80 protein-coding genes, 3 tRNA genes and 9 pseudogenes are annotated in these 81,219 nt (G+C 67.1%); 42 read left to right on the forward strand and 50 right to left on the reverse strand.

All coding sequences use genetic code 11. The features are described from left to right. The 3 genes from F3J18_RS07210 to F3J18_RS07220 form a co-directional block, all read left to right on the forward strand. A partial coding sequence (locus F3J18_RS07210; RefSeq protein ID WP_166912243.1) for a DNA-processing protein DprA occupies positions 1–947 on the forward strand: 947 nt, incomplete at its 5' end. Beyond that, positions 947–1,327, forward strand: coding sequence for a thioredoxin family protein (locus tag F3J18_RS07215; RefSeq protein ID WP_013699753.1), 381 nt, complete (start codon positions 947–949; stop codon positions 1,325–1,327). The genes F3J18_RS07210 and F3J18_RS07215, both read left to right, overlap by 1 nt. Positions 1,328–1,537: 210 nt before the next feature. Beyond that, positions 1,538–4,186, forward strand: coding sequence for a DNA topoisomerase III (locus tag F3J18_RS07220; RefSeq protein WP_025097237.1), 2,649 nt, complete (start codon positions 1,538–1,540; stop codon positions 4,184–4,186). Positions 4,187–4,445: 259 nt separating this feature from the next. Here the strand turns inward: F3J18_RS07220 and F3J18_RS07225 are convergent. Beyond that, a pseudogene (locus F3J18_RS07225) lies at positions 4,446–5,363 on the reverse strand (LysR family transcriptional regulator); the annotation flags it as partial. Positions 5,364–5,761: 398 nt separating this feature from the next. Between F3J18_RS07225 and F3J18_RS07230 the strand changes: the two are divergent. Next, positions 5,762–6,781 carry a D-2-hydroxyacid dehydrogenase family protein gene (locus F3J18_RS07230; protein WP_025097239.1) on the forward strand — a complete coding sequence of 340 codons (1,020 nt, stop codon included), beginning with the start codon at positions 5,762–5,764 and terminating at the stop codon, positions 6,779–6,781. Positions 6,782–6,853: 72 nt separating this feature from the next. Here the strand turns inward: F3J18_RS07230 and F3J18_RS07235 are convergent, their stop codons facing one another. Continuing rightward, positions 6,854–7,732 carry a patatin-like phospholipase family protein gene (locus F3J18_RS07235; protein WP_025097240.1) on the reverse strand — a complete coding sequence of 293 codons (879 nt, stop codon included), beginning with the start codon at positions 7,730–7,732 and terminating at the stop codon, positions 6,854–6,856. Positions 7,733–7,786: 54 nt separating this feature from the next. Beyond that, complete coding sequence (locus F3J18_RS07240; protein WP_013699758.1) at positions 7,787–8,191, reverse strand: PaaI family thioesterase; 405 nt, start codon at positions 8,189–8,191, stop codon at positions 7,787–7,789. A gap of 190 nt (positions 8,192–8,381) precedes the next feature. Here F3J18_RS07240 and F3J18_RS07245 point away from each other — a divergent pair. Next, a tRNA-Lys gene (locus F3J18_RS07245) sits at positions 8,382–8,457 on the forward strand. A gap of 162 nt (positions 8,458–8,619) precedes the next feature. Further along, on the forward strand, positions 8,620–9,696 hold the full coding sequence (locus tag F3J18_RS07250; RefSeq protein WP_166912245.1) for a site-specific integrase: 1,077 nt from the start codon (positions 8,620–8,622) through the stop codon (positions 9,694–9,696). Positions 9,697–9,806: 110 nt separating this feature from the next. Here F3J18_RS07250 and F3J18_RS07255 read toward each other — a convergent pair whose 3' ends face one another. From F3J18_RS07255 to F3J18_RS07265, 3 genes are read right to left on the reverse strand one after another with little or no spacing between them, the layout of a single operon-like run. Next, a complete protein-coding gene (locus F3J18_RS07255) occupies positions 9,807–10,919 on the reverse strand; it encodes a beta family protein (RefSeq protein ID WP_166912247.1) in 1,113 nt (370 codons plus the stop codon). Between the two features lie 2 nt (positions 10,920–10,921). Next, entirely contained in the window at positions 10,922–12,139 is a 1,218-nt protein-coding gene (locus tag F3J18_RS07260; protein ID WP_166912249.1) for an ImmA/IrrE family metallo-endopeptidase, read from the reverse strand. Beyond that, positions 12,136–12,396: a type II toxin-antitoxin system HigB family toxin gene (locus F3J18_RS07265; protein WP_166912251.1), complete on the reverse strand. Its 261-nt coding sequence runs from the start codon at positions 12,394–12,396 to the stop codon at positions 12,136–12,138. The genes F3J18_RS07260 and F3J18_RS07265 overlap by 4 nt, the downstream gene beginning before the upstream one ends. Before the next feature lie 449 nt (positions 12,397–12,845). On the opposite strand from F3J18_RS07265, the gene F3J18_RS07270 reads away from it, so the two are divergent. Genes F3J18_RS07270 through F3J18_RS07280 form a run of 3 tightly spaced genes read left to right on the forward strand, consistent with a single transcriptional unit; the run spans position 12,846 to position 15,240 of the window. Further along, a complete protein-coding gene (locus F3J18_RS07270) occupies positions 12,846–13,892 on the forward strand; it encodes an adenosine deaminase (protein WP_240154588.1) in 1,047 nt (348 codons plus the stop codon). Beyond that, complete coding sequence (locus tag F3J18_RS07275; protein ID WP_166912253.1) at positions 13,889–14,449, forward strand: non-canonical purine NTP pyrophosphatase; 561 nt, start codon at positions 13,889–13,891, stop codon at positions 14,447–14,449. Before F3J18_RS07270 ends, F3J18_RS07275 begins: the two co-directional genes overlap by 4 nt. Next, a complete protein-coding gene (locus tag F3J18_RS07280) occupies positions 14,446–15,240 on the forward strand; it encodes an SIR2 family protein (RefSeq protein ID WP_166912255.1) in 795 nt (264 codons plus the stop codon). The genes F3J18_RS07275 and F3J18_RS07280 overlap by 4 nt, the downstream gene beginning before the upstream one ends. Before the next feature lie 308 nt (positions 15,241–15,548). Here the strand turns inward: F3J18_RS07280 and F3J18_RS37795 are convergent. From F3J18_RS37795 to F3J18_RS07300, 4 genes and pseudogenes are all read right to left on the reverse strand, one after another. Beyond that, a pseudogene (locus tag F3J18_RS37795) lies at positions 15,549–16,358 on the reverse strand (type IV secretion system protein); the annotation flags it as partial. Positions 16,359–16,497: 139 nt separating this feature from the next. Beyond that, positions 16,498–17,037 (reverse strand): plasmid mobilization relaxosome protein MobC, encoded by a 540-nt coding sequence (locus F3J18_RS07290; protein ID WP_166912257.1) that lies wholly within the window; start codon positions 17,035–17,037, stop codon positions 16,498–16,500. 207 nt (positions 17,038–17,244) lie between these two features. After that, positions 17,245–17,883, reverse strand: a complete 639-nt coding sequence (locus F3J18_RS07295; protein WP_205195344.1) for a helix-turn-helix domain-containing protein — start codon at positions 17,881–17,883, stop codon at positions 17,245–17,247. A gap of 14 nt (positions 17,884–17,897) precedes the next feature. Next, a complete protein-coding gene (locus tag F3J18_RS07300; protein WP_166912259.1) occupies positions 17,898–18,206 on the reverse strand; it encodes a hypothetical protein in 309 nt (102 codons plus the stop codon). A 218-nt stretch (positions 18,207–18,424) separates the two neighbouring features. On the opposite strand from F3J18_RS07300, the gene F3J18_RS07305 reads away from it, so the two are divergent. Together F3J18_RS07305 and F3J18_RS07310 are read left to right on the forward strand one after the other, a co-directional pair. Then, positions 18,425–19,177, forward strand: coding sequence for a VRR-NUC domain-containing protein (locus F3J18_RS07305; RefSeq protein WP_166912261.1), 753 nt, complete (start codon positions 18,425–18,427; stop codon positions 19,175–19,177). Positions 19,178–19,199: 22 nt separating this feature from the next. After that, positions 19,200–20,414, forward strand: a complete 1,215-nt coding sequence (locus F3J18_RS07310; RefSeq protein WP_166912263.1) for a DUF3396 domain-containing protein — start codon at positions 19,200–19,202, stop codon at positions 20,412–20,414. Between the two features lie 130 nt (positions 20,415–20,544). Here the strand turns inward: F3J18_RS07310 and F3J18_RS07315 are convergent, their stop codons facing one another. The 4 genes from F3J18_RS07315 to ada all read right to left on the reverse strand — a co-directional run bounded on the left by F3J18_RS07315 (position 20,545) and on the right by ada (position 25,172). Then, complete coding sequence (locus F3J18_RS07315) at positions 20,545–21,021, reverse strand: hypothetical protein (protein WP_166912265.1); 477 nt, start codon at positions 21,019–21,021, stop codon at positions 20,545–20,547. A gap of 302 nt (positions 21,022–21,323) precedes the next feature. After that, positions 21,324–22,937 carry a glutamate--cysteine ligase gene (gene gshA, locus F3J18_RS07320; RefSeq protein ID WP_166912267.1) on the reverse strand — a complete coding sequence of 538 codons (1,614 nt, stop codon included), beginning with the start codon at positions 22,935–22,937 and terminating at the stop codon, positions 21,324–21,326. A gap of 184 nt (positions 22,938–23,121) precedes the next feature. Further along, positions 23,122–24,087: an AlkA N-terminal domain-containing protein gene (locus tag F3J18_RS07325; RefSeq protein WP_240156371.1), complete on the reverse strand. Its 966-nt coding sequence runs from the start codon at positions 24,085–24,087 to the stop codon at positions 23,122–23,124. Continuing rightward, positions 24,084–25,172 (reverse strand): bifunctional DNA-binding transcriptional regulator/O6-methylguanine-DNA methyltransferase Ada, encoded by a 1,089-nt coding sequence (gene ada, locus F3J18_RS07330; protein WP_162184494.1) that lies wholly within the window; start codon positions 25,170–25,172, stop codon positions 24,084–24,086. The genes F3J18_RS07325 and ada overlap by 4 nt, the downstream gene beginning before the upstream one ends. 495 nt (positions 25,173–25,667) lie before the next feature. Here ada and F3J18_RS07335 point away from each other — a divergent pair, with 495 nt between their 5' ends. Beyond that, entirely contained in the window at positions 25,668–26,084 is a 417-nt protein-coding gene (locus F3J18_RS07335) for a VOC family protein (RefSeq protein ID WP_013699772.1), read from the forward strand. Positions 26,085–26,156: 72 nt separating this feature from the next. Here the strand turns inward: F3J18_RS07335 and F3J18_RS07340 are convergent, their stop codons facing one another. After that, positions 26,157–26,711 carry a YaeQ family protein gene (locus F3J18_RS07340; RefSeq protein ID WP_013699773.1) on the reverse strand — a complete coding sequence of 185 codons (555 nt, stop codon included), beginning with the start codon at positions 26,709–26,711 and terminating at the stop codon, positions 26,157–26,159. Between the two features lie 225 nt (positions 26,712–26,936). Between F3J18_RS07340 and F3J18_RS07345 the strand changes: the two genes are divergently transcribed. Then, on the forward strand, positions 26,937–27,116 hold the full coding sequence (locus tag F3J18_RS07345) for a hypothetical protein (RefSeq protein ID WP_013699774.1): 180 nt from the start codon (positions 26,937–26,939) through the stop codon (positions 27,114–27,116). 111 nt (positions 27,117–27,227) lie between these two features. Here the strand turns inward: F3J18_RS07345 and F3J18_RS07350 are convergent, their stop codons facing one another. Then, positions 27,228–28,175 carry a cupin gene (locus F3J18_RS07350; RefSeq protein WP_123036161.1) on the reverse strand — a complete coding sequence of 316 codons (948 nt, stop codon included), beginning with the start codon at positions 28,173–28,175 and terminating at the stop codon, positions 27,228–27,230. A 211-nt stretch (positions 28,176–28,386) separates the two neighbouring features. Here F3J18_RS07350 and F3J18_RS07355 point away from each other — a divergent pair, with 211 nt between their 5' ends. Continuing rightward, positions 28,387–29,322 (forward strand): LysR family transcriptional regulator, encoded by a 936-nt coding sequence (locus F3J18_RS07355; RefSeq protein ID WP_166912269.1) that lies wholly within the window; start codon positions 28,387–28,389, stop codon positions 29,320–29,322. A gap of 12 nt (positions 29,323–29,334) precedes the next feature. On the opposite strand, the gene F3J18_RS07360 is transcribed toward F3J18_RS07355, so the two are convergent. The 4 genes from F3J18_RS07360 to F3J18_RS07375 form a co-directional block, all read right to left on the reverse strand. Next, positions 29,335–29,622: a hypothetical protein gene (locus F3J18_RS07360; RefSeq protein WP_043277983.1), complete on the reverse strand. Its 288-nt coding sequence runs from the start codon at positions 29,620–29,622 to the stop codon at positions 29,335–29,337. Positions 29,623–29,730: 108 nt separating this feature from the next. Next, the gene (locus tag F3J18_RS07365; protein ID WP_166912271.1) at positions 29,731–30,135 is read right to left on the reverse strand and encodes a DUF5615 family PIN-like protein; all 405 of its coding nucleotides are present in this window, start codon (positions 30,133–30,135) and stop codon (positions 29,731–29,733) included. Next, complete coding sequence (locus F3J18_RS07370; RefSeq protein WP_166912273.1) at positions 30,132–30,818, reverse strand: DUF433 domain-containing protein; 687 nt, start codon at positions 30,816–30,818, stop codon at positions 30,132–30,134. The genes F3J18_RS07365 and F3J18_RS07370 overlap by 4 nt, the downstream gene beginning before the upstream one ends. A 160-nt stretch (positions 30,819–30,978) precedes the next feature. Next, positions 30,979–31,725, reverse strand: a complete 747-nt coding sequence (locus F3J18_RS07375; RefSeq protein ID WP_166912329.1) for a MipA/OmpV family protein — start codon at positions 31,723–31,725, stop codon at positions 30,979–30,981. 282 nt (positions 31,726–32,007) lie between these two features. On the opposite strand from F3J18_RS07375, the gene F3J18_RS07380 reads away from it, so the two are divergent. The 3 genes from F3J18_RS07380 to F3J18_RS07390 all read left to right on the forward strand — a co-directional run bounded on the left by F3J18_RS07380 (position 32,008) and on the right by F3J18_RS07390 (position 34,969). Next, a complete protein-coding gene (locus tag F3J18_RS07380) occupies positions 32,008–32,730 on the forward strand; it encodes a response regulator (RefSeq protein WP_025097251.1) in 723 nt (240 codons plus the stop codon). Further along, complete coding sequence (locus F3J18_RS07385) at positions 32,731–34,038, forward strand: ATP-binding protein (RefSeq protein WP_166912275.1); 1,308 nt, start codon at positions 32,731–32,733, stop codon at positions 34,036–34,038. Between the two features lie 112 nt (positions 34,039–34,150). After that, positions 34,151–34,969 (forward strand): FkbM family methyltransferase, encoded by an 819-nt coding sequence (locus F3J18_RS07390; protein ID WP_084152403.1) that lies wholly within the window; start codon positions 34,151–34,153, stop codon positions 34,967–34,969. Between the two features lie 52 nt (positions 34,970–35,021). Here the strand turns inward: F3J18_RS07390 and F3J18_RS07395 are convergent, their stop codons facing one another. The 11 genes from F3J18_RS07395 to mnmE all read right to left on the reverse strand — a co-directional run bounded on the left by F3J18_RS07395 (position 35,022) and on the right by mnmE (position 45,020). Continuing rightward, complete coding sequence (locus F3J18_RS07395) at positions 35,022–35,561, reverse strand: chalcone isomerase family protein (RefSeq protein WP_205195346.1); 540 nt, start codon at positions 35,559–35,561, stop codon at positions 35,022–35,024. Beyond that, positions 35,554–36,768: a cyclopropane-fatty-acyl-phospholipid synthase family protein gene (locus F3J18_RS07400; protein WP_025097254.1), complete on the reverse strand. Its 1,215-nt coding sequence runs from the start codon at positions 36,766–36,768 to the stop codon at positions 35,554–35,556. The genes F3J18_RS07395 and F3J18_RS07400 overlap by 8 nt, the downstream gene beginning before the upstream one ends. Next, a complete protein-coding gene (locus F3J18_RS07405) occupies positions 36,765–37,613 on the reverse strand; it encodes a DUF1365 domain-containing protein (protein ID WP_025097255.1) in 849 nt (282 codons plus the stop codon). Before F3J18_RS07405 ends, F3J18_RS07400 begins: the two co-directional genes overlap by 4 nt. Beyond that, complete coding sequence (locus tag F3J18_RS07410) at positions 37,610–38,908, reverse strand: FAD-dependent oxidoreductase (protein WP_166912277.1); 1,299 nt, start codon at positions 38,906–38,908, stop codon at positions 37,610–37,612. Before F3J18_RS07410 ends, F3J18_RS07405 begins: the two co-directional genes overlap by 4 nt. A 97-nt stretch (positions 38,909–39,005) precedes the next feature. Further along, positions 39,006–39,620 (reverse strand): lipocalin family protein, encoded by a 615-nt coding sequence (locus F3J18_RS07415; protein ID WP_166912279.1) that lies wholly within the window; start codon positions 39,618–39,620, stop codon positions 39,006–39,008. Then, positions 39,617–40,717, reverse strand: a complete 1,101-nt coding sequence (locus F3J18_RS07420) for a class I SAM-dependent methyltransferase (protein WP_166912281.1) — start codon at positions 40,715–40,717, stop codon at positions 39,617–39,619. The genes F3J18_RS07415 and F3J18_RS07420 overlap by 4 nt, the downstream gene beginning before the upstream one ends. Continuing rightward, on the reverse strand, positions 40,714–41,532 hold the full coding sequence (locus F3J18_RS07425) for a DUF1295 domain-containing protein (protein WP_166912283.1): 819 nt from the start codon (positions 41,530–41,532) through the stop codon (positions 40,714–40,716). The genes F3J18_RS07420 and F3J18_RS07425 overlap by 4 nt, the downstream gene beginning before the upstream one ends. A gap of 183 nt (positions 41,533–41,715) precedes the next feature. Further along, positions 41,716–42,450, reverse strand: a complete 735-nt coding sequence (locus F3J18_RS07430; protein ID WP_166912285.1) for an anti-sigma factor — start codon at positions 42,448–42,450, stop codon at positions 41,716–41,718. Then, positions 42,447–43,061 (reverse strand): sigma-70 family RNA polymerase sigma factor, encoded by a 615-nt coding sequence (locus tag F3J18_RS07435; RefSeq protein ID WP_166912287.1) that lies wholly within the window; start codon positions 43,059–43,061, stop codon positions 42,447–42,449. Before F3J18_RS07435 ends, F3J18_RS07430 begins: the two co-directional genes overlap by 4 nt. Before the next feature lie 216 nt (positions 43,062–43,277). After that, a complete protein-coding gene (locus tag F3J18_RS07440; RefSeq protein WP_166912289.1) occupies positions 43,278–43,547 on the reverse strand; it encodes a DUF3761 domain-containing protein in 270 nt (89 codons plus the stop codon). A gap of 66 nt (positions 43,548–43,613) precedes the next feature. Beyond that, positions 43,614–45,020, reverse strand: coding sequence for a tRNA uridine-5-carboxymethylaminomethyl(34) synthesis GTPase MnmE (gene mnmE, locus F3J18_RS07445; protein WP_166912291.1), 1,407 nt, complete (start codon positions 45,018–45,020; stop codon positions 43,614–43,616). A gap of 340 nt (positions 45,021–45,360) precedes the next feature. Here mnmE and F3J18_RS07450 point away from each other — a divergent pair, with 340 nt between their 5' ends. Beyond that, positions 45,361–45,780, forward strand: coding sequence for a transcriptional regulator (locus tag F3J18_RS07450; RefSeq protein WP_036039204.1), 420 nt, complete (start codon positions 45,361–45,363; stop codon positions 45,778–45,780). Between the two features lie 332 nt (positions 45,781–46,112). Next, positions 46,113–46,535 carry a transcriptional regulator gene (locus tag F3J18_RS07455; RefSeq protein ID WP_013699792.1) on the forward strand — a complete coding sequence of 141 codons (423 nt, stop codon included), beginning with the start codon at positions 46,113–46,115 and terminating at the stop codon, positions 46,533–46,535. A 99-nt stretch (positions 46,536–46,634) separates the two neighbouring features. On the opposite strand, the gene yidC is transcribed toward F3J18_RS07455, so the two are convergent. From yidC to rpmH, 4 genes are all read right to left on the reverse strand, one after another. Further along, the gene (gene yidC / locus F3J18_RS07460; protein ID WP_166912293.1) at positions 46,635–48,296 is read right to left on the reverse strand and encodes a membrane protein insertase YidC; all 1,662 of its coding nucleotides are present in this window, start codon (positions 48,294–48,296) and stop codon (positions 46,635–46,637) included. An 8-nt stretch (positions 48,297–48,304) separates the two neighbouring features. Then, positions 48,305–48,571 (reverse strand): membrane protein insertion efficiency factor YidD, encoded by a 267-nt coding sequence (gene yidD / locus F3J18_RS07465; protein WP_081060853.1) that lies wholly within the window; start codon positions 48,569–48,571, stop codon positions 48,305–48,307. Between the two features lie 78 nt (positions 48,572–48,649). Continuing rightward, entirely contained in the window at positions 48,650–49,060 is a 411-nt protein-coding gene (rnpA, locus tag F3J18_RS07470) for a ribonuclease P protein component (RefSeq protein WP_152554301.1), read from the reverse strand. Positions 49,061–49,133: 73 nt separating this feature from the next. Continuing rightward, complete coding sequence (gene rpmH / locus F3J18_RS07475) at positions 49,134–49,268, reverse strand: 50S ribosomal protein L34 (RefSeq protein WP_004198824.1); 135 nt, start codon at positions 49,266–49,268, stop codon at positions 49,134–49,136. Between the two features lie 430 nt (positions 49,269–49,698). On the opposite strand from rpmH, the pseudogene F3J18_RS38645 reads away from it, so the two are divergent. Next, positions 49,699–50,032: pseudogene (locus F3J18_RS38645) on the forward strand (DnaA N-terminal domain-containing protein); the annotation flags it as partial. Here the strand turns inward: F3J18_RS38645 and F3J18_RS07485 are convergent. From F3J18_RS07485 to F3J18_RS07495, 3 genes and pseudogenes are all read right to left on the reverse strand, one after another. After that, positions 50,007–50,708: pseudogene (locus F3J18_RS07485) on the reverse strand (DUF2242 domain-containing protein); the annotation flags it as partial. The pseudogenes F3J18_RS38645 and F3J18_RS07485 overlap by 26 nt on opposite strands. A 256-nt stretch (positions 50,709–50,964) precedes the next feature. Continuing rightward, positions 50,965–51,393, reverse strand: a complete 429-nt coding sequence (locus F3J18_RS07490; RefSeq protein ID WP_166912295.1) for an Hsp20/alpha crystallin family protein — start codon at positions 51,391–51,393, stop codon at positions 50,965–50,967. A gap of 21 nt (positions 51,394–51,414) precedes the next feature. Continuing rightward, complete coding sequence (locus F3J18_RS07495) at positions 51,415–51,891, reverse strand: Hsp20/alpha crystallin family protein (RefSeq protein WP_025098599.1); 477 nt, start codon at positions 51,889–51,891, stop codon at positions 51,415–51,417. Between the two features lie 661 nt (positions 51,892–52,552). Between F3J18_RS07495 and F3J18_RS07500 the strand changes: the two genes are divergently transcribed. Then, positions 52,553–54,418 (forward strand): phosphoenolpyruvate carboxykinase (GTP), encoded by a 1,866-nt coding sequence (locus F3J18_RS07500; RefSeq protein WP_166912297.1) that lies wholly within the window; start codon positions 52,553–52,555, stop codon positions 54,416–54,418. A 192-nt stretch (positions 54,419–54,610) separates the two neighbouring features. Beyond that, complete coding sequence (locus tag F3J18_RS07505) at positions 54,611–55,531, forward strand: 3-hydroxyacyl-CoA dehydrogenase NAD-binding domain-containing protein (RefSeq protein WP_166912299.1); 921 nt, start codon at positions 54,611–54,613, stop codon at positions 55,529–55,531. Positions 55,532–55,556: 25 nt separating this feature from the next. On the opposite strand, the gene F3J18_RS07510 is transcribed toward F3J18_RS07505, so the two are convergent. The 3 genes from F3J18_RS07510 to F3J18_RS07520 form a co-directional block, all read right to left on the reverse strand. Further along, the gene (locus F3J18_RS07510) at positions 55,557–56,351 is read right to left on the reverse strand and encodes a helix-turn-helix transcriptional regulator (protein WP_025098596.1); all 795 of its coding nucleotides are present in this window, start codon (positions 56,349–56,351) and stop codon (positions 55,557–55,559) included. 131 nt (positions 56,352–56,482) lie between these two features. Continuing rightward, entirely contained in the window at positions 56,483–56,752 is a 270-nt protein-coding gene (locus F3J18_RS07515) for a DUF4148 domain-containing protein (protein ID WP_166912301.1), read from the reverse strand. A gap of 247 nt (positions 56,753–56,999) precedes the next feature. Next, entirely contained in the window at positions 57,000–57,848 is an 849-nt protein-coding gene (locus F3J18_RS07520) for a LysR family transcriptional regulator (protein ID WP_013697338.1), read from the reverse strand. 261 nt (positions 57,849–58,109) lie between these two features. Here F3J18_RS07520 and mdcA point away from each other — a divergent pair, with 261 nt between their 5' ends. The 4 genes and pseudogenes from mdcA to F3J18_RS07540 form a co-directional block, all read left to right on the forward strand. Then, a complete protein-coding gene (mdcA, locus tag F3J18_RS07525) occupies positions 58,110–59,756 on the forward strand; it encodes a malonate decarboxylase subunit alpha (protein WP_025098594.1) in 1,647 nt (548 codons plus the stop codon). A 103-nt stretch (positions 59,757–59,859) separates the two neighbouring features. Beyond that, complete coding sequence (gene mdcC / locus F3J18_RS07530) at positions 59,860–60,177, forward strand: malonate decarboxylase acyl carrier protein (protein WP_013697340.1); 318 nt, start codon at positions 59,860–59,862, stop codon at positions 60,175–60,177. Further along, complete coding sequence (locus tag F3J18_RS07535; RefSeq protein WP_166912303.1) at positions 60,174–61,097, forward strand: biotin-independent malonate decarboxylase subunit beta; 924 nt, start codon at positions 60,174–60,176, stop codon at positions 61,095–61,097. The genes mdcC and F3J18_RS07535 overlap by 4 nt, the downstream gene beginning before the upstream one ends. Next, positions 61,094–61,753, forward strand: a pseudogene (locus F3J18_RS07540) (biotin-independent malonate decarboxylase subunit gamma); the annotation flags it as partial. The gene F3J18_RS07535 and the pseudogene F3J18_RS07540, both read left to right, overlap by 4 nt. A gap of 39 nt (positions 61,754–61,792) precedes the next feature. Here F3J18_RS07540 and F3J18_RS38105 read toward each other — a convergent pair. After that, positions 61,793–62,080: pseudogene (locus tag F3J18_RS38105) on the reverse strand (PhzF family phenazine biosynthesis protein); the annotation flags it as partial. On the opposite strand from F3J18_RS38105, the pseudogene F3J18_RS07550 reads away from it, so the two are divergent. The 3 genes and pseudogenes from F3J18_RS07550 to F3J18_RS07560 all read left to right on the forward strand — a co-directional run. After that, positions 62,001–62,561: pseudogene (locus F3J18_RS07550) on the forward strand (chromosome segregation protein SMC); the annotation flags it as partial. The pseudogenes F3J18_RS38105 and F3J18_RS07550 overlap by 80 nt on opposite strands. A 172-nt stretch (positions 62,562–62,733) precedes the next feature. Then, entirely contained in the window at positions 62,734–63,951 is a 1,218-nt protein-coding gene (locus tag F3J18_RS07555) for an acyl-CoA dehydrogenase family protein (RefSeq protein ID WP_205195347.1), read from the forward strand. Between the two features lie 63 nt (positions 63,952–64,014). Continuing rightward, a complete protein-coding gene (locus tag F3J18_RS07560; protein ID WP_166912308.1) occupies positions 64,015–65,394 on the forward strand; it encodes an LLM class flavin-dependent oxidoreductase in 1,380 nt (459 codons plus the stop codon). A gap of 27 nt (positions 65,395–65,421) precedes the next feature. Here F3J18_RS07560 and F3J18_RS07565 read toward each other — a convergent pair whose 3' ends face one another. Beyond that, positions 65,422–65,826, reverse strand: a complete 405-nt coding sequence (locus F3J18_RS07565) for a RidA family protein (RefSeq protein ID WP_166912310.1) — start codon at positions 65,824–65,826, stop codon at positions 65,422–65,424. A 149-nt stretch (positions 65,827–65,975) separates the two neighbouring features. On the opposite strand from F3J18_RS07565, the gene F3J18_RS07570 reads away from it, so the two are divergent. Continuing rightward, complete coding sequence (locus F3J18_RS07570; protein ID WP_166912312.1) at positions 65,976–66,950, forward strand: LysR family transcriptional regulator; 975 nt, start codon at positions 65,976–65,978, stop codon at positions 66,948–66,950. 13 nt (positions 66,951–66,963) lie between these two features. Here F3J18_RS07570 and F3J18_RS07575 read toward each other — a convergent pair whose 3' ends face one another. Further along, positions 66,964–67,902: a TauD/TfdA family dioxygenase gene (locus F3J18_RS07575; RefSeq protein WP_166912314.1), complete on the reverse strand. Its 939-nt coding sequence runs from the start codon at positions 67,900–67,902 to the stop codon at positions 66,964–66,966. A gap of 101 nt (positions 67,903–68,003) precedes the next feature. On the opposite strand from F3J18_RS07575, the pseudogene F3J18_RS07580 reads away from it, so the two are divergent. From F3J18_RS07580 to F3J18_RS07590, 3 genes and pseudogenes are all read left to right on the forward strand, one after another. Further along, positions 68,004–68,360 (forward strand): annotated as a pseudogene (locus tag F3J18_RS07580) (molybdopterin molybdenumtransferase MoeA); the annotation flags it as partial. A gap of 37 nt (positions 68,361–68,397) precedes the next feature. Then, a complete protein-coding gene (locus F3J18_RS07585; RefSeq protein ID WP_013697061.1) occupies positions 68,398–68,673 on the forward strand; it encodes a hypothetical protein in 276 nt (91 codons plus the stop codon). Next, positions 68,670–69,164, forward strand: a complete 495-nt coding sequence (locus F3J18_RS07590; protein WP_025098976.1) for a GNAT family N-acetyltransferase — start codon at positions 68,670–68,672, stop codon at positions 69,162–69,164. Before F3J18_RS07585 ends, F3J18_RS07590 begins: the two co-directional genes overlap by 4 nt. Before the next feature lie 53 nt (positions 69,165–69,217). On the opposite strand, the gene rmuC is transcribed toward F3J18_RS07590, so the two are convergent. The 5 genes from rmuC to pncB all read right to left on the reverse strand — a co-directional run bounded on the left by rmuC (position 69,218) and on the right by pncB (position 75,281). After that, positions 69,218–70,687, reverse strand: coding sequence for a DNA recombination protein RmuC (gene rmuC / locus F3J18_RS07595; protein WP_166912316.1), 1,470 nt, complete (start codon positions 70,685–70,687; stop codon positions 69,218–69,220). Further along, positions 70,684–71,673 (reverse strand): D-glycerate dehydrogenase, encoded by a 990-nt coding sequence (locus F3J18_RS07600; protein WP_025098978.1) that lies wholly within the window; start codon positions 71,671–71,673, stop codon positions 70,684–70,686. Before F3J18_RS07600 ends, rmuC begins: the two co-directional genes overlap by 4 nt. 66 nt (positions 71,674–71,739) lie before the next feature. After that, the gene (locus F3J18_RS07605) at positions 71,740–73,143 is read right to left on the reverse strand and encodes a sodium:proton antiporter (protein ID WP_166912333.1); all 1,404 of its coding nucleotides are present in this window, start codon (positions 73,141–73,143) and stop codon (positions 71,740–71,742) included. Between the two features lie 158 nt (positions 73,144–73,301). Beyond that, on the reverse strand, positions 73,302–73,973 hold the full coding sequence (locus tag F3J18_RS07610) for a lactate utilization protein C (RefSeq protein WP_166912318.1): 672 nt from the start codon (positions 73,971–73,973) through the stop codon (positions 73,302–73,304). 108 nt (positions 73,974–74,081) lie between these two features. Beyond that, the gene (gene pncB, locus F3J18_RS07615; RefSeq protein WP_166912320.1) at positions 74,082–75,281 is read right to left on the reverse strand and encodes a nicotinate phosphoribosyltransferase; all 1,200 of its coding nucleotides are present in this window, start codon (positions 75,279–75,281) and stop codon (positions 74,082–74,084) included. A 305-nt stretch (positions 75,282–75,586) separates the two neighbouring features. On the opposite strand from pncB, the gene fdxA reads away from it, so the two are divergent. The 8 genes and pseudogenes from fdxA to F3J18_RS07655 form a co-directional block, all read left to right on the forward strand. After that, entirely contained in the window at positions 75,587–75,910 is a 324-nt protein-coding gene (fdxA, locus tag F3J18_RS07620) for a ferredoxin FdxA (RefSeq protein ID WP_025098982.1), read from the forward strand. 110 nt (positions 75,911–76,020) lie between these two features. Continuing rightward, positions 76,021–76,096, forward strand: a tRNA-Asn gene (locus F3J18_RS07625). 59 nt (positions 76,097–76,155) lie between these two features. Beyond that, positions 76,156–76,231 (forward strand) — tRNA-Asn (locus F3J18_RS07630). A gap of 182 nt (positions 76,232–76,413) precedes the next feature. Then, positions 76,414–76,890: a CreA family protein gene (locus tag F3J18_RS07635; protein WP_025098983.1), complete on the forward strand. Its 477-nt coding sequence runs from the start codon at positions 76,414–76,416 to the stop codon at positions 76,888–76,890. A gap of 34 nt (positions 76,891–76,924) precedes the next feature. Then, positions 76,925–77,839: an AraC family transcriptional regulator gene (locus F3J18_RS07640; RefSeq protein WP_166912322.1), complete on the forward strand. Its 915-nt coding sequence runs from the start codon at positions 76,925–76,927 to the stop codon at positions 77,837–77,839. 87 nt (positions 77,840–77,926) lie between these two features. Then, positions 77,927–78,691 carry an AzlC family ABC transporter permease gene (locus F3J18_RS07645; protein ID WP_036031813.1) on the forward strand — a complete coding sequence of 255 codons (765 nt, stop codon included), beginning with the start codon at positions 77,927–77,929 and terminating at the stop codon, positions 78,689–78,691. Then, on the forward strand, positions 78,688–79,026 hold the full coding sequence (locus tag F3J18_RS07650; protein WP_025098986.1) for an AzlD domain-containing protein: 339 nt from the start codon (positions 78,688–78,690) through the stop codon (positions 79,024–79,026). The genes F3J18_RS07645 and F3J18_RS07650 overlap by 4 nt, the downstream gene beginning before the upstream one ends. A 199-nt stretch (positions 79,027–79,225) precedes the next feature. Next, positions 79,226–80,023: pseudogene (locus tag F3J18_RS07655) on the forward strand (DUF4088 family protein); the annotation flags it as partial. A 122-nt stretch (positions 80,024–80,145) separates the two neighbouring features. Here F3J18_RS07655 and F3J18_RS37800 read toward each other — a convergent pair. Further along, complete coding sequence (locus F3J18_RS37800) at positions 80,146–80,586, reverse strand: hypothetical protein (RefSeq protein WP_205194461.1); 441 nt, start codon at positions 80,584–80,586, stop codon at positions 80,146–80,148. A gap of 360 nt (positions 80,587–80,946) precedes the next feature. Between F3J18_RS37800 and F3J18_RS07670 the strand changes: the two genes are divergently transcribed. After that, positions 80,947–81,165 carry an RNA-binding S4 domain-containing protein gene (locus tag F3J18_RS07670; protein ID WP_013697047.1) on the forward strand — a complete coding sequence of 73 codons (219 nt, stop codon included), beginning with the start codon at positions 80,947–80,949 and terminating at the stop codon, positions 81,163–81,165. The last annotated feature ends 54 nt before the right edge of the window (positions 81,166–81,219 follow it).

The following is an 81,219-nucleotide window of genomic DNA, read 5'->3' on the forward strand; positions in this document are numbered from 1 at the left end:
GGCTGGTGGTGGTGTCGGGGCTCGCGCGCGGCATCGACGCGGCCGCGCATCGCGGCGCGCTGGAGGGCGCGGCCGGCACCGTCGCGGTGGTCGGCACGGGGCTCGATCGCGTCTACCCTGCCGCGCATCGGCAACTCGCCCGGCAGATCGCCGAGCACGGCGCGCTGCTGTCCGAATGGCCGCTCGGCACGCCGGCGCGCGCCGCCAACTTCCCGCAGCGCAATCGCCTGATCGCGGCGCTCTGTGAGGGCGTGCTGGTGGTCGAGGCGGCGCCGCGCTCGGGCTCGCTGATCACCGCGCGCCTGGCCAACGAGCTGGGCCGCGACGTGTTCACGATCCCCGGCTCGATCCATGCCCCGCTCTCACGCGGCTGCCATGCCCTGATCCGCGACGGCGCGACGTTGGTAGAGACGCCGGCCGACGTGCTGGTGGAGCTCGGCATCGCGGCGGTCGACGTCGATACGATGGCCCGTGAAGCCGAAGCGGCAGGCACTCGCTCCGCCGCGAAGCGCAGCCGCCATGCCGAAGCTCACGATTGCGCCACCCGCGATCCAGCCCATTCGCGAGACTGCCCGGATCTGGAATGCAGCGACGACGACGCATCGCCCCGCCACTTCGACGGCGGCGCCGATCACCTCACGCCGGCCGGCGGTGCCGCTCGGCAAGGCGCCCCCTTATCGCCCGAGGCGCTGGCGCTGCTCGACGCGCTCGGCCACGGCCCCGTGCCGGTCGACCTGCTGGCCGCGCGCGCCGGCATCGCCGCCGACGCCCTGCCGCACCTGCTGCTACGGCTGGAACTGGCCGGCCGCGTGGCGAGCCTGCCCGGCGACCGCTACCAGCGGCTCGACACGCCCGCCGCCGCACCCGCCACGCCCCCGGCGCATGCCGTGCTACATTCCGGCGATGCGGGGCAACCCGCGCCACCGCCATCCAGCAAGGAACCGTGATGCCCGCGCTGAATCTCGATACCGACGCCGATCGGATCGCCGAGCGCCTCCGTGATCCCAACGCGCTGCTCGTCGCCTGCCTGTGCGCCGAATGGTGCGGCACCTGCCGCGACTACGACGACACCTTCGAGCGGCTCGCCGCCGCCCATCCCGAGGCCTGCTTCGTGTGGATCGACATCGAAACCCATGCCGACCGCCTCGACGATTTCGACGTCGAGAACTTCCCGACCATCCTGATCGAGGACGCCCACGCGGTGCGCTTCTTCGGCACGGTGCTGCCGCACGCGGGCATCGTCGAGCGGATGCTGAGCGATCTGAGCGCGATTCCCGGCGTGACCCACGCGCCGAAACTGCGCAACCTGCTCGACGTCGCCGTCTGACCCCGAAGTCGACATGCCGGCCTGCCGCGATCGCTCATACCGCCGAGGCCCGCGCCACACGGCGCTTCGGCAGGCTTGCCGGCGCTTCGGCCCCCACTTATGATGGGCCGCTTTTTACACGAGCCGGGTGACGACCCGGCGCCGTGTGCTATAAAGCCGACGTAAAAGGGCCGTCAGACGGCCATCCGGTCTATCCAACCCACTCGAGTCATGTCCAAAGCACTGATCATTGCGGAAAAGCCCTCTGTCGCGAACGATATCGCGCGCGCCCTGGGCGGCTTTACCAAGCATGACGAATACTTCGAAAGCGACGACTTCGTCCTGTCGTCCGCGGTCGGCCACCTGCTCGAAATCGCCGCGCCCGAGGAATACGAGGTCAAGCGCGGCAAATGGAGTTTCGCGCATCTGCCCGTCATCCCCCCGCATTTCGACCTCAACCCGATCGCAAAAAGCGAATCGCGGCTCAAGGTGCTGACCAAGCTGATCAAGCGCAAGGACATCGACCGCCTCATCAACGCATGTGACGCGGGGCGCGAGGGCGAGCTGATCTTCCGCCTGATCGCGCAGCATGCGAAGGCCAAGCAGCCGGTCCAGCGCCTCTGGCTCCAGTCGATGACGCCGGCCGCGATCCGCGACGGTTTCGCCAAGCTGCGCAGCGACGCCGACATGCAGCCGCTGGCCGACGCCGCCCGCTGCCGCTCGGAAGCCGACTGGCTGGTCGGCATCAACGGCACGCGCGCGATGACCGCCTTCAACAGCAAGGGCGGCGGCTTCTTCCTGACCACCGTCGGGCGCGTGCAGACGCCGACGCTGTCGATCGTGGTGGAGCGCGAGGAGAAGATCCGGCGCTTCGTGCCGCGCGACTACTGGGAAGTGCGCGCCGAATTCGTCTGCGCCGGCGGCTTCTACGAAGGCCGCTGGTACGACCCGAAATTCAAGCGCGACGAGCACGATCCCGAGAAGCGTGATTCGCGCCTGTGGGCGCTGCCGGCGGCCGAAACCATCGTGGCGGCCTGCCGCGGCCAGATCGGCGTGGTCAGCGAGGAATCCAAGCCCTCGACCCAGCTCTCGCCGCTGCTCTACGACCTGACCAGCCTGCAGCGCGAGGCGAACAGCCGTTTCGGCTTCTCCGCCAAGAACACGCTGGGCCTGGCCCAGGCGCTGTATGAAAAGCACAAGGTGCTGACCTACCCGCGTACCGACGCGCGCGCGCTGCCCGAGGACTACCTCGGCACCGTCATGCAGACCATGGAGATGCTCAAGGAGAGCAACAACTACCTGCCGCACGCCAAGCAGGTGCTCGACAAGGGCTGGGTCAAGCCGAACAAGCGGATCTTCGACAACGCCAAGATCAGCGACCACTTCGCCATCATCCCGACCCTGCAGGCGCCCAAGGCCCTGTCCGAGCCGGAGCAGAAGCTCTACGACCTGGTGGTCAAGCGCTTCCTGGCGGTGTTCTTCCCGGCGGCCGAGTACAAGGTCACCACCCGCATCACCGAGGTGGCCGGCCATCACTTCAAGACCGAGGGCAAGGTGTTGGTCGAGCCGGGCTGGCTGCAGGTCTATGGCCGCGACGCCGAAGGCGCCGACGCCAACTTGGTGCCGGTGCAGAAGGACGAGAAGGTCAAGACCGACAAGGTCGCCGCCCACCAGTTGGTGACCAAGCCGCCCGCGCGCTACTCGGAAGCCACCCTGCTGTCGGCGATGGAAGGCGCCGGCAAGCTGGTCGAGGACGACGAGCTGCGCGAGGCGATGGCCGCCAAGGGGCTCGGCACGCCGGCCACGCGCGCGGCCATCATCGAAGGCCTGCTCGGCGAGAAATACCTGATCCGCGAGGGCCGCGAGCTGATCCCGACCGCCAAGGCGTTCCAGCTCACCACCCTGCTGCGCGGCCTCGGCGTGAAGGAATTGACCGCGCCCGAGCTGACCGGCGAATGGGAATACAAGCTCTCGCAGATGGAACGCGGCAACCTGCCTCGCGATACCTTCATGCAGGAAATCGCGCGGATGACGCAGACCATCGTCAAGCGCGCCAAGGAATACGATTCGGACACGATCCCGGGCGACTACGCGACGCTCCAGACGCCGTGCCCGAATTGCGGCGGCCAGGTGAAGGAGAACTACCGGCGCTTCGCCTGCACCAAGTGCGAGTTCTCGATCTCCAAGATCCCGGGCAGCCGCCAGTTCGAGATCCCCGAGGTCGAGGAGCTGCTGCAGAAGAAGGAAATCGGCCCGCTGTCGGGCTTCCGCAGCAAGATGGGCCGACCGTTCTCGGCGATCCTCAAGCTGTCCTTCGACGACGAGACCAAGAACTACAAGCTCGAGTTCGATTTCGGCCAGGACCAGGGCGGCGAGGATGGCGAGGCGCCCGACTTCTCGGCGCAGGAGCCGGTGGGCGCCTGCCCGAAGTGCGGTGGGCGCGTGTTCGAGCACGGCATGAGCTATGTCTGCGAGAACTCGGTGGCCAACCCGAAGACCTGCGACTTCCGCTCCGGCAAGGTGATCCTGCAGCAGGAGATCGCCCGCGAGCAGATGGCCAAGCTGCTGTCGGACGGCCGCACCGACCTGCTGCCGAACTTCAAGTCCTCGCGCACCGGCCGCAACTTCAAGGCCTTCCTGGTCAAGCAGCCCGACGGCAAGATCGGCTTCGAGTTCGAGAAGAAGGAGCCGAAGCCGGGCGCCGCCGCCAAGAAGACCGCGGCGAAGAAGACCGCCGCGGCCGCCAACGAGGACGGTGCCGGTTCGGATGCGGCCGAAGCCGCCGTGCCGGCCAAGAAGACCGCCGCCGCGAAGAAGGCGCCGGCCGCCAAGAAAACGGCTGCGGCCAAGAAGGCGCCGGCTCGCAAGACCGGTTCGTGACGAGGTAGCGCGGGGCGGCCCTTCGTGGGCTGCGCCGCGCCGTCTCGGGCGAAGCGATCCGCAAGACGCAAAAAGCGCGCTGTCCTCACGGACAGCGCGCTTTTTTGTGTTCGGCGCCTACGGCTTAGAGCGGCGTCGGCGCGGTCACGCGCTGGCGATTCTTCGGCAGCGGCGCCGGCATCGACGGGCCGGCCGGGCGCGAGCTGCCTTGCGGCGCTGCAGCCAGGTCAGACTGCGACGGCGGCTGCAGGCCGCTGCCGGCCCACTGCTCGCCGAGCGCCGTTTCCGGCGAATGGCTGAAGTGTTCGACCAGGTGATCGATGAAGGTGCGGACCTTGGCCGGCAGGTGGCGACGGCTCGGGTACGCAACGTTGATCTCGACCTGGGGCAGGCGATAGTCGGGCAGCAGGCGCACCAGCTTGCCGCGTGCCGTGTCGCCGCCGATCAGGTAGCTCGGCAGCATCGCGATGCCCATGCCGAGCAGCGCGAACTGGCGCAGCATCTCGGTATTGTTGGCGACGATCACATTGGTCGGCCGCACCCGCACTTCGCCGTCCGGCCCCGTGAACACACGCTCGTCGCCCCAGTATTCGGAGGGCAGGCTCAGCGAGGGGTGCTCCATCAGGTGCTCGGGATGGGTCGGCACGCCATGCTGCTCCAGGTAGGCGGGCGTCGCGCAGACCGTCATGCAGCCGGTGGTCAGGCGCCGCGTGACGATGCTGGCGCTGCGCATCTGCCGCGCGATCACCACGCCGACGTCGAAGCCTTCCTCGACCAGGTCGACCTGGCGGTCAACGAGGGTCAGGTCGGGAATCACCTTGGGATAGCGCTGGGTGTAGGTCTGCAGCACCGGCGCGAGGTTGTGCAGGCCGAACACGACCGGCGCGACGATGCGCAGCGTGCCGACCGGCTCATGATTGCGCGCCACCACCATCTGCTCGACGTCCTCGAGCTCGTCGAGGATCTGGCGGGCACGTTCCAGATAGACCTGACCGGATTCGGTCAGGGAAAGGCTGCGCGTGGTCCGGTTCAGCAGGCGCGTGCCGAGCCGACCTTCGAGGTCCGCGACATGGCGCGTGGCCACGGCGTTCGAGATATCCATCGCACTGGCCGCTCGCGCGAAGCTGCCCAGATCCGCCACCTTGACGAACACTCGCATCGACTGCAAATGATCCATAACCACTCCCGCCGCTGTGCATTACAGCTTCAAAATTGTGTAGCAAATGCGTAATTCTCCTACGACAGCGGATTTGGTGCAGAGTTGCCGTCAGAGTGTGGGAAATCCACAAAAAATGTTCGCCCCAACCTGGGCTTACGCCAGGATTCATCTAATTATTCTGATCATAGAAACAATAGGCTCCAAATACGCCCATTCTCTACGCCAGCTCAACGGTGGCCGGCATTGCGTCCGATCAGCGATCGACGCGATGGCGCCGGGTGCCCCGTAACAAGCTGTTAAAAAGCGATACACCTGCGCCGCCGCCGTCATAAGATCATGGCGGCCCCGCCGTGCGGGCCGCCGGCGCGCCTTGTCGCCCGGTGCTTTCCGTCTTTCGTGCCGCTTCCGAACCCTTCATGAAAATAGCCATCCTCGACGACTATCAGGACGCCGTCCGCAAACTCAACTGTTTCGAGTTGCTCGCCGACCACGAGGTTAAGGTCTTCAACAATAGCGTGCGCGGGCTCGGCCAGCTCGCGAGCCGCCTCGCCGAAATCGAGGCCCTGGTCCTGATTCGCGAACGTACGCATATCACCTCGCAACTGCTGGCAAAGCTGCCGCATCTGCGCATGATCAGCCAGACCGGCAAGGCTTCCAGCCATATCGACATGGCCGCCTGCACCGAGCGCGGCATCGCCGTGCTGGAGGGCACCGGCTCGCCGGTGGCGCCGGCCGAGCTGACCTGGGCGCTGATCATGGCCGCCCAGCGCCGCATCCCGCAGTATGTCGCCAACCTCAAGCAGGGTGCCTGGCAACAATCGGGCCTGAAGACCTCGGCGATGCCGCCCAACTTCGGCCTCGGCCAGGTGCTGCGCGGCCAGACGCTCGGGATCTGGGGCTACGGCAAGATCGGCCAGATGGTGGCCGGCTACGGCAAGGCCTTCGGCATGAAGGTGCTGGTCTGGGGGCGTGAGCATTCGATCGAGCGCGCGCGCGCCGACGGCCACGACACGGCGGCCAGCCGCGAGGCCTTCTTCGAGGAAGCCGACATCCTCACCCTGCATCTGCGCCTGAACGACGAGACGCGCGGCATCGTCAAGCAGGACGACCTGATGCGCATGAAGCCGACCTCGCTGCTGGTGAACACCAGCCGCGCCGAGCTGCTCGAGGACAGCGCGCTGGTCAATGCGCTCGCCTACAACCGGCCGGGCATGGTCGCCATCGACGTGTTCGAGAGCGAGCCGATCCTGCAGGGCTACAGCCTGCTGCGCATGGAAAACGTGATCTGCACGCCGCATATCGGCTATGTCGAGCGCGAGAGCTACGAGCTGTATTTCGGCGCCGCGTTCCGCAATATCCTCGCCTTCGATTCGGGCGACATGTCGAGCGTGGCGAACCCCGACGCGCTGGTCGGCGGGCGCAGCCGGCGCGCCTGAGCGCCGCCGGGCAAAATCATGGCGGCGCCTTGCGCGCCGCCGCCCGTCTCTATCTTTCTGCCGACCGAAGCCTCAGGACGCGACGCTTTCGCGCCGCGCCTGCGCAGCTTCCGTTCCCATCGCGGCGACGAATTCCTCGCCGTCGCGGCGGCCGAGATCGTAGGCGTGCTGCATCTGGCCGGGGCTCGTGTAGTCCCAGCTCGAGATCGGCACCTTGGCCGAGGGCTGCACGTAGAGGCGCGTCTGCTCGCCGTGCGCGACCGTGAAGCGCTGCGGACGCGGATAGCGCCGCGTCACCATCACCAGCACCCTGCCCGGCGTGGGATCGAGCGCGCCGACCGGCACGTTGTCGACCATCCCGCCATCCAGCACCGGCCGCCCCGCGCGACGCAACACCGGCGTGAACGGCGGCGTGCACGAGGACTGCAGGATCAGGTCGGCCAGCTCGTCGACATGGGCGCAATCCTGGGCCCGCACGAACTCGGGGCGGAAGCCGAGTGACTGGCCGAGCGTGGGATGCAGCGTCTTGCGGATGTATTTCTCGATGTTGTAGGCGATCAGGCCCGCCGCCACCGCGCTGCGCGCGCCGAGCCAGCGCGGCACGTGCGACACGCCGATGCGGATTTCCGGCGCGTCGGCCAGCTGGGTGAAGCGCTCGCCGTAGATATCGACCAGCGCCTGCCGGTAGATCCGGTAATGCGGGAACACCGGCTTGCCGCGCAGCAGGTTGCCCCAGTAGGCGTTCTTCGTGTTGCCGCGCAGGGCGTCCAGGTAATAGCGCATCACCCATTGCGAGTCGCTCGTATAGAGCATGCAGGCCGTGGCCGCGCCGGCCGAGATGCCGGTGATCACGCGCGGACGGATGCCCAGCGCCGGTTGCGCGACGTCCCAGAAACCCGCCTGCCACCAGCAGCGGTTGCCGCCGCCGGCGAATACGACCTGGTCGAACATGGACTGACTCTCTTTCTCTCTTCGTTTGTGTGGCTGGATTGCCGTTGCCGCGGCTCAGTTGACGAGCGCGTAGGTGGAGGTGGCATGCACCGCCATCCGCCCTTCATCGTCGAGCACCTCGATCTCGCCGAACACGAGGTTGCGGCCCATGCGCAGCACGCGCGCCGTGACCAGCAGGTCGCCGCAACGGACCGCGCGCATGAAGCTGGTGTTCAGCGCGACGGTGGTCATCGGCCGGAATTCGCCGAGCTTCACCGAGATCGCGGCGAGCATCGCCGTGTCGGCCGCGGCCATGAACACCTGGCCGCAGATCACACCGCCCGAATGCCGCAACTCGCCCGAGAACGGCAGGCGCAGCGTCACCGCCTCGTCCGATACGGCCACCGGCACCAGCCCGAGCGAGCGCACCCAAGGCGCGAGCAGTCGATCGAGCAGCTCGCGAACCGCGTTCTCGTCCATCGTGGAATCCTCGGCAGGGCCGCGCGAATGCCGCACGGCGGATGTGGGCGTCATCATACCGGGAGCGTCGAGGGCTCGACGTTTCGTGCGCCGAGGAAGGCCTCGGGATGGGGTGGAGAACTTTTTGGAGAAAAAAGCGAGAAAGGGCTAGACACGGGGCGGAAGCTCGTGCATAATCTTTTTTCTGTTGGGGGCGTTAGCTCAGTTGGTAGAGCAGCGGACTCTTAATCCGTAGGTCGAGTGTTCGAGTCACTCACGCCCCACCACTGAATTTAGCTGTAGGAAATCAAGCACTTACGAGAAATCGTGGTGCTTTTTTTTCGTCTATAGCCCGCGTGCGCAGGCGTCAAAAACTGGCCTTTGCCGGAAAACTGCCGGAACGGAAGAATCCAGACCAAGCGATCACAATCTTTCGCATGGAGTCTGGAATGGCATACATCAGTCAGCGCGGTGAATATTGGCGCGCCGAGGTTCGTCGGCGCGGGTACAAGCCGGTCTATCGCACGTTCGATACAAAGCAGCAGGCCCAGAAGTGGGCTCGCCACATCGAAGGCGAGATGGATACGGGATCGTTCGTAGACCGCTCGGAAGCCGAGCGCACGACCTTGGCCGAGGCTCTGGAACGCTACCGCAGAGAGATCGTCCCCGAGAAGCGCCATCCCTACCAAGAAGAACGTCGCATTGACCGCTGGCTGACGAACGACCTGGCGTTTCGAACCCTCGCCAACTTGAAAGGGGCCGACTTTGCCAAGTACAGGGACAAACGTCGCGCGGCCGGCCGCGCCGAAAACACCATCCGCCTCGAACTCCAAGTGGTACGCCATCTTTTCGAGATAGCGCGCAAAGAATGGGGCATGGAGGGGCTTTTGAACCCGCTCGACAACATCCGGAAGCCATCCGGCAGCAAAGCCCGAGACCGCCGCCTACACCCTGGCGAATTCGACAAGCTGAAGTCCCTTCTGTCTGCCAGCCGCAATCAATGGGCTGCCCCCGCCTTCGAACTCGCCATTGAAACCAGCCTACGTCAAGGCACCCTGTTCGGTCTCCGATGGGAATGGATAGATCTGAAGGCACGAGTTATCCGTTTCCCTGTAGACGCCCGAGGGGCTGACAACAAGGGCGTACCGCCAATTCTGCCTCTATCAACGCGTGCAACCAACGTACTCCGTTACCTTGCGGCGCATACGGAAGACGACGACACGCGGCTCGCACGCGCCGCATTCGGTCCAGCTGACGTTCGTCACGACCTATCAGGGCCCGTCTTCGCTACCAGCGTAAATGCCGTGATCTGCGTCTGGAAGCGCACGCTCCAGGTGGCCGGAACGAAGGATCCTGAACTGCTGACACTTCGTTGGCACGATCTCCGGCATGAGGCGACTTCGCGGCTCTTTGAGAAAGGCCTGCATCCACTAGAGGTTGCGTCCATAACCGGCCACCGCAGCATGCAGATGCTGAAACGATACACTCACCTTAAGCCGGAAAGCCTCTTGAAAAAACTGGGATAGCGCGCGCGATCAGGTCGTGCGCGCCACACACGGGAAAATCAGCAACGCGCGACCTGATCGCGAGCGCCTGAAGCTAGCAGACCGGACGCAACATCCGCTTCACGTCCCCGTTAAACCGGCTGGTTCAATGCACTAATGCCGCGAGTCGTTCGAGCATATTCGTATGTCTCGGCAACAATCGCTGCCAGATGGTGACTGGTGTCGAACGCGATCCACTGAGTGGAGTTGCCTTTGATCTTGTGCTCGCTACACTTCTTGATCATCTCGTCGCCCCAGCTAAACCCCTCTTTCGCATATTGCGGCGATTTAACAACGTAGTCTGCCAATCCCCACATCTGCCCGCCCTTGGGGCCGATCCGCATCGAGTGGCCCCGAACGATCAGGAACTCATTACCAACGGTATATCGAATTTTGCCGTTGGTGTCAGGCGACATGGCATCACTCGATCTCGGGCTACGTACTCCGTAGTCGCCGAACACAACCCGCACGCCCGGCGTGGAAGGAAGTAACGTCTTCCACAGGATCATCTCACCCCGCTGCAAGAAGGCAGCGGAATTATGCTTTTTGACCGCTTCGTTGATACTCGTCGGCATCGACGAACCGGCGATCACGACCTGGACGAAACCTCGTGAGCGAAGAAACTCGAGCGCCGCCGACACGTCCGGCAGCAGGTCAGCGATGGGACGGTTCCGAATATCGCCCAGATCAATCAACACCGGAAGACTTTGGGCGATCAATCCGCACTCGCCAAGCACGTCGCCGAGCATGTCGTCAAACATCGCAGGATCGGACATGTCCTCAAGGTCTTCTGTTTCGAGCCGCAGCAGAGCCTTACCGCCGTTCATAGCCAACACGTGGCCGATCGCAGCGCGGTACTCGCTGCTCGACCAGCGGTCCGCCCCCACGACGGCGTGGAAGTCCATGCCATGAGCATGCAGTTCCCCGCAGAAGTATGCGTAAACATGCTCCCCACTTTCGACTTTGTCGGTCGGGCCAAAATTGAACATGTCGACGAACAGCGGGCGGTCATTCTGCGCATCGGCGAGCTTGCCCGCCACGTCGCTCAAGTAATCCTGAAGCGATTTCGGGACCTTAGACGTCTGTGGCGGCTGCTTCTGAACATCGAGCAGCGGCATTACCGATCGGGCAACGCGGTCGGGCATATGGCGTAGGGCATCGAACTCGCCATCTTTAGCACGGAGGATAGGCACGTAGGTAAGCAATTTTATACTCCTTGACCCAATCGATTCGCGAATAGCCGTTTAACTTGATCGTATCCGACCACGTCATTGAAGAGCTGGAAGTTATTCAGCTCACGCCGCAGCCGGCCCGCGATCACTGCCGGACTGATCTTCAATTCCCGAGCGAGCGAGTCAATGTTTTCCTTGCTCGGTGCCATGAAGGCATCACTTCTTTTCCACGTTACGCGCGGAATGAATGCTTCACGGGCCAATCTATTAGCCTCAACCTCTCGCCGATCCTCACTTGAAGCGTCCAAGTCGTCGAGGAACGTCTCGTCCTGGCCAACGTGCTTCCACAGGTGAACAACCTCGTGCAGTAGCGTGAACCAGAAATTGTCCAAGCGATCCTGACGAAGAGTCAATGCGACAATCGGCGTTCCGTCACTATCCTTCAGCGCGGCACCATCGAGAGCCGTACCTTTCAGTTGCGGCTCCATCACCACAACGATTCCGTGTTTCTCCAGAAACTCCACGGCCAGTAACGGCCCCTGCTCGAACCAGCTCAGTTGCGCAATCTCTCGAAGAAACTCTGTCGAAAATATCTCGGGCTGAAAGGACCGCGCTGGATTTTTCGCAGCTCGCGCTTTCTGGATTACGCGTGCCAGCCATGCGTGCAACGCATATTTGGTCGTCGGCGAATACGCATGTCCGCCGATTGTTCTGCGGAAAGCCGTCGCTCCGAACTGAAGCCCGACGTCTGCAATGAAGTTCTTGACCAGTTCATCCGCGCTCTTCGTTGCCTTCGACGATAGCTTCGTCAGCCAGCCACGAGCGACCATTTCCTTTACAGGAAATTTCGACCAATCGACCGAATCCTCGGACTTCTCTTCGTTGACCGACGCTAGGCCGACTAATGTGTCGGCGGAAATACCGAGCCCGATCGACAGCGCACGAATCATCGGCACTGTGAGCGGCCGCTTCCTCCCAAGAACCTCGGAAACGCGGCTTCGCGTTCCAAAATACGGCACTAGGTCGGACTGCTTCAGCCCACGTTCTTGCATCCGAAACAAAATCGCGTCAATCGGATCCGGTGCTTCCACCGGGTAACGGTGCGTCTCATAGTCGTCAACCAACACCGACAACAGCTCCAGCCGCTCGGCATCTAAACTTCCACGCTCCGGATGCTGCCGCATCAGCAAATGCACCTGCTCCAGATAGTCTCGATACTGTTCGTCAGATTTAATAACCTTCACTTCGTTCATGATGCTGCCTGTTCCATGCTTACCACCAGTGCGATCTCTTGCGGGAAATGCACTGTAAGTTCGATGTTCCACACGGCTGCCCCCACGCGAAAAATGAATGTGTCCGGCCCTGTCGCCATCGCACGCGGAAACTGCGCGAGCAGATCCGCCGCATCCTTCCAATGCGCAGCCACCAACTCCGAGATCCAGCTCCGTAGCCAGAGTTGGGCGTCTTTATCTAAAGCAACCTGAAGCTTGTCTTTACCGAGTAGCCGCATGTTTGTTCCCAATTTGGGATCAACTATAGCGTCGAACACGGCATCTGTAAAGTTCCCAAATTGGGATTTTTCAGTGCGAGTTCCGCTCCTCCCCAGAGTGGGTGCCTCTCGTTCGCAAGCGAACTCCTGATCATTGGGCGGCTGCGCGGATTGGTACCCAAGAACACCAAACCTCCCGGGAAAATATGACCCTATTTTTTGATGATGGTCGAGTGGGGTTCATACGGGAATACCGGCGCAACTGCGGTGGAAGCCGACCGCTAGTTTCGATCAGCAAGACATGTGACGTATCAGGCGGAGATACACGCCTAGATCTGTATCGTGAGTTGATACGGAACGAGAACCAACCGACCCATGCCGATAGGTCGGCACGGAGACGTTACAATTTGAAACATGCTATGACACTCGGAACCGAGCAGGGCGCTCGATAAGTAGATACGAGACGACGATTGGATCAACGACAACTAGATCTACCAGGGATGCTGGTCGATACCGGCGTCACCGAGAACGCAGACGAGAACAGGAAAGGCGCGGATGTGCCTGACCGGGGCGAACTTCATGTGCATATGAACGGCGCGATACCAGCGTCGACGATTCGAGAGATTCTGGCCGACGAAGCGACCGTATTGCCGGATGGATTCGATTTCAATCAAGACCTAGTTCGAGCAACACCCTGCCAGTCGCTGGCCGAGTACCTGACGCCTTGGAAAGTTCTGCGACTCTTTCCAAGGAAACGCGAGAACCTCGATCGACTCACCCGTGAGGTCGTTGCGAGCTTGGCCGAAAACAACGTGCGCTTCGTCGAACTCCGAAGCAGCGTTCTGTACCTCACATCGCTTCAGAAGTGTTCGCCAGCGCAGGCGCTTGAGCGCCTGATCGAATCAACTGGGGAAGCTGCGAGGTGCCACGGTATCCGCCGCAGCCTGATTCTCACGGTAACGCGTGGCGACTATAGCGCGGTCAATCTAGCCATGCTTTTGCAAGCTTACGAAGACCTCGGTAGGCCAGCGGATGTAGTTGGACTCGACTTGGCCGGAGATGAAGAAATGGCGTATCCGACGGAATTGCCGTCGCTCTTTCGGGAAGCCAAAGACAAATTCGGGCTCGGAATTACGATCCATGCGGGTGAAACGGGCCGCGCAGAAAATGTCCGATCGGCCGTGGAGTTATTTGGCGCGGATCGCATTGGTCACGGGACAGCGGCCGGGAATGATCCGGAATTGCTGGAGCTTCTTTCGTCTCTCGATGTCTGCGTTGAGGTATGCCCAATTAGCAACCGGCTTACCGGCGCAGTTCCTGCGAACGAGGCTCACCCACTTCAACAGTTCCGGCGATATGGGGTGCCGTTTGTCATTTGCTCGGATAACCCCGCAATCCACCAACGCGGCCTCGCGGACGACCATGCTGCCGCGATGGCTGAGGGCCTGTCAATTAGTGACATGCGACATCAATACGAGGTAGCCAAGCGCTACTCATTCATGAAGGATCTAACTTGAAAATCCGATTCATGTCAGGGAACGCGCACAAGATCACCGAGGTGCAGCGCATCCTTACCCCCGTAGGCGTGGACATCGTGCCAGTGTCGAGGAAAATCGAGGAGCTCCAAACAGAAGATGTCGAGAGCTTGGTGCGGGACAAGTTGGCCAAGGCGTTCCAGGCCATTGGTCGCCCACTGTTCGTTGAGCATACCGGATTGTATTTGAGCGGCCTCAATGGACTTCCCGCAGGTCTAACGCAGATATTCTGGGACAGGCTACAGGCGGATCGCTTCGCTGACCTCGTTGCAGGACTTGACGACGCCAAGGTCACTGCCAAGACGATCCTTGGGTACTGCGACGGGCGCGAAATCCATATTTTTGAGGGTGCGATCGACGGAACCGTACCTCGCAAACCTGCCGGCCCCACTGATTTCCAATGGGACTGTGTCTTCGTCCCGAATGGCAGCACTCAGACGTTCGCGGAGATGGGCGCGGCCAAGGACGACATCTCCATGCGCCGTAAAGCACTGGACTTGTTTGCGGCTCACCTCAAATCTACGAAGGGTACGAAATGAAAGATGAACTGCTTGATGCGCATCGTACCGGCAAGCTAATGCTGTTTGTGGGCGCTGGGGTGTCTGCCAACCTTGGCCTGCCAAATTGGGACGCATTGATCGCGCGTATCGCAAAGGAACTTGGCTATGACCCAAAGATCTTCTCTACCTACGGTAATCACCTAGCCCTCGCAGAGTTCTACAAGAAGAAGATGGGTGGTCTCGGACCGCTGCGCAGTTGGATGGACCGTGAATGGCATAAGCCAACAACGGACATCTCTAAATCCGACATTCATCGGCTGATCACAGAAGGAAATTTCTCCCGGATCTACACCACCAACTACGACCGATGGCTGGAATTCGCCCACGATGCGTTCGATGTGGAGTACGACAAGATTGCCAAGGTTTCCGATCTGGTTTCCATCACGGACGGACGCCGACAGATCATTAAGTTCCATGGTGATTTCGACACAGACGAGTCGATCGTCCTCGACGAGACCAGCTACTTCCATCGACTAGACTTCGATACCCCGCTCGACATCAAGCTTCGTAATGACGTACTGGGTAGCTCGGTACTCTTCATCGGCTACAGCCTGAATGATCTCAACATTCGACTACTGTTCTATCGTCTGACCGAGATGTGGAAGCGCTCGACCCTTGCATCGGCAAGGCCGAAGTCCTACATCTTCACAAACCGCCCGAACCCAGTCGCTCAGGAGGTCCTGAGACATTGGGGGATCGAAATGATCGTTTCGGAAGAGGACGACCCCAAGAAGGCGCTCACGGATTTCCTTCAGGAGTTGGTGACCTGACCTTGAATAACACTGGGTGAGCGGAAGCAGCCACTATGACAGTAGATGGCACCAGACGTCGGATATGACAAAAACCGGCGGAGGCCTATCCTGCCTTAGAACCAAACCGATCGTTTTTCTTGCGCCGTCGCAATTTTTCGCCTTGTAGGTACACGTGATGGCTTGCCCTGCAAGCCATCATCTTGATGTTCTCAGAGAGAACGAAAAACGCGCCCTGCGCGCAGGCCTCGCCCCGGAATCAAGGAGACCGGCCAAGAGCGACTATTCGTGCGATGCGGATGCCGGGATGCGGTAGCACGGAAACTGCGTTAGCCTCGATGCGCTGAAGAACTACCGCCGAACAACACCCTGACTTCGTGCCAGCTCAAATGTCCGCCCCCAAGCCCGTCCTCCGAGTAGCATGCATTCGTCACGGTGAAAGCGCCGCTAACGCTGGCAGCGCCACTGACGACCCCGCGTCCATCCCGCTTACCGAAGCAGGGCAGCAGCAAGCTTTCGCCATCAGTCGGCGCCTTACCAGCCCCCCTAATCTCATAATTTGCTCCCCCTTCGACCGCGCTCAGCAAACGGCTGCGCCCACGCTGCGTCGATTCCCTCATACACCACGCGAGACTTGGCCGATTCAAGAATTCACGTATCTCACACCCGCCAAGTGCGCAGGCACGTCGGCCGCGCAGCGTCGTCCATGGGTTGAGGCGTATTGGGATAGCCATTGCAGCCGCACCGGATATCGCTGCACCGCCAGTTATACCGGCCGCGACGCCTGGGAGCTGAATGATCAGCACATTGATTGCCCCTGCCAGAGCCAGCAAGCTGAACGCATCTCCCAGCGGATTGTTGATTGCTGAGTCCGCCAGAAACCTGTTGACGAAGGTTTCGTAGATCGACAAACAAATTCCCGCCGCAGCCGCCAAGAAAAAGATCAACACGCTGTAGTTCGCAATTTTCGAGACCCACCCTTCCGCGAATCGCTTCGTCGGCCCGAAAGCGAAGCAAGCAAGAAACAAGGGGCCTACGGCCAACATGAAGGACAGCGCAACCTTCGCAAGAAGCAGCAAACCGGCCATGACCAGTTCGGCGAGCGCCGCTGATACTCCGACAATCAACGCCGAAATGAGATCCGCGACAGCGTAGGAACGGGACCAGTTTTGCGGTGGAGCGTGACCTTATGCGTAGCAGGCGCTGTCTTTCTAGGAACGAGCACTTTCAAGTCAAACCAGTTGTAATGCAGCTTCGATTTCATGCGAACCTCCCAGATTAGCGGGACCAGCGTTGAACGTTCGATTGGATGAGCATCGCCACGGCGGCTGTGTGAGAGTTGATCTCTTTCTCAAGAGACTCGATGGCCTCAGGTCGAACACGTGCAAGCTCGATCGGGGCGGCGTTCAGTACGCGCGCAATCTGGTTGAGATTGCGGCCTATCGCGAGCAGTCGGCTGTTCGACGATGCCAATTGCTCTAGCTCTCCCTGTCCAAGCTGTGGCGAGCCGGACAGTCGAGCTCGAATGAGAGCGACAATCCATGAATTCAGGGAGAAGCCTTCTGCAGTGGCTATCGCCGCAACTGCCCGATGCTCTGCCAGAGTGACACGGATCTCTATACGAGCCTTCGCACGGGACGCACTCTGCAAGTCGATGTGCGGCGTGGCCGCGGCACGAGGTTCGCGCTCAATCAGTTTTCGAATGACTTGCCTTGTTGCGTCGCTCGGTGAGATCCCACGCGAACGACAATAGCTAACCCAATCTTGCTTAAGCGAACCGAGTTGCACGCTAAGCACACTGTTGCTGTGATTTGTCATGATCTAGCGACCTCTTTGTCCGTTCTGCGTGACCGATCGTGAATAGGGCGAACCGCAACGTCCTCACGAACAGGTGCTCGCCCAACGGACTGCTGGCGTGCAAAAACAATCTCTAAGTAAACGTCTCTTCTCTTTAGGAGCTCGCTCACGAGCCCTATTGCCGGGTCATTGGTATCAGCGACGAGCCGTATTTCCCTACCAGACAGCTCATCGGTGATCCGTGTCATCCGTGCGCTGTGTATAACTTTGTGTCTCCACGACACCAGCTCGCTGAAGCAAGTCCGACAGCTTCTCCCGCAGGCCCGTGGGTATCTGCGCGAGGGCATCCTGCACATTGACGACCATGCTTCCGGCGCCCATCTGATTGATATTGACTTGCAAGCGCTCGATTTGGACGATTCGAGCACTCCGAATGTCCTGCGAATTGAGGACGCCATTGAGGTCCGAAACGGTATCTCGCACGGCGGCCGGTACGTAGTCCCACGACGCAACTCCAGTCGGCTTCCCCACTTGACCACGGATTTGGATGGTCTCGCGAACACGGTATTCGTTTGCGCGACCGCGCCGGGACTTGGCGATGTACCCCAAGGATTGGAGCTCAGCCACAGCGCGCTTGACCTGAGCGATCGACAGATCCGCCTTTGCAGAAATCGTCTCGATGCCGGGGCCGCCAACACCGGTATGCAAATTCACGTGCGCTTTGATGATGAGGTAGACCTTGAGTGACGAACCCTTCATCCGGGCGAGATCCCCGCTATCGACCATCGAGCGGAATACGTGAAACCACATCGTGTCCGCCTTCACCAGCTCACCATGAACGGAACGTTCGGCTATATCTCGGGTCATGAACCGATCTCCTTTCAGATGGCACCGTTGGCCGGAAGTCGTGGCCGACCGACTCGCGGCTTCTGCGCGCTCTCGTGTACCACCACGTCATCTTTCCGTCGCCGTGCCGCCGCGTCGTCAAGCCACTCACGGATGTCGCCAACAAACCAGCACGCACGCCGCTTCGCGGGGAACGCGGTCGGCGGAAGTTCGCCGCGATATGCCATCTGCGTCACAGCTCCGACGGTCGTCGCCAACAACGCCGCGAGCTCATCTCGGTTGATGATGGCCTGCGGTGCCATCCCGGTGAAAATCTGCCGAAACTCGTTATTAACCTTGGCCATTGGAGACCTCCAGTAACTTGTCGTTAGTACGTTGCGCAGAATATGATTCCGACAAGCAGCGGACTAGGGCCAGTTTTTGGTTTTGGAGAGATCGATGGCGAATGACGGACCGAACAAGGGACGGCGACTCAGACTTGCTGTCTCGCGCTTCGCAGCAATGCTCATTCAGGAGGCCAAGCGTCGCCATTCGCATTCAGCCATCCCGGAAACGAAAGCTCATGAGCGATTACAGTCCAGGCTCGACGATAGGAGGGATGTCTTCCGAAGGCCGGACGACGCGCGTCTATGTCAGGCATCGTCTGTCGAAGAAAGACCATGTGGTTCTTTGCCAAGTGCTTTGCAAGTGCAAAAAAATCGGCATTTCGGCACGAAACGGTCGAATCCTTCGGCAGCGTTGCGTTCAGCAACGGCTGGACTTTGCGAACGAGATATCGAGGATGGAAACCGGCACGCCAACGGAGTACAAGCCAGAGCAGACATACAACATGAAGGCGGTACCGCCAGAACCGGTGACTGATCCAGATGATCCGTTGCGACCTCATTCCGACCTTCGCCGCTGGATCGAAAAGTACTGGCCCGGTGGACGCAAGAAATACAAAGCGGGCCAAGGCAATCTCCGCCGGCCGGACGTCGTGATCGTCAACGACCCTGCGCAACCGCCTGTCCAGCCCAATATCAAGATGGTGGTTGAATATAAATTCCCGCCCGACGATTTCACTCGTGATCAGCGACAGGACTACATCGAAATAGCGGGTTCAGAGTCAAAGTTCATGAGGCTTGGTCCCGTCGAGTGTGGATGTGGCGACGACGACCAGAACAGCCACGAGTCAGCCCAGCGTCAGTCCAGGTCTTCGACGTCCGATCTGGATGACCTTGCCGGACAAAGCGGCGGCATCAGCGCAAGCCCGCTCCCGGGCAATAGCTTTCCGCCACCTTCCCCGGGAAGCCTACCGCCTGTCATATTGCCCTGAGCGCGCGATGGAACGATGAGACATGAATGAAGAGCAGATGAAAGCCTGGGTTGCAAACCCGAACCGTGCCGATACCCTGCCATCTGGCTTCTACGAGCCAGCCTACCGCAAGGGCATCACCGGGGCGGCGCTGGTGGTGCGCGGTGTCGTCTATTTTCGCGACGGTTACATAAGCGCTGTACGCGCAGCGCTTGTGAAGTGCTTTGAACAGTACAACGCGACGATCGTCGAATACGCGCAGGCCCTGGCTCGTGTGCGCCAGGAAGAACCACCGAAGAACGGCCCACTACGCTGGTTTTATTCGGAAGGCGAGCAACCAGCGCCAATCGACAAGGCCCCGAAGCTGGCCACGTTGGCAAAGCGAGTGCCTTCGGACGAAGCCTTGGTCGTGCAAATGACGAGCGCCGACCACAAGCTGGCAACGGGTTTCTACAATTTCGGCGTATTCACGGTCGCCGACTGGAAAGCCCCCCTCTCCGGGAATCTCGACGTACTCGACTTCACCGTCCCGCGGATGTTCCTGGATCATCGGCCTGGGATATTCCAAGCGTTGTTTACCGCATTCTGCGAAGCCCTTCCGACGGTCCACGGCCACGCTGGCCTCGGGGTGAACCTTCCCCCCATGGAGCAAGAGGCAAACGAGGCAACCGAATATGCTTATGCTCGCCGATACGGCCCAGGAATCGACGTCGGCGATCCGATGGGCTACAGCACGGTGAGATTGGCCAGCAAGATCAAAACCGTGGACTGGATCGTCGCCTTGGACAAGAACCTCGTGCGCGCCGCAGGAGGACCGGCTTCATGGACTTTGCCTCCCGATTGGTTCGTTCGTCAGCCGCTGGGGGCCGATGGGTTGATCATCCAAGCCGGCGCCGCGCCGCAAGCCGGCATTTCGGATGGCCCTGGCAAACCACCGCTGCCGCCGCCTGCCTACGTCCTGCTCAACGCGGCGTTACGGCCGATCATTGCCGAGGACATGGACATACTCCAACGCGGCACGCTCGACAGCACCGCGCCGTTGCTGAACACGACGATGGCCACCGAAGCGTGGTTGAAACGCTTCGACCTGCCAGACGATCAGGTAATAGCACAATGGCCTGCCCTTCATGCAAGCCAAACAGTCACGGAAGGAAAAGCGACGGTTGCCGCAAATCTGCACCGCCTGCGCACGGCGATGGGCCTTCCCGAAGTTGATACGACGTCGAATCGTTTCGGATACGACGTCACGCCATCGTGATCGCGATGCTGATGATGGAGAAGGTCTCGAGATGAGTCGTGCAACCAAAGCGCGAATTCATAACGCTAAGCCGGCTGATTCAAACATCCGACGATTAGAGCGTGACACCGAATCGCGCTTGAGGGCCTCGTCACATGCTCACGTCAAATACGCGAAAGACAGGTCGCGGTGCTGACGCGATTAGCGGACGACGCCCTGGAGCCGGCGCTGAATTACTCACACAGGTCTCCGCCGATTCCATGTCGGGACCCACACTGAAGTCACGCCCGGGTTCAGATTCAAAGCCATCATCTTGTCCGGCCATGCTGGAATATCCACCTTGCTCAACCAACCCAACCGAATCAAACCGACCTAGAAAATCCGAAGCATGGCGGCGATATCCGTTCACATCGATCTCGCCGTCAACCCCATGCTGCTCTCCTCGCTGCAACGAACATTCCGCTTCCAACTCATATATCCGCTGCATAAGCGCCTCAATCTGCTCGGCCTGACGATAGCATTCAGCGCCCATCGCAACCAGTTGTGCGATCAGATCTTCGCGGGTGTAGTCGTTCGGAAAATTGCGCTGTCGCGGATGAACAGGCTTGGCATGCTTGTGTTTGCTCATTGCGTGCTTCCCTCGATCAGAGCGCCCGCAACAGGAGTAAAAGCGGGCGCCGTGGCGGGTCGGCAGATCGGACACGGCACCATTTCCTCCGAGACCCGCATATTGAAACGATAGGCGTGCCATGTCAGGCGCACGCCCACGTGAGGTATTGCACTACCAGAGCCGCCAAGCTCGGGCCGCCGTTGTTTCGGTAGCACCGCGGACTATAAAGCACGATGGACTTCCGAGCCGTCATGGATTCGCGAAAGTCTGTCCTTCGACAAACAACAGCCAGCAAATCCAATCGCAGCCCTGCCCGGGTCTCACACGCTGAACCGATTCAACGTATAAGCCCGATACGCCGCCACGAACGCATCGAATGACCCGCCATCCTTGCCTTCGAGCTCGGCCTGCTCGTCCAGCGACTTCTCCGCGAGCCGCTTCGCCTCATCCGCCGCCCCCGCCTCAAGCGGCCGCGCCCGGAAGTAATCCGCATGCGCCTCGCTCTGCCGCCGCGCGAAGTCCAGAAACGACTCCCCCCGCTCCCGCATCTCGCGCAGCACCCGCGCCGAAGGCGTCGACTCCGGATCATCGAGCTTGACGCGCTGCGCCGCCACCGCGCGCGTATGCACGTCATCCCCGCGAATCTCATCAAGCACGCGCGCCGCCGCCTCGATCTTCACGAACACTTCCTCGGCCCAGTCGCGCATCGAGATCGCCGCGCCGTCGCGCACCAGTTCCAGCCCCGGCTTGCGCCCTTCCATCGTCACGCGGCCGAAGTTCGCATTGGCTTCGCGATACGCATCGCATTCGAGCTTCGCGCTGTCATCCAGCGCACACACCAGCAGGTACGCATCCATGAAGCGCGCCGTGTCCAGCGCGATCCCCGTCGGCTCGAACGGATCGATATCGAGGCAGCGCACCTCGATGTACTGCACGCCGCGCGAGGCCAGCGCATGCAACGGCCGCTCGCCGGAATAGGTCACGCGCTTCGGGCGGATCGTCGAGTAGAACTCGTTCTCGATCTGCAGCACGTTGGTATTGAGCTGGATCCACTCGCCGTCGCGATGCGTGCCGATCGCCTCGTAGGCCGGATAAGGCTCGCTGACCGCCTTCGACAGCGCATCGAGGTAAGCATCCAGCGAGTTGTAGTCCGCCACCAACGCAGCCTGCGCCGTGGTGTTCGAATAGCCGAGATCGCTCATGCGCAGGCTGGTCGCGTAAGGCCGATACAGCGTGGTCGCGTCGAAGCTCTCCAGCGCGCTGTCGCGCCCGCGCAGGAAGGCCTTGTCGAGCGCCGGCGAAGCACCGAACAGATACATCAGCAGCCAGCTGGTGCGACGGAAATTGCGGATCTGCGCGAGATAACGTTCGGACTGGTAATCGACCTCGCTGGCCGCCGATTGCGCGTGCTCGCGCAGGCGCAGCCAGATGTCCTCGTGCAGCGAGTAGTTGTAGTGGATCCCGGCGATGCACTGCATGGTGCGGCCGTAGCGATAGGCCAGGCCGCGCCGATAGATGGTCTTCAGGCGGCCGATGTTCGAGCTGCCGTAATCGGCGATCGGGATCTGGTCGTCGGCCGGCAGCTTGCCGGGCATCGACTCGTTCCAGAGCATCTCCTCGCCGAGCGAGCCATACACCTCCCGATGCAGCGCGTCGAGCCGCTCGAGCGTGAGCGCGACATCGCGCTCGGCCGGCGTGATCAGCTCGATCAGCGCCTCGGAATAATCGGTCGTCAGTGAAGGATGGGTGAGCGCGGAACCCAGCGCGCGCGGATGCGGCGTCATCGCGATCATGCCGTCGCGCGTCACGCGCAGGCTTTCCTTTTCGATGCCGCGCAGGCCGTCAACCAGACGCTCGCGCGAGGGCCCGGAGGCCAGCACGTCGAGGCGTTGCTGCAGCAAGTCGGTGTGGCTGGAAATCATCTTGTTCGACATGGATGCTAGGAAGCAGGCATGGCGGTTTGCTGCCACGCACACCGCCCGCCGGGATTGACGGTAGCGGGCACTTTAACATCTCGCCGAAAGGCCCGCTTGAGCCGCCCCGGAATCGCGCCAAAGCCAGGCTGGGCGGGGCTTTGCGCGCTGCACCACCGCCCCGCTCCACGCCCGTCGACAACCCTCAGCCGCCGCGCGCGCCGCCGGCCCGGTCGGCGATTTCATTCCACAGATGCATCGCCGCATAGGCGCGCCACGGGCGCCATGCGTCGCTGCGCGCGCGCTGGCTCGACAGACGCTCGAGCGCGGGGTCGCGCGCGGCGATCGACTGCATCAGCACCAGGTCGGAAGCCGGCCAGGCGTCGGCGTCGCGCCAGGCGCGCATCGCGATGTATTCGACGGTCCACGGGCCGATCCCCGGCAGCGCCAGCCAAGCCTGCCGCAGCGCGGCCAGGTCGAGCGGCACGCCGGCCGCGTCCACCGCGTCGACCGGCACCTCGCCCGCGGCCACCGCCGCCGCCACACCTTGCAGCGCGGCAATCCGCTTGCCCGGCATGCCAATCCCGGTCAGGTCGCAGGCCGCCAGCGCGGCCGGTTCGGGAAACCACCAGCCGACAGCGGGATGCGGGGGCGCCGCGAGCGGCTCGCCGGCGCGCTGGACCAATCGTCCGATGATGGTGGTGGCTGCCTTGACGCTGACCTGCTGGCCGACGATCGCGCGCAAGGCCAGCTCGAAGGCCGACCAGGCGCCCGGCACGCGCAGGCCCGGCGCCGCGGCCAGCAGCGGCGCGAGCCAGGGATCGCGCGACAGGTCCCGGGCGATCGCCGAGGGCTCGGCGCCGCAGTCGAACATGGTAGAGAGCCGCGCGGCCAGCGCCGCGTCGGCCCGTTGCGCGACCGCGCCCTCGACGGTCGCGACCAGGCAGCGGCGACGCGCATGACGCCGCACCGTCAGCACGCCATGCGCACCGCGATATTCGATGGCGCGCAGGTAGGCGCCGTCGCTGACGGTTTCGACGCCGGGAATCGCGCGCCCGGCCAGGAAGCGCAGCAGGCGCGGCCAGTCGTAGGGCGGGCGGAACGGCAGGTCGATCTCGACGCGCGCCGCTTCGTCCATCGCGCCGGCCTCGCTCGCCGACGCGCCCCTCATGCAGCGTCGTCGAGCGACAGCGCGGCCGGCTCGCCCGCCGCATGCCGCGCCTCGGCCGCGAGCAGCGCGAGCTTGCGCGCCGTGCCCCAGCGATAACCCGTCGCCGTGCCGTCCTTGTGGATCACGCGATGGCAGGGGATCGCCAGCGCCACGGGATTCGAGGCACAGGCGCTGGCGACGGCACGCACCGCGCGCGGCGAACCGACCGCCTCGGCGATCTGCGCGTAGCTGCGCGTCTCGCCGTAGGGGATCTTCTGCAGGGCTTCCCAGACACGCTGCTGGAACGCCGTCGCGCTGATGTCGAGCGGCAAGGCGATGCGTTCGCTCGAACCGCGCAGATAGGCATCGATCTCGGCGAGGAAGGGCGCGAGCCTCTCGGGCGCGGCCACGCATTCGGCATTCGCGAAGGTATCGCCCAGGTCGGCGACGAGCGACGCTACAGCATCGCCAAACGCAATCTTGCAGATGCCGCGCTCGGTCGCGGCGACCAGCACCTGGCCCAGCGGCGTCGACGCGGTCGCGTACTCGATGCGCAGCCCCGCGCCCTTGCGCCGGAACGCCGAGGGCGCCATCCCGAGCTCGCGCGGCACGGCCTCGTAGACGCGCGACGAGGACTGATAACCGGCATCGACGGCCGCTCGCGTGACGGGCGCGCCGCCTTCCAGCGCATCGCGCAAGGCAGCACCGCGGCGCGCGGCCTGGTACTGGCGCGGCGACACGCCGACCACGCGCTTGAACAGACGCTGCAGGTGGAAAGGGCTGACATGCACGGCCGCGCTCAGCTCGGCCAGCGTGGCGCGATCGCTCGCGTCGAGCACCGCGCAGGCGCGCCGCACGATCTCGACCTCGCGCGGCTCGCGCTCGGGCTGGCAGCGCTTGCAGGCACGAAAGCCGGCGGCACGCGCGGCGGCCGGATCGTCGAAGAAACTGACGTTCTCGCGGCGCGGCATGCGCGAGGCACAGGTCGGGCGGCAGAACACGCCGGTGGTCTTCACGGCATAGAAAAAAGCGCCGTCGGCATCGGCGTCGCGTGCGACGAGGGCTTCCCAGCGGGCTTCGTCGGTCGAGTACGGGGTGGGCATGATCGCCTCGCAATAACAGTGAGAACGGGTTCAACTCTACGCGGCGAGCCACCCGCTGCCTGCCGGAATCTTGCTCTGATATTCGGGTGAACTAAAGGGGGCGCCATCGCCCTGGGGATGCCGCATCCCCGCATCTGCAATTAAGCGAAAACTACACCCAAATCCGCCAGCCTTTGCCGCAGCGCGCGATCGAGCCAAAAGGGTGCGACAGAACGACTCTCTGACGATTTTTTGCAGTTGGATTATTGCGCCGCACCATCCCGCTGTGTATAGTTGGAACTGTCTCCTCCATGTCTCCTCCTGATATGGATTAAGCCCGCTCCCCTTGAGCGGGCTTTTTTTCGTCCTGAATTTCTTAGCGACGCCATCCAGGCGAGCCATCGCTTCGACGATTCTGCCCGCATCGGGCCACGCCCGCCGCCCCGCTTCCCCTGCCTGTCACGCCCTTCCCGGCGATCGTCTAGACTCGACGAGTCATTCGACAGGAGATTCCCCACGATGAAACCCCCGATACTCGGCATCGACCACGTGGTGCTGCGCGTCGCCGACATGAAGGCGATGGCGCGCTTCTACTGCGAGGTGATCGGCTGCCATATCGAGAAGGAACAGCCCGATCTCGGGCTGGTGCAGTTGCGCGCCGGCCATTCTCTGATCGACCTGCTGATCGAGAACGCGCCGATCGACCGCGCGGACAGCGGCGTGCCCGGCGCCGGCCGCAACATGGATCATCTGTGCCTGCGCGTCGAGCCCTTCGACGCCGAGGCGCTGCGCGCGCATCTCGCGGCGCATGGCGCCCGGCCGGGCGAGCCCGCCGAGCGCTATGGCGCGGACGGCTACGGGCAGTCGATCTATCTGTTCGACCCGGAAGGCAACATGGTGGAGCTGAAAGGACCGCCGCGCGCCGCGGCCGGCTGAACGAGGCGCTTAAAGCACCGACGCGGGCCGGAAGCAAAACGAGGCGCGAAGAACCGAGCCCCGAATCGTGCGTCAGCCCTCGCCGCGCGGCTTGAGCACGGTCCATTCGACCGCGATCGGATCGTGCGTCGCGCTCGAGATCCACACCGTGCCGTCCTGGATCGTGCATTGCAGGCGCATGGTGCGTTCGGCCAGCGCGCCGAGCGCCTCGGCCGTGCCCTCCAGCAGCGACAGCACGCGCACGTTGCGCAGCCGCTCGACCTTGCCGCGCACGCCCTGCCACCAGATGTCCGAGGTGCGGCCGCCGTAGGCGATCACGTCCACCTCGCCCGAGCGGCCGCTGGCCTTGGCGATGCGGCGCTCGTCGGGCTGGCCGATGTCGATCCAGGCCTCGATCGCGCCGGTCAGGTCCTTGAGCCAAAGGTCGGGCTCGTCGGTATCGGACAAGCCCTTGCAGAACTCGAGCCGTTCGTGCGCGAACAGCGCGAAGGCGACGATGCGCACCATCATCCGCTCGTCCGTTTCGGACGGGTGGCGGGCCACCGTCAGCGAGTGATCGCCGTAGTAATGCCGATCCATGTCGGCAATTTGCAGTTCGGCCTTGTAGATCGTCGATTTGAGCGCCATCGGGGGTCTTGCCGCGTGCGGCGAAAAGTTCGGTCGGGGCGTGGATGATACCGAATGCGCGAGGCCCTCGCCGTGGCCCCGTTTCAAAAACGGTGCGGCATCAGCCTGGACGGGACGCTATGAAGATCGTCTGGTCATACAAGAAAATCCAAAACGCCCGCCGCGCGCAATGCCTAGAATGAAAGCGAGGGTGCCGTCCCGCCCGCCAGCCGCACGGAGGCCATCGTGGTCGAGCAAGTGATCCTGGGCATTTTTCTGGTGCTGCCGCTCGTGATCGTCGCGGCCCTGTTCTCCGACGAGCTGTGGCAGGAACATCGCCGGCGCCATCCGCGCGAGATGCGGCCCGTGCATGCCAGCCATATCGACTGGCGCCATCCCTGGAAACATTGGCGACGCGGGCATTGATCCCGCGCCGACGGCCCGTTCGCTGAACCGCGACGGGCGCCGCTTCCTCCCCTCCTCTCTTGCCGCCGCCGGGCGCCAGGGCACGATGCCCTGGCGCCCGGCGCGTTTCGTTCAGCGCGCGAAGCGGATATCGAGCGCGCGCAGGTAGGTCTGCAAGCCCGCGTCCTGCAGCGGAATCACATAGGCCACGTCGTTCGACTCGTTGAAGTGCGCATGCCAGTAGCCCGGCGGCGTCACGAAGGCCATGCCCGGCGTCCAGTCGACGCGCACCGGATCGACGATGTTGCCGGCCTCGTCCAGTTCGGTGCCCACCAGCGTGTACACGCCCGGGCGGCAGGCGGGGATGAAGTCGAGCGCGATCGACTGGTGTCGATGCGGCTTCTGCACGCTGTTGGCCGCGATCACGCCGAACATCGCCCACATCGAATGCGTGACCGTGCGCGTCTGCGGGAAGTGGCGGTTGCCGAGCAGCACGCTCACGCGGTTGCGCAGCGCGGCGCCCGGTGCCGACGCCACCTTGTCCAGTTCCTCCCTGGCGCGCGCGGCCGGGTACAGCGTCGGCTCGAAACGCGGGCTCGCCACGCGCGTGCCGAGATAGTCGAGCAGCGGCGCGTCGTTCACGTAGTACAGGCGCGCGGTGGAATCGGCGCTCAGCGTTGCCGGCGCGCCGCCCGGCAGCGAGAAGAAATCGCCCTGCGCGAAGCGGAACGCGCTGTCGCGCTGCGCCACCGAGCCGGCGCCCTCGAGCACGTAGAACACCAGCGAGGTCGCGTTCGGATCGACGCTGAGCTGCTCGCCCGCGACGATGCGCACGAAGTTCGCCATCAGGTCCGGGCCCGTTGCGGGGTAGTCGCAGCCGAGTTCGGCCGACAGGTCCAGCGGCACGATGCGCGTCGGGCCGCTGTCGTAGAGCGAGGCGGGGAAGCTGCGATACGGCACGCGCGAAATCAGCTTCGCGCCGATCGGGTTCGCCGACGAGGTGTATTCGAAATACTCGGCGTCGCGCATCGCGCGTTCGTCGTCGAGTTGCAGCGTGGGGGCGGGGGTCTTGTCGAGCATGATGCGGCTCCTTGATGGCGGGGAAGCGTCCGGCGCGCAGGGTCACGGCCGTCGACGTTGGAGCGACTATAGAGGCGCGCCCGGCGCCGACGGAACCGCGCCGCCGGGAAATGAGCTTTGCGCAAAAGGGACAACCCGGCCCCTGGCTTTGCCCTACACTGCATGCGACCCCAACCAGGCGCGCGCCAGCCGACGCGGCCCGTCATCCGCCATGGACTATTTCTCCGCGATCCGCGCCTTCCTGCACGCCGCCGAATCGGGCAGCTTCAGCAAGGCCGCCGACCGCATCGCCGTGAAGACCTCGACCGTCTCGCGCTACGTGAGCGAGCTCGAGCGCGACCTCGGCATCGCGCTGTTCAACCGCTCGACGCGCGGGCTGGTGCTGACCGAAGGCGGCCGCGTGTTTCGCGAGCATGCGCAGGCCGTGCTGGCGGCGCTCGACGAGGCGCGCGAGGCGACGTCCTCGCTGAATGCCTCGCCGCGCGGGCTGCTGCGCGTGACCATGCCGCGCGCCTTCGGCCTGCGCCACGTGATCCCGCACCTGCCCGAATTCACCGCGCGCTATCCCGGCATCGATATCGACGCGGTGCTCAGCGACGAGACCGTCAACCTGATCGACAACGGCATCGATCTCGCGATCCGGATCGGCGTGCTGCCCGATTCGCAGCTGATCGCGCGGCGGCTGGCCATGCATCGGCGCATCGTCTGCGCGAGCCCGGGCTACCTGGAACGGCACGGCGCGCCGGATACGCCGGCGGCGCTCGCCGGGCACGAGGTGCTGCGCTTCCCGCTGATGCCGGACGATCGCTGGTGGTTCGCGGCACGCGCGCCGCGCGACGAGGAGCCGGTCGACGAGCCGATCCCGGTGCAATTGCGCGGCCGCCTGCGCGCCGACGATACCGACGCGCTGCGGCAGCTCGCGATCGCCGGCTGCGGCATCGCCCTGCTGCCGGTCTGGGCGCTCGGCCATGCCTTGCGCGACGGCCGGCTGGTGCATCTGCTGGCCGATTGGGACGTGCAGACGGCGCGAACCGCATCGGCGATCTGGGCGGTTTATCCGCCGAAGAAGACGGTGTCGTCGAAGGTGCGCGCGTTCATCGATTTTTATGCCGATCGATATGCGCGGCAGGTGGATTGGGAAAGCTGACGACGCGCGGATTCAATAAGCGCCTGGCTGGCGCTGCTCGTAGGCGCGCTCCTGGCGCACGCGTTCGTCGCGGATCCGCTGTTCGCGCTGATGCTCGTAGAGCAGGCGCTGGTTGCGCAGCTCGTCCTGGTAATGGCGCTGGGCGCGCAGGTAGTCGTCGTGATCGTTGACGCGCAGGTAGCTCGACGCGTCAGGGCGAGCGCCGTCGAGACGCGATTGGGCCGCGGCCGGCATCGCGGCGATCAACCCGGTGAAGGCGAAGGCGCAGCAGGCGAGCGAAAACCGTGAACGTGGCGACATGCTCGTTTCCCGGTGAAAAGGTGAAGGGTCACCGTAGCATTCCCAGTGCGGGCATATCGGGAGATGGCGAAGCGGATTTCGGGGATGCGAAGCGAGAAACTGTACGGGCTAGAGGATCACCTGCCCGAACCGTCCCTTGCCAGCGAACGCGTAGGGCACCTTGAAAGCGGCGCCACCGGCCATGCCTTCGGCTTGCTCGACGATGCGCGGCCACCAGCGCACAAGGGAGTACGCCTTGTCCCAGAATGTGTGGCTCGACCATCCTCGGTCGAGGAAGAACACGATCAAGCCGGCACGACGCAGGGCTTCGCGCTCCAGCCCGTTGTTAAGCTTGTCGTGGGTGACCACCGACCACCCGTCTTCCCTTGCCAGCGCGGCGATCCAGTCCGAATCGGGCGTATTCGGCGGAAACAGGTCCTTCAAATGCACGACGCGATGCCCTGAGTTTTCCGACAAGGCATGCAGCGCTCTGGCCAGAGCAGGCGGCAAGTTGTTGTCGACAAAGAAGTTCATGCGGCGATCAGGCTTTCTTCGAACGCGATGGCGGCATCCACCGATGCCACCGGAACCTCGTAGAGCCTCGCCACCATGTGCCGATCGCCCTCGGCGATGAAGGCATCGTGCAGGATCGATGTCCTCACGGCCCCATCGGTCACGACGGGTTTCCCGAACGCAATCGCCGGGTCGAGCACGACTGCCTTGCTGCGAGGCGTGGGATACCAGCGAGTCGCCACCTGGTCCGCGCCGAACTCGATGCCGCTGTACAGCGAGGGCTCGATGATTCGCCGAAAAGCGTATTGCTTGCGCACCAGGTCGAGCAACTCGGTTTCGCCGGTTTCCTCCATCGCCGAGGCGAATATCGTGCGGCCGTCGGTGCGAAACTGCCGGGAGGTGAAGGGATAGTCAGTGGCGAACAGTTCGCGGGCACGTTGGCTGGCGACGCGGATCGTCTGCAGACTGACGCCGTGTTGTCGAAACGCCCGCACGAACCGAACTTCCAGCAAGTCGTGAAAGCCGATCCCGTCCATCTGCTGATCGAATTCCGTGGCCCACAGCGGTGGAACCTCGACAGGCAGCTCCTTGCGCGGATCGCGATAGGAATAACCATCCAGCCAGCGGCGCAACTCACGGAGCGGAATTCGCGTGAGCAAGGCGGCTTCAGGGTAGGTGTAGAGACCGACGCCCGTCAGCTTCATGCGCACCTCCCTGGAAAGTTGACCGGTCGAACACTTCGCGTGCTCGAAAACCACTCGATTCTACAGAATCCCGCCGACAACTTTCGACAAGTCCGCTCGATAAGGCCACCATTTACCCGCCCAGCGCCACCGTGTCGCGGACGCGATATCCCGTGCCAGCTCAAAACCGATAACTCACCCCCGCCATGCCGAAATAATTGCTCCTGGCCTGCACGATCGGGCTGTCGCCGAAGCGCCTGAGCAGGCGAGTCACCCCGCCCGTCGCCAGCACCGACCAGTGCTGCGACACGCTCCAGTTCCAGGCGACCGTCGCCGATGCGCTGTCGATCCCGCCGCCGACCGAATAGGGCCGGAAGCGGCTCGCCGCGGCCTGGGCATCGGTGACGCCATAAAAGGTCTGCCCATAACGCCCCGTGCCCGCATGCACGCTGCTGGTCACCATGATCGTGTGGTGCGCCGTCTTCAGCAGCGGCACCGCGAGGTCCAGATGCCCCGACACGCCGTGCGAGGTATGCGTCACCGGCGTATCGAGCGCGATGCTCAGCTCCGCGTCGCCGAACAGCGTCACCCCCGCGCGCACGCCCACCAGCACCGAGCCGGGGATCCGGCCCATTCCCTTCAGGTAATCCGCGCCCGGCAGGTCGACGCGGTTCTCGTCGTCGCGGCCCGGATCGTAGTTGACGGCCGCCGAGACGAACACGCCATGCGGCAGGTCGAGCCGATAACCGGCGCCATTGCTGCTGTCGATGAAAAAACCATTGCCGAACTTCGCCGCGAACGACGGCGCCGGCACGGCCCGGTACTGCTTGCTGCCCGGATAACGCGGCGCGACGGCGGCGCCGAGCGAGACCGTGTAGTCGTTGTCCGCATGGGCGGCGGTGGCGAGGGCCAGGCCGGCGAGCGGCACATAGCGACGAAGGCGGCTGAGCTGGCCGAGGCGGCGAAGTGGGAGGCGCACGATGGTTCGATCGAGGTGAGGGAGAGCGCAGTCTAGGAGCCGCCGTGCGCCGAGACTGTCCCGAATCTGCGGGGAATCTGTGATCAATTGTGTTCAAGTGTCCGCGATTGTGCTTTCGCGGCTTTTGCCGCGACTGACGCGGATAGAATCGGCCTGCCGCGCTCCTGCCGCCTTCTTGCCGCCTTCTTGCCGCCGCCATGCCGGGCAGGCCGCGGGCATTCCGGGATGACCATGACAGACGAACCACTCAAACATCGCGTGCTGCTGATCGAGGACGACGACCGCCTCGCCCAGTTGGTGAGCGAATATCTCGACGGCTATGAATTCGTGGTGACGGTGGTTCGCCGCGGCGACCTGGCCGTCGCCGCGGTGCGCGAGCACCAGCCGGCGCTGGTGATACTCGACCTGATGCTGCCCAACCTGGACGGCATGGAAGTCTGCCGCCGCATTCGCGCCTTCGCCGACATGCCGGTGCTGATCCTGACCGCGCGCACCGACGTCTACGACCAGGTCGCCGGCCTCGAGATGGGCGCCGACGACTACGTGACCAAGCCGATCGAGCCGCGCGTGCTGGTGGCGCGCGCCCGCGCGCTGCTGCGCCGGGCCCAGCCCGCCGGCGCGGCGCCGGCCGCGCCCGAGCTGCTGGTGTTCGGAGAACTGAGGATCTCGCCGCCCAATCGCAGCGTCACCTGGCGCGGCGAGCCGGTCGAGCTGAAGACTGCCGAGTTCAACCTGCTGCTGGTGCTGGCCCGCGCGGCCGGCACCGTGCTGAGTCGCGACGACATCCTCAGGCAGTTGCGCGGCATCGAGTTCGACGGCCTCGACCGCTCGGTCGATTCCGGCATCTCGAAGCTGCGCCGCCGCTTCGAGGATGCCGCTTCCGCCGAGCCGCACCGGATCAAGACGATCTGGGGCCGCGGTTACCTGTTCAGCCCTTCCGCCTGGGACGAGTGAATGCTGCGCCCGCTGATCAAGCTCTACCTCATCGTGATCGTCTGCGTCGCGCTGTCGATCATGTTCATCCAGCTCTCGTTCGACCGCATCTTCTTCTACCAGCGCGTGGCCGATGCCGAGCGCGAATCGCTGAGCACCTACGCCTTCGTGCTCAACGACTACCTGGAACGCCATCCCGGCGCCCAGCGCCAGCTCGCGCTGCGCGAGCTGGCGCGGCACGGCAAGGACGGCTTCGGCTTCCTGACGATGCAGGAGGCGCGCTCGCGGCTGCGCGGCACGCCGCTGCGCGATCTCGAGGCCGGCCGGATCGCGATCGGCTACGACAGCAAGGATTACTACATGCCGCTGGCCGACGGCAGCGTGCTCCATTCGCATCCCGCCGAAACCTTCGATCTCGACATCCGCATCTACGCCTACCTGCTGCTCGCCTTCGCCACGCTGCTGGCGGTGATGTCCTGGATCCACTTCCACTGGCGCGACCTGCGCCGGCTTCAGGCCGCCGCGCGCGCGTTCGGCGCGGGGCGGCTGTCCACGCGCGTGCTGCTGCCGCGCAAGTCGAACATCTACGAGCTGTCGCGGCAGTTCAACGACATGGCCGAGCGCATCGAGGCCTCGATCAAGCAGCAGCGCGAGATGATGCAGGCCATCTCGCACGAGCTGAAGACGCCGCTGGCGCGGCTCGAATTCGGGCTCGAGCTGCTGGCCGCGCCGGATGAGACGCAGCGCATGCGCGAGCGCCGCGAGGCGCTGCGGCACGACGTGCGCGAGCTCGACGAGCTCGTCACCGAGCTGCTGACGATCGGCCGGCTCGAGCAGGGCGCGAGCCAGCTCGCCGCGATGGAGGTGGCGGTCGACGCGCTGATCGGCAGCGTCGCCGGCAGCGTGGCCTTCGACGTGGCCGATCGCGGGATCGAGCTCGACGTGTCGACGCGCGGCGCGCCGGCCAGCCACATCTGCGATCCGAAGTTGATCGCGCGGGCGCTGCTGAACCTGATCCGCAACGGCGCGCGTTATGCCGACAGGATGGTCCTGCTGGCGGCGACCGGCGACGCCGCCGGCGCGCTGGTGCTGAGCGTCGACGACGACGGGCCCGGCATTCCGGTGGTCGACCGTGCACGCGTGTTCGAGCCGTTCCAGCGCCTCGACGCGAGCCGCGACCGGCGCACCGGCGGCTTCGGGCTGGGGCTGGCGATCGTGCAGCGCATCGCGCTGGCGCATGGCGGGGAGGTGCGGCTCGAGGATTCGCCGCTGGGCGGGGCGCGCTTCGTGATCACGCTGCCGGGGCAACTCCCGTCGGGAGGGCGATAAGGCGTGCCGTCGAGCTTCGCCGGCACGCTGCCGGATGCCGCCACATTCCACTCGACCCGCAATTGCCGTCGGGCATAATTCGCTTTCCCTCCAACATGCCCGGAAAAGCGCCATGCCGACGCGAGAGCTGCTGTACACGGAAATCGAATCTCATATCCGCGAGCACGGCAAGGCGAGCTTCGAGATCGGATCGATTCCGATCACGCTCGACCTCTCCCATCGGCACGAACGCTACTACGCCGCATCGCTGCTGCTGGATATCCGCTATCCGCAAGGCGACGTCGACCGGGCCCTGTTCCGCCGCTTCGTCCGGGCAGGCGACCAGGTGCTCGATGCCGGCGCGAACATCGGCGTCACGGCACTCGAGATGCTCGAGGCGGGCGCGCGCCGCGTGATCGCGGCCGAGCCGATCCCGGAACTGTATGCGCGGCTCGCGAGCCTGGCGACGGATCGCGTGGTGCCGATCCAGCAGGCGATCTCGGCCGCGCCCGGCCAGGCGACGATCACCATGTCGTTGACCCATAACCAGGGCTCGAGCCTGAAGGACGAGGTGCTTGCCCTGTTCCCCTCGATCTTCGGCGACACGCACCAGACGCTTTCCGTGGCGACCACCACGATCGACGCGCTGCGTGCCGAGCACGGCAGCTTCGATGTCTGGAAGCTCGACATCGAGGGCGCGGAAGTGGATGCGCTGATCGGCGCCCGGGAAACGCTGGCCCATCGCCCGCCTCATACCATCATCGCCGAGCTGTATGGCGACCTGCGCCATGGCTTCCGCGAGCACCTGCAACAGACGCATCCTCACGGCCATCGCGTGTTCCTGCGCAAGACCGACTACCAGCTCGACTTCGCCGATGTCGATGCCGAACCCGGCGAGCTGCACCACCACACGAGCCCGATGTTCGTGTTCTCGCAGAAGCCGGTCGTTTGAGCCGGCGCTGGAAGGAGCCGGCTCAGGACGCGCGCGGAGTCGGCGCGCGAAATCACGGGGCGACGTCACCGAGCAGCTTCCGGCGCAACGCCGGTGCTCGGGTTCGCGGGTCCAGCCAGATCGAGAAGAAGGCTTTCGCGAACACCGGGTCGTCCACCGCCACACCAGGCTGGCCGTTGCGATAGAAACGCGCGCCCTGGCCGGGCAGATAGACACCACAGAGACTATCGCCGGGCACGACATCATCGAATGCACGCACCATGTCCGCCTGCCAGGCCGCTCGGACTTCGTCCGTCAGCGCGCCGCCGGCCAGCCGGTCGATCTCGTGCATGCCGGCGCCGACCAACTGCTTGCGCGAGAAATGGCGGCGGTAGCTCAGCTCCAGCGCGAACGGCGCATCGAAATCGACCGGCGCCCGATTCGCATACAGGCGCGCGTCATAGAGGCAGATGCCGAGCACGCAGAAATCCCCCGCACCGACCAGCCGCGCCTGCGCCAGTTCATCGACGCAGCCGGCCTGCGCGCCTCGCGCCAGCAACAGCACGAGCGAGGCGAGGCACCAGCCGCGCGATGCCCACGCGACGCTAGGCATCGCGTGCAACCAGGAAGTGGACCACGTCCGTGCGCCCTTCGAGGAAGGCGGCTTCGCAATAGCCCAGGTAGAGGCGCCAGGTGCGGATGAACAGCTCGTCGAAACCCTGCTCGCGTATGGCGTCCAGACGCGCCTCGAAGGCATCCCGCCAGGCCCGCAGCGTGCGCGCGTAATCCTGGCCGAAGGCGAACACCGGCGTCGCGACCAGCGCGGCATCGCGGGCGGCCGCCACGAAACGCCCGGGGCTGGGCAGCATGCCGCCCGGAAAGATCGTCTCGCGGATGAAGTCGCTGGAGGCGCGATAGGCCTCGAAACGCGCGTCGTCGATCGTGATCGACTGCACCAGCGCACGCGCGCCCGGCTTCAGGCAGCGCTGCAGCGTGGCGAAATAGCCGGGCCAGAAGGCCTGCCCGACCGCCTCGAACATCTCGATCGAGACGATCGCATCGTACTGGCCGGCCGCGTCGCGGTAGTCGCACAAATGCACGTGCGCATGATCGGCGAGCCCCTTGCGGGCCATCCGCTGCACCGCGAACGTGTACTGCTCCTGCGAGATCGTCAGCGCGTCGACGCGGATGCCGAGCCGCGCCGCATGTTCCGCGAAACCGCCCCAGCCGCAGCCGATCTCCAGCACGCGCATCCCGGCGCGCAGGCCGAGCGTATCGACGATGCGCTGGTACTTGGCGGCCTGGGCCGCCTCCAGCGAGCGGGCCGGATCGCCGTCGAAGCAGGCGCTGGAATAGGTCCAGCTCGGATCGAGCCACTGCGCATAGAAGGCGTTGCCGATGTCGTAGTGCGCGTGGATATTGCGGCGGCTGCCGGCGCGCGAGTTCGCGCGCAGCCGATGACGCAGCGCGTACCAGAGGCGCGCCAGCCGCCCGCCGTCGATGGTCGGCGCGACGGCATCCTGGTTGCGCAGCGCGAGCCTGACCAGGGCCACCAGGTCGGGCACCTCGACCCATCCCGCGCGATAGGCGTCGGCCAGGCCGATGTCGCCGCTGCGCAGGATCCGGCGGCAGGCGCGCCAGTCGTGGATCTGCAGGGTCGCGGCGGGCGCCTGGTGCGGATCGCCGAACACCAGTTGCGCGCCTTCCGGCGTGACCAGGGTGAGATGGCCATGCCGCATCCGGCGCAGCAGCGCGAGGAACCATTTCGCGCTGAGCGGCTGCGCGGTTTCGGAATGGGAACGGACATGCAGCAGGTTCATGGACGAGCCTCGTGACGGGAATTCGCCGGCGCCGCGCGGCGGCGGCAGCCGGAAACGGAAGAATCGAATACGGCAGGATCGGATGTGGCCGGCTCGGGCGGCTGCGGCGGCCGGCTGCCGTGGAAGGGCACGCGCTTGCGCGCCAGTTGCAGCGCCTGCCAATGGATGCGCCAGAGCGTGCCGATCACGTCGAATGGCCGGCGCGCGAAGCGCCACCACGCGCTCGGCTCGCGCCGTTCGCGCATCGCGATCGCGGTGCGCAACAGCAAACCCGCCTCGTCGTGATGATCGATCGCGACGTTCCAGCGGTCCCGGTCGCGCAGCACGCGAAAGCGGTAGCCGCCGCTCACCGTGCAGAACGGCGAGACATGAAAGGTCTTGCGGCAGTCGAGCACCGTCTCGCCGTCGATCGGCGCGTGTGCCGGCGCGCTGAGCAGGTAGCCATGCCGCGCGCCGAAGGTGTTGCGCACGTCCGCGTACAGCGCGCGCAGGCGTCCCTCGCGATCGTGGCAGTACCAGAAGCTCACCGGGTTGAAGGCATGACCGAACAGGCGCGGCATCGTCTGGAGCCAGATCTCGCCGTCGGCCGGGATGCCGGCTTCGGCCAGGCGAGCGCGCATCCACGGTTCGAGCGGACTGCCGTCGCAGGGACCGTAGTCGCGCGTGGCGAGGCCGAGCGGGCGCCAGCGATCGATGCCGAACCAGAACGACGAAGGGCGCGCGAAACGGTCGAGCCGGCAGGCCACCTGCAGCAAGCGATAGCGAAACGCGTGATGCGCGGGCCGCAGGCGCTCGTGCATCACCTGCCCGACCAGCAGCCGCAGGCTGTCGTCGGCCGGCTTCATGGCCGCGCCCAGCTCGGCGCGACGCCGAAATCGCGCGCCACGCGCAGCGCCGACCTGAGCCCGTCCTCGTGGAAGCCGTAGCCGGTCCAGGCGCCCGCGAACCAGGTGCCGCGCTGCCCCTGCAGCTCGGGCAGGCGCTGCTGGGCATCGACGGCGGCCAGGTCGAGCAGCGGATGTTCGTAGTGATAGCGGCCGAGCAGCGTATGCGGCGCCGGCTCCGCCAGCGGATTGAGCGTCACCACCACCGGCGTGTGGAACGGCAGCGGCTGCAACTGGTTGAGCAGGTAGCTGACGCAGACCGGCTGCGCGTCCTCGCCCTGGCGGCGGCTCAGGTAGTTCCAGGCCGACCAGACGCGGCGCCGGCGCGGCAGCAGCGCGGGATCGGTGTGCAGCAGCGCGAGGTTGCGCTGGTAGCGGATCGCGCCCAGCACCGCGCGCTCCTCGTCGCTGGCGTCGGCCAGCAGGCGCAGGCTGGTCGGCGCGTGGCAGGCCAGCACGATGGCGTCGAAATGCTCGGCGCCCGCGTCGTCGGTCCAGACGATGGCGCCGCCGCGATGACGCCGCACCACGCGCACGCGCGCGTTCAGGCGCACGTCGGGCAGCGTCGCCGCAATGCGCTCGACGTACTGGCGGGAGCCGCCCGACACGGTTTTCCACGGCGGCCGGTGGTTGACCTGGAGCAGGGCGTGGTTCAGGCAGAAGCGCAGGAAGGTGGCCGCGGGAAAACGCAGGACGTCGCTGGCCGCGCTCGACCAGATCGCGGCCGCCATCGGCAGCAGGTAGTGCTGCCGGAACGGTGCGCCGTAGCCGCCGTCGGCCAGCAACTCCCCGACCGAGAAGCGCTGCCGCTGGGCGGACTCGAGATGACGCTCGGCCGATGCGTTGAAGCGCAGGATGTCGCGCAGCATGCCGAGGAAGCTCGGCGAGAACAGGTTGCGCCGCTGCGCGAACACGGTGTTGAGGTTGGTGCCCGCCCATTCGAGCCGGCCTTCGTCCACCGACACCGAAAAGGACATGTCGCTGCCGTGGGTGCGCACGCCGAGCTCGTCGAACAGGGCGACGAGATTCGGATAGGTGCGATCGTTGAACACCAGGAAGCCGGTGTCGACCGGATGACGCTCGCCGTCGAGTTCGACGTCCACGGTATGGGCGTGGCCGCCCAGGTAGTCGGCGGCCTCGAACAGCGTCACCCGATGCTGGCGCGCCAGCAGGTAGGCACTGGCCAGGCCGGCGATCCCGGCGCCGATCACGGCGATACGGCGGCCTGGCGGCATGGCGGGAACGGGATGGGACATGGACGTCGGGCTCCGTTTGGGATGAGCTGCGTTCGGCGGTTTCCTGTTGATACGGATCAGGCGCCGCGGCGGATGCAGATCGGCGCCATCTCGCGTCCTATTCGTTTGCCGGCGGCGAGGCGAAGCCGGGCCGGCCGAGCTGGGCGGGCAGTTGCGGCACGCGGCGGAAGCGGCTGGTGTCGTAGCCCATCGCGTCGAAGCGCGCGAGCAGCGAGCGGTAGGTGGCCTCGTCCATCTCCGGCTCGCGCGAGAAGATCCAGCCGAGCGACTTGCCGGGATAGCCGATCAGCGTGTAGCGGTAGTCGGGGTCGACGTAGAGCGTCAGTTGGGAGACGTGGATCGGCCAGAACAGTCGCACGCGCCACGCACCGCCGCCGCTGCCGGGCACCACCGTGTCGAGGAACTGGTAGCGGCTTTCCGGCTGGTCGAAACCGCCGCGCCGGCCGACGAAGGCGTCGTCGATCCGGCCGTCCTGACGCAGCGTCCACTCGGCGCGGCTGGCGACGACATCGCGCTCGGCGAAGTAGGGAATGTTGGCGATCACGTACCAGCGTCCCATGTAGCGCGGCAGGTCGACCGGCACGGTGACCAGCGGCAGCGCCGCGCGCGGGTTCGGGTTCGGCGGGCCACCCGAGCATCCGCTCAGGCCGAGCGCCGCCGCCAGCGCAAGGCAACGCAGAATGGCGCGATACATCGAGCGGGCCGGCTTCATCGGCGCGCCGCCCGCTTGTCGAACAGGTAATGCGCGACGCCCCATTCCTGCCCGGCGCGATAGCCGAACAGCTCGGCCACCGCCATGTAGAACATCCGCCAGCGCTGGAACCAGACGGGCGCCTGCGCGCCGTAAGCCTCCACCAGCACCGGCATGACGCGCTCGTGCGCGGCATCGAGCGAGCCCAGCCAATGCTCGGCGGTGCGCGCGTAATGCGTGCCGTCCAGCCACCATTGGCGCGTCACGCGCAGATCGTCCTGGAAGCGCAGCAGCAGGTTGGCCGAGGGCATGGTGCCGCCCGTGAAGAAATAACGGGACATCCAGTCGCTGCCGTCGCGAACGGTGAAGTGATACGCGAGCGAGCGATGCGCGAACAGATGCACGAACAGCCGGCCGTCGTCGTGCAGCCAGCCTGCGATCTTCGCGAGCAGCAGGCCGTAGTGCTTCATGTGCTCGAACATCTCGATCGACAGCACGCGGTCGAAGCGCTCGGTGCCGGCGTCGAATTCGTGGTCGACCACGTTGCCGGTCACGATCCGCAGATTCGTCAGTCCCAACTCGGCCGCGCGCTGCTCGATGAAGGCGCGCTGCCCATGCGAGTTGGACAGGCCGACGATCTCGGCGCGCGGATAGCGGCGGGCCAGCCACAGCGAGAGCGAACCCCAGCCGCAGCCGAGATCGAGGATGCGCTGGCCGTCGGCCAGGCCGGCGCGCTCGGCATAGAGCCCGAGCATCGCCTGCTCGGCTTCGGCGAGCGTCTCGCTGCCCGTCGGGTAATGGCAGCACGAATACTTCAGGCAGGGCCCCAGATGCGCCGCGAAGAAAGCGCCCGGCAGCTCGTAGTGCTGCGCGTTGGCCGCCTGCGTCTCGATCGCGATCGGGCTGGCGCGCAGCTCGGCCAGCAGGGCCTCGAAGGCTTCCGCCTGGCGGGCGCTGTCGCCGGCGTGCTCGTCGCGCAGGCGCTGGCGCAGCAGCGCGCGCATGCCGAGCCGGATCGCCGCGTCGGGCAGCCAGCCGCGCTCGGCGCAGCGTAGGGCGAAACCGTCCGGCGCTTCGGCGCGCGGAACGGCGGACGAGTCGGTGGTGACGGCGCTCATGGTCGAGGCTCTCCTGGATCGGTGGAAGATGCGGTGGATGGCCGGCGCGGCGGCCAGGGGATCAGCGCGCTGGTGCGGCGCCGGTATTCGCGATAACCGGCGCGGCTGTGCACCAGGTGCTCCTCCAGCAGCGGGATGCCGGATACCTTGAGCAGCAGCCAGGCCATCAGCAGCGGCGGCGCCAGCGTGGCCCAGCCCCAGGGCCGTCCCAGCGCCCAGGCGGCATAGGCGCACCAGTGCAGGCATTCGAAGAAATAGTTGGGATGGCGCGAGTAGCGCCACCAGCCCACGCCGCAGACCTGGCCGCGTCGTTCGGGCCGGGCCACGAAGCGTCGCAGCTGGCGGTCGGCGGCGGCTTCGCCCGCCACCGAGGCGATCCAGATCGCCAGCGCGAGCGCCATCGCGAACCGCGAAGGCGGATCGGCTTGATAAGCCGGCACGAAGAAGGCGATCGCCAGCAGGATCGACACCACCGCCTGGAGCAGGAAGAAGGCCAGCATCCGCCATGCCGCCGATGCGCCCCAGCGCTCGCGCAGCGCGCGATAGCGGTAGTCCTCGGGCTGGCCGTGGTTGCGGCGCCAGAGATGCCAGCCGAGCCGCCAGCCCCACGCGCCGCCGCAAACGGCGACGAACAGGCGGTTGAACGCATCGCCCGGCGCCACGACGGCGACGAGCACGGCGACGCCGCCCAGCGACAGTGCCCAGACCGGGTCGATCATCCCCGCATTGCGGGTGCGTAGCTGGACCGCCCAGGCCGCCGTGAAGACGGCGATCAGGGCAAGCAGGACAAGGACGAAAGCGGCGATAAACGACATGCAGGCTCCGGGGCAGGCTTCATGGCGGCTTGAAGCGGATACGGAGCAGCGGGCGCAACGGATGCAGGGAATGCGACGAATCGGCGGATAGCCGCGTCAGGCCGTGATGCGGCGGAGGGCGGGAACGCTGGAAGGAGCAAGGCGGGCCGGCGGCTCGGGCTGCCGGCGCCGCCCCGCGCGGCGTCAGGCGGTGTGAACCTGGCCGGTGGCGATCACCGGGCCGGTCGGCTGGCCGGTGGGCGAGCCGCCCGTCGGCTCCACCGAGACGGCGAGCACCGCCTGGGTCTTGAGCTGCGCCACGATCTGCGGCGGCAGCGACATGGTGGCCGGCGCATCGGACGGGAACACACCGAGCGCGACCGGCTTCGCGCCTGGAGCGATCAACCAGAGCTCGGTCGAGCGATCGGCGGCGATGCTCGGCTTGACCGCCGGCGTGACGATCATCTGCGCGCGCTGCAGGTCGACGGTGGCGGTCCAATGCGCCGTGCCGTCCTCGCGGGCGATGGTCGCGACCAGGTAGGACGGCGCCGAGGCGACCGGCGTGGCCGGCTTTTCCAGCGTGCCCAGGTCCACCGCGAGCAGCGCGACCACGGCAACGCTGGCGCCGATCCCGACCCAGCGCCACAGCACCAGGTTGTTCCACCAGCCCACGCGAGCCGGCGCGGCACGCGGCGCCGACGGCGCATCCAGCCAGCCGAGGTCGCGCTGGATGCGCTGCCAGACGCGCGCGGGCGGTGCCACGGCCGGCACCGCCTCGGCCAGCGGCGCGAGCCGCCGCTCCCAGCGCAGCAGCGTGTCGCGCAGGCGCGGATCGCGCTCGACGCTGGCTTCCAGCGCCCGGCGCTCGTCGGCGTCGAGCACGCCGAGCACGTATTCCGCGCAGCGCAGGTCGGGGTCGAGTTCGGGAGGCGTGGTCATCGCTCGAGGCAGCTCTTGAGCTGGATCAGGCTGCGCCGGATCCAGCTTTTCATGGTTCCGAGCGGCACCTGCCGCCGCTCGGCCAGCTCGTTGTAGGACGCGCCGGTGTAGAAGGCCTCGCGCACCACGCCGCGCTGCATGGCTTCGAGCTGTTGCAGGCAGCGTTCCAGGCGCAGGCGCTCCTGGCTCGCCTCGGCATCGGCGGCCGGCGTGGGCGCCTCGTCGGCCAGTTCGGCCCAGGATTCGTCGTCGCCGAGCGGCACCTCGCGATGTTGCCGGATCCGGTCGATGGCGCGGTTGCGGGCGAGCGTCACGAGCCAGGTCAGCGCGCCGCCGCGCGTGGCGTCGAAGCTGTCGGCCCGTCGCCAGGCGGTCATGAACGCATCCTGGAGGATGTCCTCGGCCTCGCCCTTGTCGCGGACCATGCGGAGAATCACGCCGAACACGCGCGGCGCCGCCGCGCGGTACAGCGCGGAGAAGGAGGCCTGGTCGCCTTGCGCGACCTGTTCGAGCAGGCTGTCGAGTTCGGGAGAGGACGAGGTACGCCCGGTCGCCGCTTGGGCGCGGTCGACCGGATCGGGGCGCGCTGCATCACCGGACGGTTCGTTCATTCGCGAAGAAGGGCGAGCGCCACCCCGGCGGGATGGTCTGTCGCAATATACCATCGCGAATCGCCATGTCAGCGATTGGCTCAGCGTCAGGTGATGCGAGGGTTCCATCGTCGGGGGCGGGCGTTGTCCTGGATCTTCCTCGATACGGATCAGGCGCCGCGGTGGATGCAGGCGATTGGAAATCGGGCCGGGCGGATGATGCTGCTGCCTCGGCCGTCATTGCCACTGCGCCACGCCGCCATGGCGCGAGCAGGTGCCGGAACGATGCCGGCTGAAGCTGTAGCTGCCGTCGCGACAACGCGCGGTGGCGCCGGCCGGGACTTCGCCGTTGCGTGAGTGCGCAGGGGAATGAACCTGCTCGCCGTCGCGGTTCGTGTAGTGGCCGTGCTCCTGAAGCTGGGATTCGTCAGGGGTTAGCTGGGGCTGGTAGGCGAAGGCGGGCGCGACAAGCACGCCCAGCAGCGCGGCAAGCAGGAATCGTTTCATTGGGGTCCCCCGCGGCGGCTTTGGCCGGTGGTTTATGGGTGCATCTTGGGCAGGCTGGGCGCCGGCTTACTTCCCGATGCAGAACCGACTAAAAATAACCCCCAGAAGATCATCCGAAGTGAATTCTCCAGTGATCGAATTCAACTGCTCCTGCGCCAGCCTCAACTCCTCGGCAAACAGATCGAGCGCCTGCGCATTCTGATCCGCATGATCCGCCGCCTGCGCCAGATGCTCCCGCGCCGCGCGCAGCGCCACCAGGTGGCGCTCGCGCGCGAGATACACGCTTTCGGCGCCCGCCTGCCAGCCGGCGATGCGCAGCAGCTCGGCGCGCAGCAGGTCGATCCCGTCGCCCTGCTTGGCCGACAGGCGCAGCTCGGTGAGATCGACCTCGCCCGCCGCGCCGCTGCCCGGGTGCGTCACCGAAGCCGTCTCGCCGCTCAGGTCCGTCTTGTTGAACACACGCACCACTGGCACACCGACCGGGAAACGCTCGGCGATCGCGCGGTCCTCGGCGCCGAGGCCCGTCTGTGCGTCGAGCAGGTGCAGCACCACGTCGGCGCGCTCGATCTCGCCCCAGGTACGCGCGATGCCGATCTTCTCGACCTCGTCCTCGGTCTCGCGCAGGCCGGCGGTATCGATGATGTGCAGCGGAATGCCCTCGACCTGGATGGTCTGCGCGACCTTGTCGCGCGTGGTGCCGGCGATCGGCGTGACGATCGCCAGCTCGGCGCCGGCCAGCGCATTGAGCAGCGAGGACTTGCCAACGTTAGGCTGCCCGGCCAGCACCACCGACATGCCCTCGCGCAGCAAGGCGCCCTGCCGCGCGTCGCCGAGCACCTGCGCGAGCCGCTCGCGGATCCGGGCGAGCTTGCCGCGCGCGTCGGCCGCCTCCAGGAAGTCGATCTCCTCCTCGGGAAAGTCGAGCGTCGCCTCCACCAGCATACGCAGGCCGATCACGTCCTCGACCAGTGCATGGATGTCGCGCGAGAACACCCCGTCGAGCGAGCGGCCGGCCGAACGCACCGCCGCCTCGGTGCTGGCCTCGATCAGGTCGGCCACGGCCTCGGCCTGCGCCAGGTCGAGCTTGTCGTTGAGGAAGGCGCGGCGCGTGAACTCGCCGGGCTCGGCGAGCCGCAAGGCGTGCTCGTGCCCGGCGTCGAGGCAGCGTTGCAGCACCAGCTGCAGCACGATCGGGCCGCCGTGGCCCTGCAGTTCGAGCACGTGCTCGCCCGTGTAGGAATTCGGCGCGGTGAAGTACAGCGCGATGCCGCGATCGAGCGCCGCGCCGGCTGCGTCGAGAAAGGGCACGTAGCTCGCGTGGCGCGGCGCCAGCACCTGGCCGCACACGGCGCGCATCAGCGCTTCGGCCGCCGCGGCGCCGGCGCGACCGAACGACACGCGCACCACGCCGATCCCGCCGCGGCCGGAAGCAGTGGCAATGGCGACGATCGGATCGGAATCGGTAGCTGGCATCGGGATATCGGGATCAGGAAAGGAGGTTCGAACCAGCGTCATGAGGTCGCCGCCGGAACGCCGCATTGTAGCGTGGCCGCCCAGGCGCCACGGGCTCGCGGCCGGGACATGAAGCCATTGGATGTGAGTGGCAGGCAGGCATCATCTTTTAGCTCGATTGCGCTAATACCGAGATTCGCCGTCTCATGCATCGAAGCCACGAAATCCGCTCTTACCGCCTATTTACGAGATAATACCGGGCATCGACTGGCCTTTCGGCCAGTACCTCTCAGCGCTCAATGAGATAAATCTTTCGTAGCCGGTTGTTATCGGACGCGAACCCCGATTGCACAATCGGCGCATGCCTAGCCTCGACGAAAAACTGGCGTTTTCGGAACGCCTCAAATTCGCGCTACAGCGCAGTCCGGAGAAGCCCTCGGGAGCCACGGAACTGGCGCTGCATTTCAATCTGCGCTATCGCGGCGCGCAGCCGGTATCGGCACAAACCACCCACAAATGGCTGACGGGCCGCACCATTCCCACCGTCGACAAACTCGTCACGCTCACCGAATGGCTGCGGGTCGACCTGCACTGGCTCCACTACGGCCCGCCGCCGAGCAACTCGGCGGGCACGCCCAATCCCCTGCCGCGCGACGAACGTTACCCGCCTACCGCCGAGACGATCGAACTGGCCAGCAAGATCGAAGCGCTCTCATCCCATCACCGTTACCTGGTCCAGGAACTGATCGAGCAGTTCTACGGCGGCGCGACGGGGCGCTGAGCTTCGCATCGACGCGGCGCAATGTCGCGATCAACAGGATTCACCCACTTCGCCCGGGCCGCGCAGGCTTGGCCGTTAGTTGCATTTGAGACAAAGCCCATCAGACGGCTATCCATGATCCGGCACATTCTCCTAAACACGCTAAATCGTCGCGGGCCAGCCTCATAGCGTCGCAGCACTTCACATGCCGATCATCCCCAACCAGCAAGGCATTTTAGAGATAACGCTGCGCACATTACGCATCCGAAAACAGTTAAATCGACGCTCATTCGAGATAAATATGGCGCGACCGGTTGTCGCTATAGCCAAGGCTCGCTTGCACAATCTGGCGCATGCCGACCCGAGATGAGAAAACGGCGTTTTCGGAACGCCTGAAATTCGCCTTGATGCGCAGCCCGGAAAAAGTCTCGGGCGCGACCGAACTCGCCCTGCACTTCAACCTGCGGCACCACGGCGAGCACCCGGTCTCGCCGCAGACGGCGCACAAATGGCTGACCGGCCGCACCATCCCGACCACCGACAAGCTCGAGACGCTGGCCGGCTGGCTGCGCGTCGACGCGCACTGGCTGCATTACGGGCCGCCGCCCTCGGTGGCCGCGCGCAACACGCCGAAACCGCTGCCGCGCGACGAGACATACCCGCCCACGCCGGAGACGATCGAGCTGGCCACCAAGATCGAGGCGCTTTCGCCGCATCACCGCTACCTGGTGCAGGAGCTGATCGAACAGTTCTACGGCGACGCCTCCGAGCACTGATCCGCGCAACTTTCCGTTTCCGTCACACATAAAAAAAACCGCCCGGCTAGACCGGGCGGTTTTTCTTCATGCATCCAGCTCAGGCCGTTTCCAGCTCGATCAGCTGGCCGCCTTCTTCTTGCCGATGGTGCGCGTGATGTAGTACTGCTGCGCGATCGACAGCACGTTGTTGACCACGTAGTACAACACCAGGCCGGCCGGGAAGAAGAAGAACATCACCGAGAACGCGATCGGCATGAACATCATCATCTTGGCCTGGACCGGGTCCGGCGGCGTCGGGTTCAGGCGCGTCTGCAGGAACATCGAACCGGCCATCAGCACGGGCAGGATGAAGAACGGATCGCGCTGCGACAGATCGTGGATCCAGAGAATCCAGGGCGCGCCGCGCATTTCCACCGAGGCCAGCAGCACCCAGTACAGCGAGATGAACACCGGGATCTGGATCACCACCGGCAGGCAGCCGCCGAACGGGTTGACCTTCTCCGTCTTGTAGAGCTCCATCAGCGCCGCGTTCATCTTCTGCGGATCGCTCTTGAAGCGTTCGCGCAGCGCCTGCATGCGCGGCGTGATTTCCTTCATGCGCGCCATCGACTTGTAGCTCGCCGCCGACAGCGGGAAGAACACGGCCTTGATCAGCAGCGTGAGCAGCACGATCGACCAGCCCCAGTTGCCCACGTAGCCGTGGATCTTCTGCAGCAGCCAGAACAGCGGCTTGGCGATGATCGTCACCCAGCCGTAATCCTTCACCAGGTCGAGGCCCGGGGCGATGCCTTCCAGCACGCGCTCCTCTTCCGGGCCGGCGAACAGGCGCGCCGACACGTCGGCCGACTGGCCCGGCTCGATGGTCTTGACCGGCTCCTTCACGCCCACGCGATACAGCGACGGGTCGATCTTCTCGACATAGATGTCGCGCTTGACGCCCTGCTGCGGAATCCAGGCCGACGCGAAGTAATGCTGGACCATCGCCACCCAGCCGTTGTCGGCCGAGTTGATGTATTCCGCCTTGTTCTTGTCGATGTCGCTGAAGGTGATCTTCTGGAAGTGCTTCTGGTCGGTGTAGACGGCCGGCCCGAGGAAGGTGTGCGAGAACAGCGGCGTTTCCACCGGCGTGCTGTCGCGCACGATTTCCATGTAGACGGTCGGCGTGACCGGGGCCGTGCCGACGTTGTCGATCTTGGTGTCGACGCCGATCACGTAGCTGCCGCGCGTGAAGGTATAGGTCTTCACCACCTTCACGCCGCCCTTCTCCTGCGACTCGAAGGACAGCTTCATGCTGTCCTGGCCGGCCGCCAGCGCGCTGGGGTTGCCCGCCGCCGGCGTGTACAGGTCGTTGTGGTTCGGGAAGTTGCCGCCCGTCACGCCGGTGCGCGCCAGGTAGGTGTGATCCTTGGTGTGGTCGAACAGCGTGACGAACAGGTCGGGCTGCTTGCCGTCGCCTTCCTTCTTCAGCGTCAGCTTCGCCAGCGTGCCGCCGCGCGTGTCGATCTCGCCGTCATAGACGTCGGTCGAGAACTTCACCAGCTGCGCCTGGGCGATCGGCGCGGTGGAATCGGGTGCCGTGGTCGAGGCGGCCGGCAGGGCCGCCGGCGCGCCGCCGGCCGCCGAGGCGCCGCTGCTCGCATCGGTCGAGGAGGCGCCGGTGGTCTGCGTGACGTTCGGGAAGAACATCGACTGGCGTCCATGGGCACGCTGCCAGTTGTCGTACAGCATGACCGCTGACATGAAGAAGATCACCCATAGGACGGTGCGTTTGATATCCATGCGTTGTCTCAGAGTCGATGGGACGGCGCTTCAGCGTCGTGGCTGGCGCAAGGACCGGAACGGGCCGGTGGTACCAGATCGATGCCGCCGGCGGAAAAAGGATGGCAGCGGCACAGGCGCCTGGCGGCCAGGTAGGTGCCGCGCGCGGCGCCATGATACTGGATTGCCTCGCGCGCGTAATCCGAACAGGAAGGGTAAAAACGGCAACGGCTGCCGAGGAAAGGACTCACGGCAGCCTTGTAGAAACGCAGCAACGCGATCAAAACCGTTTGCATAGCAGTCGGCGCCTGCGCGCCGCCATGTGGCCGGACATATCCTCGGGATGCATCCGGCCCGTACCTCGTGGGGAAAGCTCAGTCCGCCGCGGGCTTCGCGGGCCCGCGCCGCACGACCTCGCGCGCCGCCTTGTCCAGCAGCTCGCGGATCTCGCCCTCGCACAACGCGGCGAGCGGCGCGGAAGCCGCGCTCGGCATCGCCTTCGCGTCGAAGCGCGTATGCAGCCGCAGCAGCAGGTCCCAGCCGGCGAACTCGGCGCGGCGCCGGCGAAACGCGTCGCGGGCGAGGCGCTTCACCAGGTTGCGCGTGACCGCGCGCGGCGCGAACTTCTTGCCGATCACCAGGCCCAGACGCGCGTCACCGCCCGTCGGCTTGCCGTAGATCACGAAGTGCGCGCTGCGCCGCCAGGGCCGCAAACGAAAAACGGATGAGAACTCATCCGTTTTCAGAAGCCGCGCGGCTTTCGGGAAGGTCGCGCCCACCAGCAACGGATCGATGCCGGGGCCTGCGACTGCGTTGCCCGCATCGCCGCGCACGGCACACACGGCGTATCGCCCGCCCTTAGATGGCCAGGCGCTTGCGACCCTTCGCACGACGTGCGTTGATGACCTTGCGGCCACCCGCCGTCTTCATGCGGACGCGGAAACCATGGGTACGCTTGCGACGCGTGACGGAAGGTTGGTAGGTACGTTTCATGTTGCTCTCACTTTGACGAGAATATCGGTAATCAGGGACCGCGTGCCCGATCCTTCAGGCCACCGGGCGAACGCAATCGCCGAAAATCTAGGATTGGTTTTCGCGGAACCCGCTATTTAAACCGTTTTTCTGTGGACGGTCAATACTTTAGGCCCTGCCTCGGCCCCATTTCCGCCTCCGCCCCCGCGATCCTGCGCCCACCCGCCCGATCGCCCCACCCCTGTGGATAACTCCCGCGACGCGCGTTTTTGGCGGTAGAATCTCGCCTTATCTCCAGGAATCCCGCACGCCGCTCCGGCCCGTCCTGTGCCCCAAACCCTTGTGGCACCAGCCTCCGGAGCATGCTCGCTCGGCCGCACCGGGCCTTGTTGCCAATCCGCGACAAGGGCGGCCTCGTGCCGCTGTGCAACCCAAGAACGACAGCAACTCAATGAACGAATTCTGGCAACACTGTTCCGCCCTGCTGGAGCGTGAATTGACGCCCCAGCAGTACGTGACGTGGATAAAACCGCTGGCGCCGGTGGCCTTCGACGCCGCCGCGCACACCTTGTCCATTGCCGCCCCCAACCGCTTCAAGCTCGACTGGGTGAAGAGCCAGTTCTCGGGCCGGATCTCCGATCTGGCCCGAGATTTCTGGAACGCGCCGATCGACGTGCAGTTCGTGCTCGACCCGAAGGCCGGCGCGCGCAGCGCCGCGCCGGCGGTCGCGCCGCGTCCGTCGGTGGCCGCCACCGGCACCGGCGCGAGGCCCGAGATCGGTGCCGAGGGCGGGGTCGGCACGGCCGGCGTCTTCAGCTTCACCGAGCCGTCGTCGCCGGGCGTGCCGGTGCTCGGGGCCGGCTCCGGCAGCGGCGCCACCGGCTCCTTCTCGGCGGCCTTGGCGGCGGCCTTGCCGTGCCGCGCCGGGTCGACCTTCAGGAAGTGATCGACCAGCTTGAAGAAGCGGTCGTAGAACACGCCGGCGGGAATCGTCTCGCTGGCGATCTTCACCATCGAATCGTCGCTCGAGCCGATCGGCAGCGACACCGAGCCCAGCACCGAAAGACCGACGCTGGCCGAGGTATTGGTCTTCTTCAGCGTGTAGCGGTCCTGCACCGCGTTCACGTAGGCGATGCTCGAGCTCGAGTCCGCATCGGCGTCGACGCAGACCACGTGGAACTCGATCACCACGTGGGTATCGTTGTTCGGCTGGAAGTTCTTGCTGCCGTCCACCGTATCGGGCCGCGCCAGGTTGGTGATGTAGCCCTGGCTCAGCAGCGCGCGGCGCGCCGCCTCGCAGGTGGCCGTCGAACTCTCGTGGAAGGTATGCGTGTACGGGCTGCTCGATGCGTCGAACTGCTCCTGCGTGTACAGCGGCTTGGGCGCGGACGAGCAAGCCGCCAGCAGGGTGCCGGCGGCAAGCGCGCAAGTCAGGGAAATCAGGCTGGGTCGATTGTGCATGGCGTCGAGTAAGGGGCGGGCCCGCCGCCGCGCGGCCGTCGCGCTGCGAGGCCCCTGCCGGTTGCGTGACCGGCCGCTATTATAGTTTCCCCTGATGTCGGCCTGCAGTTGGGGCCGCCGGGCGCCATGAAAAAAAATCCCGCCGGTGGCGGCGGGAGGCGGGAGGCGGATCGAGAGCGGCCGGCCCGGCGCGGGCGCGGCCCCGGCATCGGGCGCCGCGCCTTGATGGCGACGGCGCGCCGATGGCGGACCAGGCTCAGGCCGTGCCCGTGGCCACCTCGATCTTGCGCGGCAGCGCTTCGGCGCGGCGCGGGATCCGCAGCGTCAGCAGGCCGTCGCGCAGGTTCGCCTCGATGCGCGCGGTATCGAAGTGCGGGCTGACCACGAAGCTGCGCAGATAGCGCGGCGCGCGCCATTCGGCGTGCTGCACGCGCAGGCCTTCGGTCTGCGGCAGCGACACCTGGGCGTCGATGGTCAGGCGGTTGTCGTGCACGCGCAGGTCGAGCCCGGCCTTCGAGACGCCGGGCAGGTCGGCCCACAGCGTGATGCCCTCGCTGTCCTCGACGATGTCGACGGCCGGCGTGACGGCCGGGCCGCGGCGCGGCGTCTCGCTGGCTGGCGTGGTTTCCGGCGCGGCAGTGTCGGCGACGGCGGGGCGATCGATCAGTTCGGACGTGGTGTTCATGGCGATATTCCTCGAGGCTGTTTACTGGACTTGGATCGAACGCGGCTGCGATGCCGCGCGCTTCGCGATACGGATGCGCAGGCAACCATCCTCGTAGCGCGCCTGGATGTCGTTGGCATCGGCATTCGAGGGCAGTTCGACGGCGCGACGGAAGCGTCCGCCGAAGCGCTCGCGGGCCAGCACGCGAGCGGCCGCACGCGGCGCCTCGCCTTCGGCCTGCGGTGCAGCGGGGCCGGCCTGCGCCTCGCGGCGCTCGCCCGTGATCGTCAGGAGTCCTTTGTCGATGCTGAGGTCGAAGTCGCCGGCCTGCATGCCTGGTGCCGCCACCACGATCTCGATCGCCTCGTCGGAGGCGCCGATGTTGATCGGCGGGAAGCTGTCGAAGCGCCCGCTGCGCGCGGCCGCCGCGAACGAGGGCGCGGCCAGCAGGCCCGACATCTGCCGCTGCAGCCGGTCGAATTCGCCGAACAGGCCGGCACCGAAACGATAAGTGGTCATGGTTCGAGTCCTCTCGAGGATCGGCACGCGCGGCCCTGTTTGAAACACGCGGCGTGCGATGCGTTGTCAACCGGCGGCGCGGGTCGCGCTCGCCTCATGGCTCCACAGGTAGGAACGCCGCGCGCGAATTCAAGAGGCCATCGTCAATCGAGCCTGCACGCGCATCGATGGCCGGGGCGCGAGCCCCTCGCCTCGTTTCGCGCGCGCCGTCGTGTCCGAGAGGAAAAGGTCCCGGGTGGAGGGCGGCGCCGAGAGAACCGCCGGGGTCGCGCCCCGCTTCAGGGCGATCCCTATCGGGATCATCCCGAATCGCGACCTCCAGCCGTCCCAAACTGCGGGAGCGCGATGGTATGCTGGCCTTCTTTCTTATAACGAGGTCGGCATCGGCAAGCTAGCGATGCCGATGACCAAGATCGATTCGCCTCTCGATACGCCAGAAGGTTCTGGTGCCGGCCGCGGCCATCTCCGCCGCCGCGCCGCCGCATTGCGCCGGAACCCGCCCGCAACGCCGGTGCCGCGCGCTCGCGCAACGGCTGCGGTTCGTCGCGAACCGCATCTTGCCTGGTCCGCCCGCATCCATGCGCCGCCGCGTCCACGCTGAAGCTTCATGCCGGGACGCGCGCCACCCACCGAATTCCTGTTCAACTACCTGGAGATTTCCATGACCCGAAGCCATGCGCTCGAGGCTACGCATTCCGTATCGCTCGACGTACCCGAGTACGTCCGGCACCGCGGCCTCGTCGACTGGGTGGCGCGCATCGCCGCGCTGACCGAACCCGAACGCGTCGTCTGGTGCGACGGCTCGCAAGAGGAATACGACCGCCTGTGCGAACAGATGGTCGCGCAGGGCACCATGATCCGGCTCGATCCGCTCAAGCGTCCGAACTCGTTCCTCGCGCTGTCCGATCCGTCCGACGTCGCGCGCGTCGAGGATCGCACCTTCATCTGCAGCGAAGCGCGCGAGGACGCGGGCCCGACCAATCACTGGATCGCGCCGGCCGAGATGCGCGTCACGCTCGACGGGCTGTTCCGCGGTGCGATGCGCGGCCGCACGCTCTACGTGGTGCCGTTCTCGATGGGCCCGCTCGGCTCGCCGATCGCGCATATCGGCGTGGAGCTGTCCGACAGCCCCTACGTGGCGGTCAACATGCGGATCATGACGCGCATGGGCCGCGACGTGTACGAGGTGCTCGGCGAGGACGGCCACTTCGTGCCCTGCGTGCACAGCGTCGGGCAGCCGCTGGCGGCCGGCGAGGCCGACGTGCGCTGGCCCTGCAACGACACCAAGTACATCGTCCACTTCCCCGAGACGCGCGAGATCTGGAGCTTCGGTTCGGGCTACGGCGGCAACGCGCTGCTCGGCAAGAAATGCTTCGCACTGCGGATCGCCTCGACCATGGGCCGCGACGAGGGCTGGCTCGCCGAGCACATGCTGATCCTCGGCGTGAGCGCGCCCGACGGCACCAAGCGCCATATCGCGGCGGCCTTCCCCTCGGCCTGCGGCAAGACCAACTTCGCGATGCTGATCCCGCCGGCCGGCTTCGAGGGCTGGAAGGTCACCACCATCGGCGACGACATCGCCTGGCTCAAGCCCGGCGCCGACGGCCGGCTCTACGCGATCAATCCCGAGGCGGGCTACTTCGGCGTGGCGCCCGGCACCGGCGAGAAGACCAATCCCAACGCGCTGGCCACGCTGCGCGAGAACGTGATCTTCACCAATGTCGCGCTGACCGATGACGGCGACGTCTGGTGGGAAGGCCTGACCGACACGCCGCCCGCCCACCTGCTCGACTGGCAGGGCCAGGACTGGACGCCGGAGATCGGCAAGGAGACCGGCCGCAAGGCCGCGCATCCGAACGCGCGCTTCACGGCGCCGGCCTCGCAATGCCCGTCGATCGACGCCGATTGGGACAATCCGGCCGGCGTGGCGATCGACGCCTTCGTGTTCGGCGGTCGCCGCTCGACCACGGTGCCGCTGGTGACCGAGGCTCGCGACTGGACCGAGGGCGTCTACATGGCCGCCACCATGGGCTCGGAAACCACCGCCGCGGCAGCCGGCAAGCAGGGCATCGTGCGCCGCGACCCGTTCGCGATGCTGCCGTTCTGCGGCTACAACATGAGCGACTACTTCTCGCACTGGCTCACGCTCGGCAAGCAGCTCGAGGCCTCGGGCGCGAGCCTGCCGAAGATCTACTGCGTGAACTGGTTCCGCAAGGATGCCGACGGCCGCTTCGCCTGGCCCGGCTTCGGCGAGAACATGCGCGTGCTGAAGTGGATGCTCGATCGCCTCGACGGGCGCGGCGAAGGCGTCGAGCATGCGCTGGGCATCACGCCGCGTTATCACGACCTGCACTGGCAGGGCCTGGCCTTCACGCCGGCGCAGTACGAGCAGGTCGCCTCGGTGGATCGCGAGGCCTGGCGCGAGGAGCTCGCGCTGCATGACGAGCTGTTCGACAAGCTGAAGGCGCGCCTGCCGCAGGCGCTCAGCGAGACCAAGGCGAAGTTCGAGTCGCGCCTGGCCGACTGAGGTCGGGCTTCATGAGAAAAACGCCACGCTGGCCGCAAGCCGCGTGGCGTTTTTCATTATCGGTTGCGCGCGCAAGGATTCCGCGACGAACGATGTGCCTCGCCTGCGCTTCGCGACGCGCAGGCGCCGATCGATGCGACAATCGTCGCCGGGCTTCCCGGACGACTCAACTACATCGGAGACACGCATCCCATGGACATCCAACGCATTGCCGTGATCGGCGCGGGCGTGATCGGCGCGAGCTGGACCGCCTTCTATCTCGACCAGGGTTTCGAACTGGTGGTGAGCGACCCGGCACCCGAGGCGGCAGCGCAACTGAACGCCGCGCTGCGGCGCTTCATGGGCGAGACGCGCCTCGGCGAATGCGCGGCGCGGCTGCGCTTCGAGGCCGATCTCGAGGCCGCGCTCGACGGCGTCGATTTCGTGCAGGAGAACGGCCCGGAACGGCTCGACGTGAAGCGCGAGCTGTATCGCCGCATGGATGCGCGGCTGCCGGCCGAGGCGCTGATCGCCTCCAGCTCGTCGGGGCTCACCATGTCGGCGATCCAGACCGCCTGCGAGCGCTATCCCGAACGCTGCCTGATCGCGCATCCCTTCAATCCGCCGCACCTGATCCCGCTGGTCGAGCTGGTCGGCGGCGAGGCCACCTCGGCCGAGACCATCGCGCGCGCGAAACGCTTCTACGACGCGCTCGGCAAGGTCACCATCGTGCTCAACAAGGAAATGGCCGGCCATGTCGCGAACCGGCTGGCGGCCGCGCTGTTCCGCGAGGTCTATCACCTGGTGGGCGAGGGCGTGGTCAGCGTGGCCGACGCCGACAAGGCCGTGTCGTGGGGGCCGGGCTTGCGCTGGGGACTGATGGGGCAGGGGCTGACCTACCACCTCGGCGGCGGCGAGGGCGGCATGGCGCATTTCCTCGACCATCTGTCGGGGCCCATCACGAGCTGGTGGGACGATCTCGGCACGCCTTCCTTCAACGAGACGGTCGATCGCAAGCTGGTCGAGGAACTGCGCGAGATCCAGGGCGAGCGCTCGATCGCCGAGTTCGGCGCCGAGCGCGATCGCCTGCTGGTCGAGCTGATCGAGGCGCGGCGCCGCAGCTTCCTGCCCTGAGCGTTCGGCTCGCCGCGTCGGCTTCTCAGTTGTAGAAGGCCGAGGGCGCCACGCCGAAATGCCGCTTGAACATCGCGGTGAAGGCGCTCTGGCTGCGATAGCCGTGGTCGAGCGCGACGCTGAGGATCTTCTCGCCGTGCGCGAGGCGTTTCAAGGCCAGCAGCAGGCGCGCCTGCTGGCGCCAGCGCCCGAAGGTCATGCCGGTCTCGCGGCTGAAGCCGCGGTAGAGCGTTTTTTCCGACATGCCGAACTGCCGGGCCCATTCGGTGATGGTGCGATCGTCGTGCGGCGAGGCCAGCAGCGCGTCGCAGACCGCGCGCAGCCGAGCATCGCGTGGCCAGGGCAGGTGCAGCGGCAATTGCGGCACCGAGTTCAGCTCGGCCAGCAGCAACTGCATCAGGTGCTCGTCGCGCGAGCCGGGCGCGTAATCGAGCGGCACGTCGATCGCCGCCACGATCAGCTCGCGCAGCAGCGGCGGCACGTCCACCACGCCGGTGCGCGCGCGCAGCGCCAGCGCCGCCGAGGGCTCGACGAACACGGTGCGCATCTGCACGTCGCCGCTCATCTGCACCGCGTGGTCGAGTCCGGCCTCGAGCCAGACGCCGCGCGTGGGCGGCACCACCCAGGCACCCGTTTCGGAGGTCACCTGCATCACGCCCTCGATGGCGTAGAGCAACTGCGCGCGGCGGTGCCGGTGCGTGGCGATGTGCAGGCCGTTCGGATAGCGCGCGGCCATCGCGGCGACCGGGCGCGGCGTGTTCTCGTAGGGCAGGTGGTCGACGGGCTCGGCTGCCGATCGGGGCGTGGCGAAAGGGGACATGGCGGCGGTCGGCTAGGCGCGCACGGCACGGTGCCGCGCGCGAAACACGCCCATCCTAGGGCGTTTCGCCGGTTTCGCCAATCGTCGCGGCCGGGCGGCGGCGGGCCGCCCGGATCGCGCGGATGCCGCGCTTATTGCTGCGCTTGCGTTTGCGGCTGCGGCTGCTGGGCCCAGCTCGGCGTCTTCGACTCGAAGCGCGCGCGGTTGCGCTCGATGGTGCTGTCGCTGGGCGGGTAGTCTCCGTCGGTGGTCGGGATGCTGCCCTCGCGGTAGGCCTGCACGAGTTCGGCGACCACTTGCGCGTGGGTCTTCTCGGGCGGCGTGGCGGCGGTGGACGACTGGGCCTGCGCCAGGGGCGCGACGGCGGCCAGCAGCAGCGGCAGGCAGAACAGGGATCGCATGATGGGGCTCCTTCATCGGCATCGCGGCGCGTTGTGCGCACCGGCGCGCGGAGTGCGCGACGGCCGTTGCGGCGCATTCTGGCCGCGTGAGGCTGCCCGGACCGTGACCGGACGATGACGTGCTTGTCAGTTGGCTTGCGGCGGCCCGGGCAGGGCTCGGCCGCTTGTCAAGCATCGCTAACGAATCGCCGATGGCGGCCTGACGAATGCCTGACGCGCGATGGTGAAGGCTGCCGCCGTGCCGGCTTCAGAATTCGGCGGCGGCGGCCGCGAGCGTCGCCTCCAGCGCCAGCGTCGAGCGCGAGGCGGAAGCCGGCCGGTCGATCACGTATTCGAGATCGCCGAGCGCGGGCAGGTCGGCGTCGAGCTTGGCCAGGCCCTGCGGGATCACGTAGCCGGCGAAGGCCGACACGCCCAGCCCGGCCGCCGCGGCCGCGCGCAGCGCCGCGATGCTGCTGCTCGACACGGCGATCCGGTAGGGCCGGCCGATCGCGTCGAGCGTCTCCAGCACGCGCCGGCGCGACACGCTGGGCTCGGGATGCAGGGCCAGCGGCAGCACCGCCTCGCGCCCGGTGATCGGCGAGCCGGGGCCGGTGCACCAGTAGAGCGGCTCGGTGCGGATCACGCGGCCGCGCCGGCTGCCGGCGACGCGCTTGGCGAACACCAGGTCGTGGCGCCCCTCGTCGAGCGCGTCGAACAGGTCGCCCGACAGGCCGGTGGCGATCTCCAGCTCGACCTCGGGATTGCGCTGGATGAAGTTCGCCAGCGCCGCGGCCAGGTGGGTGGAGGCGAAATCCTCCGACATGCCGAGCCGCACCTTGCCCGACAGCGGCGGCCCGCAGACCGACATCACGGCCTCGTCCATCAGCTCCAGGATGCGGCTCGCGTAGCGGTGCAGCGCCTCGCCGTTGGCGGACAGCCGCACGTTGCGCGTGTCGCGCTCGAACAGCGGCCGGTCGAGCAGTTCCTCCAGCCGCCGGATGTGCTGGCTGACGGTCGATTGCGAGAGGTTGACGCGCTCCGAGGCGGCGGTGAAGCTGCCAGTCTGGGCGACGGCGACGAAGCTGCGCAGCAGCTCGGGCGGTAAGGGACGCATGGCGGAATCCAGTGGGGCAGGGCAAGGACGGCGGGCCGGCACCAGCACGGTGAGGGTGAGGGCGCGCCGGCAGCGGTGCTCGCGGGCCTGGCAAAGCCGGCGCGGGCCGGGCCGTCACGGCAGTCTACGGCAAGACGGGCGCGGCCGGCGCGAGATCGATCGGCGCGGCCTCTGAGTGGCATTCGGCAACTTCATCAATCGCGCGCGGGGCGCGGCTTACAATCGTCGCCACGACCGGATACGCATCGCAGGAGAGACGCAATGACGGCATGGAATCAGGCGCAACAGGCACGCGACGCGCGCCTCGCGGCAGGCGCGCATCTCGCGCGCGGCAAGCGGGTGGCGGCCGAGGATGCCACCGCGCTGCTCGAGGCGGTACTGCGCCCGGGCGACCGGGTCTGCCTGGAAGGGGACAACCAGAAGCAGGCCGACCTGCTGGCCGCCGCGCTCGCGGAAGTCGACAGCGGCAGGATCCACGACCTGCACATGGTGCAATCGGGCGTGGTGCTGCCCGAGCATCTCGACGTGTTCGAGCGCGGCATCGCGCGGCGCCTCGACTACGCCTACTCGGGTCCGCAGTCGCAGCGCATCGCCAGGCTGCTGTTCGGCGGGCGCATCGAGCTGGGCGCGGTGCATACCTATCTCGAGCTGTTCGCGCGCTACTTCATCGACCTCACGCCGCAGGTCGCGCTGATCGCGGCGGTCAGCGCCGACGCCGACGGCAATCTCTACACCGGCCCGAACACCGAGGACACGCCCACCGTGGTGGAGGCCACCGCCTTCAAGGACGGCATCGTGATCGCCCAGGTCGACCGCATCGTCGATCGCGTGCCGCGCGTCGACATCCCCGGCGATCGCGTGCATTTCGTGGTCGAGGCGGGCCGGCCGTTCTTCGTCGAGCCGCTGTTCACGCGCGACCCGGCCGCAATCACCGAGACCCAGATCCTCACCGCGATGCTGGCCATCAAGGGCATCTACCAGCCCTATGGCGTGAAGCGCCTGAACCACGGCATCGGCTTCAACACCGCGGCCATCGAGCTCTTGCTGCCCACCTACGGCGAGCGCCTGGGCCTGAAGGGGCAGGTCTGCACGCACTGGGCGCTCAACCCGCATCCCACGCTGATCCCCGCGATCGAATCGGGCTGGGTCGAGCAGATCCACTGCTTCGGCTCCGAGGTCGGCATGGACGACTACATCCGCGCGCGCTCGGACATCTACTTCACCGGCGCCGACGGCTCGCTGCGCTCGAACCGCGCGTTCTGCCAGACCGCCGGCCTCTATGCCTGCGACATGTTCATCGGCTCGACGCTGCAGATCGACCTGGCCGGCCATTCCTCGACCGTCACCGAGAGCCGCATCGCCGGCTTCGGCGGCGCGCCCAACATGGGCAGCGACGCGCGCGGCCGGCGCCATCCGAGCGAGCCCTGGCTGAAGGCCGGCGAGCAGGCCGATCCGGCCACGCCGGCGGCGCTGCGGCGCGGCCGCAAGCTGGTGGTGCAGATCGGCGAGACCTTCGGCGAGAAGAACGCGCCGATGTTCGTCGAGCAGCTCGACGCGCTGCGCCTGGCCGACCGGCTCAAGCTCGATCTCGCGCCGATCATGGTCTATGGCGACGACGTCACCCACGTGGTGACCGAGGAGGGTATCGCGAACCTGCTGCTGTGCCGCGACGCGGACGAGCGCGAGCACGCGATCCGCGGCGTGGCCGGTTATACCGAGATCGGCCGCGGGCGCGATCGCAAGCTGGTGGAGCGGCTGCGCGAGCGCGGCGTGATCCGGCGCCCCGAGGATCTCGGCATCGATCCGCTCGATGCCGACCGGCGCCTGCTGGCGGCGCGCTCGGTGAAGGACCTGGTGCATTGGTCGGGCGGGCTGTACGCGCCGCCCTCGCGGTTTCGGAACTGGTGAGGCAAGCGCGCGGCGAAGGCGCCTTCGGGTGCCGCCGCCGCGAGCCGCGCGGCACGCCGCGCGTTTCGGCCGGCCTTCGGGAAGCGCCGGCGGGAGAAATCGAATGGAACGGCTCAATTATCGTCATACCGCGCGGCAACGCGCGGCGGGGGAGGCGGCCTCGGCGCTGGTCGGCGTGGTCGCCTCCGGCAACCTGGAGGTGCTGGTCGAGCGCGTGCTCGGCGGCACCGACTGCGAGGTCGAGATCCAGACCGCGGCGGTCGGCTTCGGCGAGGTCTGGCAGGCGGTGATCGCCGACTTCGTCGAGCGCCGCTCGCCGGGCGGCCTGCGCCTGTCGATCAACGACGGCGGCGCGCGGCCCGACACGGTCGCGCTGCGCCTGGCCCAGGCGGTGCGCGCCATCGAGGGAGGCCAGCGATGAACGGTTTCGATCCCGTGGCGGCCGGCGCGAGCTGGTACGAGGCCTCGGCGCGGCAGCGCATCGACGGACTGGTGGATGCCGGCTCCTTCGTCGAATTCGTCGGTCCCGCCGAGCGCGAGATGAGCCCGCACCTGCCGCTGTTCGAGCTGCCGCGCCAGTTCGACGACGGCATGATCGTCGGCCGCGCGCGGCTGGAGGGGCGCGAGGTGCTGGTCGCCGCGCAGGAGGGCCGCTTCATGGGCGGCGCCTTCGGCGAGATCCACGGCGCCAAGCTGACCGGCCTGCTGCGCGCCGCGCGCGAGGCGGGCACGCCGGTGCTGATCGCCTTCGATACCGGCGGCGTGCGACTGCAGGAGGCCAACGCCGGCGAGCTGGCGATCGCCGAGATCATGCGCGCGCTGGTCGATGCGCGCGCGGCCGGCACGCCGGTGATCGGGCTGATCGGCGGGCGCGCCGGCTGTTACGGCGGCGGCGGCCTGCTGGCCGCCTGCTGCTCGGCGCTGGCGGTGTCCGAGCCGGGACGCATCAGCGTGTCCGGCCCCGAGGTGATCGAGACCAATCGCGGTGTCGAGGAATTCGATTCGAAGGACCGCGCGCTGGTCTGGCGCACCATGGGCGGCAAGCATCGCCGGCTGATCGGCGGCGCCGAGCGCTTCGTCGAGGACACGCTGCCGGCCTTCCGCGCGGCCGCGCTCGACCTGCTCGCGGCCCGTCATGGCTTCGACCTCGAGGTGCTCGACGCCGAGCAGACGCGGCTCGAGGCGCGCCTTGCCGCCTACGGCGACTGCGCCGACGCGCGCGAGGTCTGGCAGCGGCTGGGCGCGAGCGAGGCCGAAGCCGAGGCGATCCCCGCCATGCCGGGCGAATCCTTCGCCGCGCTGGCCGAGCGCCTGCAAGCCGTCAAGGGAGAAGCACGATGAAGCTCGATGAGATCCTGGCCGCCTTCGAACACGAGATCGCGATCCGCGAGGACGGCCTGCTGGCCGGCCGCGCCAGCCTGGCGGGGCGGGTGGTCGAGGTGATCGGCGTATCGGGCGGGGCCTTCGTGGGCGTCGACGAGGCGCTGTGGCTGTCCTCGCGCGTGCTCGACATCGTGCGGCGCGGCGGCGACACGCCGATCCTGGTGCTGGTCGACAGCGCCAGCCAGCGCATGAGCAAGCGCGACGAACTGCTCGGGCTCAACGAATGCCTCTCGCACCTGGCCAAGAGCCTGATGCTGGCGAGCCTGCGCGGCCATCCGACCATCGGCCTGCTGTACGGCGGCACGGCGGCGGGCGCCTTCATCGCCACCGCGCTGGCCACTCGCGTGCTGCTCGCGCTGCCCGGCGCCGAGCCGGCCGTGATGGACCTGCCCTCGATCTCGCGCGTCACCAAGCTGCCGCTCGACGTGCTGCAGGAGATGGCGAAATCGACGGCGGTGTTCGCGCCCGGTCTCGACAATCTCGCGCAGACGGGCGCCGTCGACGCCGTGCTCGATCCGGCGCAGCCGCTCGGGGCCCAGTTGGCGCCCTGGCTCGATGCGCCGGCCGACCGGGCCGATGGTCGCGACCGGCTCGGCGCCGAACGCGGCGGCCGCGGCGCCGGTCGCCGGGTCCTCGACGACGCCGCCGACGGGGAACGGGTCACGGACGTGGAAGACGGTGCCCGACTCCCGCCACACCAACTGCACCGTGGTGAGGTCCAGTCGGTGCATCAGCGCTTCGAGGCGGGCGAAGTCGTACGCCAGCTCCGCGAGGCGGGCGCGGGTCGCCGCCGCGAGTACGAGGTGACGTGCGCCGGCGAACGCGATCCGGGGCGGAAAGGCCGGGTCGAGATCGGCGGCCGGCCAGTCGAGCGCGGCGCTGGCCGAGGCGCGGCGCCAGGAGGCGCTGGCCGCGATGGGCGACACCGCCGAGCAGTACATCGAGGCGGCCACCGCGAGCCGCCTGCTGCGCTGGGCGATCGACCGCTATCGCGACCAGAAGCAGGGGCCGATGCTGAGCCGCGCCGGCGAGATCTTCGCGGGCCTCACGCTGGGCGAATTCCTGCGCCTGACCGTCGATACCGAGCGGCAGCCGCCCGAGCTGTCTGCGCGGCGCGCCAGCGGCCGCTCGGTCGAGGTGGGCGGGCTGAGCGAAGGCACGCGCGACCAGTTGTTCCTGGCGCTGCGCATCGCTGCGCTCGAACTGCAGCTCGCGCACAAGGCGGCGCTGCCCTTCGTGGCCGACGATCTCTTCATCAACTTCGACGACGCGCGCTCGAAGGCCGGGCTCGAAGCCTTGCGCGAGCTGTCCTCGCGCACCCAGGTGCTGTTCCTCACGCACCATGATCACCTGCTGCCGCTGGTGCGCGAGGTGTTCGGCGCGGCGGTGAACGTGGTCGAGCTGCAACGCGAGCGGGTCTGAGCCGAGCACGCGAACCGGCGCCGCCAACGCGGGGCGAGCTTATCCTCGCCCCGCATATCCTTAGCTGAAATCGGTCGAACTGCCCCGCGAGGCGATTCCTATACTGTCAGGCGCGCCGCCGGAAGCCCCGGCGGCGCGCCTGACTGACGAAACCCGCACAAGGATGCCCCGCATGAACGCCCCGCACACGATCGCCTCCCGTTCCCGTCTCGATGCCGCGCTGGCCGCGCTGCCGGAACTGGCCAGGCAGATCGGCGAGGGCGCGGCACGGCGCGAGGCCGATCGCGAACTGCCCTTCGAGGGGTTCGCGAAGTTTCGCGGCACCGAACTCGGCGCGCTGCGGATCCCGGCCGCGCGCGGCGGGCTGGGCGCCAGCCTGGTCGAGCTGTTCGAGGTGATCGCCACGCTGGCTGCCGCCGATTCGAGCCTCTCGCACGCGCTGCGACTGCACTACGACGTGACCGAGGCGCTGCGCCTGTCGCCGCGCTCGGCCTCCAACGACCTGCAGGTCGAGCGCGTGCTGTCGGGCGCGATCTTCGGCGGGGCGCTGACCGAGCGCCATACCTCGCGCCCCGGCGAAGTCACCTCCAGCCTGGTGCGCGAGGGCGACCACTTCCTCGCCACGGGGCGCAAATACTATTCGACCGGCACGCTGTTCTCCGACTACGCGCGCATCAACGTGCAGGGCGAGGACGACGCGCGCGTGGCGATCGTGATCCCGGTGGCGCGCGAGGGCCTGCGCATCGACGACGACTGGGACGGCATGGGCCAGCGCATGACCGCCAGCGGCACCCTGGTGCTCGACCAGGTGCGCGTGGAGCCCGACGAGGTGGTCGAGCGCGACAGCGGCTCGCTGGTGGGCCGCCACGGCGGCGCCTTGCGGCAACTGCACCTGGTGGCGGTGGCGGCCGGCATCGTGCGCAACGTGGCGGCCGACGCGCGCCGCTACGTGATCGAATTCGGGCGCCCGGTGCTGCACAGCCCGGCCGCCTCGGCGCGCGAGGACCATTTCATCCAGCAGACGGTGGGCGAGCTGACGGCGCACAGCCACGCGATCGACGCGCTGGTGCGCGAGAACGCGCGGGTGCTCGATCGTTCCGCCGACGCGATCGAGGCCGGCGCACCCGAAGCCGATGCCCTGATACTCGAAGGCGCGCTGGCCACCGCGCGCACCCAGCTGGTGGTCAGCAAGCTGGCCCTGCACGCGGCCGAGCGGCTGTTCGAGGTGGGCGGCGCCTCGGCCACCTCGCGCCGCCACAATCTCGATCGCCACTGGCGCAACCTGCGCACGATCTTCAGCCACAACCCGCTGCTGCACAAGGCGCGCGTGGTGGGCGACTACGAGCTGAACGGCACCACCACCCACCTGACCGAAGGCCGCGTGTTCTGAAGCAGGCCGCGCCGCGTCGAACCGAACCCGCGCCGCCTTCGCCATCTCGTCGAGACCGACTCCATGACCCGATCCCGCAGCGGACATCTGGCGCTGGGCGCCTTTCTCTATCCGACCGGCCATCACATCGCGGCCTGGCGGCATCCCGATACGCAGGCCGACGCGGGCGTGGACTTCCGCCATTACGCGCGGCTCGCGCAGGCGGCCGAGGCAGCCAGGTTCGACCTGGTATTCCTGGCCGACGGCGTGGGCACGCGCGGCGACGATGTCGACTACCTGAGCCGCACCGCGCACAGCTACAACGCGCAGTTCGAGCCGATCACGCTGCTCTCGGCGCTGTCCGCCGTGACCGAGCGCATCGGCCTGGTCGGCACGGCCTCGACCAGCTTCAACGAGCCGTATCACATCGCCCGCAAGTTCGCCTCGCTCGATCATCTGAGCGGCGGCCGGGCCGGCTGGAACCTGGTCACCTCGTCGAACCGCCACGAGGCCGAGAACTTCAATCGCGATGAACATTACGCGCATGCCGAGCGCTACGATCGCGCCGGGGAATTCGCCGACGTGGTGCGCGCGCTGTGGGACAGCTGGGACGACGACGCCTTCGTGCGCGACAAGGCGGCCGGCCGTTTCTTCGATCCGGCCGGGCGCCAGGTGCTCGAGCATCGCGGCCGCTTCTTCCAGGTGCGCGGGCCGTTGAACATCCCGCGCGCGCCGCAGGGGCAGCCGGTGGTGGTGCAGGCCGGCTCGTCCGAGGCCGGCAAGCGGCTGGCCGCGCGTACCGCCGAGGTGATCTTCACCGCGCAGCAGACACTCGACGAGGCGGTGAGCTTCTACGCCGACGTGAAGGGCCGCATGGCCGAATGGGGCCGCGAACCCGACGAGCTGAAGATCATGCCCGGCGTGTTCCCGGTGGTCGGCCGCGACGAGAGCGAGGCGCGCGAGAAGTTCGAGGCCCTGCAACAGTTGATCGACCCGGTGGTGGGGCTGGCCTTCGTCTCGGGCCTGACCGGCGGCTTCGACCTGTCGGCCTATCCCTTCGACGGGCCGATTCCCGAGCTGCCCGAAACCAATGCCAGCAAGAGCCGCCAGGCGCTCACGCTGGAGCTGGCGCGCCGCGAGAACCTGACGATCCGCCAGCTCGCCTTGCGCATCGCCGGCGCGCGCGGCCACTGGCAGGTGATCGGCACGCCGAAGCAGATCGCCGACGCGCTGGAGGAGCGTTTCGTCCACTACGGCGCGGACGGCTTCAACGTGATGGCGCCGACCCTGCCGGGCGGCCTCGACGACTTCATCGCGCTGGTGCTGCCGGAACTGCGCCGGCGCGGCCTGTTCCGCGACGACTACACGGGCACCACGCTGCGCGAGCATCTGGGCCTGAAGCGCCCGGTGCGCCGGCTGGCGGGCGCCGTGGCTCGCGCCGGCGAAGTGGCCGGCACGGCCTGAAGCGGCTTCAGGACGACCTCGCGCGCCTCAGTCGCGCAGGCGCGCGATCGCCTTGATCTCGAACTGGAAGCCATAGAGCCAGGTCACGCCGACCGCGGTCAGGCTCGGATGGGGTGCCTCGCCCCAGTACTTCGGCACCACCTGCCAGACCCGCTCGAAATTCGCCTCGGGATCGACCATGAAGACGGTCACGTCGATTACGTCGTCGAAGCTGCAACCGGCCGCCGCGAGGATCGCGTTCAGGTTCTCGAAGGCGCGCGCCACCTGCGCCTCCAGCTCGGGCTCGGGCGAGCCGTCCTCGCGGCTGCCTACCTGCCCGGAAACGAACAGCAGCCCGTTGGCGCGCACCGCCGGCGAATAGCGGTTGCGCTCGTACAAGGCCTGCCGTCCCGGCGGGAACACCACATCGCGCTGTCTTGCTGCCTGCGTCATCGATCGACTCCTGGATGATTGGGCCGCTCGCGGCCCGGATGGAAGATGCAGCGATTCTGGCCACGCGCCGCGCCTCGATAAACAGGCAAGCCCATCCATCACTTTTTGTAGAATCCAAACAATCCCGATTCCCTGGAGCACCGATCCATATGGACCGTTTCGACGCGATGCAGGCCTTCGTGCGCGTGGTGGAGGCGGGCAGCTTCACCAAGGCGGCCGAGACGCTGCACATGAGCAAGACCACCGTTACGCAACTGGTGCAGCAGCTCGAGGCGCGGCTGCGCGTGAAGCTGCTCAATCGCACCACGCGCCGGCTCAACGTGACGGCCGACGGCGCGGCCTTCTACGAGCGCGCGCTGCGCCTGCTGGCCGACATGGACGATGCCGAGACCAGCCTGTCGGACGCCTCGGCGCTGCCGCGCGGGCGGCTGCGGGTGGACGTGCCGAGCCCGCTGGCGCGCCTGATCCTGGTGCCGGCGCTGCCGGCCTTCCACGCGCGCTACCCGGATATCCAGCTCGACATGGGCGTGAGCGACCGCCGGGTCGACCTGATCGGCGAGAACGTCGATTGCGTGGTGCGCGGCGGCGAGCTGAGCGACCAGTCGCTGATGGCGCGTCGCGTGGGCGATCTGCAGTTGGGGGTTTATGCGGCGCCGGCCTACCTGGAGCGCATGGGGCGGCCGGCGCATCCGCGCGAGCTGGAGAACACCGCGCATCGCATCGTCGGCTTCCGCTGGGCACGCACCGGGCGCGTGTTTCCCTACGCGATGCAGCGCGAGGACGAACGGATCAGCGTGCAGGGCCGTCATGTGCTCGCCGTCGACGACGGCAATGCCTATCTCGCGGCGGGCCTGGCCGGCCTCGGCGTGCTGTGGCTGCCCGACTACATGGCGCGGGCGCCGCGCGCCAATGGCGAGCTGCTGCCGCTGTTCGAGGATTGGCGCCTGGATTCGATGCCGCTCTACGTGGCGTTCCCGCCGAACCGGCATGTCAGCGCGAAGCTGCGCGTGTTCATCGACTGGATCGCGGCGCTGATGGACGAGCATGCGCCCGTGATCGCGCCGCCCAGGGCCGAGGCGCCAGCGCCGGGCGGGGCGGCGCCGCGAACCGCCGGCGCGGCCTGAGCCTGGCGCCGCCTCAGTTCAGCGCGGTGGCGGTCGCCGCGCCTACCGGCGAACCCTCGATCGCCACCGAGGCGCGGCCGTCCGGGCCTACCGGCACGTCGCCCGCCAGGGTGGTGCGGTAGAGCTGGCGGTCGAAGTCGAGATCGAAGATGTCGGAGGGCGCCAGGTGCGCGGTCGAGCGGTTGTCCCAGAACGCCAGGCTGCGCGGCTCCCACTTGAAGCGCACCGTGAATTCCGGGCGCGTCACGTGTTCCCACAGCAGTTCGAGGATCGCCTGGCTCTCGGTGGGCGTGACGTCGACGATCGACTTCAGGAAGCTCGGGCTCACATAGAGCGCGCGTTCGCCGGTCTCGGGATGAATCCGCACCAGCGGGTGCTCGCTCACCAGGCTGCGCCGCTCGACGGCCTCGGCATAGTCGCGCGTGGCGGCGGCGCCGGGCGGCGGCGTGAAGCGGTGGATGCCGCGCAGCCCGTCCACCAGCCGCTGGATCGGCGGCGAGAGCGTCTCGTAGGCGCGCACCAGGTTGGTCCATTGCGTGTCGCCGCCGTAGGGCGGGATCGTCACGCCGCGCAGGATCGAGGCCCAGGGCGGATTGACGGCGGCCGTCACGTCGGTGTGCCAGCCGGTCCAGGGGCGCCGCACCGGCGCGCCTTCGTAGCGCGTGGCCTGGCGGAACTTGGCGATCGAATAGATTTCCGGATGAGCTTCCACGTAGCCGAACACGGGATGGCCGACGGTCGGCTCGCCGAACTGCGCCGAGAAGGCCACGTGCTGCTGGTGGTTCAGGAACTGTTCGCGGAAGAAGATCACGCGCCACTTCAGCAGCGCCTCGCGAATGCCCGCGATCTCGGCCGCCGACAAGGGGCCGGTGAGGTCCACGCCGCGGATTTCCGCGCCGATGTGGGCGGACAGCGGAATCACGGCGAGCGATGAGGATAGGGCCTGGTTCATGCGGTGTCTCCTGTCGAGGCGCGGCGTGGGGCCGCCAGCGGATGGGGCGGCGTCGGCGGCTTGGCGGCGAGGCTCGCCTGGCGCCGGCCGCGCCGGGCGCGCGCGCGGCGCTGTTCTTCGGCCTGCCCGGCAATCCGGTGGCGGTCGCGGCCACGTTCCAGGTGATCGTGCGCGACGCCTTGCTGACACTGATGGGCGCGCGCCCCGAACCGGCGCCGCGCTACCCGGCCCGCACCCTCGCGGCGATCGACACGCGCGCGGGCCGCACCGATTTCCTGCGCGGGATCGCCTCGCGCGACGCCGACGGCAACTGGCAGGTGAGCCCGGCGGACTCACAGAGCTCGGCATCGCTGAAGGGCCTCAGCGACGCGAACTGCTTCATCGTGATCGGCGCGGAGCTGGCCCGCGTCGAGGCCGGCGCGAGCGTGGAGATCCTCCCGTTCGCCGGCGCACTCTGAGATTCACCACTATCAGCACTTACGGGGCAACTCGATTATGAAAAAGCAAATTTCCTCGATCGCGGCAGGGCAGACGGCCAAGGCGCTGATCCTCGTCTACCTGACCTTCAGCGTGCCGATCGTGCTGCTGGGGATCGTGGTCGCCTTCGTGCGTTTCGGCTCGGTCGAACTGAGCACCATCTTCAGCGCCCTGCTGCTGAACGCGATCCTCGGCTTCGTGCTGCTGTGGATCGCCTGCCACGCCTACAACTGGGTTGCCTCGCGCTTCGGCGGCATCGAGATCGTGCTGTCGGACGTGCAGGAGGAGGCATGAACTTCGAGATCCGCGACGCGCAGCCCGACGACGTCGCCGATCTCGTCGCGCTCACGCGCGAGCTGGCCCAGTTCGAATCGCTCACGCACCTGTTCGTCGCCACCGAGGCCGATCTCGCCGACGCGCTGTTCGGCCGGAACCCGGCGGCCGGCGCGCTGGTCGCGACGCTCGACAACGAGGTGGTGGGCTACGCGCTCTACTTCCAGAACTACTCGACCTTCGTCGGCAAGCGCGGCCTCTATCTGGAGGATCTCTACGTCAAGCCGGCCTGCCGCGGCACCGGCCTCGGCACGCGGCTGCTGCGCGCGGTGGCGGCACTCGCGGTCGAGCGCAAGTGCGGCCGCTTCGAGTGGACCGTGCTCGACTGGAATCGCCAGGCGATCGATTTCTACGAACGGATGGGCGCCACCGTGCTGTCCGACTGGCGCGTGGTGCGCGTCACGGGCGAGGCGCTCGATACGCTCGCCCAGCCGGCGCCCGGCGACGAATAAGCCGCGCGCCGGGTGCGCCGTCCCTGGACGGGCGGCTTCCCGGCGGCGACACCTCAGGCCTCGTCGGGATCGGCCTCGCCCGAGGCTGCGCCGAGCAGCCCCGCGGCCTGATCGCCGGGCAGCGCCTCGACATCCTTGAGCTTGCGATTCATCACCCGCGTGCGCTGCTCGGCCGATTCGATCGAGCGCGTGACGGTCTCCAGTTGCGCCTTGGTGCGCGCCAGCACCTCGCCGAACTTGCCGAACTCGGTCTTCACCGCGCCAAGCACCTGCCACACCTCGCTCGAACGCCGCTCGATGGCGAGCGTGCGGAAACCCATCTGCAGGCTGTTGAGCAGGGCCGTCAGCGTGGTCGGTCCCGCCACCGTGACGCGATAGTCGCGCTGCAGCTGGTCGGTCAGCCCGGGCCGCCGCAGGATCTCGGCATACAGGCCCTCGGTCGGCAGGAACAGCAAGGCGAAATCGGTGGTGTGCGGCGGCGACACGTATTTCTCCGCGATGCTCTTCGCCTCCGCGCGGATGCGCAGCTCCAGCGCGCGCGCCGCCTCCTCCACCGCCGCCACGTCGGCACGCTCCTGCGCATCGATCAGGCGCTCGTAGTCCTCGCGCGGGAATTTCGCGTCGACCGGCAGCCAGACCGGCTGCGCATCGTGCTCGCGGCCCGGCAGCCGGATCGCGAACTCGACGCGCTCGCTGCGCCGCGGCACCGTGGCGACGTTCTTCGCGTATTGATCCGGCGTCAGCATCTGTTCGAGCAGGGCCTCGAGCTGGACCTCGCCCCAGGTGCCGCGCGTCTTCACATTGGTCAGCACCTTCTTCAGGTCGCCCACGCCGGCAGCCAGCGTCTGCATCTCGCCGAGCCCGCGATGGACCTGCTCGAGCCGCTCGGAAACCAGCCGGAACGATTCGCCGAGCCGCTGCTCGAGCGTGGCATGCAGCTTCTCGTCGACGGTGCGGCGCATCTCCTCGAGCTTCACGGCATTGTTGGCCTCGATCTCCTTGAGGCGCTGCTCGAGCGTGGCGCGCACCTCGCCCAGCCGCCGGTCGTTGGCCTCGCTCAGTTGCGCGAGCTGCTGGTTCAGCAGCGTGCCGAAATGGCGAAGCGAAGCGCCCTGCTCGTCGCGCGCGAGCTGCGCCTGCTGTTGCAGGCCCTCGCGCACCGCCTCGAACTGCTGCGTGTTCGCGGCGACCAGCTTGGCGAGCTGCTGCGCGAAGCCGTCGATCTGCTGGTTCTGCACGGTGGCCACGCTCGTCATCTGCGCGGCCAGGGTCTGCTGCAACTGGGCGAAGCTGCCCGACAATTCGCCGCGCGAGGCCCGCGCGCTGTCGGCAAGCTCGCCGCGCAGCGCACGTTCGAGCCGCTCCATCGCATGCGCCTGGGCATCCTGCACGTCGTCGAGCCGCTCGCCGAGCCAGCCCTCGCCCTCGGCGCCGCGGCCCGCGCCGCGCCAGATCACCAGCAACGCGACCGCCAGCGCCACCGCCAGCACCACCAGCGCGCCCAGCAGAAGCGGCATCGTCATGCGCGCGCCTTGCCGATCACGTCGGGGTTGATCGGATTGGGCGGACGTCCGGCGCGCGGCCCGACGCCGAGCGCCGCGATCAGGTTGTCGGCCGCGAGGTTCGCCATCGCGCGGCGGGTCGCCTCGGTGGCGCTGGCGATATGCGGCGTGAGCACCACGTTGGGCACCTCCAGCAGCGCCGGATGCACGCTCGGCTCGCCCTCGAACACGTCGAGGCCGGCCGCCGCGATACGCCGCTCGCGCAGCGCCTCGGCCAGCGCCGCATCGTCGACGATGCCGCCGCGCGCGATATTGGTCAGCGTCGCGCTCGGCTTCATCAGCGCGAGTTCGGCCGCGCCGATGGTGTGATGGTTGTCCTTCGTGTAGGGCAGCACCAGCACCACGTGATCGGCCTGCCGCAGCAGTGCCTCCTTGCCCAGGTACTCGGCGTTCAGTTCGGCCTCGATGTCGGGCGCGACGCGCGAGCGGTTGTGATAGACCACCCGCATGTTGAAGCCGCGCGCGCGCCGCGCCAGCGCCTGGCCGATGCGCCCCATGCCGATCACGCCGAGCGTGGCGCCGTGGATGTCGCCGCCGAGGAAGCTGTCGAACGACCATTTGCGCCACTGGCCGGCCCGCAGCCAGTGCTCGGATTCGGCGATGCGCCGCGCGGTCGCCATCATCAGCGCCCAGCCGAAATCGGCGGTGGTTTCGTTGAGCACGTCCGGCGTATTGGTGCCGAGCACGTTCGCCGCATTGAAGGCGGCCATGTCGAAGTTGTTGTAGCCGACCGCCATGTTGGCCACCACCCGCAGCTTCGGCGCGGCCGCCAGCGTGGCCGCGCCGATCGGGTCGCCCGCGGTCAGCGCGCCGTCCTTGTCGGCTAGGCGCGCCGTCAGCGCCTCGGGCGCGAGCGCGTCGCCGTCGTTCCAGTCCACCTCGAAATGCTGTTCGAGCCGCTCGATCACGTCCGGAAAGATCGAACGCGCCACCAGGATTTTCTGCATTGCCTGCCTCCGTCAAGCGCGCGACCGGCGCGCTACTTGTATTGAAACCCTTCCCGACACCCTCGCTCAGCCGGCGAAGAACAGCCACGTCGCCAGCGCGAACACCGGCACCAGGATGCCGAACGACCAGCCCAGATAGGCGAAGAAGCTCGGCATCCGGATCCCGCGCGATTCGGCGATCGCCTTCACCATGAAGTTCGGCGCGTTGCCGATATAGCTGTTCGCGCCCATGAACACCGCGCCGGCCGAGATCGCCGCGAGCGCGGCCGCGCCGCTCGTCATCAGGGTCGGCGCGTCGCCGCCGGCGAGGTTGAAGAATACGAGGTAGGTCGGCGCGTTGTCGAGGAAGGACGACAGCAGCCCGGTGGCCCAGAACAGCATCGGCACCACCGGCTCGCCGTTGTCCGCCGTGACCAGGTGGACGATCGGCGCGAAGGCGCCGTCGGCGCCCGCGCGCAGGATCACGATCACCGGCGCGATGGTCACGAAGATGCCGGCGAACAGCTTGGCGACCTCCTCGATCGGCGCCCAGTCGAAGGCATTGCCCTCGCGCGCCGAGCGCGGCGTGATCGCCAGCGAGAGCAGCGCGAGCGCGGCCAGGGCAAGGTCGCGCACGGCGTTCTGCAGGGCCACCTCGGTGCCGAACACGTCGAAGCGGATGCCGGGTTTCCAGATGCCGCTCATCAGCACCAGCGCGACGATCGCGCCGAGCAGCACGAAGTTGCGCTTGCCGTCGATGCGGATCGGCTCGGCCGCGGCGGTCAGCGCCGGGTCGCGCGGCAGCGTGACGGCGCCGCCGCCGTCGCGGCGGAAGCGCCAGGCGTCCAGCGCGTAGAACAGCGCCAGCAGCACGCCGCAGACGAACAGCGTGGGCAGCGCGAGATGCACCGTGGTCCAGAAGAAATCGACGCCGTTCAGGAAACCGAGGAACAGCGGCGGATCGCCGAGCGGCGAGAGCGCGCCGCCCGCGTTCGCGACCAGGAAGATGAAGAACACCACCACGTGCACCACGCGCGGCCGTGCCGCGTTGGCGCGCAGCAGCGGCCGGATCAGCAGCATCGCCGCGCCGGTGGTGCCCATCAGGCTCGCCAGCACGGTGCCCAGCGCGAGCAGCGCGGTGTTGCGCGCCGGCGAGGCGCGCAGCTCGCCATGCACGCAGATGCCGCCCGCCACGGTGTAGAGCGCGGCCAGCAGCACGATGAAGGGGATGTATTCCTCGAGCAGCGCATGGACCAGGGTGGCGCCGGCGGTGGCCGCGCCGAACACGGCCGCGAACGGCAGCAGGAACAGCAGCGCCCAGGCCGCCGCGATCTTGCCGTAGTGGTGATGCCAGAACGAGGCCGCCACCAGCGGGAACAGCGCGATCGACAGCAGCATGCCGGCGAACGGCAGGCCCCAGAGCGCGGACAAGGTGGCGCCGTCGAGCGTGGCCGCCGAGGCCGGCGCGGGCGCCGCCGTCAGCAGCAGCATGAACAGCGCGAGCCACGGCGCGGCGCGGCGCGGTGCGCCCCGGACGGCGAAGGAATCGGGTCGGTGGAAAGTCATCGGATCGAGAAGGCGGCCACTCGCTGCCGCCAGCGGCAGGTTCGAGGCACCGGGAAAGGAATGGGAAACGCGCGCGGCAAGCCTCATGCGCCGCGCACGATGATCGCGTGCACGCGATACGGGCCATGCGCGCCGAGGATGATGGTCTGCTCGATATCGCCGGTGCGCGACGGCCCCGACACGATATTGACCGCGCGCGGGAGCTCGCCGCGTTCGGCGCGGATCAGCGCGAAGGCATCCTCGTGGCCGGCGACGATGTGCGAAGCCGGTACCACCACGAGATGGGTTTCCGGCAGCAGCGCCGCCGAGGCATAGGTATCCGGGCCCGACAGCAGCACCAGCGAGCCGGTCTCGGCGCTCGCGCAGAAGCAGCCGGTGATGCCGACCAGGTCGCCCTCGACGGGCTTGCGCAAGTCGACCTCGAGGCCGGCCGAGGCCCAGTCGATATCGGCCAGGGTGCGCCAGGCGATCGCCCGCGCGGCCAGCGAGCGCGCCTGCAGGTAGCGCGCCGCGGCGGCCGGTACCTCGGCGAGCGTGTCGACGGCCTCGACCGTGGTCGACATCCGCTCGGCTTCCTCGGTGAAGCGCGCGAGCAATCCGGCGGCATCGTCCGGCATCGGCGGGCGCGGGCCGGCCGGATGACGCGCGAGGTAGTCGGCGGCCTGCTCGCGCTCGAGCGCGTCGGGTTCGGCCGGGCGTCCCTGGGCGGCGCGGATGCGCGCGAAGATGTTGCGGCGGGCGGCCGACGTGTCCATGGGCGATCCTCGTGAGCGTGGCGGTGGCAAGCGCCGATTATAGCGGCGCCCCGTCGCGCCGAATCATGCCGGGCCGCCCGGCCCGGCGTCGCCCGACCTGCCGCGCGCCTACTTGCCGGCCTCTTCCTCGGTCGGCTGGGCGATCCCGAACACCTGGCGCAGATAGGCCAGGTAGGCCTTGTCGTCGCACATGCTCTTGCCCGGCGAATCGGACAGCTTGGCGACCGGCTGGCCGTTGCAGCGGACCATCTTGATGACGATCTGCAGCGGCCGGTAGCCGAGGTCGTTGGTCAGGTTGGTGCCGACGCCGAAGGCGAGCCGGCAGCGATCGCGGAACCGCTCGTAGAGCTGCAGCACCTTCGGGATGTCGAGCGCGTCCGAGAACACCAGCACCTTGGTGCGCGGGTCGCAGCGGTTCGCCTCGTAGTGGCTCAGCATGCGCTCGCCCCATTCGAAGGGATCGCCCGAATCGTGGCGCGCGCCGTCGAACAGCTTGCAGAAGTACATGTCGAAGTCGCGCAGGAAGGCGTCCATGCCGTAGACGTCGGACAGCGCGATGCCGAGGTCGCCGCGATATTCCTTGGCCCACATCTCCAGGCCGTAGATCTGCGAATCGCGCAGTCGCGGGCCGAGCGCCTGGCAGGCCTGCAGGTACTCGTGCGCCATGGTGCCGAGCGGCGTGATGCCGTGCTTCATCGCGTAATAGACGTTGCTGGTGCCGGCGAACTGCGCGCCCAGCCCGTCGCGCAGCGTCAGCGCCACCTCCTCGTGCCAGACCTTCGAGAAGCGGCGGCGCGTGCCGTAGTCGGCGATCTTGCAGTCGGCGAACTCGGGCTTCGCGCCGAGCAGCTTCATCTTCTCGCGCAGCCGCTCGCGGCCCTCGCCGTAGTCGGGCTCGCTCTGCGTGTTGCGGAAATAGACCTCGTTGACGATCGCCAGCACCGGGATCTCGAACAGGATCGTATGCAGCCAGGGGCCGCGGATCGCGATGTCGATCTCGCCGTTGCCCTTGGGCGAGGGCGAGATCTCGATGTACTTCTCGTTGAGATGGAACAGCGCCAGGAATTCGACGAAGTCGCCCTTGATGAAGCGCATCTGGCGCAGGTAGTCGAGCTCGACCTCGGTGAAGCGCAGATGGCACAGGCCGCGCACCTCGTCCCGGATCTCGTCGATATAGGGAACCAGGTCGACGCCGGGAGTCCGGCAGCGGAACCGGTATTCCACGTTGGCGGCCGGGAAGTGATGCAGCACCACCTGCATCATCGTGAACTTGTACAGGTCGGTGTCGAGCAGCGAAGTAATGATCATGATTCGGTGCCGCCGGGGGCAGCTTCAGCAAAATCGCGGGATCGGACGAGACCGAGCCGGCTACCCGCGTCGGCGCGCCGCCCCGTCTGCCTGCCGCATGTTACCCGAATGCGGGACCGACCATGCTCGCCGCCGCCTGCCGTCCCGGGCCTCGGGGACGTGTCGCGTCATCGACATAAACTAATCACGAAACAATATAAGACCGGCTGCGGGCTGCTGGATGCGGGTTTTCCTCATCAGTTACAATGCCGCATTTGGCGCAAAGCCTACCCCACACAGATAATCGCCAAGCAGGAGCGTTTTGAATGACTCACGTTGTGACCGAAGGCTGCATCAAGTGCAAGTACACCGATTGCGTCGATGTGTGCCCGGTGGATTGCTTCCGTGAAGGTCCCAATTTTCTCGCGATCGACCCGGACGAATGCATCGACTGCGCCGTGTGCGTGGCCGAGTGCCCGACCAATGCGATCTATGCCGAGGAAGACGTTCCCGGCGACCAGCAGCAATTCACGCCGCTCAATGCCGAGCTGGCCAAGGCGTGGCCGTCGATCACCAAGACCAAGCCCGCTCCCGGCGACGCCGACGAATGGAAGGACGTGCAGGACAAGCTGCACCTGCTCGAGCGCTGATCGCACCCGGCGGGCCCGCTGCTGCAGGCTCGCCGTTTCCGCAGAAAATTCGCGCAAAGGCTTGACACCCTCGTCATAGCCCCATAGAATCTCGTTTCTCTGCTGTTTGTTCCCCGATAGCTCAGTCGGTAGAGCGCCGGACTGTTAATCCGTAGGTCCCTGGTTCGAGCCCAGGTCGGGGAGCCAAGAATGCTGGCACGTCGTTTCAGGTGCGTCGGCAACGAACAAACGCAGTACCGATTTATTCCCCGATAGCTCAGTCGGTAGAGCGCCGGACTGTTAATCCGTAGGTCCCTGGTTCGAGCCCAGGTCGGGGAGCCAGACAGCGAAAGGCCCGTCATGCGACGGGCCTTTTTGCTTTTCGGCGCCGGCTCGCTCCTCCCCTCGTCGCAACCTCACCCTCCCCGCGCGATTCAGCCTCCGGCGCCCGAATCGCGAGGCGCGATTGGCCCGTGCCGGCCGTGCTAGAGTCGTCTTCCTCGCTCCTGCCCTGGCCATCGCCCATGAATCGTCTCGCCCTTGCCGTCGCCGCCTGCCTGGCCGCGCCGCTGCTTCCCGCGTCCGCGCACGCCGAGGAAGTCGCCAGCGTCAACACCAACTTCCGCCTGACCGGGTCCGATCGCGTGGTGGTCGAAGCCTACGACGACCCGCTGGTGCAAGGCGTGACCTGCTATGTCTCGCGCGCCCGCACCGGCGGCATCAAGGGCAACCTGGGCTTGGCCGAGGATCCGACCGAGGCCTCGATCGCCTGCCGCCAGGTGGGCACGATCGGCTTCACGCAGCCGCTCAAGCAGCAGACCGACGTGTTCAGCGAGCGCCTGTCCTTCGTGTTCAAGACCCTGCACGTGGTGCGGGTGGTCGACAAGAAGCGCAATACCCTGGTCTACCTGACCTACAGCGACCGGATCGCCAGCGGCAGCGCGAAGAACAGCGTCACGGCCGTGCCGGTGCCCGCGGGCACGCCGATCCCGCTCAAGTAAGGCCGCGCGGCCCGATCCTCACGCCCGCCTCGCGATGCGCTCCGCCCGCCTCCCCGATGCCGCCCGCTACTGGCGCACGCCCCTGCTGCCGGATGCCGATCTCGTCACGGCCAGCTACCGCGAGCACCGTTTCGCGCCGCACTGGCACGAGGCCTACACCGTGCCGGTGATCGAGAGCGGCGCCGAGCGTTATGCCTACCGCGGCGGCCGGCGCCTGGCCGATACCGGCAGCGTGCCGATCATCAATCCCGGCGAAGTGCATACCGGCTCGCGCGCCACCGAGGATGGCTGGCGCTATCGCGTCTCCTACGTGCCGGTCGCGTTCCTGCGCGCGCTGGCCGACGAGATCGCCGGCTCGCCGCAGCCCGAACCCTGGTTTCCCGACGATGCGATCCACGACGCCGACTGCGCGCGACGCCTGGTGATCGCGCACCGGCTGCTCGAGGCCGGCGGCGTCGCCACCGAAGCTCACGACCATGACGGCGAACTGGCCGACGTGGCACTCGCTGCCGCGCCCTTCGCATCCGGCGGCGCCGATCCGCTGGCCGCCGAAACGGCCCTGCTCGACGCGCTCTCGACCCTGCTGGTGCGTCATGCGCTGAGCCGGCCCCGCGCCGGTGCGCCGGCTGCGGACGAACCGCGCGTGGCACGCATGCGCGAGCGGCTCGCCGCCGACCTGCTGGGCCCCGCCACGCTCGCCGAGGTGGCGCAGGCGGCCGGCCTGTCGCCGTTCCACGCGGCGCGCCTGTTCACGCGCAGCACCGGCATGGCGCCGCATGCCTGGCGCAACCAGCTGCGGTTGCAGCGCGCGCTCGCGCCGCTGCGCGCGGGTGTGGCCGTCGCGCAGGTCGCGGCCGCCAGCGGCTTCGTCGACCAGAGCCATTTCACGCGCCACTTCAAGCGGATGTTCGGCGTGCCGCCGGGCCGCTGGCAGGGCGAGCGCAGCTAGCCGGGGCCCCGCCCTTTCGTCGCGCAAGAACGTACAAGACCCGCCTGCGGCGCCCCGTTATGCTCGGCGCTCCAGGAGGATTTCCCGTTGAACCCGTCCCATCCCAGCCCGCTCGATTCCCCCGCCACGCGGCGCCCGCTGCGCGAATTCGCCGATGGCGCGCGCGACACCTTTCCGATGATGGTCGGCGCCGCGCCCTTCGGCGTGATCTTCGGCACGCTCGTGACGGCCGGGCCGCTGGCCTGGTGGCATGGCGAGCTGATGTCGCTGGTGGTGTTCGCCGGCTCCGCGCAGTTCATCGCGGCCGGCCTGCTGGCGGGCGGCGCCGGCGCGCTGGTGGTGATCGCCACCACCCTGGTGGTGAACCTGCGCCACCTGCTCTATTCGGCCACGCTCGCGCCCTATGTCGCCCATCTGCCGCTGCGCTGGCGCGCCACGCTCGGCGCGCTGATGACCGACGAGGTGTTCGCGGTCGCCTACGCGCGCTACCGCCACACGCGCCCCGGCGAACTCGGCCCGCATTACTTCTTCGGTTCGGGCCTGGCGATGTACCTGAACTGGCAGGCCTGGACCCTGGTCGGTTTGCTGTTCGGCGCGGCCTTCCCGGGCCTGCAGGCGCTCGGGCTCGATTTCGCGATGGCCGCGACCTTCATCGCGATCGTGGTGCCGCAGTTGGCTGCCTTGCGCTACCTGGCCGCGGCCGTCACCGCCGGCGTGGTGGCCCAGCTCTGCCACGCGCTGCCCTACAAGCTCGGCCTGCTGGCCGCCGTGGTGGCGGGCGTGGCGGTGGGCGTCGCGCTCTCGCTGCGCGACCACGGACGTGCGCGCCGCCGCGTGGAGGCCGCCTCGTGAACTACCTGCTGATCCTGCTCGGCATGGCCGCCGTCACCTACGCGATCCGTACCACGCTGTTCCTGTTCGGCGAACGGCTGGTGTTTGCGCCGCTGGTGCGCACCGCGCTCGGCTTCGTGCCGGTCACGGTGCTGACCGCGATCGTGGTGCCGATGACCCTCGCGCCGCACGGCGGCGGACTGGAACTCTCGCTGCGCAATCCGCAACTGGTCGGCGGCGTCGCCGCCGTGATCGTCTCGGCCGCCACGCGCCGGCCCTTGCTGACGATCGCGGTCGGGCTCGCGGTGTTCTTCGCCTGGCAGGGCCTGGTGATCCCGCGCTGGCTGCCGGCCTGAGCGCGCCGCGCTGGCGCCAGCGCCGGTACCTGCCGCGCCGGCCGGCGCGGCCTCAAGTTTCCCCGCCCGCTGCCGATATAGGAGGAAAACCCTCCTGGCGCCGATCGCGACGCAGCCGGGGCAGCCGCACGCGCGAACGCCCCGCCGGCACGAACGGCGCATGCCGGCGCCCACTCGGCGCCGGCAGCCACCGCGTACCGAGAGATTCATGGGCCACATCACGCTGTCGATCAAGGACGACACCATTGCGTCGCTACGCAAGGACTTCGACGCGTTCGTGCGTGTCTCGCTGAAACTCGATCCGCAGTTCGCGACCCCGTCCTTCGAGGACTTCCTGCGCGCCAAGCTGCTCGACAACATGGTGCCGCTGACCGAGCACGCCGTGCAGCGCATGCTGCAGGGCGGCCAGTACGCCTGGGCCAAGCGCACGCTGGACAAGGAATTCCCGAACGTCGTCGAGATCCTGATGCGCCAGGCCGAAACCTTCGGCTTCGGTTTCGCCTCGCGCAGCGAATGGACCCCCGAGGAACTGGCCAAGGCCTGCCACGACTGGGCCGCCGCGATCGTCTCGGAGGCGCAGGGCGACGCCGCCCTGGTCGACCCGCTCGCAGGCCAGATCAAGTCGGCGGTGCACGACATCCAGACCCTCGAGGAGCGCATGCAGACGCCAGCCTGGCGGCTCGCTGAATCGCTGCGCCAGCGCGTCTACGAGGCCAAGCTGGCCTGCGAGATGAGCGTGGGCAGCACCGCGCGCGAGAAGCTCGGCGAGCTGCGCGGCCTGCTGCGGCTCGGGCTCGCGCATGGTTCGTTCCAGAAGCAGGAAGCCCAGCAGATCATGGAATACCTGCGGCTGCTCAAGCCGGAGATCTTCGTCGAGGAGCCCTACGACGTGTTCTCGCGGCTGGCCGCCTGGCTGCGCGGCATCTTCATGGTGGCCACGCCGCCCAAGGCGCCGGCCACGCAGAACCCGCCGCGCCAGCCGCAGCAGCGGCCATAGGCGAGAGCGGGCGCGCCGCGCCCGCCGCCACGACAACGAGCCGGAACCCGTTCCAGACGGCTCCCGGCCCGCGCCGCGCAAGCGACCTGCAAGCGGTCTACAAGCGGCCTAATCGGCGAGGCTTACTGGCCGCCCGAGCCCGGGCTGCCGTTACCGGCCGGCGACATGCCGCTGGTATTGCCGTTCACCGCGTCGCCCGCCTTCGAATTCGCGCCGTGCGCGGAACTGTTGGCGCGCGTCTTCGAGTGCGACTTCGTCGAGTGATGCATGCCGGTGCTGCCCTTGCCGTTCATGCCGCTCATGCCGTTGGTCGAGCCATTACCCGGTGCGGTCGGCGCCGCATCGGTACCGCCCGTCTGGCCGCCGGAATTGGCGCCTTGCGAGCCGCCGCCCATTCCACCACCACCCGCCGCACCACCGCCGGCACCCCCAGCAGCCGCGCCGCCGCCCCCCGCTCCACCGGCCGCGCCACCGCCGCCGGCCTGGGCCATCGCGGAAGTCGCCGCGAACACGGTGGTCGTCACCAGCGCGGCACCCATCAGCATCTTGCGAATCCTGGACATGAGATTTCTCCTCGGGGAAAGTGTTCGACGCGGCTTCGAACCCGGCCGCGCCGCCTTGCCGCGACATGCGGCAGGCTTCAGGAAAGACCGGCCCTCACGACAGCCGGTTCGCCGCGAGCCCCGACTGTTACCCACCGTTTCATTTGCTTGCGGCTCGTCCACATCTGCTTACAGTGGCGGGCGCGAAAGCGGAAACGGCAGGTCGCGCCGGGGTTTGCGCGATCTGCATGACGCAGCGAACGTGCCCGTCGCGCGCGCCCGCCCGCGCACCGCCGCGCAAGGCGCTCGCCGCCGCCGGCGCGCTGGCTTATGATGCGAGCCTTGCTTTTTTACATGGGCGCGTCATCGGCGCCCCGAACGATGCCCAACCTCGATTTCACCCTGACCGGCGATTACGTCGAACTGCACAACCTGCTCAAGATCACCGGCGTGGCCGACAGCGGCGGCTCCGCCAAGGTGCTGGTCGCCTCGGGCGCGGTGCGCGTGGACGGCGCCGTCGAGCTGCGTAAGACCTGCAAGATCCGCGCGGGCCAGGTGGTGCTGTTCCAGGACACGCGCATCGCCGTGCACGGCGCCTAGGCGCTTCGCGCCGCCGACACGGGCGCCGCGCGCGGCCGCGTCGGCAACCCGCTT

The sequence above is a fragment of the Burkholderia sp. Ax-1720 genome, from assembly GCF_011753035.1.
Classification (GTDB): domain Bacteria; phylum Pseudomonadota; class Gammaproteobacteria; order Burkholderiales; family Burkholderiaceae; genus Burkholderia; species Burkholderia gladioli.

What these genes read in the sequence shown, in the direction of transcription:
- F3J18_RS07335 (WP_013699772.1), top strand. Translation starts at nt 25,668, where the DNA reads ATGAAACCCCCGATACTCGGCATCGACCACGTGGTGCTGCGCGTCGCC.
- F3J18_RS07410 (WP_166912277.1), bottom strand. Translation starts at nt 38,908, where the DNA reads ATGTCCCATCCCGTTCCCGCCATGCCGCCAGGCCGCCGTATCGCCGTG.
- rmuC (WP_166912316.1), bottom strand. Translation starts at nt 70,687, where the DNA reads ATGACGATGCCGCTTCTGCTGGGCGCGCTGGTGGTGCTGGCGGTGGCG.
- F3J18_RS07430 (WP_166912285.1), bottom strand. Translation starts at nt 42,450, where the DNA reads ATGACCACGCCTCCCGAACTCGACCCCGACCTGCGCTGCGCGGAATAC.
- F3J18_RS07265 (WP_166912251.1), bottom strand. Translation starts at nt 12,396, where the DNA reads ATGCGGCTACTCGGTAAAGACAAGCTTCAGGTTGCTTTAGATAAAGAC.
- F3J18_RS07535 (WP_166912303.1), top strand. Translation starts at nt 60,174, where the DNA reads ATGAACGGTTTCGATCCCGTGGCGGCCGGCGCGAGCTGGTACGAGGCC.
- F3J18_RS07605 (WP_166912333.1), bottom strand. Translation starts at nt 73,143, where the DNA reads ATGCTGCTGCTGACGGCGGCGCCCGCGCCGGCCTCGGCGGCCACGCTC.
- F3J18_RS07610 (WP_166912318.1), bottom strand. Translation starts at nt 73,973, where the DNA reads ATGGACACGTCGGCCGCCCGCCGCAACATCTTCGCGCGCATCCGCGCC.
- F3J18_RS07300 (WP_166912259.1), bottom strand. Translation starts at nt 18,206, where the DNA reads ATGGCCAAGGTTAATAACGAGTTTCGGCAGATTTTCACCGGGATGGCA.
- F3J18_RS07305 (WP_166912261.1), top strand. Translation starts at nt 18,425, where the DNA reads ATGAGCGATTACAGTCCAGGCTCGACGATAGGAGGGATGTCTTCCGAA.
- F3J18_RS07360 (WP_043277983.1), bottom strand. Translation starts at nt 29,622, where the DNA reads ATGTCGCCACGTTCACGGTTTTCGCTCGCCTGCTGCGCCTTCGCCTTC.
- F3J18_RS07670 (WP_013697047.1), top strand. Translation starts at nt 80,947, where the DNA reads ATGCCCAACCTCGATTTCACCCTGACCGGCGATTACGTCGAACTGCAC.
- F3J18_RS07385 (WP_166912275.1), top strand. Translation starts at nt 32,731, where the DNA reads ATGCTGCGCCCGCTGATCAAGCTCTACCTCATCGTGATCGTCTGCGTC.
- F3J18_RS07505 (WP_166912299.1), top strand. Translation starts at nt 54,611, where the DNA reads ATGGACATCCAACGCATTGCCGTGATCGGCGCGGGCGTGATCGGCGCG.
- F3J18_RS07415 (WP_166912279.1), bottom strand. Translation starts at nt 39,620, where the DNA reads ATGAAGCCGGCCCGCTCGATGTATCGCGCCATTCTGCGTTGCCTTGCG.
- F3J18_RS07400 (WP_025097254.1), bottom strand. Translation starts at nt 36,768, where the DNA reads ATGAACCTGCTGCATGTCCGTTCCCATTCCGAAACCGCGCAGCCGCTC.
- F3J18_RS07555 (WP_205195347.1), top strand. Translation starts at nt 62,734, where the DNA reads ATGAACGCCCCGCACACGATCGCCTCCCGTTCCCGTCTCGATGCCGCG.
- F3J18_RS37800 (WP_205194461.1), bottom strand. Translation starts at nt 80,586, where the DNA reads ATGTCCAGGATTCGCAAGATGCTGATGGGTGCCGCGCTGGTGACGACC.
- F3J18_RS07575 (WP_166912314.1), bottom strand. Translation starts at nt 67,902, where the DNA reads ATGAACCAGGCCCTATCCTCATCGCTCGCCGTGATTCCGCTGTCCGCC.
- F3J18_RS07310 (WP_166912263.1), top strand. Translation starts at nt 19,200, where the DNA reads ATGAATGAAGAGCAGATGAAAGCCTGGGTTGCAAACCCGAACCGTGCC.
- F3J18_RS07585 (WP_013697061.1), top strand. Translation starts at nt 68,398, where the DNA reads ATGAAAAAGCAAATTTCCTCGATCGCGGCAGGGCAGACGGCCAAGGCG.
- fdxA (WP_025098982.1), top strand. Translation starts at nt 75,587, where the DNA reads ATGACTCACGTTGTGACCGAAGGCTGCATCAAGTGCAAGTACACCGAT.
- F3J18_RS07570 (WP_166912312.1), top strand. Translation starts at nt 65,976, where the DNA reads ATGGACCGTTTCGACGCGATGCAGGCCTTCGTGCGCGTGGTGGAGGCG.
- pncB (WP_166912320.1), bottom strand. Translation starts at nt 75,281, where the DNA reads ATGATCATTACTTCGCTGCTCGACACCGACCTGTACAAGTTCACGATG.
- F3J18_RS07515 (WP_166912301.1), bottom strand. Translation starts at nt 56,752, where the DNA reads ATGCGATCCCTGTTCTGCCTGCCGCTGCTGCTGGCCGCCGTCGCGCCC.
- mdcC (WP_013697340.1), top strand. Translation starts at nt 59,860, where the DNA reads ATGGAACGGCTCAATTATCGTCATACCGCGCGGCAACGCGCGGCGGGG.
- F3J18_RS07290 (WP_166912257.1), bottom strand. Translation starts at nt 17,037, where the DNA reads ATGACAAATCACAGCAACAGTGTGCTTAGCGTGCAACTCGGTTCGCTT.
- F3J18_RS07500 (WP_166912297.1), top strand. Translation starts at nt 52,553, where the DNA reads ATGACCCGAAGCCATGCGCTCGAGGCTACGCATTCCGTATCGCTCGAC.
- F3J18_RS07220 (WP_025097237.1), top strand. Translation starts at nt 1,538, where the DNA reads ATGTCCAAAGCACTGATCATTGCGGAAAAGCCCTCTGTCGCGAACGAT.
- F3J18_RS07420 (WP_166912281.1), bottom strand. Translation starts at nt 40,717, where the DNA reads ATGAGCGCCGTCACCACCGACTCGTCCGCCGTTCCGCGCGCCGAAGCG.
- F3J18_RS07590 (WP_025098976.1), top strand. Translation starts at nt 68,670, where the DNA reads ATGAACTTCGAGATCCGCGACGCGCAGCCCGACGACGTCGCCGATCTC.
- F3J18_RS07405 (WP_025097255.1), bottom strand. Translation starts at nt 37,613, where the DNA reads ATGAAGCCGGCCGACGACAGCCTGCGGCTGCTGGTCGGGCAGGTGATG.
- F3J18_RS07425 (WP_166912283.1), bottom strand. Translation starts at nt 41,532, where the DNA reads ATGTCGTTTATCGCCGCTTTCGTCCTTGTCCTGCTTGCCCTGATCGCC.
- F3J18_RS07435 (WP_166912287.1), bottom strand. Translation starts at nt 43,061, where the DNA reads ATGAACGAACCGTCCGGTGATGCAGCGCGCCCCGATCCGGTCGACCGC.
- F3J18_RS07640 (WP_166912322.1), top strand. Translation starts at nt 76,925, where the DNA reads ATGCGCTCCGCCCGCCTCCCCGATGCCGCCCGCTACTGGCGCACGCCC.
- F3J18_RS07560 (WP_166912308.1), top strand. Translation starts at nt 64,015, where the DNA reads ATGACCCGATCCCGCAGCGGACATCTGGCGCTGGGCGCCTTTCTCTAT.
- F3J18_RS07230 (WP_025097239.1), top strand. Translation starts at nt 5,762, where the DNA reads ATGAAAATAGCCATCCTCGACGACTATCAGGACGCCGTCCGCAAACTC.
- F3J18_RS07315 (WP_166912265.1), bottom strand. Translation starts at nt 21,021, where the DNA reads ATGAGCAAACACAAGCATGCCAAGCCTGTTCATCCGCGACAGCGCAAT.
- F3J18_RS07215 (WP_013699753.1), top strand. Translation starts at nt 947, where the DNA reads ATGCCCGCGCTGAATCTCGATACCGACGCCGATCGGATCGCCGAGCGC.
- F3J18_RS07370 (WP_166912273.1), bottom strand. Translation starts at nt 30,818, where the DNA reads ATGAAGCTGACGGGCGTCGGTCTCTACACCTACCCTGAAGCCGCCTTG.
- yidD (WP_081060853.1), bottom strand. Translation starts at nt 48,571, where the DNA reads ATGCAAACGGTTTTGATCGCGTTGCTGCGTTTCTACAAGGCTGCCGTG.
- mnmE (WP_166912291.1), bottom strand. Translation starts at nt 45,020, where the DNA reads ATGCCAGCTACCGATTCCGATCCGATCGTCGCCATTGCCACTGCTTCC.
- F3J18_RS07635 (WP_025098983.1), top strand. Translation starts at nt 76,414, where the DNA reads ATGAATCGTCTCGCCCTTGCCGTCGCCGCCTGCCTGGCCGCGCCGCTG.
- F3J18_RS07450 (WP_036039204.1), top strand. Translation starts at nt 45,361, where the DNA reads ATGCCTAGCCTCGACGAAAAACTGGCGTTTTCGGAACGCCTCAAATTC.
- F3J18_RS07365 (WP_166912271.1), bottom strand. Translation starts at nt 30,135, where the DNA reads ATGAACTTCTTTGTCGACAACAACTTGCCGCCTGCTCTGGCCAGAGCG.
- F3J18_RS07280 (WP_166912255.1), top strand. Translation starts at nt 14,446, where the DNA reads ATGAAAGATGAACTGCTTGATGCGCATCGTACCGGCAAGCTAATGCTG.
- F3J18_RS07520 (WP_013697338.1), bottom strand. Translation starts at nt 57,848, where the DNA reads ATGCGTCCCTTACCGCCCGAGCTGCTGCGCAGCTTCGTCGCCGTCGCC.
- F3J18_RS07600 (WP_025098978.1), bottom strand. Translation starts at nt 71,673, where the DNA reads ATGCAGAAAATCCTGGTGGCGCGTTCGATCTTTCCGGACGTGATCGAG.
- F3J18_RS07440 (WP_166912289.1), bottom strand. Translation starts at nt 43,547, where the DNA reads ATGAAACGATTCCTGCTTGCCGCGCTGCTGGGCGTGCTTGTCGCGCCC.
- mdcA (WP_025098594.1), top strand. Translation starts at nt 58,110, where the DNA reads ATGACGGCATGGAATCAGGCGCAACAGGCACGCGACGCGCGCCTCGCG.
- F3J18_RS07250 (WP_166912245.1), top strand. Translation starts at nt 8,620, where the DNA reads ATGGCATACATCAGTCAGCGCGGTGAATATTGGCGCGCCGAGGTTCGT.
- rpmH (WP_004198824.1), bottom strand. Translation starts at nt 49,268, where the DNA reads ATGAAACGTACCTACCAACCTTCCGTCACGCGTCGCAAGCGTACCCAT.
- F3J18_RS07510 (WP_025098596.1), bottom strand. Translation starts at nt 56,351, where the DNA reads ATGTCCCCTTTCGCCACGCCCCGATCGGCAGCCGAGCCCGTCGACCAC.
- F3J18_RS07235 (WP_025097240.1), bottom strand. Translation starts at nt 7,732, where the DNA reads ATGTTCGACCAGGTCGTATTCGCCGGCGGCGGCAACCGCTGCTGGTGG.
- F3J18_RS07350 (WP_123036161.1), bottom strand. Translation starts at nt 28,175, where the DNA reads ATGCTCGACAAGACCCCCGCCCCCACGCTGCAACTCGACGACGAACGC.
- F3J18_RS07490 (WP_166912295.1), bottom strand. Translation starts at nt 51,393, where the DNA reads ATGAACACCACGTCCGAACTGATCGATCGCCCCGCCGTCGCCGACACT.
- F3J18_RS07380 (WP_025097251.1), top strand. Translation starts at nt 32,008, where the DNA reads ATGACAGACGAACCACTCAAACATCGCGTGCTGCTGATCGAGGACGAC.
- gshA (WP_166912267.1), bottom strand. Translation starts at nt 22,937, where the DNA reads ATGTCGAACAAGATGATTTCCAGCCACACCGACTTGCTGCAGCAACGC.
- F3J18_RS07240 (WP_013699758.1), bottom strand. Translation starts at nt 8,191, where the DNA reads ATGGACGAGAACGCGGTTCGCGAGCTGCTCGATCGACTGCTCGCGCCT.
- F3J18_RS07295 (WP_205195344.1), bottom strand. Translation starts at nt 17,883, where the DNA reads ATGACCCGAGATATAGCCGAACGTTCCGTTCATGGTGAGCTGGTGAAG.
- F3J18_RS07390 (WP_084152403.1), top strand. Translation starts at nt 34,151, where the DNA reads ATGCCGACGCGAGAGCTGCTGTACACGGAAATCGAATCTCATATCCGC.
- F3J18_RS07495 (WP_025098599.1), bottom strand. Translation starts at nt 51,891, where the DNA reads ATGACCACTTATCGTTTCGGTGCCGGCCTGTTCGGCGAATTCGACCGG.
- F3J18_RS07260 (WP_166912249.1), bottom strand. Translation starts at nt 12,139, where the DNA reads ATGAACGAAGTGAAGGTTATTAAATCTGACGAACAGTATCGAGACTAT.
- yidC (WP_166912293.1), bottom strand. Translation starts at nt 48,296, where the DNA reads ATGGATATCAAACGCACCGTCCTATGGGTGATCTTCTTCATGTCAGCG.
- F3J18_RS07565 (WP_166912310.1), bottom strand. Translation starts at nt 65,826, where the DNA reads ATGACGCAGGCAGCAAGACAGCGCGATGTGGTGTTCCCGCCGGGACGG.
- F3J18_RS07395 (WP_205195346.1), bottom strand. Translation starts at nt 35,561, where the DNA reads ATGCCTAGCGTCGCGTGGGCATCGCGCGGCTGGTGCCTCGCCTCGCTC.
- F3J18_RS07355 (WP_166912269.1), top strand. Translation starts at nt 28,387, where the DNA reads ATGGACTATTTCTCCGCGATCCGCGCCTTCCTGCACGCCGCCGAATCG.
- F3J18_RS07455 (WP_013699792.1), top strand. Translation starts at nt 46,113, where the DNA reads ATGCCGACCCGAGATGAGAAAACGGCGTTTTCGGAACGCCTGAAATTC.
- F3J18_RS07325 (WP_240156371.1), bottom strand. Translation starts at nt 24,087, where the DNA reads ATGAGGGGCGCGTCGGCGAGCGAGGCCGGCGCGATGGACGAAGCGGCG.
- F3J18_RS07340 (WP_013699773.1), bottom strand. Translation starts at nt 26,711, where the DNA reads ATGGCGCTCAAATCGACGATCTACAAGGCCGAACTGCAAATTGCCGAC.